General features: G+C 40.0%; 101 protein-coding genes and 2 tRNA genes (1 of these 103 running past the window's edge). 57 read left to right on the forward strand and 46 right to left on the reverse strand.

The window, feature by feature from the left end; genetic code table 11:
* From RIC88_RS08630 to RIC88_RS08660, 7 genes are all read right to left on the reverse strand, one after another.
* Positions 1-8,592: cadherin domain-containing protein (locus tag RIC88_RS08630; protein WP_350217136.1), on the reverse strand; the 8,592-nt coding region annotated here is incomplete at its 3' end.
* Positions 8,593-8,726: 134 nt separating this feature from the next.
* Positions 8,727-10,169: a LuxR C-terminal-related transcriptional regulator gene (locus RIC88_RS08635; protein WP_350217137.1), complete on the reverse strand. Its 1,443-nt coding sequence runs from the start codon at positions 10,167-10,169 to the stop codon at positions 8,727-8,729.
* Positions 10,150-12,816 carry a ligand-binding sensor domain-containing protein gene (locus tag RIC88_RS08640; protein WP_350217138.1) on the reverse strand — a complete coding sequence of 889 codons (2,667 nt, stop codon included), beginning with the start codon at positions 12,814-12,816 and terminating at the stop codon, positions 10,150-10,152. Before RIC88_RS08640 ends, RIC88_RS08635 begins: the two co-directional genes overlap by 20 nt.
* A gap of 63 nt (positions 12,817-12,879) precedes the next feature.
* A complete protein-coding gene (locus RIC88_RS08645; RefSeq protein ID WP_350217139.1) occupies positions 12,880-14,442 on the reverse strand; it encodes a tetratricopeptide repeat protein in 1,563 nt (520 codons plus the stop codon).
* Entirely contained in the window at positions 14,439-15,743 is a 1,305-nt protein-coding gene (locus RIC88_RS08650; RefSeq protein ID WP_350217140.1) for a TRAP transporter large permease, read from the reverse strand. Before RIC88_RS08650 ends, RIC88_RS08645 begins: the two co-directional genes overlap by 4 nt.
* Positions 15,740-17,044 (reverse strand): hypothetical protein, encoded by a 1,305-nt coding sequence (locus RIC88_RS08655; protein ID WP_350217141.1) that lies wholly within the window; start codon positions 17,042-17,044, stop codon positions 15,740-15,742. Before RIC88_RS08655 ends, RIC88_RS08650 begins: the two co-directional genes overlap by 4 nt.
* Positions 17,022-17,522 (reverse strand): TRAP transporter small permease subunit, encoded by a 501-nt coding sequence (locus RIC88_RS08660; RefSeq protein WP_350217142.1) that lies wholly within the window; start codon positions 17,520-17,522, stop codon positions 17,022-17,024. The genes RIC88_RS08655 and RIC88_RS08660 overlap by 23 nt, the downstream gene beginning before the upstream one ends.
* Before the next feature lie 48 nt (positions 17,523-17,570).
* Between RIC88_RS08660 and rlmN the strand changes: the two genes are divergently transcribed.
* From rlmN to RIC88_RS08675, 3 genes are all read left to right on the forward strand, one after another.
* Positions 17,571-18,611, forward strand: a complete 1,041-nt coding sequence (gene rlmN / locus RIC88_RS08665) for a dual-specificity RNA methyltransferase RlmN (RefSeq protein WP_350217143.1) — start codon at positions 17,571-17,573, stop codon at positions 18,609-18,611.
* Positions 18,612-18,698: 87 nt separating this feature from the next.
* Complete coding sequence (locus RIC88_RS08670; RefSeq protein ID WP_350217144.1) at positions 18,699-19,562, forward strand: hypothetical protein; 864 nt, start codon at positions 18,699-18,701, stop codon at positions 19,560-19,562.
* Between the two features lie 70 nt (positions 19,563-19,632).
* Positions 19,633-20,853, forward strand: a complete 1,221-nt coding sequence (locus RIC88_RS08675; protein WP_350217145.1) for a hypothetical protein — start codon at positions 19,633-19,635, stop codon at positions 20,851-20,853.
* Positions 20,854-20,855: 2 nt separating this feature from the next.
* Here the strand turns inward: RIC88_RS08675 and RIC88_RS08680 are convergent, their stop codons facing one another.
* Genes RIC88_RS08680 through RIC88_RS08710 form a run of 7 tightly spaced genes read right to left on the reverse strand, consistent with a single transcriptional unit; the run spans position 20,856 to position 25,832 of the window.
* The gene (locus tag RIC88_RS08680; RefSeq protein ID WP_350217146.1) at positions 20,856-21,227 is read right to left on the reverse strand and encodes a hypothetical protein; all 372 of its coding nucleotides are present in this window, start codon (positions 21,225-21,227) and stop codon (positions 20,856-20,858) included.
* A gap of 43 nt (positions 21,228-21,270) precedes the next feature.
* Positions 21,271-22,182, reverse strand: a complete 912-nt coding sequence (locus RIC88_RS08685; RefSeq protein ID WP_350217147.1) for a rhomboid family intramembrane serine protease — start codon at positions 22,180-22,182, stop codon at positions 21,271-21,273.
* Between the two features lie 9 nt (positions 22,183-22,191).
* Positions 22,192-22,980 carry a rhomboid family intramembrane serine protease gene (locus tag RIC88_RS08690; protein ID WP_350217148.1) on the reverse strand — a complete coding sequence of 263 codons (789 nt, stop codon included), beginning with the start codon at positions 22,978-22,980 and terminating at the stop codon, positions 22,192-22,194.
* Between the two features lies 1 nt (position 22,981).
* Complete coding sequence (locus RIC88_RS08695; protein ID WP_350217149.1) at positions 22,982-23,419, reverse strand: PIN domain-containing protein; 438 nt, start codon at positions 23,417-23,419, stop codon at positions 22,982-22,984.
* Positions 23,416-23,619, reverse strand: a complete 204-nt coding sequence (locus RIC88_RS08700; protein WP_350217150.1) for a hypothetical protein — start codon at positions 23,617-23,619, stop codon at positions 23,416-23,418. The genes RIC88_RS08695 and RIC88_RS08700 overlap by 4 nt, the downstream gene beginning before the upstream one ends.
* Positions 23,620-23,667: 48 nt before the next feature.
* Positions 23,668-25,491 carry a DNA mismatch repair endonuclease MutL gene (gene mutL / locus RIC88_RS08705; RefSeq protein WP_350217151.1) on the reverse strand — a complete coding sequence of 608 codons (1,824 nt, stop codon included), beginning with the start codon at positions 25,489-25,491 and terminating at the stop codon, positions 23,668-23,670.
* A complete protein-coding gene (locus RIC88_RS08710; protein ID WP_350217152.1) occupies positions 25,488-25,832 on the reverse strand; it encodes a hypothetical protein in 345 nt (114 codons plus the stop codon). Before RIC88_RS08710 ends, mutL begins: the two co-directional genes overlap by 4 nt.
* 84 nt (positions 25,833-25,916) lie before the next feature.
* Between RIC88_RS08710 and RIC88_RS08715 the strand changes: the two genes are divergently transcribed.
* The 3 genes from RIC88_RS08715 to RIC88_RS08725 all read left to right on the forward strand — a co-directional run bounded on the left by RIC88_RS08715 (position 25,917) and on the right by RIC88_RS08725 (position 30,020).
* Complete coding sequence (locus tag RIC88_RS08715; protein WP_350217153.1) at positions 25,917-28,154, forward strand: serine hydrolase domain-containing protein; 2,238 nt, start codon at positions 25,917-25,919, stop codon at positions 28,152-28,154.
* 57 nt (positions 28,155-28,211) lie between these two features.
* The gene (gene bshA / locus RIC88_RS08720) at positions 28,212-29,357 is read left to right on the forward strand and encodes an N-acetyl-alpha-D-glucosaminyl L-malate synthase BshA (RefSeq protein ID WP_350217154.1); all 1,146 of its coding nucleotides are present in this window, start codon (positions 28,212-28,214) and stop codon (positions 29,355-29,357) included.
* Positions 29,358-29,465: 108 nt separating this feature from the next.
* A complete protein-coding gene (locus RIC88_RS08725; protein ID WP_350217155.1) occupies positions 29,466-30,020 on the forward strand; it encodes a sterol desaturase family protein in 555 nt (184 codons plus the stop codon).
* Here the strand turns inward: RIC88_RS08725 and RIC88_RS08730 are convergent, their stop codons facing one another.
* Positions 30,021-30,182, reverse strand: coding sequence for a hypothetical protein (locus RIC88_RS08730; RefSeq protein ID WP_350217156.1), 162 nt, complete (start codon positions 30,180-30,182; stop codon positions 30,021-30,023).
* Positions 30,183-30,382: 200 nt separating this feature from the next.
* On the opposite strand from RIC88_RS08730, the gene RIC88_RS08735 reads away from it, so the two are divergent.
* From RIC88_RS08735 to RIC88_RS08770, 8 genes are all read left to right on the forward strand, one after another.
* Entirely contained in the window at positions 30,383-31,480 is a 1,098-nt protein-coding gene (locus RIC88_RS08735; protein WP_350217157.1) for a vWA domain-containing protein, read from the forward strand.
* Positions 31,481-31,510: 30 nt separating this feature from the next.
* Positions 31,511-33,016 carry a sigma 54-interacting transcriptional regulator gene (locus RIC88_RS08740; RefSeq protein WP_350217158.1) on the forward strand — a complete coding sequence of 502 codons (1,506 nt, stop codon included), beginning with the start codon at positions 31,511-31,513 and terminating at the stop codon, positions 33,014-33,016.
* A gap of 52 nt (positions 33,017-33,068) precedes the next feature.
* Positions 33,069-33,740: an AlbA family DNA-binding domain-containing protein gene (locus tag RIC88_RS08745; protein ID WP_350217159.1), complete on the forward strand. Its 672-nt coding sequence runs from the start codon at positions 33,069-33,071 to the stop codon at positions 33,738-33,740.
* A 95-nt stretch (positions 33,741-33,835) separates the two neighbouring features.
* Positions 33,836-35,173: a PhoH family protein gene (locus RIC88_RS08750; RefSeq protein ID WP_502879998.1), complete on the forward strand. Its 1,338-nt coding sequence runs from the start codon at positions 33,836-33,838 to the stop codon at positions 35,171-35,173.
* 2 nt (positions 35,174-35,175) lie between these two features.
* A complete protein-coding gene (locus RIC88_RS08755; protein WP_350217160.1) occupies positions 35,176-35,736 on the forward strand; it encodes a peroxidase-related enzyme in 561 nt (186 codons plus the stop codon).
* Positions 35,737-35,766: 30 nt separating this feature from the next.
* Positions 35,767-37,173 (forward strand): hypothetical protein, encoded by a 1,407-nt coding sequence (locus RIC88_RS08760; protein WP_350217161.1) that lies wholly within the window; start codon positions 35,767-35,769, stop codon positions 37,171-37,173.
* A gap of 16 nt (positions 37,174-37,189) precedes the next feature.
* Positions 37,190-37,852, forward strand: coding sequence for an ABC transporter ATP-binding protein (locus tag RIC88_RS08765; RefSeq protein WP_350217162.1), 663 nt, complete (start codon positions 37,190-37,192; stop codon positions 37,850-37,852).
* 93 nt (positions 37,853-37,945) lie between these two features.
* Positions 37,946-39,112 carry a mechanosensitive ion channel gene (locus RIC88_RS08770; protein ID WP_350217163.1) on the forward strand — a complete coding sequence of 389 codons (1,167 nt, stop codon included), beginning with the start codon at positions 37,946-37,948 and terminating at the stop codon, positions 39,110-39,112.
* A 53-nt stretch (positions 39,113-39,165) separates the two neighbouring features.
* Here RIC88_RS08770 and RIC88_RS08775 read toward each other — a convergent pair whose 3' ends face one another.
* Positions 39,166-39,345 (reverse strand): hypothetical protein, encoded by a 180-nt coding sequence (locus tag RIC88_RS08775; protein ID WP_350217164.1) that lies wholly within the window; start codon positions 39,343-39,345, stop codon positions 39,166-39,168.
* A 108-nt stretch (positions 39,346-39,453) separates the two neighbouring features.
* Here RIC88_RS08775 and RIC88_RS08780 point away from each other — a divergent pair, with 108 nt between their 5' ends.
* From RIC88_RS08780 to RIC88_RS08805, 6 genes are all read left to right on the forward strand, one after another.
* Complete coding sequence (locus RIC88_RS08780; protein ID WP_350217165.1) at positions 39,454-40,905, forward strand: BatD family protein; 1,452 nt, start codon at positions 39,454-39,456, stop codon at positions 40,903-40,905.
* Positions 40,906-40,909: 4 nt separating this feature from the next.
* Positions 40,910-41,992: a chorismate synthase gene (aroC, locus tag RIC88_RS08785; protein ID WP_350217166.1), complete on the forward strand. Its 1,083-nt coding sequence runs from the start codon at positions 40,910-40,912 to the stop codon at positions 41,990-41,992.
* Positions 41,993-42,031: 39 nt separating this feature from the next.
* On the forward strand, positions 42,032-43,444 hold the full coding sequence (locus RIC88_RS08790) for a dicarboxylate/amino acid:cation symporter (protein WP_350217167.1): 1,413 nt from the start codon (positions 42,032-42,034) through the stop codon (positions 43,442-43,444).
* Positions 43,445-43,656: 212 nt separating this feature from the next.
* Positions 43,657-44,244 (forward strand): NifU family protein, encoded by a 588-nt coding sequence (locus RIC88_RS08795; RefSeq protein ID WP_350217168.1) that lies wholly within the window; start codon positions 43,657-43,659, stop codon positions 44,242-44,244.
* A 31-nt stretch (positions 44,245-44,275) separates the two neighbouring features.
* Positions 44,276-44,764 (forward strand): YciI family protein, encoded by a 489-nt coding sequence (locus tag RIC88_RS08800; protein WP_350217169.1) that lies wholly within the window; start codon positions 44,276-44,278, stop codon positions 44,762-44,764.
* Entirely contained in the window at positions 44,761-45,030 is a 270-nt protein-coding gene (locus tag RIC88_RS08805; RefSeq protein ID WP_350217170.1) for an acylphosphatase, read from the forward strand. Before RIC88_RS08800 ends, RIC88_RS08805 begins: the two co-directional genes overlap by 4 nt.
* A gap of 2 nt (positions 45,031-45,032) precedes the next feature.
* Here the strand turns inward: RIC88_RS08805 and RIC88_RS08810 are convergent, their stop codons facing one another.
* The 8 genes from RIC88_RS08810 to RIC88_RS08845 form a co-directional block, all read right to left on the reverse strand.
* Complete coding sequence (locus RIC88_RS08810) at positions 45,033-45,779, reverse strand: hypothetical protein (protein ID WP_350217171.1); 747 nt, start codon at positions 45,777-45,779, stop codon at positions 45,033-45,035.
* Positions 45,780-45,894: 115 nt separating this feature from the next.
* A complete protein-coding gene (secDF, locus tag RIC88_RS08815; RefSeq protein WP_350217172.1) occupies positions 45,895-48,876 on the reverse strand; it encodes a protein translocase subunit SecDF in 2,982 nt (993 codons plus the stop codon).
* An 83-nt stretch (positions 48,877-48,959) separates the two neighbouring features.
* Entirely contained in the window at positions 48,960-49,304 is a 345-nt protein-coding gene (locus tag RIC88_RS08820; protein WP_350217173.1) for a hypothetical protein, read from the reverse strand.
* Between the two features lie 22 nt (positions 49,305-49,326).
* Positions 49,327-49,929: a uridine kinase gene (gene udk, locus RIC88_RS08825; protein WP_350217174.1), complete on the reverse strand. Its 603-nt coding sequence runs from the start codon at positions 49,927-49,929 to the stop codon at positions 49,327-49,329.
* Complete coding sequence (gene rdgB, locus RIC88_RS08830) at positions 49,922-50,506, reverse strand: RdgB/HAM1 family non-canonical purine NTP pyrophosphatase (protein WP_350217175.1); 585 nt, start codon at positions 50,504-50,506, stop codon at positions 49,922-49,924. The genes udk and rdgB overlap by 8 nt, the downstream gene beginning before the upstream one ends.
* Positions 50,506-51,141: an FKBP-type peptidyl-prolyl cis-trans isomerase gene (locus RIC88_RS08835; RefSeq protein WP_350217176.1), complete on the reverse strand. Its 636-nt coding sequence runs from the start codon at positions 51,139-51,141 to the stop codon at positions 50,506-50,508. Before RIC88_RS08835 ends, rdgB begins: the two co-directional genes overlap by 1 nt.
* A gap of 15 nt (positions 51,142-51,156) precedes the next feature.
* Positions 51,157-52,050 (reverse strand): FKBP-type peptidyl-prolyl cis-trans isomerase, encoded by an 894-nt coding sequence (locus RIC88_RS08840; RefSeq protein WP_350217177.1) that lies wholly within the window; start codon positions 52,048-52,050, stop codon positions 51,157-51,159.
* Positions 52,047-53,057 (reverse strand): DHH family phosphoesterase, encoded by a 1,011-nt coding sequence (locus RIC88_RS08845; protein WP_350217178.1) that lies wholly within the window; start codon positions 53,055-53,057, stop codon positions 52,047-52,049. Before RIC88_RS08845 ends, RIC88_RS08840 begins: the two co-directional genes overlap by 4 nt.
* A 132-nt stretch (positions 53,058-53,189) precedes the next feature.
* Between RIC88_RS08845 and RIC88_RS08850 the strand changes: the two genes are divergently transcribed.
* The gene (locus RIC88_RS08850) at positions 53,190-53,609 is read left to right on the forward strand and encodes a nucleoside-diphosphate kinase (protein ID WP_350217179.1); all 420 of its coding nucleotides are present in this window, start codon (positions 53,190-53,192) and stop codon (positions 53,607-53,609) included.
* 50 nt (positions 53,610-53,659) lie between these two features.
* On the opposite strand, the gene RIC88_RS08855 is transcribed toward RIC88_RS08850, so the two are convergent.
* Positions 53,660-54,430 (reverse strand): segregation and condensation protein A, encoded by a 771-nt coding sequence (locus RIC88_RS08855; RefSeq protein ID WP_350217180.1) that lies wholly within the window; start codon positions 54,428-54,430, stop codon positions 53,660-53,662.
* A gap of 146 nt (positions 54,431-54,576) precedes the next feature.
* On the opposite strand from RIC88_RS08855, the gene dxs reads away from it, so the two are divergent.
* The 3 genes from dxs (at position 54,577) to RIC88_RS08870 (ending at position 58,573) form a co-directional block, all read left to right on the forward strand.
* Complete coding sequence (dxs, locus tag RIC88_RS08860; RefSeq protein WP_350217181.1) at positions 54,577-56,493, forward strand: 1-deoxy-D-xylulose-5-phosphate synthase; 1,917 nt, start codon at positions 54,577-54,579, stop codon at positions 56,491-56,493.
* Between the two features lie 60 nt (positions 56,494-56,553).
* Complete coding sequence (locus tag RIC88_RS08865) at positions 56,554-58,029, forward strand: MltF family protein (protein WP_350217182.1); 1,476 nt, start codon at positions 56,554-56,556, stop codon at positions 58,027-58,029.
* 97 nt (positions 58,030-58,126) lie between these two features.
* Positions 58,127-58,573, forward strand: coding sequence for a hypothetical protein (locus RIC88_RS08870; RefSeq protein ID WP_350217183.1), 447 nt, complete (start codon positions 58,127-58,129; stop codon positions 58,571-58,573).
* On the opposite strand, the gene RIC88_RS08875 is transcribed toward RIC88_RS08870, so the two are convergent.
* The 3 genes from RIC88_RS08875 to RIC88_RS08885 are packed head-to-tail and all read right to left on the reverse strand — an operon-like array spanning position 58,548 to position 61,665.
* A complete protein-coding gene (locus tag RIC88_RS08875) occupies positions 58,548-59,861 on the reverse strand; it encodes an FAD-dependent oxidoreductase (protein WP_350217184.1) in 1,314 nt (437 codons plus the stop codon). The genes RIC88_RS08870 and RIC88_RS08875 overlap by 26 nt on opposite strands.
* Positions 59,851-61,125 carry a kynureninase gene (gene kynU / locus RIC88_RS08880; RefSeq protein ID WP_350217185.1) on the reverse strand — a complete coding sequence of 425 codons (1,275 nt, stop codon included), beginning with the start codon at positions 61,123-61,125 and terminating at the stop codon, positions 59,851-59,853. The genes RIC88_RS08875 and kynU overlap by 11 nt, the downstream gene beginning before the upstream one ends.
* A 9-nt stretch (positions 61,126-61,134) precedes the next feature.
* Positions 61,135-61,665 carry a 3-hydroxyanthranilate 3,4-dioxygenase gene (locus tag RIC88_RS08885; RefSeq protein ID WP_350217186.1) on the reverse strand — a complete coding sequence of 177 codons (531 nt, stop codon included), beginning with the start codon at positions 61,663-61,665 and terminating at the stop codon, positions 61,135-61,137.
* A 41-nt stretch (positions 61,666-61,706) separates the two neighbouring features.
* Here RIC88_RS08885 and RIC88_RS08890 point away from each other — a divergent pair, with 41 nt between their 5' ends.
* A complete protein-coding gene (locus RIC88_RS08890) occupies positions 61,707-62,483 on the forward strand; it encodes an SDR family oxidoreductase (protein ID WP_350217187.1) in 777 nt (258 codons plus the stop codon).
* Positions 62,484-62,487: 4 nt separating this feature from the next.
* Positions 62,488-63,915 (forward strand): aldehyde dehydrogenase, encoded by a 1,428-nt coding sequence (locus RIC88_RS08895; RefSeq protein ID WP_350217188.1) that lies wholly within the window; start codon positions 62,488-62,490, stop codon positions 63,913-63,915.
* Positions 63,916-63,973: 58 nt separating this feature from the next.
* Here RIC88_RS08895 and RIC88_RS08900 read toward each other — a convergent pair whose 3' ends face one another.
* Positions 63,974-64,708 (reverse strand): hypothetical protein, encoded by a 735-nt coding sequence (locus RIC88_RS08900; protein ID WP_350217189.1) that lies wholly within the window; start codon positions 64,706-64,708, stop codon positions 63,974-63,976.
* Between the two features lie 215 nt (positions 64,709-64,923).
* Between RIC88_RS08900 and RIC88_RS08905 the strand changes: the two genes are divergently transcribed.
* Entirely contained in the window at positions 64,924-66,192 is a 1,269-nt protein-coding gene (locus tag RIC88_RS08905; RefSeq protein ID WP_350217190.1) for a dipeptidase, read from the forward strand.
* A 2-nt stretch (positions 66,193-66,194) separates the two neighbouring features.
* Here the strand turns inward: RIC88_RS08905 and RIC88_RS08910 are convergent, their stop codons facing one another.
* Entirely contained in the window at positions 66,195-66,812 is a 618-nt protein-coding gene (locus RIC88_RS08910; RefSeq protein WP_350217191.1) for a carboxypeptidase-like regulatory domain-containing protein, read from the reverse strand.
* Positions 66,813-66,882: 70 nt separating this feature from the next.
* Between RIC88_RS08910 and RIC88_RS08915 the strand changes: the two genes are divergently transcribed.
* The 6 genes from RIC88_RS08915 to RIC88_RS08940 all read left to right on the forward strand — a co-directional run bounded on the left by RIC88_RS08915 (position 66,883) and on the right by RIC88_RS08940 (position 72,483).
* A complete protein-coding gene (locus RIC88_RS08915; protein ID WP_350217192.1) occupies positions 66,883-67,266 on the forward strand; it encodes an ArsR/SmtB family transcription factor in 384 nt (127 codons plus the stop codon).
* A complete protein-coding gene (locus RIC88_RS08920; RefSeq protein WP_350217193.1) occupies positions 67,263-67,949 on the forward strand; it encodes a YjjG family noncanonical pyrimidine nucleotidase in 687 nt (228 codons plus the stop codon). The genes RIC88_RS08915 and RIC88_RS08920 overlap by 4 nt, the downstream gene beginning before the upstream one ends.
* A gap of 86 nt (positions 67,950-68,035) precedes the next feature.
* Positions 68,036-69,661 carry an L-glutamate gamma-semialdehyde dehydrogenase gene (gene pruA, locus RIC88_RS08925; RefSeq protein WP_350217194.1) on the forward strand — a complete coding sequence of 542 codons (1,626 nt, stop codon included), beginning with the start codon at positions 68,036-68,038 and terminating at the stop codon, positions 69,659-69,661.
* Positions 69,661-70,080: a VOC family protein gene (locus RIC88_RS08930; protein WP_350217195.1), complete on the forward strand. Its 420-nt coding sequence runs from the start codon at positions 69,661-69,663 to the stop codon at positions 70,078-70,080. The genes pruA and RIC88_RS08930 overlap by 1 nt, the downstream gene beginning before the upstream one ends.
* A 58-nt stretch (positions 70,081-70,138) precedes the next feature.
* On the forward strand, positions 70,139-70,927 hold the full coding sequence (locus tag RIC88_RS08935; RefSeq protein WP_350217196.1) for a hypothetical protein: 789 nt from the start codon (positions 70,139-70,141) through the stop codon (positions 70,925-70,927).
* Positions 70,928-70,956: 29 nt separating this feature from the next.
* On the forward strand, positions 70,957-72,483 hold the full coding sequence (locus RIC88_RS08940) for a sensor histidine kinase (protein WP_350217197.1): 1,527 nt from the start codon (positions 70,957-70,959) through the stop codon (positions 72,481-72,483).
* Here the strand turns inward: RIC88_RS08940 and RIC88_RS08945 are convergent.
* Positions 72,480-72,881, reverse strand: coding sequence for a response regulator (locus tag RIC88_RS08945; protein WP_350217198.1), 402 nt, complete (start codon positions 72,879-72,881; stop codon positions 72,480-72,482). The two genes, RIC88_RS08940 and RIC88_RS08945, sit on opposite strands and share 4 nt — an antisense overlap.
* Before the next feature lie 424 nt (positions 72,882-73,305).
* Positions 73,306-73,379 (reverse strand) — tRNA-Asn (locus RIC88_RS08950).
* A gap of 241 nt (positions 73,380-73,620) precedes the next feature.
* Here RIC88_RS08950 and RIC88_RS08955 point away from each other — a divergent pair.
* From RIC88_RS08955 to RIC88_RS08965, 3 genes are all read left to right on the forward strand, one after another.
* Complete coding sequence (locus RIC88_RS08955) at positions 73,621-74,049, forward strand: Hsp20/alpha crystallin family protein (protein WP_350217199.1); 429 nt, start codon at positions 73,621-73,623, stop codon at positions 74,047-74,049.
* Between the two features lie 145 nt (positions 74,050-74,194).
* Positions 74,195-75,661 carry a S1C family serine protease gene (locus RIC88_RS08960; protein ID WP_350217200.1) on the forward strand — a complete coding sequence of 489 codons (1,467 nt, stop codon included), beginning with the start codon at positions 74,195-74,197 and terminating at the stop codon, positions 75,659-75,661.
* A gap of 98 nt (positions 75,662-75,759) precedes the next feature.
* Positions 75,760-76,875 (forward strand): NAD(P)/FAD-dependent oxidoreductase, encoded by a 1,116-nt coding sequence (locus RIC88_RS08965; RefSeq protein ID WP_350217201.1) that lies wholly within the window; start codon positions 75,760-75,762, stop codon positions 76,873-76,875.
* Here RIC88_RS08965 and RIC88_RS08970 read toward each other — a convergent pair.
* Positions 76,868-77,728 (reverse strand): UbiA family prenyltransferase, encoded by an 861-nt coding sequence (locus tag RIC88_RS08970; protein WP_350217202.1) that lies wholly within the window; start codon positions 77,726-77,728, stop codon positions 76,868-76,870. The two genes, RIC88_RS08965 and RIC88_RS08970, sit on opposite strands and share 8 nt — an antisense overlap.
* Positions 77,729-77,782: 54 nt before the next feature.
* On the opposite strand from RIC88_RS08970, the gene RIC88_RS08975 reads away from it, so the two are divergent.
* Together RIC88_RS08975 and RIC88_RS08980 are read left to right on the forward strand one after the other, a co-directional pair.
* Positions 77,783-78,880: a type III polyketide synthase gene (locus RIC88_RS08975; protein WP_350217203.1), complete on the forward strand. Its 1,098-nt coding sequence runs from the start codon at positions 77,783-77,785 to the stop codon at positions 78,878-78,880.
* Entirely contained in the window at positions 78,873-79,562 is a 690-nt protein-coding gene (locus RIC88_RS08980) for a methyltransferase domain-containing protein (RefSeq protein ID WP_350217204.1), read from the forward strand. Before RIC88_RS08975 ends, RIC88_RS08980 begins: the two co-directional genes overlap by 8 nt.
* Before the next feature lie 95 nt (positions 79,563-79,657).
* Here the strand turns inward: RIC88_RS08980 and RIC88_RS08985 are convergent, their stop codons facing one another.
* Positions 79,658-80,251: an EF-hand domain-containing protein gene (locus tag RIC88_RS08985; RefSeq protein WP_350217205.1), complete on the reverse strand. Its 594-nt coding sequence runs from the start codon at positions 80,249-80,251 to the stop codon at positions 79,658-79,660.
* Positions 80,252-80,337: 86 nt separating this feature from the next.
* Here RIC88_RS08985 and amaB point away from each other — a divergent pair, with 86 nt between their 5' ends.
* Positions 80,338-81,876: an L-piperidine-6-carboxylate dehydrogenase gene (gene amaB / locus RIC88_RS08990; RefSeq protein ID WP_350217206.1), complete on the forward strand. Its 1,539-nt coding sequence runs from the start codon at positions 80,338-80,340 to the stop codon at positions 81,874-81,876.
* On the opposite strand, the gene RIC88_RS08995 is transcribed toward amaB, so the two are convergent.
* Positions 81,873-82,160, reverse strand: coding sequence for a hypothetical protein (locus RIC88_RS08995; protein WP_350217207.1), 288 nt, complete (start codon positions 82,158-82,160; stop codon positions 81,873-81,875). The two genes, amaB and RIC88_RS08995, sit on opposite strands and share 4 nt — an antisense overlap.
* 73 nt (positions 82,161-82,233) lie before the next feature.
* On the opposite strand from RIC88_RS08995, the gene RIC88_RS09000 reads away from it, so the two are divergent.
* Together RIC88_RS09000 and RIC88_RS09005 are read left to right on the forward strand one after the other, a co-directional pair.
* On the forward strand, positions 82,234-82,977 hold the full coding sequence (locus RIC88_RS09000) for a DUF3667 domain-containing protein (protein ID WP_350217208.1): 744 nt from the start codon (positions 82,234-82,236) through the stop codon (positions 82,975-82,977).
* Positions 82,978-83,194: 217 nt separating this feature from the next.
* The gene (locus RIC88_RS09005; protein WP_350217209.1) at positions 83,195-83,599 is read left to right on the forward strand and encodes a hypothetical protein; all 405 of its coding nucleotides are present in this window, start codon (positions 83,195-83,197) and stop codon (positions 83,597-83,599) included.
* A gap of 167 nt (positions 83,600-83,766) precedes the next feature.
* On the opposite strand, the gene RIC88_RS09010 is transcribed toward RIC88_RS09005, so the two are convergent.
* The 4 genes from RIC88_RS09010 to RIC88_RS09025 all read right to left on the reverse strand — a co-directional run bounded on the left by RIC88_RS09010 (position 83,767) and on the right by RIC88_RS09025 (position 87,241).
* The gene (locus RIC88_RS09010; RefSeq protein ID WP_350217210.1) at positions 83,767-84,318 is read right to left on the reverse strand and encodes a DinB family protein; all 552 of its coding nucleotides are present in this window, start codon (positions 84,316-84,318) and stop codon (positions 83,767-83,769) included.
* A 65-nt stretch (positions 84,319-84,383) separates the two neighbouring features.
* Positions 84,384-84,968 carry a Crp/Fnr family transcriptional regulator gene (locus RIC88_RS09015; protein ID WP_350217211.1) on the reverse strand — a complete coding sequence of 195 codons (585 nt, stop codon included), beginning with the start codon at positions 84,966-84,968 and terminating at the stop codon, positions 84,384-84,386.
* 8 nt (positions 84,969-84,976) lie between these two features.
* Complete coding sequence (locus RIC88_RS09020) at positions 84,977-86,164, reverse strand: S41 family peptidase (protein WP_350217212.1); 1,188 nt, start codon at positions 86,162-86,164, stop codon at positions 84,977-84,979.
* A 105-nt stretch (positions 86,165-86,269) separates the two neighbouring features.
* Positions 86,270-87,241, reverse strand: coding sequence for a calcium/sodium antiporter (locus RIC88_RS09025; protein WP_350217213.1), 972 nt, complete (start codon positions 87,239-87,241; stop codon positions 86,270-86,272).
* Positions 87,242-87,669: 428 nt separating this feature from the next.
* On the opposite strand from RIC88_RS09025, the gene RIC88_RS09030 reads away from it, so the two are divergent.
* The 6 genes from RIC88_RS09030 (at position 87,670) to RIC88_RS09055 (ending at position 94,108) form a co-directional block, all read left to right on the forward strand.
* Complete coding sequence (locus RIC88_RS09030; RefSeq protein ID WP_350217214.1) at positions 87,670-88,194, forward strand: RNA polymerase sigma factor; 525 nt, start codon at positions 87,670-87,672, stop codon at positions 88,192-88,194.
* A gap of 48 nt (positions 88,195-88,242) precedes the next feature.
* On the forward strand, positions 88,243-89,184 hold the full coding sequence (locus RIC88_RS09035; protein WP_350217215.1) for a FecR family protein: 942 nt from the start codon (positions 88,243-88,245) through the stop codon (positions 89,182-89,184).
* 11 nt (positions 89,185-89,195) lie between these two features.
* A complete protein-coding gene (locus tag RIC88_RS09040; RefSeq protein ID WP_350217216.1) occupies positions 89,196-91,736 on the forward strand; it encodes a TonB-dependent receptor plug domain-containing protein in 2,541 nt (846 codons plus the stop codon).
* 63 nt (positions 91,737-91,799) lie between these two features.
* Positions 91,800-93,626: a M61 family metallopeptidase gene (locus tag RIC88_RS09045; protein ID WP_350217217.1), complete on the forward strand. Its 1,827-nt coding sequence runs from the start codon at positions 91,800-91,802 to the stop codon at positions 93,624-93,626.
* On the forward strand, positions 93,623-94,006 hold the full coding sequence (locus tag RIC88_RS09050) for an acyl-CoA thioesterase (RefSeq protein WP_350217218.1): 384 nt from the start codon (positions 93,623-93,625) through the stop codon (positions 94,004-94,006). Before RIC88_RS09045 ends, RIC88_RS09050 begins: the two co-directional genes overlap by 4 nt.
* A 28-nt stretch (positions 94,007-94,034) precedes the next feature.
* Positions 94,035-94,108: transfer RNA gene (locus RIC88_RS09055), tRNA-Ala, on the forward strand.
* Between the two features lie 4 nt (positions 94,109-94,112).
* Here RIC88_RS09055 and RIC88_RS09060 read toward each other — a convergent pair.
* From RIC88_RS09060 to RIC88_RS09070, 3 genes are read right to left on the reverse strand one after another with little or no spacing between them, the layout of a single operon-like run.
* A complete protein-coding gene (locus tag RIC88_RS09060; protein ID WP_350217219.1) occupies positions 94,113-94,604 on the reverse strand; it encodes a C40 family peptidase in 492 nt (163 codons plus the stop codon).
* Positions 94,601-95,041, reverse strand: a complete 441-nt coding sequence (locus tag RIC88_RS09065) for a Dps family protein (protein ID WP_350217220.1) — start codon at positions 95,039-95,041, stop codon at positions 94,601-94,603. The genes RIC88_RS09060 and RIC88_RS09065 overlap by 4 nt, the downstream gene beginning before the upstream one ends.
* A 51-nt stretch (positions 95,042-95,092) precedes the next feature.
* On the reverse strand, positions 95,093-95,863 hold the full coding sequence (locus RIC88_RS09070; RefSeq protein WP_350217221.1) for a class I SAM-dependent methyltransferase: 771 nt from the start codon (positions 95,861-95,863) through the stop codon (positions 95,093-95,095).
* 75 nt (positions 95,864-95,938) lie between these two features.
* Here RIC88_RS09070 and RIC88_RS09075 point away from each other — a divergent pair, with 75 nt between their 5' ends.
* Both RIC88_RS09075 and rlmB read left to right on the forward strand, forming a co-directional pair.
* Positions 95,939-97,084 (forward strand): GWxTD domain-containing protein, encoded by a 1,146-nt coding sequence (locus RIC88_RS09075; protein WP_350217222.1) that lies wholly within the window; start codon positions 95,939-95,941, stop codon positions 97,082-97,084.
* Positions 97,081-97,821 carry a 23S rRNA (guanosine(2251)-2'-O)-methyltransferase RlmB gene (gene rlmB, locus RIC88_RS09080; RefSeq protein WP_350217223.1) on the forward strand — a complete coding sequence of 247 codons (741 nt, stop codon included), beginning with the start codon at positions 97,081-97,083 and terminating at the stop codon, positions 97,819-97,821. The genes RIC88_RS09075 and rlmB overlap by 4 nt, the downstream gene beginning before the upstream one ends.
* On the opposite strand, the gene RIC88_RS09085 is transcribed toward rlmB, so the two are convergent.
* Positions 97,818-98,894 (reverse strand): mannose-1-phosphate guanylyltransferase, encoded by a 1,077-nt coding sequence (locus RIC88_RS09085; protein WP_350217224.1) that lies wholly within the window; start codon positions 98,892-98,894, stop codon positions 97,818-97,820. The genes rlmB and RIC88_RS09085 overlap by 4 nt on opposite strands.
* Before the next feature lie 144 nt (positions 98,895-99,038).
* Between RIC88_RS09085 and recQ the strand changes: the two genes are divergently transcribed.
* The 4 genes from recQ (at position 99,039) to RIC88_RS09105 (ending at position 104,247) form a co-directional block, all read left to right on the forward strand.
* Positions 99,039-101,228 carry a DNA helicase RecQ gene (gene recQ, locus RIC88_RS09090; protein WP_350217225.1) on the forward strand — a complete coding sequence of 730 codons (2,190 nt, stop codon included), beginning with the start codon at positions 99,039-99,041 and terminating at the stop codon, positions 101,226-101,228.
* 65 nt (positions 101,229-101,293) lie between these two features.
* Positions 101,294-102,577 carry a phosphoribosylamine--glycine ligase gene (gene purD, locus RIC88_RS09095; protein ID WP_350217226.1) on the forward strand — a complete coding sequence of 428 codons (1,284 nt, stop codon included), beginning with the start codon at positions 101,294-101,296 and terminating at the stop codon, positions 102,575-102,577.
* Positions 102,578-102,631: 54 nt separating this feature from the next.
* Positions 102,632-103,774: a PSP1 domain-containing protein gene (locus tag RIC88_RS09100; RefSeq protein WP_350217227.1), complete on the forward strand. Its 1,143-nt coding sequence runs from the start codon at positions 102,632-102,634 to the stop codon at positions 103,772-103,774.
* Between the two features lie 2 nt (positions 103,775-103,776).
* Positions 103,777-104,247, forward strand: coding sequence for a gliding motility lipoprotein GldH (locus tag RIC88_RS09105; RefSeq protein ID WP_350217228.1), 471 nt, complete (start codon positions 103,777-103,779; stop codon positions 104,245-104,247).
* Between the two features lie 114 nt (positions 104,248-104,361).
* On the opposite strand, the gene RIC88_RS09110 is transcribed toward RIC88_RS09105, so the two are convergent.
* Positions 104,362-108,357 (reverse strand): AAA domain-containing protein, encoded by a 3,996-nt coding sequence (locus RIC88_RS09110; RefSeq protein WP_350217229.1) that lies wholly within the window; start codon positions 108,355-108,357, stop codon positions 104,362-104,364.
* Between the two features lie 4 nt (positions 108,358-108,361).
* Positions 108,362-109,075: a ComEA family DNA-binding protein gene (locus RIC88_RS09115; protein ID WP_350217230.1), complete on the reverse strand. Its 714-nt coding sequence runs from the start codon at positions 109,073-109,075 to the stop codon at positions 108,362-108,364.
* Between the two features lie 92 nt (positions 109,076-109,167).
* On the opposite strand from RIC88_RS09115, the gene hemA reads away from it, so the two are divergent.
* From hemA to RIC88_RS09135, 4 genes are read left to right on the forward strand one after another with little or no spacing between them, the layout of a single operon-like run.
* Entirely contained in the window at positions 109,168-110,418 is a 1,251-nt protein-coding gene (gene hemA, locus RIC88_RS09120; protein ID WP_350217231.1) for a glutamyl-tRNA reductase, read from the forward strand.
* A 26-nt stretch (positions 110,419-110,444) separates the two neighbouring features.
* Positions 110,445-112,580 (forward strand): WG repeat-containing protein, encoded by a 2,136-nt coding sequence (locus RIC88_RS09125; RefSeq protein WP_350217232.1) that lies wholly within the window; start codon positions 110,445-110,447, stop codon positions 112,578-112,580.
* Between the two features lie 56 nt (positions 112,581-112,636).
* Positions 112,637-114,595: a PAS domain S-box protein gene (locus RIC88_RS09130; protein WP_350217233.1), complete on the forward strand. Its 1,959-nt coding sequence runs from the start codon at positions 112,637-112,639 to the stop codon at positions 114,593-114,595.
* The gene (locus RIC88_RS09135) at positions 114,588-114,953 is read left to right on the forward strand and encodes a response regulator (protein WP_350217234.1); all 366 of its coding nucleotides are present in this window, start codon (positions 114,588-114,590) and stop codon (positions 114,951-114,953) included. The genes RIC88_RS09130 and RIC88_RS09135 overlap by 8 nt, the downstream gene beginning before the upstream one ends.
* Here RIC88_RS09135 and rnhB read toward each other — a convergent pair.
* On the reverse strand, positions 114,950-115,343 hold the 3' portion of the coding sequence (rnhB, locus tag RIC88_RS09140) for a ribonuclease HII (protein ID WP_350217235.1). It continues 209 nt past the right edge of the window; only the last 394 of its 603 coding nucleotides appear in the window; its start codon lies beyond the right edge, outside the window; its stop codon occupies positions 114,950-114,952. The genes RIC88_RS09135 and rnhB overlap by 4 nt on opposite strands.

Consider the following 115,343-nt stretch of genomic DNA (forward strand, 5'->3'; position numbering starts at 1 on the left):
AGTGACTACAGTTTCATCACTGCTGCTAACTGTTATAGTAAGCACATCACCATCCTCGTCTTCAAATACATCACTATAATTTATTTGAGCTGCACTGAACCCTTCCACAAGAGACGTTTGATCATTTAACGGATTGACTACAATCGGAGCATCATTGACATTATTAACGGTCACTGTAAATTCATCAGATATTGTTTCACCGTTCCCGTCATCAGCAGTAACTGTAATGGTAGAAGTTCCTAGGCCAACTTCTGTTATGGTTAAAATGGCGTTGGATTCACTTATAGTTACTACAGTTTCGTTACTACTTGTTACAGAATAGGTGAGTGCATCACCATCTTCATCTGTAAAAGTTCCAGAAATGTCAATCTCAGCACTTCCAAAGCCTTCATTCAGATTTTGATCTGTAATAGCACTTGCTATAGTAGGCGCATCGTTGATGTTATTAACCGTTACCAAAAATTCATCTGAAGCGGTTCCTCCATTGCCATCATTGGCTGTTACAGTAACTGTTGTCATTCCATTACCAACTTCAGTAATGGTAAGTGTAGACCCTGCAATATTTGCAGTTACAACAGTTTCGTCTCCACTTGAAACTTCTAGTGATAGCACATCTCCATCCTCATCTGAGAATGTGCCTGAAAGGTCTAATTCAATGCTGTTAAATCCTTCATCCAACTCCTGATCTACTGTAGCATTAACTACTATTGGCGCATCATTGACATTACTTACAGTTACAATGAATTCATCAGAAGTTGTCACTCCTGAACCATCATTGGCTGTAACTGTCACAGTAGATGGGCCAAAGTTTCCAACCTCAGTTATTGTTAAAAGCGCTCCTGAATTACTAACTGTTACAATAGTCTCATCTGAACTTGATGCTTGGTATGTTAGTGCATCACCATCCTGATCTGTAAAAACATTGGTAAGATCGATTTCCTGAGTAGTAAACCCTTCATCCAGCTCCTGATCGGCAATTGGATTTGTTACGAGTATGCTCTCATTTTGATTTACAACGGCTATCGTAAATGACTTACTGAAAGTGCCTCCGTTTCCATCATTCGTTTCAATGCGAACAGAATAGCTGTTTTGCGTTTCGAAATCGAATATTTCTAAAGCTTGCAACTCATTACCTACAATTTCGAACGAGGCATTATCAGTGTCACCTGATCCGCTCACCAAATCATAAGTAAAGCTTTCTCCCGCGTCTTCATCTGTGGTAGATAAGGTGCCAATCGACTCACCAACTGAATTATTTTCGGTTATAGAGGTGCCACTTAGCTGGATGTCAGTAGGAGCTTCCGAAACATCATTCACTGTGATGGTAAATGCTTGCTCCAGGGTATTTCCTCCACCATCATCCGTCATCATTCGGATGCTGTAACTTGATTGAATTTCAAAATCAAAGCTAGCCGCAGTTAGCAGTAGATTGTTTGATATGGAGAATAAGTTATTGTCAGTGTCTCCCGTTCCAGACACCAGGGTGTAGGTGTATGAACCAGAAAGGTCTTCACCAAACGTATTCATAGTGCCTACAGTAGTTCCGGATGATTCATTTTCATTTACGGAATAATTGCTAAGTGTAAAAGATGTCACTTGAGCAGGAAGATCATTTACTGAAACTGCGAATGCTTTTTCAAAAGTTAACCCACCTTGATCGGTGACGATTACTTCTACCGTGTAGCTCGACTTGGTTTCAAAATCTAATTCAACAGCAGTCACCAATTGATCACCATTAATATCAAATGAAGTATTGTCTGCCACACCACCTTTAAGTGAATAGGTGTGATTGTCCGTCAGGTCTTCATCTGTCACGCTTAGTGCACCTACTACTGTGCCACTAGGATTACTTTCATCAATTGTTGCATTATCAAGTGCTATATCTGATGGGGCTTCATTTACATCGTTTAGTGTGATAGTAACCATCTCTGAATAAGCCTCATTTTCTGAATCTCTCACTTCCAATTCAAATGTGAACTCATTCTTGGTCTCAAAATCAAGAGAAATGAAATTGGTAGTAATCAGGTTAGACCCATCGATATCGAATGATTGCCAATCGTCATTTTCCAATACAGCAACCACATAATAAGTGAAGGTCTCATTGAAGTTTGCATCTAGCGAAGACAACTCCGCGACAACAGTTCCAGAGGCACTATTTTCATCTACCGAGGTAGAAGTAAGAATAATATCTGTAGGAGCAACTTCTACTTCCGTAATAGTTACGTCCCAATCTTGAGTGCCTCCATCCTCAGCGGTTACGGTATAGGTAACAGCACTTGAAAAATCCTGAACAACCCCTGAATTGGGAGCTATAGATCCATTTTGGGAAACACCAATAGTCGGAGTGATTGCAGAAATATCTGTGCCTGCCACCGCCTGAGCTGTGACGGTATGTGTTCCTTCATCGATTGCTGCGTTTCCATCTATTCCGGAGAATGTGAAAGACTCAATGTCATTTTCAGCATATGGGACAAAATCAATTCCAAAACCTGCATCATAGCTATTGGAGTTACTAACTTCAGTGGCATCATAGTTTGCAAATGATGAGTTATTGAAAGTGAATTGAAGACTTGTCAGATCATCTGAATCACCATGATTGTTAGCTGTGCCTGCCATTGAAAGTGCTGCTGAATATCCATCCGCTGCAACAGTCAATGTTGGTATAAGTCCGGATGGCAGATTGTTGATTGTATAATCTATACCATGGCTAAGTGTACTTCCAGCGTTGACGAATGTATCATCAATCAAATAGATTCTTGCTGTTCCCTCTAATGATCCGTCATTTGAAAGTGTCTCAGTAAAGTCACCTAAATCGACATTGTATTGAAGAATTTCATAATTACCTCCATCTGCAATAAAAATTCTTGAGCCATCAGGGCTAACACCTAATCCACTTGGCCATACACCGATTGCATCCAGGTCAAACGTTTCCTCGATGTTCCCGCCTTGCGTAACATCATACGGCACATTTAGGCGATATCGAATGGTTATATAGTCATTGTCATCAGTTATCACCATGTACCTTCCGTCAGAAGAAAACTTCATGCCAGTTGGGCTTGCATCAATCAAGTCAAATTGGTTGTCAAAGGTGGCAGAAGAAATATCAAATGGAGTACTTAATGTGAATTGCATGATAGCATTTTCATTTCCACCTCCCAGATATAGTCTACTTCCGTCCGGATTGAATGTGAATCCATAAACCGAGGTGTCATAGTCTTCATAGCTAAAAGAAATGCCACTGTAACTTACTCCAGTGCTAATGTCAAATGAACTCGTTAGGTTGTACTGATATATTATATAGTTGTCAGAACCAAGCACAAACATTTTCATTCCATCGGTGGAGAAGGCCAGGTCTTCTGCATACATATCCTCTACGGAATGGTCGTATGAAGCAACTTGAGAAGCGTCGGCAAGGTCATACGGGCTACTGAGTGCATATTCATAGACCGTGCCCAATCCATACACCGAAATAAACATTTTCATTCCATCATTGCTGAATATGATTCCGGAGGTGTAGTCTGAATAGGATGAAACATCCAATGGACTCTCGGTTGCTGTGGCAAAATCCATATCCAATGTATTACCATAGTTCAATGCAGGGTTATTATCACGATAATCTATCATCCTTTCGCTGCTTGCCGCTATGGCATTTTGAACGTCTGCTGCATTGCTATTGACGAAGGCGGAGTTGTTGAAAGTGAACACAAGCTCCGCATCATCTACATTTTGGTGGTTGTCTGCAACTCCACTTAAAGAAACGCTCGCTGAGGTACCATCAGCTGACACAGTCATCGTAGCAGCCAAACCAGCAGGTAGATTATCAATGGTATAATCAGATCCATATGTCATAGTAAATCCTGCGTTGGCAAAAGTGTCATCGTCAATTTCAATGTGAAGCGTGCCTTCGATTTCTCCATTGTTTGCACTTATTTCCCGGAAGCCATCTACGTCCAGATCAAACTGATAAACAAGGTTAAACTGTCCGCCGATTACGATCAGACGTTTCCGGTCTGTGCTGACAACAAAGTCTGTTGGACCATAGTCAATGTCATGGAAGTAGAAGCCACCGACAGCAGAGATTCCATCTGAAATATCAAATGGTGTGTTCAATTCATATTGTCTGATGTTAGATGAACTTGGGAAGGCACTGTTTGAGAGAAATATATTCTTCCCATCTTCGGATATCTGAATATCCGTATAGTTTAGACTGCTCACTGATGCTTCTACATCATCGTAGGAAATACCCGATGTGATGTCGAAAGGAGAGGTAAGCGTATATTGAAATATTTTGTCGTTAGAAGAGCCAATCATATACATCTTCTTGCCATTTGGGCTAAAGGTTATACCTGAGGGCTGAATATCCTCTGTATTGACCTTGAATGCTCCCTCATGTGTGATAGTTGAAGAAAGGTCAAATGCAGCTGACAGGCTGTACTGGTCTACCTCGTCACCACTTCCGTCCAAGATGAACATGATGGTGCCAGTAGGATCAAATACCAGGTCTCCAGGTGAGTTGACCTCAGCTAAAGTGTAAGAGTTGCCGCTGTAGGTGACCTCAGATATATCGAATGCTGAGGTAAGGTTATATTCAAATAAAGCATCATTCGTATACCCCACGATGAACATTTTCATTCCATCATTGCTGAATGCCATACTTCCGGGACTATCCTCCTCGGCGGTGAAGTCATAAGTAACAGATGGTCTATACTCCGGATAATCAGATAAGTCAAATTGATTTCCATAGGTAATCTTCGGATTATTATCCTCGAAATCGATCGTTGATCCTGTGTTAGCATTAATTGCATTGAAAACATATTGCGCATCAGAAGAAGTAAATGCAGAGCTTTCAAAAGTGATCGTTAAATCTGACACATCATCGATATCCTGATGACTATTGGCAGTTCCTGTTAACGTAAGTGTAGCTGAAAGTCTGTTTCCTGCAACAGTAAGCTCTGGAGACAAGCCTGTTGGGATTCCAGTAATACTGTAATCAACATCATCTGTAAGCAACCCGGTTTGAGAAAATGTCTCATTGGCTATGGTTATTAGCATAGACCCATCCACCTCACCTGTATTTAGGTATGTTTCGGTAAAGACTTCCGGAGTATATGTCAAGCTACCATTATCAGTAAAGTCAATATCAGCAGCAAGAGTGAGTGAGCTATTTGAAACAGCAGAAGCACTTCCACCGGTGAAAGCCGCGTTAAGAAATGCTATTTGAATGTCTACCGCCCCATCATTGGCATCCTGATGATCAACAGCATTGCCTGAAAATGAGAGGTTGGCGGTTGTTCCATCACCGGAAACAGCCATTGAACCGGACAAACCTGAAGGAAGTCCTGATAGTGAAAAATGTGTATCAGGAGAAAGGGTACCTCCAGCATTGACGAAAGAATCACCAATCAGACTAAATGTATACTCCCCGTCTAACGCTCCACTATTTGCAGCCACCTCAGAGAAACTTATACCCGGAAGCTCATAGATATTGATGTCATCACCTACCAGACCAGTTACAAATAGTGTCTTACCATCACCGCTAAAGGCCATTGAAGATGGACTGGTATCTTGACCGCTTACAGATAGGCTTTGGTCTGAGGTTAACCCATCAGTAATGTCGAATGCACTTGATAATGGGTATCTGTAAATATTTCTGTGAGATCCGCCCATAACAAAAAACTCCATTCCATTAGGTGAAAATGTAGGACTGTAAGAATTTGCTGATCCAGTTTGAGCACTACCAACCTGGCTAGCTCCGGCAGTGATGTCGAAGGGTGTATTTAGCGCATATTGGTAAACCAGAGAACCGCTCGTCAAGAACATTCTTGAACCTTCAGGACTGAAAGTAATACCAATTCCATTGGTAAATGAAAACTCCCCCTCATGAGTTACTGTCCCGTTTATGTCAAAAGAAGTACCTAGGCTGTATTGATGGACTTTGTCATTGCCACTACCTATGATATACATTTTGCTACCGTCATGATTGAAAGTCATCCCAACTGGAATTGATTCATTTGCAGATACATCCAAAGGAGTTCCTTCTGGTGTGATACCTGAGGAGATATCATAAGGTGTGGTTAATGTATATTGATAAATATTGCCGTCGGATGAGATGATAAACATGGTACTTCCATCATTATTAAAAGTCATTTGATAAGGAGATCCTGTCTCATTCACTACTGAAACAGGGTTGTTATCAAATGTCATTCCTGTAAGTTGATAAGCATCAGAACCAAAAATTTGACCTGACAATTCTTTGAATTTCACTGAGAAATAGCTGTCTCCACTTACTGCGTTTAATACATCTGCTGCATCACTATTCTTGAAAGCAGAGTTATTGAAAGTAAATGTGAGGTTTTCAACATCGTCAGCAATGTCACTACTCGTAGCAGTTCCGTCAAGTGTCATATCTGCTGTTAATCCATTAGATGCAATTGTCAGGGAGGAAGATAAGCCAGATGGCAGTCCTGTAACATTGTAATGAGTTCCCTGGGTTAGTGTTGCCGTGGCATTATTAAATTGATCATTGATAATCCTTAACCTCAATGTCCCAATGATGCTTCCATTATCATTAAATGATTCCTCGAATTTGTCAGGAGAAATGGCGTATTGATTGACATTATCACTTCCAGAACCGCACATGAAAATCTTTTTCCTGTTCGGACTAAAGGTCACTCCTGTGGGGGAGTTTTCCTGAGAAAGAACATTGATTCCTCCTCCACCAGAAACTCCACCGGACAGGTCGTAAGGGTTGGCCAAATCATAAATTCCCATTATACGATTTGAGTTGGTATAAAGAATTTGGGAGCCATCTGGTCCAAATACTGCTGATAATATGGTATATGTTTGGTCGAATGTGCTTTCATGTGAAACACCGGATGTGATGTCAAAAGGAGTAGTCAAGCTGTACTGATAAAGGTCTGGCCCGCACAATAACATTGTTTTTCCATCCGGGCTGAATGATATGTCATGAACTCCAGCGACATCATCAATTACGCTGAATGTTCCCTGATTTTCGATTGTGCTGGTGAGATCATAAGCTGCAGAAAGACTGTACTGAGTCACATCATCACCAGTCTGACCGACTATAAACATGGTAAGACCATCTGTGCTAAATGCTACACCTGTTGGCAAAGTTTCATCACCACCAATATAGTAGCTATCCCCACTGTAACTAGCTCCTGAAGTAATATCGTAAGGGGTAGTTAAGGAGTAGTCATATACATAATCATACTGCGTATCAATGATGAATAACTTCGTTCCATCATTATTGAACGTCATTCCCCCCGCATTAAATACATCAACTGAGATATCGAGAACATTTTCATTGAAAGCTGCACCAGAAACATTAGGCAAAGAACCGTAAGTCACCATTGGTGAACCATTATTTCTGAAATCAATTTCGATACCACTGGGTCCACTTGCTCCTAATACGGATGATGCATCGCCACCTGCAAAAGCAGAATTGTTAAAAGTGAAATTCAAGCTTGCCACACCATCAGCATTTTCATTGTAAGTAGCGCTCCCATTAAAACTTAATGTGCCGTTAAGACCAGTGCTGGAGATATCAAGCACTGGTATCAACCCAGCAGGTAGATTTGATATTGTATAATCTGTATTGTACACCAAAGTTTCACCTGGGTTTGCGAATGTTTCTCCTGTTAAACCAAACGCAGTAAAACTTTCATCTATAGAGCCATTATTAATGATTGACTCAGAGAACACCGGAACATTTAAATCATATTGATTGATGTCATCTCCGGTGGATCCAACCACAAAGAGACGGTTTCCTGATGGATTAATACATAGACCGAATGCGTTGTTTTCCTCTGTAATCACAGAGAATGCGTCTCCAACTTCCGTCAATGTTGAGCTTACATCATAAGCTGTTTCCAATGAGTAGTGAACAATTGCGTCAGATGTATTCATGAGGAATAAATCAGACCCTCCATTTGCAAAATGGATGTCATATCCTCCGGAGAGGAGGGACTCAGAGGATCCAGCTGCTGTAATGGTTCCGCTTGTCACATCGAATGCGTTGGATAAATCATACTGATATATCTGTCGGGTTCCAGTATAGTTTCCAACGAAAAGCCGAGTGCCATCATCATTGAAATGAATAGCTGTGGCGTAAGTAATTCCTGTATAGTAGCTACCCTCAAGTTCCACTGTTGAGGATAGATCAAACCCTGTTGACAGGCTATACTGGTAGACGGTTCTTGAAGAAGTACCTATTATGTAAAACCTGGTTCCATCGTCATTGAAAATAAGTGAATAAGGCACTGATTCCTCAGTGCTGACACTGTATGACGCCTCGTGGGTCAAACCACCTGAAATATCATATGCAGATGTAAGTGCATACTGATTGATTTCATCAGCTGCACCACCGATGGTAAACACTGTCAATCCATCGTTACTAAAAGCAAGATCTGTTGGTGAAGTTTCTTCCGAGGCTACACTAGCGCTTGTGGTAAAGGTAGCTCCCGATTGAAAATCAAAGGAGCTTTTGTATGAAATTGATTGTGCGCTCGCAAAGCTCATCATAGTGAGCATAAATGCAAGCAATAAGATTTTTTTAACTAAGACGTTTGTCATGGCATTGCGATTTTGGTTTGAATTCAAACTTGCTGCTATACCATTAATAATCGCCTGACCCTATGGGCTAGTTTTGACCTACCCGAGGGGGTAGTTTTTTAAATAATTGCGTTTTAAGCCTGGAAAGGAGGTTTCTAGGATCGGCCAACAATCAAGTGGAGAGCTTCTTTTCTGTTGTTTACCCCCAGCTTTTCGTACACATTTTTGAGGTGGTACTTTACAGTGTTCACAGAAACGAACACTTCTTCAGCTATTTCTTGATTGGTTTTGTCCGAAACTGTTAGGTTCAAAATTTCAAACTCTCGTTCTGTCAATGGCTGGTGCAGTTTTTGGTTAAGTTCATCAAGACTGAGCTTAATTGAGTCACTATCACCAAGGAGTGAGTTGATCTTAAGTCTAAGGTTTTCTATTTCCTCAGCCAGAAGTTTTTGCTTTAGTCTGGATTTTTGCTTGAGAGAGAATATGATAAAGCCACCAATCACCATAATAAAGATTAAGGCCCCCACAAGGAGATATTTTTCCCTTTTCTGTTGTAACAGCTGCAGTGAGGCAATTGCTAGTTCCTGTTCTTTTTTCTCTGTCTGATATTTGGTCTCCAACTCCGCAATTTGTCTGGATTTTTCCTCTGTGAAGATTTTTGATTCAATTTCATTTTTAGATTTTAAATATTCTACAGCCGTTTGGTATTCACCCATATCATAAGCTATTTGACTCAGCAACTCATAGGTATATACTTCATCCTGTGCAAATTGAAGCTCTTGTGCTATTTGCAATGCTTCAAGTGCCATTGCTTTGGCCTCACCGAGCTTCCCCATGTACATCAGGTTTTCAGCTTTGCTTTGTAAAGTGTTCTGCACCCCGGAAGACATTCCTATTTCCCTGAAAACCTCGAGTGCCTGATCATATAGTGCATTAGCCGTTTGATATTGCTCCAAAACAAGTGTGTAAACTGTGCCCGAATTGAGTAGTGTATTGGCATATCCTTCTTTTTCTCCTATGGTCTGAAAAAGGGAAGCTGCCTGATCGTAGTAATCGAGTTCTACCTGGGCATTTTCATTAAAGCCTGCCATCATCCCCAGGTTATTAAGTGCATGCCCCCATCGAAGGGTATCTCCAAATTGGCGGGATAGAAGTTCTACTTGTTTGAAATAATCAATGGCTTTTTGATCCTCTTCCTGCATCATATAATCAATGCCAAGATTGTTGAATGCATCAATGAGTGTAACCGTATCCTTATATTGTTCAGCAACCTCGATTGCTTTGAATGAATAAGTAGTAGACTGCTGATAGTTGGCCAGGTAGCTGAAGCTGGTCGAAAGGGCTACATAAATCTGCCCTTTCAACTCATCACTATCAAAGGATTCGCTTAGTCGGAGTGCTGTATTGGAAAGAACTAATGCAGTATCAGGATCGGTTTCTGCGTATTCTTTAGCAAGCTTGGTTAAAGTTGTCAGATAATTTCGATCAGCTTCGTCCAATTCCTGAAGCTTTAGTTCTAAACTACTGATAGTTGTCTGCGCACGAACGGTCACGCATAAGAGAATGAGAGTAAGCCACTTAAGGCACTTTAATAACATAGTCTAAGGCTTCTTTTCTATTATTCACTCCTAATTTACCATAGGTGTTTCTTAAATGGAACTTGACTGTACTTGTAGTTATAAATAATTCTTCACCAATCTCAGTATTTGTTTTCGCATCAAGGCTCAGTTTGAGTACTTCAAATTCTCTTTCGCTGAGAGGTGTTTTCAGTTTATCATTAAGATCCTCAATATTCAGGTTAATGTCGGGAGGTGTTGCATTCAACTCCAGCAACCTTTTCTGCATCGCCTCGAATCTTAACGCTTGAGTTTCCATTTCCGACCTATGCTTCAAGATTCGAATCCTTATTTTATAAAAAATTAAACCGGATGCTATTACCAACAATCCACATAAAGAATAGAACCACCATGTTTCCCAAAAAGGAGTACTAATGAATATGGAAATTGCCCTAGTCTCACCCCATTCGCCATCTCTATTTCTTGCTTTTACCCTAAATAGGTAATTACCGCCATTTAGGTTTGTATAGTTTGCCTGGCGACTTTTTTCAGCGTAGATCCAGTCTTCATCAAGCCCATCGAGCTTATAGGCAAATTGAATTTTTTGTTTGCGTGAGAGTGCAGGAGAGGTAAATCCAAATGAAAAAAAGTTCTCCGTGTAGCTTAAATTAATATGCTCAACATAATCAAGAGACTCCTTAAGCTGATAATCCTGGTTTCTCACTTTAAAATCGGTGAAGTACACCTTTGGGATGTCAAATAAAAACTGGATCGAATCCGGGTGAAACATGGAATAACCACCATACGAACCAACCAGGAGATAATCATCAACTCTAATAAAGCATCCTGCATAATCTATTCCATCAGCTTTATTGTAGTTAATTATCTCACCACTTTCTGTTTCCATTTTACTAATGCCTTCATTGGTGCCTAACCACATAGATTGATTTACATCAAATACAATGTCAATTACGTTGTTGGAAGGTAGGTTTGAATTCGATGTATTGATTAATTCTTCTTTTCCGTCCTCCATCCTAATCAGGCCATTTGAAGAACCGATCCATTTCACCATGTTTTTATCCTCACGAACTACATAAATGTGTTGATTTTTTTTTGTCTCGATACTTTCAGGGCGGAAGTGCGTAATGGAATTATTCTTAGGATCATAAATGAGAATGTCTTCATCAGTGCTAAACCAGATTTTTTGATCGCTGGCAATCATCATATTATGGTATCGGGGGATATTCTGGCTGTTTATTTTAAAAAGGGGCGAAACCTCATTGGTTTCAAGGTTTAATTTGTAAACCCCACTGTAAGCAGTTAAAATCAGTGCGTACTCGGATGTCCATTCATGTATGGATTGCATGACCAATCCAGATTCAGGCATATTAGACATTATTAAGGTTCTGATCTGGCCAGTAACCTTGTCAAGGTATTTTAGTGATCTACCAGCATCAATAACTATGACTTTGTCTTCCAGTTCTAGCATACTATAGACCACCTCAGGCATTCCTTTAGTAATGATCCTTTGGTCTTTGGTTTTTTTGTCAATCTCCCAAAGTCCTTCACCATGCACCCCTGCTAAATATATTTTATCATACTTACCTGTAACGGCTGTAATTCTTCCGTATTCTTTTTGGGCAAAGTTGAGCGGCACAAAGGGGAACTTGTGTGCATCTCCATCATAGAAAGATACTCCGTTTACACCCCCGACCCATAGCTTTTCTTCATCAGCTAACACAGTGTAAGTGAATCCGGGGAATGGTGATTTGTGGTTATCCATATCAGAGTGAATGAATCGGATTTGTTTAGATTGAGTATCATATATGGCAAGACCTTTTTTACGGACGGCAAGCCAAAACTCAGTGCTGGATTTTCGAGCGATATCAAAAGTTCTAATATTTTCACTCAAGTCAGAATATGACTCGTTCCATCTTCCATTATCAATTTGATACTCATCAATCCCTGCGTAGTAGAATCCGCCAAGTATGGTACTTTTATTAGGTTGAAAGGCTGCAAACAACCCGTAGCGATTGATTTTTTCCAAAGGGTGATCAATGACATGAAACTCTTCTTTTTTGGAGTCGAAAGCAATCAGCCCACTAGTGGTTCCAAGCCATAGTGTGTCCGGTCTCCATTGGTCAGGAATGATGGCTCGAATCGCTTTAGTACCTTTTCTTTCTAAAGAAATAAATGGATCATAGTTTACCGCTTTTCTGGTTTCCAAATCCAGGCTGCTCAAGCCAATACCATTATCAAATCCTATCCATATTTTCCCATTAGAATCCTCTACAATTTTTCTTACCCGGTCCCCGGGGATACTGCTAGGATTAGTTGGGTTGTGTTTGAATGTTATAATTGAGTCTGTTTTAGGATCCAGAATACTCACACCATGCGTATTAGTTCCAATCCAGATTAACCCTTTCGAATCTTGAAAAATGTCATTAATGAGGTCGTCAGGTAAGGCATAGCCATTTTGTTGGTTGTAATGCTTGAATTCATACCCATCATATCTACTTAGTCCGTTGACTGTTCCCATCCACATGAAACCCTGCTGATCTTTGAAAATGCAATGAACGCTGTTTGATGGTAAACCGTCTTCCTGTGTTAATCTGTAAAATTCCATTCGCTGGGCTACAGACATATTGCTGAGTCCTAGATATACCAGATATGTAAGGATATTTTTCACGCTAAGGCAGCTTGCTATAAAAGTTACAGTGTTTTTTGTCAAATCAGGAAATTGATTTTAACATCACGAACTTTTGACAACATAATCAAGGGCCTCTTTACGGTTATTAACCCCCAGCTTCCCATACGTATTTCGCAAATGAAACTTCACAGTACTGATAGATATAAAAAGCACATCAGATATTTCCATATTGGATTTGCCTTCAAGACTTAATCTGAGTACTTCGAACTCCCTATCTGAAAGAGGCGTATGAATTTTACTGTTTAGCTCACTTGCATTTATAGTAGGTTCTGACGGAATTATATTTAGGTCGATTAGTCTTTTTTCCAAAGCTTCAATTTGCAGGTCTTGAGCTTCTTGTTCAGCTTTTTTCTTTTTAAGCCTCTGCTGGTATATGATCACAATTAGTATCATTACTAGTAGCGAGCAGCCTCCGCCTACAAAAAGGATAATTCTTGAGTTGTATAATTGAGCTCTTTGGAGGTCGGTTTCTAAAGAAAGCCGAGCAATTTCAGCCTCTTTTTGTGCGTTTTCAAATTTAGCCTCCCACTCTGCGATCTTTTGATTTCGGTCTTCATTTACCTGCTCAATTTTAGCAAGGTATGCTTGCTGATGCACCTCGTAAGCCTCTTTATATCTCCCTAAATTTATTAGAACATACGATTTCATCAACAAACCATCAGCAGTGTACATAGTGGTCCCAATTTGCTCTTCCAGGAGTTCTGCAAGTCGGATGTATTGAAGAGCTTCGGAAAATCTGTTTGTCTCAGAGAGCAGTTCCGCATATGTATTATAACTATTATAGAGGCCTGCTTTATCACCCATCTCTTTTTTTAAATCGATTGATTTTTTAAGGTGGAATTCAGATTTTTCAAAATCATCAATATCCAAATAAAGTGTACCAATGTTGTTATGTGCATTGGCCAGCTTATTTCTGTCATCATATTCTTCAGCTATATCGAGCGATTTATGATAGTAAGGAATCGCCTCCTCTGATTTACCCTGATTTTTCAGGATAATTCCGATATTATTTAATGTATTGCTTAGTGAGAGAGTCTGTCCATATTTTTCCTTTAGTTCCGCGGCTTCTTTGTAGTAATCCAAAGCACGATCAAAGTCACCCATTTTGAAATAAGCGTTACCTATATTGTTGATACTGGAGGTAATTCGCTCATCACCAATCTGATCCCTTATCTGACGCGATTGGATCATAAGTTCGATTGCTGTATCATATTTAGCGGCATTCACATAAGTCTGACCTATGTTATTTAGCATGGCTCCAATTAGAACACTATCCTGAAGTTTGATTGCCGTATTGTAAGCCTCATTGTAGTTCCATATAGCCGAGTCATAGTTAGACTGATAAAAGTGGAGGATACCCTGTGCTTGATATGCAGCAGCAAGGCTTCTCTTGTTTTCGATCAGACGAGCCAATGCCAGCGATTTTCTCGCGTAAAAGAAACCTGAGTCAGGATTATTCCTTCGATGTGTAATTGCTAGTTTACCATAGAGAGACACCTTGAGTGAATCATCATCTGTATCATTTATTTGTTTTAGTAGCTCAGAGGTACTTTGGCTGTGAGACAAAAGAGGAAAGATCAATAGGAGAAAAGCAGCATACTTCATCCAACCAAATTAATCAAGCCTGGAAACACAATCAATAGAATAAGAAATAACAATTGAATGACCACAAAAGGAATGATTCCCTGATAAATATGGCTGGTTTTTACTTCCGGTGGAGCGACTCCTTTAAGGTAAAAAAGCGCAAAACCAAAAGGTGGAGTTAGAAAGGAGGTCTGCAAATTGATCGCAAGCAAAATGCCAATCCAGATGAGGTCTACGCCCAAAGTGACAAATATTGGAGCCACCACAGGAACAATGATGAAAACGATCTCGATGAAGTCTATAAAGAACCCGGAAATAAAAACAATAATCATAACTACGATCAGAAAAGTCGTAGCATCCAGATTTGCTCCCTGAATTAGATTGAGCAGTAATTTGTCTCCTTCCAATCCTCGGAAAACTAAAGAAAATGCTGTGGCTCCTACTAAAATCATAAACACCATAGAGGTGAGCATGGTCGTTTCCTTCATTACTTCTTTGAGAATGGAAAGGTTGAATTTCTTACTTACGATAGCTAGTATCATCGCTCCAAAAGCGCCTACTCCAGCTGCTTCAGTAGGGGAAGCCACACCAGCGAAAATGGAACCAAGCACTATCAGAATCAGGATGAAGGGAAACAAAAAGGATTTCACTACTTCCATGGAAAATCCTTCATCACGAAAGTCCTGAAGTTTTTCTTTCGAGACTTTTGGAACCCGTTCAGGATAAATCTGCCCGTAAACAATGATATAAAGCAGATAAATAATCACAAGGCAAATACCGGGAACCACGGCAGCAAGAAACAGGTCTCCCACAGAAACATTCAATACACTACCCAGTAGAACAAGCACAACCGATGGTGGAATGATCTGACCGAGTGTTCCGGAAGAAGCTATTACCCCGGTACTGATTCGCGGGCCATATCCATTCTTCAGCATGGTTGGCAAACTGATCAATCCCATGGTTACCACTGTAGCTCCTACAATCCCTGTGGAGGCTGCAAGCATCGCTCCAACCACTACCACCGCAATGGCAAGACCACCTCTAATATTTCCGAACAGCATACTCATCGTATGGAGTAGTTTTTCTGCAATACCGGATTTTTCCAGCATCATACCCATAAAAATGAAAAGCGGTACTGCCAGCAAAACGAAGTTTTGCATGGTGCCATATACTCGCAGTGAAAGCAAGTAAAAGAAGTCCGTATCGAAGACAATAAGCCCAACAAGGATTGAGATACCACCTAGCGTAAAAGCTACGGGGTATCCAAAAAGAATCAGGAGAAATATTGCTCCGAATAGTATGAGGGGCAAATAGTCCATCATGGTTTGTCGTAGATGAAATAGATGTTGCTGATGGTTTGAAGTGAGTAGTTGCCTTTATCAACTATTTTTTTGGCTGTATTCTGCATTCCCGTCGTATCAATTCCAATCTTTAAGAAATGAGCCCCTTTTTCAAAATCATTAATTTCAACAAATGAGGTAAAGCCAAATTCGTATGTGACAGGGTGTTGGGTTTTAAACCAATCGATATCGTTGATAGGGGTGTCATCAATTTTTACTGAAAGACGATTATTAAAATAAATACTTATTGAATCAGAAGATAATTCATCCCACTTCTTCCCTTTGAGTTTTTTCTCGAATACATGAATGCCACCAAAAACCCCAATATCTTTCATAAAGATCTTTAATGTATTGTCATTGATGATGTCGGACTGAATGGTGCATGCCAGGAAGCTATCCGAATTTCGTATATTTTCATAATTAGCACTATTGTAATCGCCTGCAGCGCTGCTGATGTAATACCTGTCACGCTCATTATCTTTGATGATACTATCCACCCATAGGAATCCGACAACCACGCTTAGCACCACAAACGGGATTAAGTAAGACTTCCAGCCTTTGGTGTTAGATATCAGAACAAGAAGAGACCTCCTGTAGAGAAAAGAAAGAGTGACGATTCTAAAGAAAAAAGCAACATAATAGAACCAGTCTGCTGACCAGTTTTTCCTTCGGAAGTAGCCATTGGTGAGAAAGTCTATAAAAACCAAAATGGTCAGCAGGAAGTAAAAGAGTATCAGTATACCGATTACACCTGCTAGGTAAGTATTATCACTCATCACAGGAGCGATTAGCTCAAAGAAGAAAATAAATGAAAAGATGAAAGAGGCGAAACCGGCAAGTGTACCAAAGAAAATAAAGGAAATACCATAAATGATTGATGAGAGTTCTTCTAGTCTCAGCACCATTTTCACCAGCGAACCGGAATTGGTTAGTTCTTTGTTAAATTTTCCTTTGAACTTCAATGAGGAAACATCTATACCCTTCGGGAAAACATAGCTGAGACCCACTGAAGCTACCCAGATCCCCCTGACCAGAATGTGAAGAATGTAGCCAAAGCTTAACAAGCGAATGGCCTTTTCAATAACCCTAAAAAAACGGTGAAGCTCGCTACCGCGCTCAAACGATTGAAGTGCCCATACTTCCAAAAAATCAGGAATTTGGAATAAAGTGTAAAGTACAAGTGCTGATATCAAAAGCTCTGCCTCCCAGCTATTAAGCTGAATGGTTTTCAGCCAGCTCGGTGTTTTCTCAGCAGATGGTTTACTTATTTTCTTCTCCTCCATGAGCGATGGTTTTGATTGATTGCATAATTAGTGAAGTACCTTGAAGACCCAGCAGGATTAGTCCTAATGGAATGGTTGATTTAATAATCCAGCGCGCAGGTAATCCACCCGGTTGTGGACTGGTTTCACCCAATTGGAAGGAGCTAAAAACGAATGATAAAGATTCCCAAAAACCAATTGCACAAAAAGGGAAAAGTAGGAAGATAGTACCTATTAAGTTAACCCATGCTTTGGATCTTTCAGTAAAGCGATGATAGAATACATCCACCCTTACATGTTTGTCCTCCTTCAATGTGTATCCCGCTCCGAGAAGAAAAATTGCTGCGAATAGGTGCCATTCCATTTCGAATGAAGCTGCAGAGGTAATACTCAATGAATAACGGAGGATTACATCAATCACAATTATCAGCACCAACACAAGTGTGAGCCAGGAAACACCTTTTCCTATTACGTTATTCAGTTTGTCGATTACAGTCACTCGACGAAAATAGTAAAAGAACCGAAACCATCTTCATACCTTTGCAGAATGAAGGATATTCGGAAAGAGACGTTGGAGAGTTTGATGACCTGGTTTGATGCAAACGGAGAAAAGAAATTTCGGGCGAAACAGGTATGGGAATGGTTGTGGGTGAAATCCGCGAAGACATTCGACGAAATGTCCAATCTCTCCAAGCCGCTTAGGGATAAACTTAAAAAGGAGTTCTCCATTAACCACATCACGATCGACAACTCCCAGCTTTCCAACGACGGCACCATTAAATCTGCTTTTCGTCTGCACGATAAACATCTGATTGAAGGAGTGCTTATCCCGGCAGACGATCGTATGACTGCATGCGTTTCCTCTCAGGTAGGTTGCTCACTAAGCTGTAAGTTCTGTGCTACGGGATACATGAAAAGAGAACGCAACCTGGATGGTGGTGAAATTTACGATCAGGTGGTGGCGATAAGGGATCAGGCGGAAGAACACTATCAAAAACCCCTCTCAAACATTGTTTTCATGGGAATGGGTGAACCATTGCTTAACTATAAAGGGATGATGGAAGGGATCGATCGGATCACATCAGAGGATGGACTGAATATGTCTCCAAAGCGGATTACTGTATCAACAGCTGGTATTGCCAAAATGATCAACAAGCTGGCAGATGATGAAGTGAAGTTTAATCTAGCTCTTTCGCTTCATGCTGCGGATGACAAGAAGAGAGATACGATCATGCCGATCAATGAGACAAATACACTTGATGCACTACTAAAGTCGCTAAACTACTTTTATGATAAAACAAGCAATCGCATCACCTTCGAATATATTCTTTTTTATGACTTCAACGATTCGATTGAAGATGCTGAGAAGCTGCTGAAATATGCTCGTAAAGTTCCGGGAGTGCGCATCAACATTATCGAGTACAACCCAATTTCAGAAGCATCCTTTACCAAAGCAGACCCTGAAACTATTGATCGATTTGCCAATCACTTGATTAAGGGTGGAATTCACACAAGCGTGAGAAGAAGTAGAGGAAAAGACATTGATGCTGCATGTGGTCAACTAGCGAATAAATCTAAAGTTGCCTGAACCGATCTTATTCAAAAAAGTAGAAATAGGTATTTTCCCGGAAAGTTGACTTTTTAACTTTTAAGTTAAGTTTGTGTGCTATTTATTATGGAAAAATTAGGAAACTCACTCTTGATCCTGGCTATGGCTTTGATTTTCCAAAGCCATAGTGTGATTACAAAAATCTTTACTCCTCAGCAGGTTGTTGCTACTATTGAAGACAATAGGTTGATTGAAGCTTCCGGGCTGGAAGAATCAATCAAGAATCCAGGCTATTTCTGGACGCACAACGATAGTGACAGTGAACCTATTCTATATTTAATTGATGGTAAAGGATCAATAAAAATGGAGGTCGAATTAGCCGGGATTGAAAACAGGGACTGGGAAGAAATCGTCACGGTGAAAGATGGAAATGAATCTTTTATTTTTATAGGAGAAATTGGAGACAATAAGGCGGTTCATGAATATGTGAGCTTGATCCGAATTGAAGAGCCGGCACTTTCAGAAGTGAACAGAATCACTATTCCATTTAATAGGTTGGAAATCATGAATTTTCAATATGCGGAGGGAGCAAGAGATGCAGAGGCCGTGTTGTATGATTATAATCTGGAAGAATTTGTATTAGTGACAAAGCGAGAGGAAAATGCGATGGTCTATTCTTTTCCATTTATACCTGGCAGATCACAGACATTCATTACATCTAAAGGTACTTTGCCAGCCAGACTATTTACGGCAGCTGATATGAACGAAGAGGGAGAGATTTTACTCAAGCACTACGGAGCTATTTATTATTGGGGATCGTCAAACCAATCAGCTATGGAGCGCATTCTTGCATGGAATCCAATTCAGATAGACTACATCCCTGAACCACAAGGTGAAGCTATTTGCTGGTTCAATCGAGATTTCTACACAATCAGTGAAAAAAATACTGGGAAGCCGCAGGAGATGTTATTCTTCGAAAGGCTCAAGTAGTTCATTGCTCTAATGTCTTAAATTATATATTTATTTTTGCAAAACACATTTTTAATTTCACCACACGACTATGAAAAATTTCAGATTTCTTTTATCAATTTTGACAATTGTTAGTTTAACCTCTCTCTGGACTGGATGCATGTCAGATGATCCAATTGAAGAGGTTGAGAAAAATTACCTAACGGGTACTTTCATTGATTCTCCGGTTCAGGGGTTAACTTATGTAACTTCCGACACTACCGGTAAAACTGATGCCAATGGCACTTTCGTTTATGAAGAAAATGAGATTGCAATTGAATTTAAGCTTGGCGGGCTAAGCTTAGGAATTGTTTCTATTAATGAGACAATTACTCCTTTGGAATTTGGAGGATCCAATGCAACGATTTACACTCCTATTGTAAATAATATCGCTTCATTACTTCAGTCAGTAGATAGTGATGGAGATGCATCAAATGGAATTACAATTGATGAATTAGTTTCTGAACAATTTAACAGTAATACCCTTAGCCTTACTTCTGAGAATTTCGCAAGTGATCTTATCAATTTGATAAATTCAATCAATGTGGAATTAGGAATCGATTTAAATTTCGTACACCCAAATGATGCTGCCGAGCATTTGGCTTCATCCTTGAACCTGGATGGTCAGGTAGAGTTCAGACCTGTTGTTAAAGTAGGAAGAAGATGGGAAGATGGTATCTACTATGCTTATAACACGGTTGGATTTGATGATCCAGATAGTGAATACATTTTTAATGTGATGGGGGACAGTGTGGTATATAATTTTGGAAATGGTACAGCTTATCTTATGAATATGGTCTATGAAGGCGATACGCTATTCGGCTTTGGAAATTTATATTTCTATGTTGGAACAGACTCAATGGGAACATCCTATGAGTATGCTCATCGAAATTCAAGTCCTGGATATGTTGTAGATCACAAAGACACCACATTTATAAGCTATTACAATTATTTAAAAGTATCAGGGGATGAAAATTTAATTGAAGGGGTTTATGAATCGTTTCTTGTTTTCAACAGAAAACGTTTTGATCAGGATCCCTTCAAGATTGAAGTTATTAGCAATAGGTTAGAAATCAGCTCGCTTGATGATGATGATAGCTTGACATTTACAACTTACAACCGATTGGCGGACACCACTTTTCTAACCAAGATACATAGAAATATAATAGAGGATGAAAAGATGTTTCTTGTGCAAATGGAAGGCTCATCATTCTTATTTGCAGAGAGAAATTCCGGGTTCTATCCGGGCTTGATTGCTCGCAAGGAAGATTAGATTTAACTACCAATTTCTTGACACGCACCTGAAATACAATCTATTTCAGGTGCGGTAACCACCGAACAGTCTGATCCGATTCCACTGGTTTCATTATATTCCTCGTTAAGCTCATCATACCTCGTGATCAGCTCATCTAGTTTTTCCTGATCGGTTTCACTTGAGTGAACAATAAACCTTGTTGGCCCACCACATGGTTTTACTCCGATTGCTGTTGCGACACACTGATCTGAAGATTCACAGGATGTCACAATTAAATCTTCGATCTCAGCATAAACGCTGTTCATCTGTCCCAGTAAATCATCAGTTGATAGGGAGTCTTCTTTGCAACTAAAAAGTAGAAGTATGGAAAGAATGAATAGATACTTGCTCATAGCTGTAATTATTTTTTAAGCTAATTGAAGAGCAAATTCTGTGCTATTTTTTACTTGCGTTAAATAATTTTTGCTTCTCGTCTTTGCTTAGGCTTTCGTATCCTTTCTCGGAGATCTTGTCCAGGATGGCATCAATTTCTGCTTGTGGAGTTTTGCCGGCACTCGAAGATTTTGGCTGGTCTGATTTTTTAGTAGGTCTTCTGTTACCGGAGCGATGGGTTACTTTGATTTTAGGCTGAGGCTTGAACATACTCTTCACGAATTGGATAAAGGAGATGACCCAGCTTCCTATATCAGTTCCCTTATTTAGTTGAGAGATGTACATCCATCCAACAAGTGCACCTCCAAGATGGGCTATCTCACCTCCGGCATTCGCGCCAGTAGTTCCAATGAAAGACATAAACACATAGAAGATTGCAATGTATTTAATCTTCACAGGTCCAATGAATAGCAGGAAGAAAGTATAGTTAGGCATGAAAACAGCCGCTCCTACTACAATTGCAAATACACCTGCAGATGCCCCTAGCATCATGGATTCAGCTACCCTATCCCCATAAAATGGAAGAAAATTATATATAAACATATATAGAATGCCACCTGCAAGACCTCCCAAAACATAAAGCGCTATGACCCGCTTGCTATTTAGAAACTCCTGAATGATACGGCCGAACCAAAACAGGAAAAGCATATTGAAGAGGATGTGGAAGAAGTCGAAATGGGTAAAAAAGTAAGTAACAATAGACCAGGGCTGAAGGAGGAAACTTCCAACATCAGCAGGCAATTGGAGCTTACGGAAGATCCAGAAAAATGTATCTGTCGCCCCACTCAGGTCGAAGAATACCTTGAAGACTCTTGCAGCCACAAATACGATTAGGTTGATCAAAATAATCTGAACAACCGCATTGTTGGGCTTGCTCCAGGCATTGCTAAATTCTTCTTTGATTCCTCCGTTCATTTCATTGCTTTAGTAAAACTTCCTGGTATCGTTTTTCCAGAATTTCAACAAAATAAATGCAATTAGCATTCCACTCAAGTGAGCCAGGTGAGCCACATTGTCTCCCGGCATTCGGTTAAACTCAGCGTAAAGCTCATACATCGCATAGAAAAAGACTAAATACTTAGCCTTTATCGGAATGGGCGGGAAGAGTAAAAACAACTCTGTATTTGGAAATAAAAACGCAAACGCAAACAGGATTCCGAATACAGCTCCTGACGCACCAATCATGGTTCCGTTGGTAATAACGCCATCATAGATACTTCTAACAGCAGCCACCGTTTCTCTTTCGTAAGCCGGATTATCGTAGTAGAGATCCAAAAGCTCACCGCCTCGGGCCACATTTATGAATCCTTTATTTTCAATAATGAATTTTTCAAATGCCTCGGGACTAGGGTTTTCCATGTAGGCTTCTGCCGCATTCTTTAATGGCAACTTTTCAATAGCATCCGCTGCACCATATAGCACTCCCGCTCCAATTCCACACACCAGATAAAAAATCAGAAATCTTTTAGAGCCCCAGACCATTTCCAGCATCGGAGCGAACACCAAAACGGCAATCATATTACCAATTAAGTGCCAGGTTCCTCCGTGCAGCCACATGTAGGTCAAAAACTGATAAGGGGCAAACTCTGATGAATAGATCACCTTAAGGCCAAGCCACTCTGAAAGAGGAATGCGAAGCAGTGAGGTCAGCAATAAAATTGCTACGTTGATGATCAGTATATTTTTGGCTACCGGGGTGAGTCTTCTAAACACGTTATTTGTCTCTTAGTTTATGTAATTCTTTAGTATCCAAAATTGAATCAAATCTTTGTGAAGCAATACCTTTCTTCAATTTTTTGTCTCCTGTCCACAACTTGCTATTTAACTCGATAGCCAATGCTACAAAAGGCGTATCAGCCGGATCAACATCCTCAACAAGATTCAATGCATTTGACCATGATTCGTTGGATAAAGTCTCTAACGATATTAAATGAATATGTTTGAATAAATAAATTTTTAGTTCTTCAAGTTCTCTTTCAGAAAGGCCTGAAATTTTTAAAAGCTTAGCCTCATGTTCCTTTAGCTCGGCTAAAATTGTAGATGGGCTGTAGAAGGAGAAGGACTCAGAAGAATTAAGAATGAGGTCTGAAATAGTGCTTTTGGAATTTAATAGGGCACTGAAAACAATGTTCGTGTCTACTACAATTTTCACTTTACAAAGCGATCCTTATTCCTATCCCACCATTGATTCTTGGATTGGTTAGCCAACTCATCTATTTGATCATCGGTTGCATTACTTTTTGAAGCAATTTCCCTAAACCGGATAAACTCAAGCAATCGCTCTACCCCATTTAAGTCAGTAGATTTAGGAACCCTGATCAATATTTCATCTTTTGTTTGCTCAATGTTCATACAATAAAATTAACGTTATTGGAATTAACAACTTCCATTTTCCAACTTCTAACTTTTTCTAAACCACTCATTTATTTGGTCTAAGCTAACCAAAACATACGTGGGATTACCATCCGGTGTATAGTTTGGTTGAGCACATGCAAAGAGTCGGTCCATCAGGTGATCCATCTCTTCTTCCTTCAGTTTATTGCATCGGTTTCCGGCCGTTCTTTTGGCCAGTGCCCGAGCTAAACTTTCATTTTTCGGAAGGTCCAGTTTCTCAGCATTAAATTTATACTGCTCTATTAGACCTTCAAAGACCTCCTTTTCGTTGCAGGGTGCAAGCTCGGATGGAATTCCCTGAATCACAATCATGCTTTCACCCATCTGCTCAAACTCAAAACCCAGCTGATTAATCTCACTTTTAAGTTCCATCGTAAGAGCAAAATCTGATGCATTCAAACTTACCTGCTGTGGAAACATACATGATTGTGAAGTACCGGTTCCGCTTTTCATCGAACGCTGATATTGTTCAAACAGGATTCGCTCCAAAGCAGAAACCTTGTCCAGAACCACCATGCCACTCTTCACCTGGCGAAGCAAATAACGTCCATGAAGGTGATATGTTGGCTTTTTTTCTTCCTGCTCGGCAGGCTGATTCATGGAGCTACTGAAGGTAGTCTGCACCACACGCTCTTTTTCGGCTTCCTCAATGGTGGCAATTTCTTCTTGCGAGGCGGAAGCATACAGCTCATTTAGTTTATCCAGTCGTTCCTGGTTGCTTTCCAGCGATCGAAAAGAACTATAATCACGGTCTTTCTGTGAGGTGGAACCCTGGCTTTCGCGTTGAATATTTAGATGCTCAAAACTGACATCTGCAGAAAAATCGAGTGAAGGTGTGACATTAAATGAGGCCAATGCCTGTCTAACAGCTGAGTTTATAACCCCATAAAGCATTCGGTCATCATCAAATTTCACCTCTGTTTTTGTTGGGTGCACATTGATGTCTACATGCACAGGGTCAATCTCGATGAACAAAACATAAAAAGGAAAATAGTCTTCTTTTAGCAAACCCTGATAAGCCCGAACGACTGAATGGTTCAGGTAACTGTTTTTGATAAATCGATTGTTGATGAAGAAAAACTGTTCACCACGCGTTTTTTTAGCATTTTCAGGTTTTCCGATATAACCGGTTATTTTCACAAATTCTGTCTCTTCGCTACATGGGACCAGCTGTTGCTGATAGTTTTTACCGAAAAGCTGAACAATTCTTCTGCTTAGCTTGCCAGCATCGAGCTTATATGTCTCCAGATCATTTTGAACCATTGAAAATGCCACTTCAGGATTGGAAAGCGCAACACGTTGAAATTCATCATTAATATGACGAAGCTCTACCGGATTTGATTTAAGAAAATTTCGCCGTGCCGGAACATTGTAGAAAAGATTTTTCACGCAGATGGACGTGCCCTTATTGAAAGCAATTGGTTCCTGGCTTTTTACTTCGGAAGATTCAATGATCAATTGCGTACCCAACTCATTTTCTTCTTGTCGGGTCTTGAGTTCCACTTGAGCAACGGCAGCAATAGAAGCCATGGCCTCCCCTCTAAAGCCAAGCGTGCGAATTTTAAAAAGATCTTCTGAGGTTCTAATCTTAGATGTAGCATGCCGTTCAAAACTCATACGGGCATCTGTTCCGGACATCCCACATCCATTATCTACTACCTGAATGAGTGCTTTTCCAGCATCTTTTACGATAAGCTTTATCGACGTAGCTCCCGCATCAATGCTATTCTCGAGCATCTCCTTCACCACAGAAGCAGGGCGTTGTACTACCTCACCAGCTGCAATTTGATTGGCAATACTATCTGGAAGTAAGTGAATGACATCACTCATTTGCGTTTTCTCAATGTGGTAAGACGATAAATGAGATAGACAGAAAGGATTATCCAGAGGAGGTAATAAAAGACCCCATTGCCAAACTGTAACCAACCTAGCACCATTAGTCCAAGCAACGCTGCAATCCCTAATTGAATAAAGGATGTAGCTGGAGCTGATTTTGTTTTTCGCTTAAAATTAATTTTTGAAGGCTGATAATCTCCGCTTTCTTTCCCTTCCATTCGCTCTTTAATTTTTTGAGTACGTTCCTTTATCTCCTCTTTCACAGGATCGTAATACCTGGGCTTTATTCGAAATTGTTGATGTTTTGGTAGACGAAAAAGAGATGGAAATCGCATTGGGTATACTTATTGGTCGAATGTTGTGTTAATGAACACGACTTGAATGAAAAATTGTTCAAATTTAATGTTATGTTGCCGTTTATGAGAGGATATCTCGTATTAGTATTCGTCTTATTGAGCATGTTCACCACTGCCTCCAATCCCGAATTAAAAGAGGAAGTGTGGATAGATGGCGATTCTTTTTATAAATCTATTGGTCATAAGAAAAAGTCAACCATCTATTTTCGAACCTGGTCGGGGTATGTGAGTCAATTTCTGGAAGATGACAGTTACTATGTCGCCATGCAACTGGATCAATCTTTTGACCCGCTCCCAAAAGATGCCATTGAGCTACCATCTTTAGCAACACTGGCCGCCATTGGCGATGACGAGTTGAGGAAAAACTACTTCCGGTTTCTGGAAAGTTTTGGGAGAACATATGGCATCAACCACATGGTGTTGCCCGACACAATCGAGTTTTCAGCATATGAGAAGGAAGTAATAAATCAGGCGAACAGGCATTCTCCTTATTATTTCCTTCATAAATCTTCACTTTCTCGCACCATTCCGGGTTCACGCAAAGAATTTGAAAATGAAGCAGAATCCAGCCCCACCATTTGGATAGCGGACCAGGATATCAACACAAAAAAACTAAATAAATGGAGTGAAAAACTCGAAAGTGACCGGCGTGTCTCTTTTTATTCAAGTCTACGAAAAGCAAAGCAAGCGGAATATTTACCAGCCTATGAGCTTCCTCATTCTTTAGCCAGATCTGTTTTTGCTGCAAGCACTGTGGCGATCGACTCAAAAAATGTATTCCCACTTAAGACCTCCTTGATTACTTATCTGGGGATGGATCAGCAGTTAAAAAAGCGATTGAAACAATATGTACATGTTTTAGACTATCGAATGCCCGGAGTACCCTGTCTCGTTGATGCCCGAAATCATGAGGGTAAAGTATATGACGAGGATATTATTCTCCAGGTTGGAATGAAAGAAGCAGATCATATTTCGTTGATTCTGCCAGAGGTGACCATTCCCAATCAGGATATACTCATCGCAAAGATGCTTTTTGGAGCTCATGAGGTCATTGGTCGAAACAACCACCCCTTTTCCAGGCGTATAGAAAACCCAAAATTCATTGGCTACACTGATCTTGAAACCGCAGGAATGAACGCCAACCATCTTCAATGGATTGACTCGCTTGCTATTGATGCAATAAAGAAATACGCCACACCGGGAATGCAATTAGCAGTTGTAAAGGGTGGGGATCTTGTTTTTGAAAAGGCATATGGATTCTACACATACGATAGCTTGCGGAAGGTTTCCAAAGAGACAGTATATGATATAGCATCTGTAACAAAAGTGGCAGCAACTTTACCTGCTATCGCATTACTGTTGGATCAGGGAAAAATACATCTTGATGATTCTTTGAGTCGTCACTTATCCATTTTTGAAAAATCGAATAAGTCTTCGGTAACCATTCGTCAATTACTGGCACATAATTCCGGATTGCGATCTTATGTACCATTCTGGAGTATGATGATGAATGGTGATCGACTAGATGCATTTTATTACAAAACCCCGGAAGATGAAGCCAAAGATATTAGAACCTATGGATTGGAACCTCATCCGAGTATGGTTGATTCGCTAAAGAGTTTTATTGTACAATCACAGCTCATTAAAAATCCGGATTCCTATAATTACAGCGATCTAGGGTTCATGATACTACATATGATTGTTGAGGAAGTCTCAGGGAAGCCGTTTGACCAATTCTTAAAGAATGAGTTTTATGATCCAATGGGCTTGACTCGTACTACCTTTAACCCTATTCGAAATGGAATCTCTCCTAAGGATATTGTTCCAACTGAATATGATCAGCGATATCGCAAGTATCAGGTGTGGGGAGAAGTTCATGACCGAAATGCACTGGTGTTTGGTGGCGTGGCAGGACATGCAGGGTTGTTTTCCACAGCTACAGATTTAGCAAAAATGATGACCATGTTTTTGAATGGAGGGTACTATGGTGGTCGTCAATATATTTCCAGGGAAACATTGGATTTGCTAAATATCAGGTACTTTGATGGAAACCGCAGAGGACTTGGCTGGGATAAAAAAGATGGCAAGAAAGATTCAGCGTCTTCATTAGCCAGTGATGAAAGCTTTGGGCATACAGGATTTACCGGAACTATGGTTTGGGCTGATCCTGAGCATGATTTAATCTATGTTTTCCTGTCAAATCGAATCTATCCGGATGCAGACAATTGGAAGTTAGGACATCTAAACACACGGACACATATCCATGATGTCATTTATCAGTCGCTGGAAAGTTTTGAATGACGAAACTAAAAGTTCACTCTATCGGTTTAATTCCCTTAAAGAAAATAACCTCTTAAAATGAAGGTAGGAATAGTATGTTATCCCACGTATGGCGGGAGTGGTGTTGTAGCAACAGAACTTGGCAAGGCCCTTGCCAAGGAAGGGCATGAGATCCACTTTATCACTTATTCCCAGCCTACCAGGTTGGATTTCTTTAACCCGAACCTTTATTATCATGAGGTGAGTGTCAAGTCATACCCGCTGTTTCAATATCCTCCATACGAGTTGGCTTTAGCCAGCAAGATGGTAGATGTGGTTTTAAATGAAAAACTTGACTTACTGCATGTTCATTATGCTGTTCCGCATGCTTCGGCGGCTTACATGGCGCAACAAATCTTGAAAACTAAAGGATATGAGATTCCTTTTATCACCACACTTCATGGTACCGATATTACCATCGTTGGAAAAGATGCTACAAACGAACCAGTAGTAACCTTCTCAATAAATGAATCCGATGGTGTAACTGCTGTTTCTGAAGATTTGAAAAAAGATACTTTAGAACATTTTGATGTGACTGTGCCTATTGAAGTCATCCCCAACTTCATAGATTTGGAGCGCTTCAAAAAACAGCCCAAAGAGCATTTCAAGAAAGCGATTTGTCCGAACGGAGAGAAACTGGTGGTTCACACATCTAATTTCAGGAAAGTAAAGAGGGTAGACGATGTACTAAAAGTTTTTTGTGAGCTGAGAAAAGTAGTACCATCGAAACTCTTGCTCATAGGTGATGGACCTGAGCGAAAGAAAATGGAGGACATGGCACGCGAAATCTGTACAGAAGACATTCGATTCCTGGGTAAACTTGAGGCTGTAGAAGAAGTTTTGTCTGTCAGTGATCTGTTTTTGATGACATCAGAAAAGGAAAGCTTTGGTTTGGCAGCCTTGGAGGCAATGGCATGTGAAGTGCCGGTGATTTCATCCAATGCTGGTGGACTTCCAGAGCTCAACCAGGAAGGAAAATCCGGATACGTTTGTGATGTAGGTGATATTGATACAATGGTCAAACAAGCTATTCATATTCTTGATAATGAAAATCTGGATTCCTTTAAAAAAGGTGCATTGGCTCGGGCGAAAGAATTCGACATAACAAATATTTTGCCTATGTACGAGAGTTATTATCAATCCGTTTTAGAGAAACATAAAAAGTCATTATCCGAAAGTTTATAAAAATTAGGGTTTCTTTTCTCTAATTTTGCCTTTGAACGAAACAAGCAAATGGAACTAAAAAACAAACCACACGCGAAAGGAACGAAAGCACTTTTCAAAAATAAATTTATGGAAAGGCTAACGAGAACCCATATAGCTATTCCATTGGTGGTGTTCTCAGTTATATCTATAGGTCTGATGATCTATGGATTTCAGCATTCCTACCTGAATACAATAAATGCTGTTTTATTGTTCATAGGGGGATTTATGGCTTTTACTTTAGTTGAGTATTTGATGCATCGGTATGTTTTTCATTTGACTCCAACAACCGAGAAGAGAGAAAAATTTGCTTATACAGTGCATGGAGTCCACCATGACTACCCAAAAGACAAAGATCGCCTGGCTATGCCAATTCCACTTAGTCTGGCTCTTTCAACAGGATTTTTCTTCTTGTTTCAGTTTATTATGGGAGTAAATGTATTTGGTTTCTTGCCCGGATTCCTTATGGGCTATGCGTATTACTTGTGGATTCATTATATGGTTCATGCTTTTCAGCCGCCAAAAAATTTCTGGAAGGTACTATGGGTACATCATGGAATTCACCATTACAAGGATCCGGGAAATGCTTTTGGTGTTTCCTCACCATTTTGGGATTTGGTGTTTGGCACAATGCCTAAGAAGTAATTATTTATTATTCTTCTTTTTTTGCTTAGCAGCCTTCTTTGCTTCTCTGGCTTTTCGCTTTTCAGGAGATGCCGGCTCTAGTGTTGCTTTAAACAAAAAATCCCGTGTTCCCCAGAACAAACTGGTGATCAATGTTGCGAATATGGGTCTTCTGCCTGGCATAATCTGTTAAAAATCTAACGTTAATTTAACGCAAAAAATTCTCAATTCATTGCATTGATAATTTTTTGAAGATAATAGACTCTATTGAGGCCTACCAAGAATAGGGAAAGGCTAGTTTAAACTTCTTTTTCAAAATTGCTTCCTGCATTATTATGAAATCAAGGAAATCATTCTTGCCTGTTTTTAGTTAAGTTAATGCTATGATCGGATACCGATTTACTGAATTCATCCCTGAGAAAAATCCGGAGCAGACCACCTTTGATAATCTGCTCAATATTTTTTTTCAACTGCTCGTCATCACTTCTGGAGATGTCAATGAAGCATTGAGCTGGCTGACAAATCTCGATCGTGAGCATGGAATTTCGAATGCGGAATATGGCATTGGGGATTTTATCGATGACCTTCGAAACAAAGGATACATCGATGATAAAAATGAGAAAGGTGAATTCAGGATTACAGCTAAGAGCGAGCAAGAGATTAGAAAAAGTGCGCTGGAGGAAATTTTCGGTAAGCTGAAGAAATCAGGAAAAGGCAGTCATAGAACGGATCATACCGGAATTGGTGATGAAATCACATCTGACTATCGTGAGTTTCAGTTTGGGGACTCTTTGGAACAGATTGAAATGACTGAAAGCCTAAGAAACGCACAAATCAATCATGGACTAAATGATCTAACACTCACAGAAAATGATTTGGAAATACGTGAGCGAGAATACAAAACTCAAACTTCCACGGTTCTGATGATTGACATAAGCCACTCCATGATCTTATATGGAGAAGACCGGATCACACCAGCGAAAAAGGTAGCAATGGCTTTGGCAGAGCTGATAAAGAGAAAGTATCCTAAAGACACCCTTGATGTGATTGTATTTGGCAATGATGCCTGGCAGATTGAGGTGAAGGATTTACCTTATTTAAATGTCGGCCCTTACCACACGAACACAGTAGCTGGATTAGAGTTAGCGATGGATTTGCTTCGCAGAAGGAAAAATAAGAATAAGCAAATTTTTATGATCACGGATGGCAAGCCTACTTGTCTGAAGGAGGGGATCAAATACTATAAAAACAGCTTCGGACTGGATCCGAAAATTTTAAACAAAACCTTAAACCTGGCTGCTCAGTGTCGTAGGATTAAAATACCAATCACCACATTTATGATTGCTTCGGATCCATATCTTCAGGAGTTTGTAAGGGAGTTTACAGAAGTAAACAATGGCAATGCATATTACAGTAGTTTACAGGGTTTGGGTAATCTTATTTTTGAGGATTATCGAAGAAACAGAAGAAAAAATCTGTAGTGCTTTTTCGCATATAGAAAAATACAATTGATGAAATACCAGAATTTAAACGCCGATCAAAAAACTAAGATCAGCACACTAGGAGCCTTAAAAAAAGCAGGATACGTTCCTCAGTCCATAAAGGAAGAACTGCGAAGCAACCTGATTAAGACGAAGCGAGCCGGAGAAAATATTTTTGAAGGAATATGGGGTTATGAAGATTCAGTCATACCGGATGTAGAGAGAGCGATACTTTCTCGTCATAACATTAATTTTTTAGGACTCAGAGGGCAGGCAAAAACCAGAATGGCTCGGATGATGACTCGTTTGCTTGATGAATATATTCCAGTGATACAAGATGCCCCACTTAATGATGATCCACTGAATCCAATATCGAAATTTGCAAGGGACATAGTAGCTGAGCATGGTGATGATACACCCATTGGATGGATGCATCGGGATGAGCGCTACACAGAAAAGCTGGCTACCCCTGATGTGACGATAGCCGATTTGATTGGAGATGTTGATCCCATTAAAGCAGCCAGTTTAAAGCTTCCGTATTCCGATGAGCGAGTAATCCATTTTGGACTGGTGCCAAGATCACATCGCGGGATATTTGTCATCAATGAGCTACCGGATTTACAAGCCAGAATTCAGGTAGCCTTATTCAATATTTTGCAGGAAGGGGACATTCAAATCAGGGGCTTCAAACTGCGAATGCCATTGGATGTTCAATTTGTTTTTACTGCCAATCCTGAAGATTACACTAATAGAGGGTCAATTGTCACACCTCTAAAAGATCGTATCGACAGTCAAATCATCACGCACTACCCATCATCAATTGATATAGGAAAGAAGATCACTAATCAGGAAGCAATTCTCTCAAAAGAACAACAGGAAAACATAGAAATCTTTGATCTGGCTAAAGATTTGATTGAGCAAATTGCGATTGAAGCCAGGGATAGTGAGTATGTGGATGCGAAAAGTGGAGTCTCCGCACGGCTTACTATTTCAGCGTATGAAAATTTAGTGAGTGCTTGCGAGCGACGAATGCTTATGAGTGGTGATGATAAAACCAATGTTCGGTTAACAGATTTTATCGGGGTGATTCCTGCCATCACCGGGAAAGTGGAGTTGGTTTATGAAGGTGAGCAGGAAGGGCCGGGGATTGTGGCAAACAATCTGGTAGGTAAAGCCATCCGATCACAATTCACCAATTATTTTCCTGATCCCGAAAAGGAGCGTAAAAAGGAAAAGGGAAACACCTACGAGCCGATCAAAGATTGGTTTGAAAAAGGGAATATGGTGGATTTGATTTTTGATGCCAAAGAGAAAGATTACCGGAAAGAACTGAAGGAAATTCCCGGCCTTGAAAAACTAATTGATAAGTACCAGAAAACTTCTCATGAAGGATTTAAGTACTTTCTTATGGAATTTGCGTTATTTGGATTAGCGGAATATAGTATGCTAAGCAAGCATCAACTGGAGCAGGGAATGCAATTCAAGGATTTATTCACAAGCATGTTTTCCATGCCCGAAATGGGGGATGATGAATGAAAGTGAAGGTCTTTGCCAAGCGAATTGAAGGACAGATAAGAACACAAATCCCATGTGGCCGACGAGCAGGAACGATACACATGAAAAGGTTAAGGAGGCACTTAAGTTAATTCGACAGGGAGAGGGCCAGTTAGTAGAATTTAAAAACAAGGCAAAATTTCCTGAGAAGATTATACGAGAGGTTGTTGCTTTCGCTAATTCTTACGGTGGTCATTTATTTATTGGAGTCAATGACGATGGGTCATTGGCAGGCTTGAAGTACCCCGAAGATGAGGAGTATGTTTTAACCAAAGCGATTTCTGAATTGTGCAGACCGGCAATCAGTTTTACAGTTGATCTACTGCAGGTTCGTGAAGACATTGAAATCCTTCATTACCACATTCACGAAAGTAAAAGCAAACCTCACTTTGCCTTTTTAGATAAAAAACATCGCTATGGTAAAGCATTCGTCAGATCTGCAGACCATTCTATACAAGCGAGCTATGAGGTGAGGCAGATTTTGAAGCGTAGTAAAAAGGCACATCGGCCAATCGAATTTGAGGAGAAGACCCGGCAACTATTTAAGTATTTTGAAGATCATCCCGGAATTACACTTTCAGAATATTCAGAATTAAGCGGGCTGAATAAAAAGCTTGCTTCTAATAAGTTAATCCATTTGGCTTTATCCGGTGCTTTAAAAATTGAACCGAAGGAAGGAGGGGACATCTTCTTGCCGGCCGAATAATTTTCCTCAAATTCTAAGGGTTTCACTTCTTTTTTTCAGGCGAAACTCCAATATTACAGTCGATCCTTTTTAGGAACTGTAAACCACTTATCCGCATGGCAAAATCTTCCAAGCAGAAAAAAATTTTCGTACTTGACACTTCCGTTATTCTTTTCTCACACGATTCCATTCTCAACTTTGCTGAGCATGATGTTGGGATTCCGATAACCGTATTGGAGGAGTTAGATCAGTTTAAAAAAGGGAACGATACCAAAAACTTTGAGGCAAGGGAATTCATTCGACTATTGGATCGCCTGGCGAAAGATCATAGCCTTCAGGATTGGATTCCATTAAATGGAAAAACCAAAGGATGTTTCAAGGTGATCATGGATTCTGAAAGTACCATCGACGCTACGCAAATTTTCAACGATGGGAAAAATGACCACCGTATTTTAAATGCTGCACTCACAGTCAAAGAGCAGGAACCGAAGAGAAAAGTGACGCTTGTCTCAAAGGACATTAACCTTAGACTCAAAGCCAAGTCACTCGAGTTGCCGGCGGAGGATTATGAAACCGGAAAGATCAAGAATGTAAATACGCTAACAACCGGAAAATCAGAACTTGACGACATCAACTCTGAGCACATTGATGAGCTATTTAAGCGAAATGTCATTGACCGGAAGAAGATTCTTATGCGAAAGAAGTTTCCGGCTAATAACTATTTCATCCTTAAAAGTGAGAAGAACTCGGTGTTAGGCTATTACAACCCCACGGATGACACAGTAGAAAAAGTGGAGAAACAGACGGTCTATGGCATCAAGCCGAAAAATGCCGAGCAGACTTTTGCCATGCATGCCATGCTGAATCCTGAAATCAAGCTTGTGAGTATCAACGGGGTGGCCGGAACCGGCAAAACCTTGCTTGCGCTGGCATCCGCATTGGAGCAAAGAAGAAATTACAAACAGATTTATCTCGCTCGTCCTATTGTCCCACTTAGCAATAAAGACATTGGGTATTTACCGGGCGATATTAAATCCAAGTTAAACCCATACATGGAGCCCCTTTGGGACAATCTTAAGTTTATCCAGCACCAGTTTCGTGAAAACGATAAAGAGTTCACTCGTATTACAGACATGGTCAATCAGGAAAAGCTCATGATTACACCATTGGCATATATCAGGGGTAGAAGCTTGTCGAATATTTTCTTCATTGTAGATGAGGCTCAGAATCTCACACCACATGAGATAAAGACGATCATTACACGAGCTGGAGAGAATACGAAAATTATTTTTACCGGGGATATCTACCAAATTGATACACCATATTTGGATTCACAGTCCAATGGGTTGTCATATCTCATAGATAGAATAAAAGATCATCCAATGTTCGCGCACATTACTCTGGAAAAAGGAGAACGTTCGGAGCTGGCTAATCTCGCAAATGACCTCTTGTAATCATGCCTTATATCGATGTAATACAGCCGGAGAAAGCAGAAGGGCAGTTAAAGGAGATTTATGATGGGTTAGTGAAAAGTCGTGGAAAGATTGCAGTGGTGCATAAAATCCAATCCCTGAATCCTGAGTCGATTGTCAATCACATGGATTTATACATGACTATCATGTTTGGTAGATCCCCTTTAAAAAGAGTTCATCGGGAAATGATGGCAGTAATAGTCTCCATTTCGAATAAATGTGAATACTGTCAGGTTCATCACCTTGAGGCGGTTAAGAATTTTTGGAAGGATGATGAAAAATTAGATTCTTTTCAACGTGATTTTGAAAGTGCACCCCTGGATGACCGGGAAAAAAGTCTTTGTCGGTTTGCGAGAGAATTGACGAAACATCCTGAAAAATCTAATGAAGCAGGATTGGTGAATCCGCTTAAGAAATTAGGTTTTACAGATAGGGAAATCCTTGATGCAACCTTGGTAGTTGCCTATTTCAACTTTGTCAATCGGATTGTAATGGGCCTTGGTGTTAGTCTTGAAGAAAATCCCGGAGGGTATAAATATGAGTGAGGTAGGTATAATTTTTGCTTGGAATAGAATATGAAAAAGCAGATTGTTCTACTAATATCACTTATTATTTGGATTGATTTATCAGCAACTCACCTCAAAGGTGGGCAGATTCAATACAGAAGAATTAATTCGTTAACAATCGAATTCACCATTATTGGTTATCGTGACATTAATGGTGTTCCTTTTGGACAAGGTGTATTTGATTTTGGAGATGGAGACAAATTTGGAGATGATCAGAATGAACAAATTCCTTGGGAGTCCATTGAAGATTTAGGTAATGGAATAGAAAGATGGTCATTTAAATTACAGCATACATATTCAGGATCCTCATTTCCAATAGTATCATATACTGAGAGCTTTAGATCAGCTGAGATTCTTAACATCAGCAGCTCTGTTGCTACCAACTTTTATGTTGAAGCCAGGATTTTAATTAACCCGTTATTAAATCCCAACTCGTCTCCAGTTATTACACATAAACCAGGTTTTGTTGCTGTTCTTGGTGAGAAATACATTGCAAGTTTTGCTCATAATGATAGAGATGGTGATCTTTTGAGGTACAAACTGATAACTCCTCTTCAAGACAAAGATCTGACGGTAAACGGATATAGGTATCCAAACCACTCAGAATTTGGTGCAACCGAACACACTGTCTTTACACTTGATCCATATTCTGGAGATTTAATTTGGGATAATGCAATAAAACCAGGAAACTATTCTGTGGCCATTAAAATCGAGGAATGGAGGGAAGTGAATGGGAAATATCAAATTATTGGACACACGACTTTAGATTTTGTGTTGAGTGTATTTGAAGCTAACGTTCCTTTTTTGAATTTAATAACACCATCTTTTTCGTGCTTAGAGGTGGATCAAGATTATCATGAAAGCATTTCGATCAAAAATGAGTCTAAAGTTGATTTTAAAATGAATTTTGAAACAGGGTTGGACTCATTAATTGTAAATGGCCTTAAAGTGAATGAATGGAATCAACAATGGGCAGATAGCACTTTCTCTGATTCAGAAATGAAACTTGACCTTACTGTAAAAGCTGATGCTTTAAAAGATTATCCAGGTTTAAATAATGTAATATTTAATGTTTCAGGAATTGCTTTAGGCTCAGATGAAAGCAGGGTTGTTAATTATTCTACTAATTCATTGGTGGCAGCCGAATGCAAAGATGACAAGCTCATCAGTTCTGTTCAAGAGGAATTTCCTTCAATAACAGTTAGCAAGGATGGAATGAAATTAAATTTCACTAATTCAGGTTGGCATAGGGTGTCGATATATTCATTATCTGGATCTTTGTTGAAGCACGTAAACACGAATCAAGTTAAGGAAATAAAAATAGCTTATCCTTTTATTAATAATACCGTTTATGTAATCTTGGTTCGCTCAGCAACTAGTTTAACGACTCAAAAGATATTATTTTCAAAGGACTAAAATTTCAACTAATCACATGATCAACCTACAGGACGTTAGTAAATTTATCGAATCGAAATATCAACGAACCTTTATTTTGAAAGGCATTGACCTTGAAATAAAGGAAGGTGAATTTGCAAGTATCATGGGACCCTCTGGTTCCGGAAAATCAACACTTCTCAACATCATCGGAATGTTGGATAAGCCCTCCGAAGGAGAATACTACTTCATGGATGAGCCCGTACACAAGCTTCGCGAAAAACGAATTTCAAGGATTCACAAGGAACATATTGGTTTTATCTTCCAGGCTTACCACCTAATAGATGAGCTTACAGTTTACGAAAACATCGAGACGCCACTGATTTACCGGGGTGTGAAAGGTAAAGAGCGTGCCAGTATGATTGCTGAGATGTTAGATAAATTCAATATGGTAGCTAAAAAGGACCTCTTCCCTGAACAGCTATCAGGCGGGCAGCAGCAGCTGGTTGGAGTTGTACGCGCCATTATTGGCAAGCCCAAGCTACTTCTGGCCGATGAGCCAACTGGAAACCTCCACTCAACACAAGGTGAGGAAGTAATGAATGTATTGAAGCAGCTTCATAAAGAAGGCATGACGATCATCCAGGTAACTCATAATGAGAAATTTGCAGAGTATGGTTCCCGAATCATTCAGCTTGAGGATGGCCGTGTGATGGATTAAAACAGAAAATCATCGTTTGACAGTTGGTTACCAAATTGTCTATCTTTGGATTAAGAGAAGATTAATTTTAACAAAACCAATTTAACCATGAACATGCCAGATTACGTTGAGCGATTGATTCACACCATTAGCGATTCCCTTCCGGGAGTTGTTGGAGCAGTTATAGTATTAATCGTCGGTTGGCTTTTTGCTATCCTTATACGCAAGGTGGTTCATAGCCTGATGAAAAAAACAGAGTGGGACGAGCGACTGCTTGGAAACACCATTTTGGACACGAACAAGTTTATAGCCAATCTTGTTTATTACATCCTCATGTTAATCGTTCTGCTGATTGTTCTGGAAATGCTCGGGGTGAGCTATGTTCTGGATCCAATCAGAAATATGCTGAACGAGTTCCTTGGGTTCATTCCTAATATCCTTGCAGGCTTAGCGATCATGTTCATTGGCTATATCATAGCCAAGTTCATCTCGAACCTGGTTAAAATGGCAGGGAGCTTTTTTGATCGTCTGGCCAATAATATGGGCTTTAAGGAGACAGATAAACTGGTTCACTTCATTCAGCAAGTAGTATTTATCGTCATCTTTATTCCATTCATCATTCAGGGTCTGAATGCCTTGCATTTAGAGGCCATCACCAACCCTGCCAACAATGTATTGCACCAGATGTTGGATTCTGTCCCTAACATCATAGGAGCAATTTTGATCATCTCCATCTTTGTAGTTGGAGGGCGCTTCATTACCTCTTTTGTGAAAGACTTACTAGCCAATGTTGGAATAGATTCACTTGTCGATAAACTTCAGCTGAAAGCTGTGTTAGGCAAGCAAAAGCTTTCCTCGATTGTAGCAAATATTATATTCTATTTCATGGTGTTTTTTGGTGTAATCTCAGGAGTTGAGATGCTAGGGCTAGACCGACTTGCGGAAGTGCTTCACACCATTTTGAACCTATCAGGTAATGTTCTTTTCGGGTTAATCATTTTGGTAATGGGTAATTTCCTAGGCTCCATTATTTTCAAATCCATGAATGGAAATGGAGACAATTCATTTGTTGCAGGTATTGCCAGAGTAGCCATTGTGGGTCTCTTTTTAGCGATTGCATTACGAACCATGGGAATTGCAAATAGCATTGTGGAACTAGCTTTCGGGCTTACATTAGGGGCAATAGCCGTGGCGGTTGCACTTTCTTATGGTCTGGGTGGGAGAGAGGCAGCAGGCAAGCACATGGAGCAAATTCTTAAAAAACTTCAAAAGAAGAAATAGCTATTTGATTAATAAAAAGAAACCCCCGATTCTAATGAGCCGGGGGTTTTAGTTTATGTGAAGCAAGCTGCTAATATGGGTTCATACTGCTTACTAAATTTTCGATAACACCATTCCTTTAGCTGATAGACCTCATCAGGCACAAGTGCCTTTATTGCTTTGCGCAATTCTTTTTCAAATAGCCGTTTATCAAAGCTTACTTTCGATAAAATAGTTTTGAAGTACTCTAGCATGTGAATAATTGTTAATGATCAAACCCACACCTTAAATTTGGCGTTGTGGGGAATGAATAAATTTATTTTAGTAACATTTTAGGTTGAGTAAATAATAGGCGGATACGCATGAAGTTAACGAACAAATTTTTGATAGGTTGTGCAGCGATCTTAGTATTTGCGACAAATCTTTTTTCTCAAGAAGTTTCCATTAAGTTAGGTCAAAATGAGATAGGAATCAACCAGTATTTCACTATTTCGGTAGAAGTGGAGAATGATCGGCTAAAGCAATACAGCGACTTCCCTGAAATTGATGGTTTTATAAAAAGAGGAACCTCTTCCTCAACCACAACCAACTATATAAACGGGAGAATGTCATCCACTCAGTCACTAACCCAAAACTATCAGGCGACTGAAAAGGGAACATTTTTATTAGCGCCATTTTTCATGACAATCAATGGAAAAGAGATAAAATCTGAAGGAACACAAATAGTAGTTGGAGAAGCTGTTCAGAGACAGGCAAGACAAAGTCCTTTCGGAAGAGATCCTTTTGAAGATCTTTTTGGAGGAAGGTCTGAACCCGATGAATTTGTGGATATTGAAGCCGATGCTTTTGTAGCCCTTACGCTAGACAAAGATGAAGTATATGTTGGCGAAGGGTTTACGGCTACACTTGCCTTTTATGTGGCGGAGGCAAACAGGGCTGAGATGCGATTTTTCGACCTGGCCAATCAGATTACCGAAATCGTTAAAACAGTCAAGCCACCAAATTGCTGGGAGGAAAACTTTAGTATAGATCAGATTTCAGGTGAGCCAATCAAAATCAGCGGAAGGAATTACACCAGGTATAAAATTTACCAGACAGCATATTATCCGCTTACCTTGACGGACATTGATTTTCCATCCATTGGGTTAAAAATGATAAAATACAAAGTGGCTAAGAACCCTTCTTTTTTTGGAAGAAACAGGCAGGAAGATTACGAAACCTTCTATTCGAAAGCCAAGACGGTAAAAGTAAAGGACTTACCTCCGCACCCGCTCAAGGAGCAAGTGGTGGTAGGGAATTATCAATTGGAAGAAGAATTAAGCACAAAAGAACTGGAGACTGGCCAAAGTTTTAACTATCGTTTTGATATTGTCGGTGAAGGGAACATCAGTTCTATTGAAGCACCTACTCCAAAGAAAAATGACGTTTTTGATTTTTACGCGCCGAATGTGACACAAAGAGTAAATCGTGCGGGGGGAAAAGTAAGAGGTGTTAAGAGCTACGATTTTTATGCCATTCCGAACGAGCCCGGAGAATACAGGCTTTCAGATTTCTTTTCGTGGATTTATTTCAACCTGGCAAAAGATGCGTATGATACGCTTTCATCAGAATATATATTGAGTGTGAGTGGAGAGAGTAGAAAAAACCTTTCGATTGCTTCTAATGATTTAGGGGACTTCTATGATGAGATTTCAAAGGCTGACAATGAAGTAAGGTCAATTGAAGGAGATAATTGGGTTACCATCATTGTTAATATCTTTATCGCCTTAACACTTGGCTTTACAGTCTATTTGCTGTTCAAAAAGACAGCATAATCACATGAGCAATACCCTAGGCAACATTTTTAAGATCACTTCTTTTGGAGAATCGCACGGCACAGGTGTGGGTGTAATCATTGACGGATGTCCGGCAGGTATTAAGCTGGATGAAACCTATATTCAGGCGGAGCTTGACAGAAGGAAACCTGGCCAATCACGCATTACCACACAAAGAAAGGAAGCAGATGGTTTTGAGTTCTTTTCTGGGGTCTTTGAAGGAAAGTCTACCGGAGCTCCGATTGCTATTCTGATTAAAAATCAAGATCAAAAAAGCAAGGATTACGATCACATCAAAGATGTGTATCGTCCCTCGCATGCTGATTTTACCTATCAGGAAAAATATGGTATCCGTGATTATCGCGGAGGTGGTAGAAGCTCTGCCAGAATAACTGCAGGGTGGGTGGCTGCAGGAGCTGTTGCCAAACTGATCCTGGATCAGGTAGGGATGAAGTGCCAGGCCTATGTTTCCCAGGTTGGTGAATTGAAACTTGAAAAAACGTACACTGAATTAGACCTTTCAAAAACAGACACCAATGATGTGAGATGCCCGGATTCTGAGATGGCTCAGAAAATGTTTGATCTTATAGATCAAGTGAGAAAAGAAAGAGATACTGTCGGGGGGGTAGTTACAGGGGTAATCTCTGGCGTACCTGTGGGTTTAGGTGAGCCTTTGTTCGATAAGTTAAATGCTGCTTTAGGACATGCCATGCTCTCGATCAACGCGGTGAAAGGGTTCGAATTGGGAAGTGGATTTGAAGGAGTGAAAATGAGAGGTTCAGCACATAATGATCCAATCGAGAAAAAAGGAAACGAGATCAGAACTATGTCCAATCATTCGGGAGGAGTTCAAGGAGGCATTACCAACGGAGAGGATATCTATTTTAATGTAGCATTTAAACCTGTGGCTACTATTATGCAGGATCAACAATCCATTGATAAGGATGGAAATGCTGCTACAGTCCAAGGAAAAGGGCGACATGACCCGTGTGTAGTTCCACGTGCAGTGCCTATTGTGGAGGCAATGTCTGCACTTGTCATGGTAGATTTCTATTTATTAGCTCAAACCAATAAATTGCGAGGCTAAGTAAACGCCTAAGCAATATTTCAACAGCGATTAAACAACATGAAAAAATTTCCCCTTCACGTTAAAATAATTATTGGACTGGTAGCCGGAGTGATCTACGCTTTTGTATCCAGTGCATTAGGATGGAATGAATTCACGATCAATTGGATTGATCCATTCGGTACCATTTTCATTCGATTGTTGAAATTTATTGCAGTTCCTCTTGTCTTGTTTTCCATAATAAGTGGCATCAGTGGATTGAGTGATATTTCAAAACTTGGCAGAATGGGAGCCAAAACACTGGGGTTTTATTTGCTTACCACAGTAATAGCAGTGTCCTTGGGTCTATTGTTGGTTAATACGGTAAAACCCGGAACCCATCTGGATGAAGAGCAAAGAATAAAGAACAGGATTTCTTATGAGTTGTGGGCAGATGCTGAAGGAGTAGAAATGAAGGATAGGAAGGATTTCCTGGTAAATCCTAAGTATGCAGACCTTGTAGAAGAAATGTCAGGTCAGTCTCAAGAAATAGATCTTGACAAGGTTGAGAAAGTTAAAAGCAGTGCTGATTTGAGCAAGGATGCACCTCCACTTCAGTTTTTGGTAGATATAATCCCGGAGAATCTTGTCTTGGCTATTTCGGACAATAGTTTAATGCTTCAGGTCATTTTCTTCGCTATCTTTTTTGGAATCTCGATCGCTATGATTCCCCGGGAAAAATCCCAGGCTGTCATCGATTTTATCAATAGCATCAATGATGTTTTCCTGAAAATGGTAGAGCTGGTTATGCAGGCAGCTCCCTACTTTGTATTCGCCTTGCTTGCGGGGGTAATAGCGAAAATGGCGGATACACCCGCTCAGGTTTTGGAAATTTTCAAAGGTTTGGGTTCATATTCGTTAACCCTTTTCTTCGGCCTGGCATTTATGATTTTTGTATTCTACCCACTGATCATTGTCTTATTTGTAAAAAAATTGTCCTATAAGGATTTTTTCAAGCGGATTAGTCCCGCGCAATTAATGGCGTTTTCTACCAGCTCCAGTGCTGCGACTTTGCCGGTGACGATGGAGTGCGTGGAGGATAATCTGGGTGTATCACGAAATGTATCAAGTTTTGTCCTTCCAATAGGAGCTACAGTAAATATGGATGGAACAAGTTTAATGCAATCCGTGGCTGTAGTTTTTATGGCTCAGTTGCATATGGTCGACCTTTCCTTGGGTCAACAGCTCACCATCATATTGACCGCTACCCTTGCATCAATAGGGGCCGCTGCAGTGCCAAGCGCAGGATTGGTGATGATGATAATAGTACTGCAGTCAGTAGGACTCAACCCGGCATGGATAGCCATTATTTTCCCGGTTGACCGAATTCTGGATATGTGCAGGACTGTAGTAAATGTGACCGGAGATGCAACGGTGGCCACTCTGGTAGCTGGTTCTGAAAATGAGCTAAATCCCAGGGAGAACTTAGGCTAGCATCACGTAGGAAAGGTATATCGTAAGTCCTAACGTTAAAAGGGTCACAAGAACAAGCAGTGAGATCTGAATTTTTCTGGTTACCATGACTTTGTGATTTTAGGGTGATAAAAACGATTATTTGAAGTATGGTATCTATTTAACGGGCTATCCTGACCACCCTTTCGAACTTTTCTACGAACTTTGTAATTGTATTGCTAAACGCACAAACTATGCAGACGACACAGGAACCACGAGTGGTCAATATTTATACAGAATCGAATCCAAATCCGAACTCATTGAAGTTTGTAGCAAACTTTATGTTGATGCCTGAAGGTATCAGCAGGGACTTTCCAAATGCGGAAAGCACTGGGGAAGCACCACTTGCAAAAGCTTTATTTGAGCAGTTTGACTATGTGACTGGCGTTTTCTATATGAGCAACTTCATTACAGTTACCAAAAAGGACGAAACCGAATGGTATGAGGTGAAAGCTCAAATTCAGCAGTTCATCAAGGATTTTCTCACACAAGGAAAGGATATTCTGACAGAGGAAATAAAAGATAATATTGATAAAGAACTCACAGGAGATGATGCTGAAGCAAAAATCAAAGGTGTGCTTGAAGAGTACATTAAGCCTGCTGTAGAGATGGATGGTGGTGCTATAAAGCTATCATCTTATAAGGATGGTGTTGTAACCGTAACGTTACAAGGGTCTTGCAGTGGATGCCCATCATCAACAATTACACTTAAAAATGGCATTGAAAATTTGCTAAAGCGGATGGTGCCGGAGGTAAAAGAGGTGGTTGCAGAAGAGGGATGATTTGCTGAAATTGGGAAAAACTTACCTCCCGATGAAAAATTTCTTACTACTCTCATTAATCATTTTTGGAATTTTAACCTGTGAAAAACCTCAAAACGAGGCAAGCGAATTCACGGAATCTGCTGCTGAAGTTGGCGGGTACGATTCTCTACTAGCAGCTGAAACAGGAGCCGACGATTACGGTATGCGTAGGTATGTAATGGCACTATTAAAAGCAGGTCCAAATCGAGATCAGGATTCCACAGAAGCAGCCCAACTACAGAGAGCACATTTAGATAATATCAAGCGAATGGCCGAAGAAGGCAAACTTGTGATGGCTGGGCCTTTCTTTGATGACTGGGAGGTTAAGGGTATCTACATTTTTGCCGTGGAGACCATAGAAGAGGCCGAAGAGTTAACTAAATCGGATCCGGCCATTCGGGCTGGTAGATTGATAATGGAATTGCATCCGTGGTATGGAAGTGCAGGGCTGATGAAGATCGGGGAACTTCATAAAAAGTTGGCTAAAAAGTCTATATGATTGCATTTCGCATCAAAATAACGGGAAGAGTCCAGGGTGTTTTCTTTCGAGCTTCAACCAAAGAGAAAGCAGATGAGTTAAATGTGTTAGGTTGGGTGAGAAATGAACCTGATGGAACCGTATTAATTGAGGGGGAGGGTGCGGAGGATCAAATGAAAGAATTTCGACAATGGTGTACCATTGGATCACCAGCTTCTAAGGTAGAGGGAGTTGTGGTGGAAGAAATCTCAGTTCAGGGATTTAATTCCTTTGAGATTTTTTATTGAATTTATTTCCTAAAAGATTTCACGTCATCAGCAGTAAGGTTAGATGCATTTTCCAATTCAGGATTGGTTCCTATTTCGATCGCGTTTGATTTCCAGGAAAACCGGGTTGGTTCAATGGACTTTATAGGCAAACCTGCTGAAAGAAGTGTATAAGCTACGATCTGAATGTCTTCGGTATTCACATCATCTCCATAATACAACACATTACTTCCCATGCCTGCTGTTTCAACTGCCTCTTTTTCGTGTATATAATACCCGAGCTCTTTTAGTGAGTATACTTTGTCTGCATCCTGATCGTGTCTGTAATATCTGATGACTACATCATCCCGAAGTTGACCCGGGGGCAGGTTAGCAATTTTGGGAGCCAGATAGATATTTTTTAAATCATTCAAGCTGCCATAGCTAGTTGTTGGATTACTTTGTTCTGTGCTTTCGAAAGTGCTATTATTATTGTCTTCTGAATTAAAATCATCAGCTTCATCCTTCAAACTTGATTCAATAGAATCATTTTTTGTTCGATCTAAAACAGGAGGAGGTGTTTCTTTAGCTACTTGAGAAGCAAGGTCTACAGGGTTGAATTCTGATTCTGCCTCCTCATCATCAACCGTGTTAGTAGTTACTTCGCCTTTCGAAAAGCTTGCTTCTTTATTCTTATTATATTTCTCAGCATCAAATGCGGAGATTTGAAGCAGCTTAATGATTGCTATAAAAATTAAAGCTACAATGGCATAGATTGGATATTTACCCATTTATTAGTTGTGATTTGGTAGCCTGAATTTAACCAAAATACTGATTGGGCACAAAAAAGCCCCCACCTACTCGCAGAGTAAATGAGGGCTTTGAAGAACTTATAGGTGTTTTCTATCAGCTTTTCTTCTTATTCAAATCAATTACAATCGGGGTTGCAATAAAAATTGATGAATAAGTACCTACGATTATACCAATAAGCAAAGCGAATGAGAACCCTTGAAGAACTGCTCCGCCAAACAGGAATAGTACCATAACAACGATTAACGTTGTGAGTGAAGTGATGAACGTTCTACTCACCGTATTATTCAATGATTCATTGAAAACAGGGATTAATTCTGAGCCGGACTTAATGCCCATGTTTTCCCTTATTCTATCAAACACAACCACCGTATCGTTGATTGAGTAACCGATTATGGTAAGAATTGCAGCTACGAATACTTGATCTGCCTCAAACGATATTCCGAACATATTAGCTATCGCAAATGCGGAAAGTACAAATAGCGTATCGTGAAACAATGCGATGATCGCACCAAGTCCAAACTGCCACTTTCTGAATCTAAATACAATGTAAATGAAGATACAGATTAAGGCAATTACTCCTGACTTATAAGATGAATTCTTAATGTCATCAGCTATTGTCGCTGTTACCTTAGATGAGCTCGAGATTGTAAAGTTGCCATCTTCAAGTTGAGATCCATCTGCTATATACGTAAGACCTGTTGTTTCTGACAGACCTTTAATTAGTTCATCTCTGACAATTGCATCTCCCTCATCACTCTCATCATCAATTTTATATGATGTTGTGATTTTTAAAATATTCGGAGCACCAAAAGTCTTTACTTCTGTACCTGCGTTCTCAAAGTAGTTCCCCATTGAAGTTTTAATTTCGGTTGGGTTTCTTGGCTCATCGAATGTGATCACAAAAGATCGACCTCCTTTAAAATCAACACCCAGTGTAATACCCTTAACAATCAGGGCTATTACTCCAATGGCAATGAAAATGGAACTGAACATGTAAGCCAGTTTTCTCTTGCTTAGAAAATCAAAGTTCAGATTGGTCAAAGCGTTTCTTGAAAAGGAATTGGCGAAAGAAATCTTAGAATTATCTCCTTTTTTAGAGAAGGCTTCAACAATTACTCTGGTGATGAAAACAGCACTGAAGAATGAACAGACAATACCAATCATTAATGTGATTGCAAAACCTTTAACAGGTCCCTGACCCAGTGTGAATAGTATGATCCCTACTATTAGTGTGGTAACGTTTGCATCAAAAATCGACCAATAAGCTTTGGAATAACCTGATGAAATAGCTGCTTTTAAGCCAGATCCATTTCTGAGCTCCTCTTTGATTCTCTCGAATATTAGCACGTTTGCATCAATTGCCATACCGATGGTCAGCACGATTCCGGCAATTCCAGGGAGTGTCAATGATGTCCCAAACTGGGCGAGAATACCCATAATGAAGAAGACATTGAAAAACAGGGCAAGGTTTGCAATGAATCCGCCTTTCGCATAGTATACCACCATGAAAACAATCACAATGACAAGGCCTATAAGAATGGAATTCAGCCCCTGGCTTTGAGCCACTTTACCAAGCGTTGGCCCTACAACCACATCTTCTACAATTGTTGTAGGAGCAGGAAGTGAACCTGCTTTCAGGATGTTTGCCAAATCTTTCGCTTCTTCGATTGTCTTAAACCCACCTGATATAGAAGAGCTCCCATTTGGAATCTCACCTCTTACATATGGTGCTGAAAAGACATAGTTATCAAGAACAATTGCAATTCTCTCACCAACATTCTCACGTGTCATTTTAGCCCATGTTCTGGAGCCTGTCGCATTCATTTGCATTGAGATCTCAGGCTCAGCTCGTTCATTTAGTGATGCAGTGGCACTCGAGATTGTCTCACCTGTAAGGGTTGCTTTTCCACTTCTATTGGTTTTGATTGGGTAAAGCTCCAATATATCTGGTCCGGTCAGTTCTTCTCCTTTATCCTTTGGCTGAACGTCCCACAAGAATTTCATGGTAGCAGGGATAACTGCTTGAACATCTTCACGTTCCAGAATACGATTGATTTTAGCCGTATCTTTCACATTGTAAAGAAGGCCTCCATACTGAGGTGTGCTTACTATCAGATCAAAAAGAGGAGATTGACGGGTATTAATTAATGAATCTAACTGATCATTGTTAGTACTATCACCATTAGCCGCAGCTAATGAGTCCACTTCATCCTCACCACCTAAAAGTGCAGTGATATCATCTTTTAATTGTTGATCTTCTTCTGAAGTTTCCGAAGGATTTTGCTTCATTTCCTGAACTATCAGAGAGTTGATAGACACAAGTACCGGAGCTACGTTTTGCTGTTGGTGTACTTCCCAGAACTCAAGCTTTGCAACTCCCTGAAGGAGTTTCCTCACTCGTTGAGGGTTATCAACACCAGGAAGCTCAATTTGGATTCTCCCGGTACCTTGAAGTCTCTGGATATTTGGTTGAGATGTTCCAAACCTGTCAATTCTTGTTCTTAAAATATTGAAAGATCGGTCAATTGCACTTTCAACTTCTGTATTGATAATTTCAAGAATTTCCGCATCTGTACTTTGCAAACTAATTCTACCTCGGTTGGCAGCTGTAGCGAATATTTGAGCTAATTCTTTCTGCGGAGCTCTTTCTTTGAATTCACTGTAGAACTCTTCTACGTAATTTAATTGTGTTCCTCTTACGTTCTTTTTTGCTTCATCTAAAGCTGCGAGAAAATCAGCGTCTCCGCTATTTCCACTTAAGCCTTTCAAAATATCGATTGGAGAAACCTCCAGGGTTACGTGCATACCACCCTGCAAGTCAAGACCTAGGTTCAGTTCAGTTTCTTTGATCTCTTTATAGGTATAGTCAATTCCAAACAGGTCATAGACAGGTTCGTTCCAGATGGAATCAAGATATCGTTGTTTCTCAGTTACGTTCACAGAGCCATCTTCATTTTCAGTGGCTTCCACAGCCTGTTTCTGAATGTTTTGGGAGATGTAGGTGAATGACAAATAATAGATACAGAGCAATGAGATCAGTATCGTTAAAAAAACTATAAAGCCTTTGTTTTTCATTTTTATATGGTTTTAAACTGTATCGAATACAGCCTTTTTAGAGTTTAAAAAATATGAGATTATTAGTTGGTACGCAGAATACCTCAGGGAGCATTTGGCGAAATAATTCGCCTGAAAAGAATTTTTAAAGCTTTCTGTGCAGAACTCAAACATTGCTTTACAACAGGATTCTTTTCATCTTCAAGATCTTGATAGAACACCTCATTCAATAAATAAGATTGGTAGTCAAGATTTATTTGGAGCGATGATGAAGGAACAGCTGCTGATTTAGAGATCTGCTGCTTTTCACTATTTTCTGTATCGCTTTGTTCTTGCTTGTCTTCTATTTGCTCAGGCACAAAAGCAGATTGTGTCAGGACCAATAGTCCCAACGTGATACCAAAAATGGTATACAGGCTTTTTTTCGATATGTGCTTGACAAAATTCAAAGTGGGGGCAAATGTAGCAAAATCACTCGTTAAGAAAAGTCGCGATTACATTTAGTGCCGGGTCGAAACTTTCATGATTAGGAATTATCAAGTCTGCATATGCTTTTGAGGGCTCAATGTATGTTTTATATGCTGGTGTCACATGGTGTTCATACCGATAAAGTACGTCTTCCAGATCATAACCCCTCTCTTGAGCATCCCTGATGATCCTTCGTTTCATCATTAAGTAATCGGGTGCCTGGATATACAATTTCAAGTCCAGTAGGTCACGAATACCTGCTATATAAAGAACGAAAATTCCCTCTACTAAAATAATCGGCTTACTCTCTATCTTAATTCTCTTAGTATTACCCCTGTTTTTATTGTACGTGTACTCTTGAACTTCGATTGTTTCACCATTGATCAATTTCTTTAAATCTTCAACAAAAATTGCTTGATCAATTGAATTAGGGGTGTCAAAATTTTCAACACCCTTTTCATCTTTTGGTTGCTTATCTATTTCGACATAGTAATTATCCATGCTATGCAGTGTAGCTTGAGGAAGTCGTGCAAGAAGCTCCCTCATGAACAAGGTTTTCCCCGAACCACTACCGCCGGTAATACCTACAACAATTGGTTTACTCATTGATTTGACGAAGATATTCAAGCAGCTTTTGAACTGCTTTAGCTCGATGTGAAATTCTGTTTTTTATATCAGTGCTTAATTCTGCAAAGGTTTGAATGTAGCCTGATGGCTGAAAGATTGGATCATATCCAAATCCGTTGGTTCCTTTCTTTTCATGGATAATCTCTCCTTTCACTGTCCCATCAAATTGAGAGACATTTCCGCTTTCGTCAATAAAAGTAATAACTGTTTTAAAGGACGCAGATCTATCATGTTTGTTCGCAAGGTTTGCCAGAAGCAAATCCATGTTTTTATCATCATCACGTTCAAAGCCCGCATACCTTGCTGAAAAGACACCTGGAGCTCCCTCCAATGCACTAACTAACAATCCGCTATCATCGGCAAACACAGGCATCTTATGTCTTTCAAAGACATAAGATGCTTTAATGTTTGAGTTTTCTTCGAGTGTGTCCCCCGTTTCTTCTATTTCTGAGGTAATACCCAGGTCTTTCAATCCAACAATAGATATGCCCTCGGGCATGATTTCATTCATTTCCTTCACCTTATTAGCATTATGCGAGGCAAAGCAAATTTTCATTATTGCTTTGTTAGTTTTATCGGATAAAGCTCAAATGCAATTGGGGTATTAGGGTCAATGAAGACCCCTGCCCTGCTACTTCCATAAGCCAGTCCGGACGGTATTACAATTAAAACTTTACCCTCTAGCCCCATGTATTTAAATGTAGCAGCAATTCCTTCTGCAAATCCATGAATGAAACCACCCTGACCTGTTGGTATACTCCATCCGGATGCAGAATATGTTATAAACCATGGTTCATATTCAAGTCTGGTAAAAACAGCAACGGTATCACCTGTATCTGTTATATAAGGATTTTCCTCATAATGCTGCTTTAAGGAATCTCCAAGTTCCTGGATTGAAGTATCAAAAATAGTGTCCCCGAGAGTTTTTCCGATATAATTGAAATCTACATGGTCACTTTCATCAATGCGCTCAGCTTGCACAGAAGAGCCGGAATCTAGAATGACATATCGGACACCATTCGTAGTATTACCGATTTCCTCGTCAAGAAACCCTTTCATGTATAAGTACTCGGCAATTGCAATACTATCCTTGGTTCGTTGGATATCGGGATCGACTTGAACGACCACATTTCCATCTCCGCAGGCCAACAAAATGAAGCCAACCAGAATTCCTAATAATCCCTTTTTCATTTTTTTATAAATGACTTACTCTACTATTTCTACTAGCTCTACGTCAAAAATCAAAATAGAGTTTGGCTCAATGATCGGGCCAGAGCCTCTATTACCATATCCAAGTGGACTTGGAATGTAAAGTGTAGCTTTTGCCCCCTCATTTAGAAGTGCAATGCCTTCATCCCATCCTTTGATTACTCTACCTTGCCCAAGTGAGAATGAAAATGGTGCATAATCCCTCCCTTCTCTAAAAATCTCCTGCTCCTTTGCAACAGACTCAATACTAGTGTCAAAATACTCTCCACTTATTACCTTCCCTGCATAATTGACTCTAACAGTTTGACCAGCTTCAGGTTTTGGACCACTACCTTCTTCAGTAATAACATACCGTAATCCACTTTCAGTTTGTTGAGCTTCGATATTATTTTCAGCTAAATAACTATCTAAAATTTCATTGTCTACCACAATTTGTTTAGCAGCAGCTTCTTCAGCTTTTTTCGCCACCATGTCGTAGTAGCCTTGCTCAGTAAGCTGGTCGATATAAGCAATCTGGAACTTGATTTTGCTATCAGGGGCAATAGAATCGGGAAGTGGTGCTCGGAATGTGTTTTCAAAAAGCTCAGAAGCAACTAATTCAAATCCTACACTGTCGCCGGTTCGCAACTGAGTCAAAACTTCAAAAAGCTCGCCTTGATTGGTCACATTATTTGGGTCAATTTTTAATGGCATTGGCTCACTTGCATCCATCATTACCTCTCCTTCTTCCGTGGTATACTTGATTCTAAGCATAGATACAAGGCTATCGACAGGCAGAACGCCATCACCTTTTTCAAGGTAAGTAACTTTTGTTCCGTTTTCTGTGGTGAATGAATTCGACCCACAAGCTGCTATAGTAAAAGCTAAAATGATATATCCTAATTTTTTCATTTAATACGTGTTTTTAATATGTCTTTTTCAATAAGTTCTATGAATTTCTTTTCTGTTTCTTTAAGAGTCAGTTTCGAGATACCTCCCGAAGCGTTCTTATGTCCCCCTCCATTGAAGTATTCTTCCGCGAATTTATTTACTGCAAAGTCCCCAATGCTCCTGAATGAAAGTTTTATTTCATTTTCTCCCTGTATAATTATTGCAGCAACTACTATGCCTTTGATAGAAAGCGCATAATTCACCAGTCCCTCAGTGTCTCCTTGCTTCAACCTGAAATCTTTAAAGTCATCTTCTTCGATTACAAAGTATGCGATCCTGGCGTTTTCGTCCACTTTTAGTTTTTCTGCAAGTGCATGACCTAAGAATCGAAGGCGTTGCAATGAATTGGTATCGTAAATCAATCGACTAACTTTATTTACGTCGGCACCCAAGTCTATCAATTCAGCCACCATTCGATGTATTTTGGATGTCGTAGAGGGATGTTTAAATGAGCCTGTATCCGTCATGATACCAGCATATAGACACTCCGCTATCCCTTTATCGATTGCTTCTTTGCCACTAAAATCCACAATTAAGTCATAAATTAATTCAGCAGTCGCTGCGGAGTGGTCATTCCAAAAGTTGAAATCCGGTTTGATTTCCGGATTTAAATGATGGTCTACAAGCGCAATTTTGGCTGAGGCTTTTTCGGCAATCTCTCTCATTTCCTTGATCCTCCCAAACCCGGAGAAATCCAGACAGAATAGCAAATCGGCTTCTAAAATAAGTTTTTCTGCTGCTTCTTTAGATTTTTCATAATTGATCACCAAGGGATTCCCAGGCATCCATTCAAGGAAATCAGGATAGCTGCTTGGAACAATGGTGTTTACTTCGTGCCCAAGCCTAATTAGAAAGTGATGTAGGCCTAAAGAAGACCCCAATGCATCCGCATCCGGATTTGCATGAGTGGTTATTATGATCTTTTTAGGGGTTTGTAAGAAGTCCTTTAACGCCTGTGTGTCCTTCATAAAAAATGCCCGAATCGGGCAAAAGTGAACCGCAAAATTAGTAACATTTATAAAACAGCGTAATGCTGAGCAAACTCTTTACGATTCCCTTATTTTTGCGGCGAATTTTAGAAGTGAAAACAAAAACGAATAATGGCAGGAAAAAAGACATTTACAATGATTAAACCTGATGCCTATGCAGCTGGTAACTCTGGGGCAATCATCAAAATTATTGAAGAAGCTGGATTTAAAATTGAAGCAGCAAAGTTGACTAAGCTATCTGCCGATCGGGCAGGTCAGTTTTATGAAGTACATAAAGAACGACCTTTCTATAATGATTTGGTTTCTTATATGAGCTCAGGGCCAATCATTGCCATGGTGCTAGTCAAAGACAATGCAGTGGAAGATTTCAGAAAGCTTATCGGGGCAACAAACCCTGCGGAAGCAGCTGAGGGAACCATTAGAAAGCAATTCGCAAAATCTATCGAAGCGAATGCCATCCACGGATCAGACTCTGATGAGAATGCGGCTATTGAGGCCGGCTTTTTCTTCTCTGTAACAGAAAGGTTTTAAGGAGAAAATTTTTTGGTTTAAAAATGCCTGTGAAAAATTCACAGGCATTTTTATTTGGCATCTGCCATAGCAGACTCATCCCTTCTTTCAATCCAGAAGTTATTAAATCCCTCTCCAAGGGAAATGACAATTTGTTTCAGTTGAAGTAGCTCAAGAATAGAAAGGAAATTAAAGATCACATAAATCTTATCAGGCTTCTCATCGATCATCTCAGCAAAAGAGAGCTTCTTTCCATAAACCAAACGCTCCATTAATTTTGATTTCTGCTTTTCAATGGTGTAAGGATATTGCACAACCTGGTGAATTGGCTTATTCTGTTCAAATTCGTAACGCTTCATCACCTTTTGAAAAACCTTCATCATCTTATAAAGATCGAGATCTTGCATCTCTGCCTCTACATTTATTGTCTCTGAGAGCTTTCTGATTTCTTTCTTCAGGTTTCCACGTTTCTCACGGTCAAGCCGGTCAGCCTCCATTTTTGATAGCGTAGAGACTACAGACTTGTACTTTTTGTACTCTAATAGGTGCTTTATGAGTTCTTCTCTTGGATCAATTTCATTGCCCTCCTCATCTATCACAGGTCTGGGGAGCAGCATTTTAGCCTTTATACGCATCAATGTAGCAGCTACCAATATGAATTCACTTGCTACTTCCACATTCAATTTTTCCAGATGTTCCAAATAATCTAAAAAGTCATCTGTAATCTTAGCAATCGGAATATCGTAAATATCCAACTCATCTCTCTCGATGAAAAAGAGTAGCAGGTCGAATGGCCCTTCAAACAGTGCGAGTTTTATTTCAAATTTTTGATCTGCAGTCACGACTCAAAATTACCCACATTATGGAATTTCAATTTGATTTAATTTACCTTTCATTGTTATGCTTAGTTTTGCAAACTATCTTTTTACGTAGATAGATAATTCAAACAATTAGAGCTCAGGCGCGTTTGGATGAAATACTGAATATAATGGAGATTAAACCAGGACCTCTTTTAGCAGAAATCAATTCCCCGGATGACCTTAAAAAGTTGGACGTTAGACAGCTGACACAGGTGTGTCAGGAGCTTAGAGACTTTATCATTGATAATGTTTCTGTTTACGGAGGTCATTTTGGCGCCAGTCTGGGTGTTACCGAACTCACTGTAGCACTTCATTACGTTTTCAACACCCCGAATGATCAATTGGTTTGGGATGTAGGTCATCAGGCTTACGGACATAAGATACTAACCGGGAGAAAAGAATCATTTCACACGAATCGAAAGTACAAGGGCATATCGGGCTTCCCGAAAAGAGGGGAAAGCGAATACGATACCTTTGGCGTAGGGCACTCTTCTACGTCAATTTCGGCTGCTTTAGGTATGGCAGAAGCGTCTAGGCTAAAGGATGAAAAAGATAAACAACATATTGCGGTAATTGGTGATGGAGCTATGACCGGCGGAATAGCTTTCGAGGCGATGAACCATGCTGGTGTCAGTAATTCAAACCTGCTGATTGTTTTGAATGACAATTGTATGTCTATCGATCCAAATGTTGGTGCTTTAAAGGATTATCTCACAGACATAACTACCAGTCAGACATACAACAAATTCAGAGATGAAATTTGGAAGATACTTGGTAAGATCAGCAAGTTTGGGCCAAATGCACAGGAGATTGCGGCCAAGGTTGAAAACTCAGTAAAAAGCTTGTTGCTCAAACAAAGCAATCTTTTCGAATCTCTGAATCTGAGGTATTTCGGTCCGATTGATGGCCATGACGTAAATCATCTGGTAGATGTCATGGAAGATTTGAAAAAAATTCCGGGCCCAAAAATTTTACATTGCCTTACTGTGAAGGGCAAAGGTTATGATTTGGCTGAAAAGGATCAAACCTTGTGGCATGCCCCCGGCACTTTTGACAAGATTACAGGTGCTATAAATAAGAAAAAGCACGATACACCTCAACCTCCAAAATTTCAGGATGTTTTTGGGCATACATTGGTTGAGCTTGCCGAAAAGAATGAAAAAATTGTTGGAATCACCCCAGCTATGCCTTCCGGATCTTCCATGAAGATAATGATGGAAGCAATGCCTGATAGGTCTTATGATGTTGGGATTGCCGAGCAACATGCTGTGACATTCTCAGCTGGTTTGGCCACACAAGGCATGGTGCCTTTTTGCAATATTTACAGCACATTCATGCAGCGTGCTTATGATCAGGTCATTCATGATGTATGTATCCAAAACCTGCATGTAGTTTTCTGTATGGATAGGGCTGGATTGGCAGGAGCCGATGGACCAACACACCATGGAGCTTATGATATCGCATACATGCGATGCATTCCAAACATGGTAGTATCCGCCCCTATGAATGAATCAGAGCTTAGAAATTTGATGCTAACGGCCAGTGAGCACAATGGACCGTTTTCAATCCGATATCCAAGAGGAGCGGGGGTAATGCCTGAGTGGAGAACCCCTTTAGAAAAAGTGGAGATCGGAAAAGGTAGAAGGCTAATTAAAGGAGAGGAAATTGCCATTCTTTCCATTGGTCAGGTAGGAAATTATGCCTTGGATGCCGCCGAGAATTTGCTGAAAGAAGGAATAAAACCATCGGTTTTCGACATGCGATTCGTAAAACCTCTTGATGAAGAGATGTTGCATGATATCATGCGAAATCATAATTATGTCATAACTGTTGAGGATGGTTGCATCATGGGAGGTTTTGGGTCGGCAGTTTTGGAATTTGCCGCTGACAATGATTATTATCCTTCTGTGAAAAGACTGGGTATACCTGATCGTATCGTTGAACATGGCGAGCAGCCTCAGCTTCACAGGGAATGTGAATATGATGCTGAAGCCATAAAAAATGAAGTTTATCACTTCATTTCCAGCAAGAAAAGTATCGTCTGATTTTGCTCCCAAAAGTCTTTTAAATCCGTATTTGAAATATTTTGCGTACTTTAATAGCGTATGAGTATTCATATCAAATTCGCCATCTCACTGTGCTGTCTGATTGCCGCCACATCCTGTAAGCAGTCTACTTCAAGTCATGCCAATAATGAATATCCTGAAAGGGAAGAGTTCATTGTGGATCTAGACTTGCCTAAAATCAAGGAGCGAGGGTACATCACCGCAATTATGGATAATAGCTCAACTGGTCTATTTGTCTATAAGGGCAAGACAATGGGCTATGAGTATGAGCTACTGAAAATGTTTTGTGAAGAGCAAGGACTCCAGCTAAGAATTAATATTACTCAAAACATTGGTGAGGGATTTAATAAACTAAACACTGGTGAAGGAGATATTCTCGCCTACAACCTCACTGTCACTAAAGAAAGAAAAAAAAGGATTGCATTTACACACTATCACAACCTGCAGCGACAGGTTCTCATACAGCGAAAGCCTAAAGATTGGAGGCAAATGAAGCTACATGAAATTGAAGCCGAATTAATCAGAAATCCGGTTGACTTGATAGGGAAAGAGGTAGTTGTAAGACCGCATTCATCTTACTATGATCGGATGGTTAACCTTTCAGAGGAAATAGGTGGAGACATTCTGATTGTACCCGGGGAGACCAATGCTGAAACTGAGCAATTGATTAAACAGGTGGCAGAAGGCAAAATTGATTACACTGTAGCAGAAGAAGACATTGCTCTTGTAAACTCTACTTACTACCCCAATCTGGATATTAAAACACCTGTGAGTTTTTCCACACAGATAGCCTGGGGAGTTCGTAAAAATTCGGATCAGCTTTTGGGAGCGTTAAATGACTGGATATTGCGAATGAGGAAAACCACAGACTACTATGTGATATATGATAAATATTTTAGAAGTTCTAAATCAGCGCTTAGGCGATCCAGGAGTAAATATTCCTCAATCAGGGGAGGAGCCATCTCGCCATACGATAGTTTGATTGAAAAGGCAGCTGATGAGCTTGGGTGGGATTGGCTACTTTTAGCTGCACAGGTATTCCGAGAGTCAAAGTTTAATGAAAACGCAGAGTCCTGGGCTGGAGCCATTGGGCTAATGCAGGTAATGCCCCGCACAGGAAGAGAGTATGATGTGCGCAACCTGTATGATCCAGAGCAAAATATTTACGCAGGGATGAAACATTTGGAGTGGCTTCAAGATCAATGGAAGAAAAAGATTGAGGATGAGGATGAACGTATAAAATTTGTTTTAGCCTCTTACAATGTAGGTTTAGGCCATCTTCAGGACGCAGTACGCCTTACTGAAAAGTACGGAGGAGACCCACAAAGCTGGCAGGATGTGAGCGAATACCTATTGAAAAAGGCACAATCAAAATACTTCAACGATCCTGTTGTTGAATATGGATATTGTCGCGGGTCTGAACCTGTAGAGTATGTGGATAGGATACTGGATATATATCAAAACTATACGGAAATACTACAACAAGAAAGCCACCTGGAAACAGTGGTTCAATAGAAATCCATTGATACTAAAAAATAGACGGTTACTTACAATAATGATGTGGTATCTATTGAAACAATCCTATCTTTAGGTGAATTTAATCCGCCCGAGTATGAAAAATCAGCACGAAACACTTTTTGAGGAATATCATAAAAGTAGAAAGTCTGAAATCGGTATTGATCAGTTTACTTACATCTTAAAAATATATCCATCACTTCTTGTTTGTATGAGTGACGGAAAACTTGATAAGGAAGAATGGGACGGGGTTCTCAATATTTCAAAAGGCCTGGCACTCCTTTACCTTGATCAAATACCCAATACCAATGCAGAAAAGGTAGAAAGCTTGTTCCGTACTGAATTTAGATACCTATTGGAAAACATTGATAAGTGGGAAAAGAAGTTTTTGAATACACTCAAAAGCTTCCTGGAAGAGCATCCGGATGATCGTGAGTTTGTCTATGAGGCAATGTATCTTTTTGCGAATGCCGCCGATGGTATTTCAGCGGATGAGCAGCGAACAATCGACATGCTTTCTAGCCGCCTTGCTTTAGAGTATTAAAGCGGTTAATGATCTCATCAAAGTCTACATCACCTTCTTTTTGAAGAAATTCATCCATTACTCTTTTCTGAATTTTGCCCAATCGTAGCGCTTCTGAATAAGGCATATCCGAAAAGGTAACCATACTGTAAAGTGGAATCCATTCTTTAGGGTAAGTCTCCTGAATTTTCGACTCAAGTTTCTTTCTTCTCAAAAAATCAGGATCACCCACATGATCCCGCATTTCAATGAAATTGTGAAGTGCAAGCTCCGAGATAGCATCCGCATCTTTCTTTCTGCTTGCAGAATAAGCAGGGAGAACTTCGTCCCATTTCCAGTTCATGCCTTCAGCCATTTCAACAAACAGACGCACATCTTCAAAACCTGAATTCATTCCCTGCCCGTAAAACGGGACGATTGCATGTGCAGCATCACCAAGCAGCATTGTATTGTTCTTGTGCCATGGCTCACACTTGGTGGTAACCAACGATGAGGTTGGATTGTCAAAAAATTGGTCAGCCACATCCGGGATCAAAGCTTTTGCATCTGTAAAATATTTTTCAAAGAAAGCATTTACCTCGTCTTTGGTTGTAAGCTTTGCAAAAGAGAGGTTGCCTTCGAATGGAAAAAATAAGGTACAGGTAAAGGTTTTGTCATTGTTTGGCAAAGCGATCAGCATAAAGTTGCCCCTTGGCCAGATGTGTAGATAGTTGGGTTCTAAGAGGAACTTATCATCTGTAGGTATTATTGAAAGCTCTTTATAACCATGTTCGATATAATGCTGAGAAAAGTTGAATCTATCCGTGTATTGTAGGTTTTTTCGGATTGCGGAAAATGCGCCATCAGTACCTACTACCAAATCTGATTGTTGAGTTAATCCGTTGTGAAAAGTGAGCTCGTTATTTTCAAAATCAATATCTGTGCATTTATGATCGAAATGTACTTCTACTCCGGCTTTTTCAGCACTTTCAATTAAAAGCTGATTTAGTTGAGCACGTGACACAGAGTTAATGAATTGTCCCTCTTTTCCGTATGGCTGAAACGTTAGTTCTCCAGCTTCATCATGCATCATTCTCCCCTTCATAGGAATGAGGTAGGGTTCTATAGTTTCATAGACTCCTGCAAGCTTTAATGGACGAATTCCGCGATGACTAAGTGCCAAATTGATAGACCTTCCTTCAACATTTTCAGATTTTCTGGGATCATTGCGCTTTTCAAAAACCTGAACATTAAATCCTTTTTGCTTTAAAATTAAGGCCAGCAGCGAACCAACCAATCCTGCCCCTACAATGCTGATTTTATCTTTCATTGGAGATGGCTTTTTCTAGAATAGATACAAAGTTCACAACATCAGCAAATGAGTTGTAAAGCGGAACCGGGGCAACCCGAATTACATTAGGTTCTCTCCAATCTAAAATCACTCCTTGATCGATCAGGTAATTAAAAACACTTTTCCCATGATTGATCAGAAACAATGAGAGCTGTGCTCCACGCTCGTCGTGTTTTGATGGAGTTATTATTCTAATTTGATCCGCTAGTATATCTGAGTTTAAAACCAACTCCTCCATCATGTCAGTAAGCTTTAGGCTCTTTGCTCTTAGGTTCTCTAGTCCCGCATCAGCAAACAACTTCAATGAAGCCAAGTGGGCAGCATGGGATAAAATGTTCACATTGCTCAACTGCCAGCCATCCACTGTTGGAATGGGATTGATTTGGTTAGCCATTTTGAATCGAGCTTCTGCATCATGTCCCCACCAGCCGGATAATCTGAGAAGATCCTTGTTAGCTCCATGTTTTTCGTGGATATAAAGTCCCCCTACACCACCCGGACCTGAGTTTAAATACTTGTAGGTGCACCATACTGCAAAATCAGCCTGATGTTCATGAAGGTTCAATGGTACATTCCCAGCAGCATGTGCAAGATCAAAACCCGCAAAAGCCCCCACCTTATGGGCTGCCTGAGTGATTTTTTTAATATCAAATAGCTGACCGGTGTAATATTGAATTCCCGGAAACATGACTAAAGCGAGCTCATCACCTAATTCTTTAATTTTTTCCTCAATCTCAGCAATACTCAAATAGTCTGATCCGTCAACTGCTTCCAGTTCAACCAGGTCGATTTTAGGATTACCACCGGACATTGCTATACGAGAATGAACAGCATAAAAGTCGGAAGGGAAAGCGCCTCGCTCTATTAAGATTTTAGTTCGTTTTCCCTTTGGCCGATAGAAAGTTGCAAGTGCTAAATGAAGGTTGGTAGTCAGGTTATTCATGGCTACAACCTCATGTTCCTTTGCCCCAACAATTTTGGAAAGAATGGATTTTGAGTTTCGGTGATAGCTCACCCAAGGCTTGTCCCCAGTAAAGTGACCTTCTACACCGTATTCCTGCCATTTTTTTAACTCTTCGTTCACAAATGGTTGTGTGGTCTTTGGTTGAAGGCCTAATGAATTGCCACATAGATATATACAATCCTTCCCATCTTTTTGAGGGAAATAAAATTGCGATCTAAACGACGCTAGCCTATCTGCGGAATCGAGTTCTTGAGCCTTTCGTATTGCTTCTTTCTTCAAAACTTTTTCTTAATCAGTGAATCTTGGATCTGTTTCCATGGTTTCACCGCAATTATCGCAAGTTCTTAACTCTTCAGAATTGAAAAACTCCTTAAATCTTGGAAGAAAATCTTTTTCGATGTTTGTCAGATGGAAATAAGTATCGTGGAGCTTATGGTTACAGTTATCACAAAACCACATCAAACCATCCTGATGCTCTGGTTCCCGCTTCCTTTCAATTACCAGGCCAACTGAATTGGCTGGTCTTGCAGGCGAGTGGGGCACTTTTGCAGGATGTAAATACATCTCACCAGCTTTGATTGGAACTTTTACTGCTTTTCCATCTTCTTGAATGGTCACTTCTATATCTCCCTCGAGTTGATAGAAAAGCTCTTCCGTTTCATTGTAATGATAATCTTTTCGTGCATTCGGACCCCCTACAATCATCACAATGTAGTCTCCTGCATCGGCATAGAGGTTTTTATTTCCCACTGGCGGCTTTAATAAGTCGCGGTTTTCATCAATCCATTTTTGTAAGTTGAAAGGTCTTTTTATCGCCATGTCAGAGATGTTTATTTTTGAAGAAAAGTTAGAAAAAATTTATGGATTTAAACCTGAAAGGCCGAAGAGCTTTGGTTTGCGGTAGCTCGCAGGGGATGGGACTGGCCATTGCGCAGGAGCTAAGCGAGATGGGAGCCAATGTGACACTTTTTGCTCGAAATGAAGCTTCTTTAAGGGAGGCACTGAATACGCTTGCTCCCGGGGATCATGATTATTTGGTTGCAGATTTCGATGATCTGGAAGCTGTGAAAGAGGCGGTGGATATTGGTTTGAAAAAGGATATTTATCAAATACTGATTAATAACTCAGGTGGGCCTGCCCCAGGGCCACTTGCAGATTCGTCCCTTTCAGATTTTGATACTGCAATGAAAAGGCATTTGCATGTGAGTCATTCACTTGTTCAAATGTTGCTTCCAGGCATGAAAGAATCAAACTACGGAAGAATAGTAAATATTATTTCTACCTCAGTGAAAGTCCCAATTCCGGGATTAGGGGTGAGCAATACGGTAAGAGGAGCAATGGCATCCTGGGCCAAAACCTTGGCAAATGAACTGGGACAGTATGGTGTCACGGTGAATAATATTTTACCTGGTTTTATAAATACAGCCAGAATTGAGAGTCTGGTAGCGGGTAAATCAAAAAAGCAGGGAAAGTCTGAGGCTGAAGTGGAGGAGGAAATGAAGCAAACGATTCCAGCTGGTCGGTTTGGAGAACCCTCTGAAATTGCAGCTTATGCAGGGTTACTTTGTAGCAAAAGCGGAGCTTATATCAATGGAACCAGCTTGCGAATAGATGGTGGAAGAACAGGATCAATTTAAAGAGATGCAGAAAATTCAAAATTTTATAAATGGCAAGTATGTTGATCCAATGAAGGGTCAGTACATTGACAATGTAGAGCCTGGCACTGGGAAGGTTTTTGCTCAAATTCCTAATTCGTCACAAGAAGATCTTGATAACGCAGTTGCGGCAGCAAAAGACGCGTTTCCTATTTGGAGCACCATGTCTGTCGATAAGCGAAGCAGGATTCTGCACAAGCTGGCTGATTTGATAGAGGATCATTTGGATGATCTGGCACTGATGGAGAGTAGAGACAATGGGAAACCACTTTGGTTAGCGAAGGCAGTGGATATTCCAAGAGCAAGCAGCAACTTTCGATTTTATGCTTCTGCCATTGTTAATTTTTCTTCGGAGGCACAAGTTTCTGAGGGGTTCATGGTGAATTACACTCGTCGAGCCCCAATAGGTATAGTAGGCTGTATTTCACCATGGAACTTACCGCTCTATCTTTTTTCGTGGAAAATTGCACCTGCATTAGCTATGGGTAACTGTGTGGTTGCGAAACCATCAGAACTTACGCCAATGACAGCTCATTTGCTTGGAAATCTTGCTAATGAAGCAGGAATGCCAGCTGGTGTGCTAAACATCCTTCATGGTGAAGGAAAAGAAATAGGACAGGCAATAGTGGAGCATGAAGCAACGAAGGCAATTTCATTTACCGGAGGTACAGCAACAGGAAAGGTTGTAGGGGCTACAGCATCTCAGCAATTCAAAAAGGTGTCCTTAGAGCTTGGTGGTAAGAATCCGAATATCGTTTTTGCTGATTGCGACCTGGAGGAGGCAGTTAAGACAAGTGTGAAAAGCTCTTTTACCAATCAGGGGGAAATATGTTTATGCGGTTCTCGTATTTTGATTGAGGATGCCATATATGAAGAGTTCAAGAAACGATTTATTGAAGAAACAAAGAAATTAAAAGTCGGCGATCCAATGGAGGCTGGGTCAAACATGGGAGCTTTGGTTTCCGAGGAGCATCTCATTAAAGTGGACTCTTATGTGAAACTGGCGAAAGAGGAAGGTGGTGCTATTCTTCATGGAGGAATTCGCCTTGAAAAGGAGGGGTTCTACTATGAGCCCACAATCATTGAAGGTTTAGATGAGAATTGTCGCACGAATCAAGAAGAAATTTTTGGGCCGGTAGTGACACTCAATCGTTTCTCGAACGAAAAAGAGGCCATCCGGGTGGCGAATTCTACACGTTACGGCCTATCGTGTACTATCTGGACAACCAACCTCAAAAGAGCTCATAGAGTGTCCCACGCGGTTCAGTCGGGCATTATTTGGGTTAATTGCTGGCTACTCAGGGATTTGAGAACACCATTCGGCGGAATGAAAGATTCGGGAATTGGTAGAGAAGGTGGAAACGAAGCTTTAAGGTTTTTTTCAGAACCTCAGAATGTCTGCATTAAACTATAGGTCATAAAAAAGCCCCGACATCATTGTCGAGGCTGAATTTTCTATTCGGTTCTTATGGTTATGCTTCTTCGCCCACTTTAAGTCTTGCAATCTTAAACGACTTTCTCTCCTTGTGGCCACAATATCCACAAGCATAATATTTCATAAGCTCACCTTCTTCTGTTTCAGAGGCTGTTTGAATTACTTCCTCTCTTTCAACTTTCAAGGTCTGGTAGTTGCAATTGTTGCACTGAAGTGCATGAAGTCTACCATTATATTTTTCAATTTTGGTGAATCCGGACTCTTCGTCAATCCACACATCATAATCTACTGAGAAAGCATCTTCTTCAGCCTGCATACCTTCATCAAGGTAAACATCTTCTTCTTCCTCACTTAATAATTTCATTTTTCTTCCATCAGGGGAAGTTCTCGGAGTAAACCTCAATTTTTTCAGACGCTTTTCGATGAAAAACGGGTAGTAAAATTTCAGAACGTTCTGAATTATTACACCCAGAATTACTGCGAACATTGAACTCATAAAGAGTCTCACAAAAAACCACAGCCAGGTAGACTCACTAAACATCGTATTGAAATAAAGCGTACCACCGATGATGATAAGCAATGCTCCATTCCATAGCATGTTAATTTCATGCATGTTGATGTAGTCATATCTGGTTTTGTAATCTCCGGTTGCTAGTAACTTAAGGTAATGTCCCAGCAAAATCAACACTCCAACACCAGCCACAGCCATGGCCAGGTATCCTCCGTAAGTGTTCCAGTTATTCATTAATTCAGGTGAAATAGGGTCAGTCATAGCGTCTGTTTATTAATTCGGAAAATACTCCGTATACAAAAATGTCACATTTTTTAAAAACTCAACGTATCAAATTAAAATAAGAAGAACTTAATTCCTTCATATTTTGATGTAAAATATCAAAAAAATGTAATACGGGCAATCTTATCTTGTACAGGATTGTTGTAAAGCATTTAGGTATTTTTGTCGAAATCAATAAATCTGAAAATTACAATATGGATTTTTTAACTAGAAAACTTTTTTCAATTGCACTTTTAGCAACGGTGATGATCGGCTGCTCACCTTCTCAAAAGGAGTCAAAAAGCCCAGCAGAAATGACCGATAAAGAGTTGACCTCTCTTGCTGATTCCCTTGCTCAGGCATTCATAATCGTGGATGGCCATGTGGATTTACCTTATCGAATGAATGTGAAAGGGTTCATGATCACAAAGACAGTAGAAGATGTATCTGTAGAGACTACAGGTAATTTTGATTATCCCAAGGCAAAAAAAGGAGGACTGGATGCTCCATTCATGTCTATTTATGTACCGTCGAGATATCAGGAAACGGGGGGAGCTAAGGCTTTTGCCGATTCCCTAATAGATATGGTTTCAAGACTACCTGAAACATTCCCTGCCAAATTTGCCATGGCAAACTCACCTTTAGATATAAAAGTTGCTTTCGAACAGGGCCTTATTTCTCTACCGATGGGAATGGAGAACGGAGCTCCAATTGAAGATGATATTAGCAATGTGAAATACTTTTTCGATAGGGGGATAAGATATATCACGTTAACGCACTCCAAGGATAACCAGATTAGTGATTCATCTTATGATACTGCGTACACATGGAATGGAATCAGCCCTTTTGGGGAGCAAGTGATTGCTGAGATGAATAAATGGGGGATCATGATCGATATTTCTCATGTGACCGATAGCGCAGCATTTGATGCTTTGCGATTGACTAAAGCACCAGTTATCGCCTCTCACTCATCATGCAGAAAGTTTACACCTGGATGGGAAAGAAATATGCCCGACACTTTAATTAAAGCAATGGCTGAAAATGGAGGAGTGATTCACATTAACTTTGGTTCAAGCTTTCTTTCTCAGGAATCTCAAGACAAATTTGAAAAAATGCGCGAGGACTTGACAAACTATCGTGCAGAGAACACTTTGTCGCCTGAAGATTCAATCTATAAAGCCTATGCAAAGCAGTATGCTATCGACAATGATGTTTATGAAGACGTTCAAAAAGTAGCTGACCACATTGACCATGTGGTAAATCTGGTGGGAATCAACCATGTTGGATTGGGCTCTGACTATGATGGCGTTGGCGACAGCTTACCAAAAGGGTTGAAGGATGTATCGACCTATCCAAATCTGATCAAGGAATTACTTAAGCGCGGGTATACTCCTGAAGAGATTGAAAAAATCTGCTATAAAAACACATTCAGGGTTTGGGAGAAGGTGCAAGCAGTAGCTCAGGACCTTCAGTCTGGCGTTTAAAATTAGTTCTTTCGCTTGAGTGAATTGAGAAAGTTGGCCCAAGCGAAAGGATTAAGCAATTGATTTTGTGGTGGCGAGTAGCGATTAATATAGGCTTGACGCTGCTGCTGCATAAAATATTGATGATTAGCATTTGGTGATGCAGGCAAATTCTGATATGCCTGCGTCATCACCTGGCTATTCAGCCACATATAAATGTTAGCATATTCTTTTTGATCAGGGAGCTCCATACTGATTAGCGCTTCCTTAAACATGCTTTCAGTCGGATAAGGCCGAATTTCCACTTCTTCCAGAAACTTAATATCATCCTGCAAGGAAATGATTACACGCAAACTGGACTCCTTATCATGTCTTGGAACAATGAAATATGCACGTTTATATCCTACCGAACTAAATAAAACACTATCTCCCTCCAGCACCGGTAAAGAGAAAAAGCCATAAGGGTTGGTTGTAGTACCTCTTCCGGATTTTGGAATATATACGTGCGTTCCAGGCACTACCGAGGTACTATCAGACCCAAAAACCACCCCTGTAAATTGGATGACTTTTTTGGAGCGCTCCTGTGCGTCTACAGCCACAAATGAGAAAACAAAAAAGGTAAGAATCAGTATATATCTCAAATCAAGTTCCTTTATCTAATAAAAGAGTTTTAGCCAATAAAAGTTTAACTTCGGTAAAAGTAGTGAAAAAATGAGGCTCAAGAATTTCAACTTGTCATATGGCACCCAGATTTTCAAGTCATTTTCCGATGAGTCTCGTACTCGTATCATTCACTTATTATATCGTAAGGAAGAGCTCTGTATTTCAGATTTAGAGGCGATACTGGACTTCACACAAACCAAGACTTCACGTCATATAACGTACTTAAAAAATGCTGGTTTAGTTACATTCAGAAAATATGATCAGTGGGTTTTTTACAGTATAAAGGAAGAGGGGTATGACATGGTCAGCCAGATTTTTGAGTTTCTCAGCAAGGATCCAATTTTAAGGAAAGATTTGGACGTTTATAATACAATGAATGCTAACCTTGCATTAGCCAGGAACAAGATAGAGGCGAAAAAGTATAATAGGTGAGAGAAATCAAACACATTTTCTTCGATCTGGACCACACACTTTGGGACTATGATCGAAGCGCTCAGGAAACTTTAACAGAAATTTATGGGCAGTTGGAAATGTCCAATACCAGTATTTCTGTTAAGAAGTTCATAAATACATTCTATGAGGTGAATGATAAGCTTTGGATGAAATATAACAACGGGCTGGTTGATCGAGAGTACATTAAGAATGAGCGATTCAATGAGATTTTCGCCACTTCAGGGATAGATGTAGCTAAATCAAAAATGGCATCATCCTATTTTTTAAGTAATTGTTCACTGAAGCCTTATTTAATGGATGATGCACTTACTGCACTAAATTACCTTTCCAACAGATACGAGCTGCACATCATCACCAATGGCTTTCTCGATGCTCAAAATCGTAAATTGAGCAGCTCCGGGATCGACAAATATTTTAAGGTAATGGTCACTTCAGAATGTATCGATTCCAGAAAACCAAGTCCTGAAATTTTCGAATATTCTTTGAGCTTGGCGGGAGCTAGTAAGTCTGATAGTATTATGATAGGGGATAATCCCAGGACTGATATTCATGGTGCAAGGGAATTTGGAATGAAAACGGTTTTTTATGATCCGTCAGGAAGAAAAAAGTCACTTGCTGATTATACGATCCGGTCACACATGGAGCTATTGAGATTGTTCTAGCACCTGTTTGAGTCATTGCCGCTCAAGCTCTAACTTTTGAACTATTCGAGTTACTTTTGCGCTCCTATTAATAAACAAGAAGAGAGATGCCAAAAGGAAATTTTTTCGTACCAGATCCAATCAACGAACCTGTATTAAGCTATGCTCCAGGCTCTACCGAGAGAGAAGAGGTGCTAGCAAAATACAAAGAGATGTACAACCAGAAAATCGATGCGCCAATGTTCATCGGTGATAAGGAAGTACATACGAAAAATAAGATTGAGATGACATGCCCACACGATCACAAGCATGTCCTTGGTCATTTTTCCGAAGGGGACGCATCTCATGTGAAAGCTGCAATTGATGCTGCGTTGCGAGCTAAAGAAGACTGGGAGAAAATGACATGGGAAAACAGAGCGAGCATTTTCCTTAAAGCAGCGGATCTTCTTTCTGGGCCATATAGATCCAAGATTAATGCGGCAACCATGCTTGGACAAGGCAAAAATGTTCATCAGGCGGAAATTGATGCTGCTTGTGAATTCATTGATTTCCTACGATTCAATGCCGCTTTTATGCAAGAGCTTTACATGCAGCAGCCAATCTCTTCTGAAGGTATTTGGAATAGGATGGAATATCGTCCACTAGAGGGGTTTGTTTTCGCAATCACTCCTTTCAACTTTACTGCTATTGCCGGTAATCTACCTGCTGCTCCAGCGATGCTGGGTAACACAGTCGTTTGGAAGCCAAGCTACACGCAAGTGTATTCTGCTCAGGTGATTATGGAAGTATTGAAAAAAGCAGGACTACCTGATGGGGTAATCAATTTGATTTATGTAGACGGGCCTGTAGCTGGAGATGTTGTGTTTAATCATGCAGATTTTGCAGGACTACACTTTACCGGAAGTACAGGTGTATTTAAAGCATTGTGGAAAACGATTGGGTCAAACCTGGATACGTATAAAACCTATCCGCGAATTGTCGGTGAAACAGGGGGTAAAGACTTTGTGGTAGCTCATAAATCAGCAGATGCTAAAGAGGTAGCTACGGGACTGGTTAGAGGCTCGTTCGAATTTCAGGGCCAGAAATGTAGTGCATCATCCAGAGCTTATGTTCCGTCAAATATCTGGGAGGATGTGAAAAAATATATGATAGAAGATCTAAAGTCTATCAAAATGGGTTCACCGGAAGACCCTTCGAACTTTGTGAATGCCGTAATAGATGGCGTAGCATTCAAGAAAATTACCGGTTATATTGATGAAGCTAAAGCTGCTAAAGATGTAGAATTGATAGCCGGAGGAAACTATGACGACTCTAAAGGATGGTTTGTAGAGCCTACAGTTTTTCGGGCAAAAGATCCAAAGTACAAAACCATGTGTGAAGAGATTTTTGGCCCGGTACTGACCATTCATGTCTATGATGAGAACAAGTTTGAAGAAATCCTGGATGTAGTAGACAGCACTTCACCTTACGCATTGACGGGTGCGATTTTCAGTAAAGACAGATATGCCGTTGATTTGGCTACTTACAAGCTTAGAAATGCAGCCGGTAATTTCTACATCAATGACAAGCCCACAGGAGCTGTGGTAGGCCAGCAGCCGTTTGGTGGGGCAAGAGGTTCCGGCACCAACGACAAGGCAGGCGCAATGATGAATTTGATGCGATGGGTAAGTGCCCGAACCATCAAAGAAACCTTTGTTTCTCCAACAGATTACAGATATCCATTTTTAGGATAATGAATAACCTCAGGCCATTTCACCTCGCTGTACCGGTAAAAGATTTGAATGAAACCCGAATCTTTTATCGGGAAGTGATGGGGTTTGAAGAAGGGCGCTCCTCAGATCGATGGGTAGATTTTAATTTTTACGGCCACCAGTTTGTCATTCACATGGTGGATGAAAAAGCCGATGCTGAAGTGAATCCGGTAGATGGCCATGCTGTTCCTGTACCTCATTTTGGAGTGGTTTTGTCCTGGGGTGACTGGGAGAAATTATCGGAAAGATTAAAAGCTGCTGATATCCATTTTATAATTGAGCCTTACATCCGATTTGAAGGTCAGGTAGGGGAACAGGCAACCATGTTTTTTCTTGACCCTTCAGGCAATGCGTTAGAATTTAAGGCATTCCGCAATGATGCTGACATTTTCTCAAAATAGCAGCAAGAGTTACCTTTTTTGAAAATTCTTCCCTACATTCAATCTCTCTTTTACAAGCATGAGCCATCCTGTAGATCATAAAGTTGAGCCAATAATGAGGCTCACCATGTCTGAAAACCTTCAAGGAGGAAAGTTTAAGGATTTCATGGCTGAGCTGGTGCCTGTGATTTGCAAGTCGTTGAGTGCTTTTAGGACTTCTTTTTGGCTATATCGATCAGAACTGGATGAATTTGAAAGCATTCAATGTTTTGATTCGGAAACAAATAAAGCATCCAATGGACAGGCACTTGAAGCTGCTAGCTTTCCACTTTTATTTAAGCGGTTGAAAGAGGATCTCTTTTTTCATATCGACAGCAATAATGATGCGGTTGAAATGGAAGAATTTGTTGTTGATCATCTACTAAAAAATCGTTTTAGCTCATGGGCTAGTATCCAGGTATGGAATGACAGCCGTCTTTTTGGAATAATTGCTGTAGAGTGGAAAACAAAAAAAGATTTTACAAATCAGGATCAGCTTATACTCGTTACAGCTACCTCATTGATAAGTCAATGTTATGACGCCCTTTTACGCTTAAAAGAAGATTTTTTACACCGGAATGAAGTGAGCTCGCTCAAAGGGGAAGAAAAAGAGAAAGAAAAGCTGGCTAAAAAACTATCTGATCATGCTTTCTACACCTCGCACAGTATTCGTCATCCACTCTCTACCATATTAGCCCTAATAGACTTAATCAAGTTAAATTGGGAAAGCCGAGATGCATATGAGGAGCTTCTCCAGCAACTTAAAATAGAAACGATGAATTTGGATGACGCAATTCGGGTGATGACCGCAAAAATTGAATTAGATTAGTTGCCATTATCTGCGCCAAGAATAGTTAAATGACTAAACGATCCAACCGAGTAAAGGAGGTAATACTTAAACGAAGTACCTTCATAATCTTCCTAATCTTAATTCTAGGAGCTTTCGGCTTACTTAGAATTATAGCCACACATAAAGACATTGATGATGTTGCGCACATCGATTTGCCTATCATTGAATTACTCACTCAAATTGAAACCTATCAGCTGGAACAGGCCATCGCATTTGAGCGAGCAATAAGGTATGCGGAGGAAATAGAGCCGGGGAATAATATTGCGCTACAAGGGTTTGCTGAAGCGGACAGTACTTTTCGATACCTGGCAGAATTAGTGGATATTTTGCTGCTGGATGCGGAACAGGCAGTTGTTGACGCTTTGAAACAAACCAATCAAGAAGCGCAGAGAATTAAGCTGAAAGGATTACTATTATCGATTAAGAAATTAGAAAGTGATCATACAAGCTATGAAATTCATGCATTAGAAGTAGTTGATTTACTCGAAGCTGGAAGGCTTGAAGAAGCTGTTTTTGCCTCAGAACGGGTAGAATCTGAAGAAGATCAGTTTAACAAGCAAGTCGAAGGAGTTTTGATGCGACATGAGATGTTCACTGAAGCACTAATGAAAATCGTGGAGCAAGAAGAAGTACTTTCGATGAAGTGGATTGTAACACTCACACTACTTTTTATCATTCTCTCACTCCTTGCGGTATATACTTTCAGTTATAAAATATGGAGACCTCTTGAGGACATACGTGCCGGAGCAGAGAAAATTGGTGCAGGGAATCTGGAGACCAGAATAAAACTTAGCTCGAATAGTATTACCAGTGATATTGTTGATTCTTTCAATGATATGGCGGACCGACTGCTTTACTCCCAAAAGGAAATTGATCAATTTATACACTTCTCATACAGCACCGCAGATGATTTGAAAGCACCAATCACTAATCTTGGTTCGTTGCTTGATATGTTAGGCAAAGACAATATGAATGCGTCCAACTTTAAGGCCATTCTGAATAACGCCAAGAAAACCAACAAACAGCTTGAAAAGACGATCATATCGTTGATTGAGGTAAATAAGGTGAGGGAAGAGCTTGCTTCTGATAAAGAAGATCAGGATATGGATGAGGTACTGAAAGAAGTTGTGACCGGCTTTATAAGCCGCATTAAGAATGCTAATGCAACTATAAAAAAGGACTTTTCTGACTGTCCGGTTATTAGCTACCCCAAATCACAACTGAAGGTGATTTTCAAACATCTTCTTTCAAACGCGCTTTCCTACCGAGACCCTGAGAAGCCTTTACAGATAAGGGTAAAGTCAAAAAAGATCAACGGGCATACCACCATCATTTTCAAGGATAATGGATTAGGTTTCGATTCGATCAAACATAAGGAAGAGATCTTCAGGCCTTATTCGAGGCTTCATTCGCATGTCGATGGATCCGGATTAGGTTTATATATCATCAAAATGATAATAGATTATCACAGAGGCGGTATTCGTGTAGAAAGTGAACCTCGCAAGGGAGCAACGTTTGCGCTGAGGCTAGATTAGTTTTCGCCTAAATATTCCTCGTAAATGTTCTCGAGAAGTTCGGGAGATAGCGGCTTTGAAACAAAAGCGGCGATTTGTTTTGATGAGGAAGCACGCTCTTCATCTTTTGTGGATATAGAGGAGGTGAGCATGATTACTTTGGTTTGGCCGTTCATTTCAAGCTTTTCATACTCTTCCATAAAATCCCATCCATCCTGATCCGGCATATTCAAATCTAGAAAAATAACCTCAGGCCGATCACTGGAGTTTTTAGTCCGGTTCAAAAAATCGATGGCATGTTGCACATTATTGATGGACTCAACCTCATCAGCAAACCTGGCATGCTTGATTATCACAGAATTGATTGAGTTCACGATATCATCATCGTCGACAAGTAAGACCTTTTTAAATTTTTTCAAGGCTGTGATGGTTTATTTCTTAAAGGTAAAAAAGCCAGCACGAAAAGTGATTTCTACGCGAATTATTTTAAAAAATATTCGATAAAGGTGAGATTTTGAGGCTTCACACTTGAACCACTTCGAATCACAATAAAAATAAGCCCGACCATTGCCAGCCTTTACTCTGTTCTCCCTCTTGGGCTCGTCGCATCGGCGAACCGTCGGAGTGGCGTTCCACCAAAGGACCAGTCCTTGGTTTTTTGAATAATTACTGAGAGGAGAAATAAAAAAAGCCACTCGGTGTGAGTGGCTTAATCTGAAGTGCTCTCCCTCTTGGGCTCGATCGGAGTGGCGTTCCACCCAAGGACCAGTCCTTGGTTTTTTGAATAATTGCTGAAGGGAGAAATAAAAAAGCCACTCGGTGTGAGTGGCTTAATCTGAAGTGCTCTCCCTCTTGGGCTCGAACCAAGGACCCTCTGATTAACAGTCAGATGCTCTAACCAGCTGAGCTAAGGGAGAAGATTTCCTTAAAAAGGAGTGCAAATGTAAACATCCAATTTACAATTCTCAATGCCATGAATAGAAAAAATTTCTATTCTTCATATTTATCTAAATACGGCCATAATGGCAGTATTTATTGAGGTGAAATCGAAATAAACGACATAATGTCATTATAAATAAGCAGATTTTGCTTTGGTACAGATTTCGATCATGCCCTAATCGAAATTGATTTTTTAAAAACTTAAAAGCTTAAAGAGAAATGGGACTTATAAGGTACAACACAAACGATTACAGACCTACTAGCTTTAGAAGCATGGTAGACAGATTGTTTAATGATGAATTTGTAGGTGGATCAATGCCCACATTCTCACCTAAGGTGGACATTGCTGAATCTGACAAAGAGTTTGAAATTCAGCTACATGTTCCTGGTATGAAAAAAGGTGATTTTAATATCGACCTGAATGATGACCAGATTACAATTAGTGGAGAAAGGAAGATTGAGAACGAAAAGAAAGAGAAAAACTTTCACAGCGTAGAAAGCTACTATGGAACTTTCAACAGAACTTTCTATTTGCCTGACGTGATCAACAAAGACAAAGTAGATGCTACTTATCAGGATGGTATATTGACCATCGTCCTTCCAAAGGATGAGAAAAAGACGACTAAGAAGCAAATAGCAGTTAAGTAGTTTTTTGAGTAGGTGATTGAGGGTGTCTGCCAATCGGTGGATGCCCTTTTTTTGTTAATTATCGTTAACCATTGTGGTTTTTCATTACAGTGTAAAACCATCTGCCCATTTTTACGGTATAAACACTAGCAAAAAAAATAAATATATGAGTAAGCGAAGTTTAATATTAGCAATGGTGTTCTCCTCGCTCTTTGGAGGAATAGTAGCTGTTGTGGGGTTTTCACTGATTGTCCCACAGGAAAAGATTATTCAACAAACGGGAGCACAAGCCAATCCGGTTAGTTTGACCAACTATGTATTTGACTCTGCGGACTTTATAGTTCCTGACGGCCTCAACTTTGTTTTTGCAGCAAAGAATGCCACACCCTCTGTGGTGCATATTAGGACCACTTACAGTGATGGCATGCGTGCAAACAGTCCATTCAACGATTTTTTTAAGGATTACTTTGGTGAGCGATATGAAAGACGTGGAGGACCGGCTCGTGGAGCAGGATCTGGTGTTGTGATTTCTCCGGATGGATATATCGTTACTAACAATCATGTAATTGCCAATGCCAATGAAATTGAGGTGGTACTCAATGATAACCGCAGCTACCAGGCTAAGGTAGTTGGGGCAGATGAAGATACGGACCTGGCTGTCCTTAAGGTGGATGAAGACAATCTGATTGCAGTTCAATATGGAGATTCTGAAAGTATTAATATTGGGGAATGGGTTTTGGCAATCGGCAATCCTTATGAATTCAGATCAACAGTGACGGCTGGCATTGTGAGTGCTAAAGGTAGGAACATCAATATTCTCAATGGTGACTATCGCATTGAATCATTTATTCAAACAGATGCCGCTGTAAATCCTGGGAATAGTGGAGGTGCGTTGGTAAATCTTAAAGGTGAATTGGTCGGGATTAATACTGCTATTGCGTCACCATCAGGAGCGTTTGCAGGTTATTCGTTTGCTGTACCGGTTTCGCTGGTGAAAAAAGTAGTGAATGACCTGGTAGAATATGGAGCAGTCCAGCGAGCACTTTTAGGTATTTCCATTTATGACGTAAATGCACAGGTTGCTGAGGCTAATAATCTAAAAGTATTAAAAGGAATCTACGTTAATGCAGTAATGGCCGGAAAGGCAGCAGACCGTGCCGGAATTGAGCAAGGTGATGTCATAATAGCTATTGACAACAAGCCGGTGAACAACGTAGCGCAATTACAGGAGCAAGTAGCTATCAAACGGCCGGGAGATGAAGTAGAAGTGAAGTTTATCAGAGGAGGCAAAGAAAAGGTTGTTATGGCTAAGCTGAGAAATGAAGAAGGCACATTGGATGTCGTGGAGTTAGCCGCAGATTATAAAATTGAAGGAGCAACATTTGTAGATGTTTCTGATGCTTTGAAAAATAGATTAGGTATCGAAGGTGGAGTTCAGATTCAGGAGTTAGGCAGTGGAAAATGGAAAGATGTGAGAATGAAAGAGGGTTTCATTATCACGGGAATTGACAATGTAAAGATTAAAAATATTAAGGATCTTGAAAACTACTTCAAGAGGCCCAGAACAGACGGCATTTTGATTGAAGGTGTCTATCCTGATGGCAGTAAAGCCCATTACGGATTAGGTTTATAAATAGGTTTATTTTTCATAACTCTAGCCTACCAGAAATGGTGGGCTTTTTTATTGATTCCTGAATGATCGATGAAGGCTTTATTCCATAATTTCGAAGGGTGAAAGATGTGATCATAATCGGGGGTGGGCTGGCCGGACTCACTAATGCCATATTGCTTGGAAGGGCAGGGTTGAAAGTTCAGCTTTTTGAAGAAAAAAAGTACCCGTTTCATCGGGTTTGTGGCGAATACATATCCAAAGAAGTAATTCCTTTTCTCAAAGCTAACGACTTGTACCCGGAAGAATTGGAACCCTGCGATATCTCACGATTTCATTTAAGTTCAGTTTCAGGTAAAGTGCTCAAGCTACCACTCGATTTGGGTGGGTTTGGAGTGAGCCGATATGCGTATGATCAATGGCTGGCTCAAAAGGCGAAAGAAGCTGGTGTTGAAATCATCCATGGAAGAATAATTCAGTCAGAATTTCACCAGAATGGATTTGAATTAGCTGATAAAAGTGGAAGGACCCCTAAAGCACGAATTGTGATAGGGGCGTTCGGAAAGAGAAGCACACTTGATAAAAGTTTAGAAAGACCGTTTATCCAGAAGCGGTCACCTTATGTTGGGGTTAAGTATCATATCAAGACGGACGTTCAAAAGGATAATGTAATTGCACTGCACAATTTCAATAAAGGATACTGTGGTATAAGCAGAGTTGAAAATGACACTTTTAACCTTTGTTATCTGACCCATCGATCAAATGTCAAAAAATATGGTTCTCTATCGGATATGGAGGAAGAGGTATTGATGAGAAACCCTCTGCTCAAAGAAATTTTCCGAAGTGCAGATCATCTTTTTAAAAAGCCTGAGGTGATCAATGAAGTCACTTTTGAAAGAAAAGAGCCTGTATATAACCATATGATTATGACAGGTGATTCAGCAGGGATGATTACACCTCTTTGTGGCAATGGCATGGCCATGGCAATTCATTCAGCTAAGCTTTCTAGCGAGTTGATCATAAAGAGCTTTAAAAACGGATTTGATCAATCCAAACTTGAGCGGGACTATTCGGAAAAGTGGAATCAACAATTTGCGAATAGGCTGTGGGCTGGAAGAAACATTCAATCTTTATTTGGATCTCAAATGATATCCAGCTTGACAGTTTCTATGGGCAAGATGTTTCCTTCAGTTGCTTCATACCTCATGAAGAAGACACACGGAAAGCCATTTAGCTGAGCCAGAGATAAATAAAAAACCCATTAAGCATCAGGGAGGAGATTAGATTTAGTCGCATGGTTGATGTGAAATCTGCATTTATGTGATTCTTTCTAACCTGTAAGTACCACCAACCGAAATAGGCCAGAACGGGTGTCATTGCAAGAAGGAATAGAAGTCCGTCAGTCATTGAAAACTGAAATTGGAAATAGCTAAAAAAACCAACGCTGGACAGAAAAAATGTGAAAGTGGTAAAGTGAAAAGTCCCTAAGATTCCAAGCTTTTGACTTATTGTGATATCACCTCTTTTTGCATCCTCTTCATGTTGATAAATCTGAGTCATGGGATAGGATCCCAATAGTAGCAATGAACTTAAAATTCCAGGAATCTGAATAGACCAATTGAAGGTATCAATAAGATCAACATCATTTATGGCAATGTAGCTGAGCAAGAAAGTGAAATACCCCTGAAAAATCCCGGCAGCAAGCCAACCTATAATTGGATACTTTTTTAATCGGATAGCTGGATGACTATATGCTTTTGAAATAATTCCATAGATAAAAATCATGATCACAAACTCGATAGAAATCCACATTCCCAGCACGAGAGCCAGTAAATCGATAACGAGAGAAGTCCAGTAAAGCTCTTTGCTTACTTTCGGTGGATTCCTCAACCCACCGATACTACCTTCATCTTTATCAAAGTAAGAGTTGTACCCATTGCTGGCAGGATAGAGGAGAAGGTGAAGAATAAAAAAAGATAAAAGCGTGTTTGAGTCGTTAATACTGTCAGAAACCGATAATGCCAGCAGAAAAACAGGCAAAAGGAAAAAAGAGAAAGGAATACGTAAGTGAAGTAATGTGGATTTTTTCAAAGGGGAGTGGTCTTCTCGGTTAAAGTTTGGTTAATATTAATGAACTACTAGCAGATGCCCGCATATATCAACTCCATAGGTACCGCCCTTCCGGCCAATTTAACTGACCAGAGTCAGATCGCTGATTTCATGGTCAAACATTTGGCGTTGGATGAGCATGAAGAAAGGAAGCTTCGGGTTTTATACAGGGCAAGTGGCATTAAGCAACGTTATTCCGTGTTAAGAGATTTTAAAGAAAATCTAAATGGGCAAAGCTTTTTTAAGGAAGATGTCGCATTTCCTTCTGCCAAACCACGGATGCTGATTTATCAAAAACATGCGATAAATCTAGCCAATGATGCCGCAGAAAATGCTTTTGACTCGTCTGGTGTCCGAAAAAATGAAATAACTCACCTGATTTCAGTGAGCTGTACTGGTATGTATGCGCCTGGCCTGGATATTGAGCTCATCGATCGACTGGGATTACCAACCTCGACACAGCGAACTTCCATAAACTTTATGGGGTGTTACGCTGCATTTAATGCAATGAAAGTTGCGGAGAACATCATTGCTGCTAATCCGAATTCTAATGTTTTAATAGTATGTGTAGAACTCTGTAGCATCCATCTTCAAGAGAAAAAAGATGATGAAAACTTGCTTGCCAATGCCATTTTTGGGGATGGAGCTGCAGCTGTCATCGTCTCCTCCAAAGCATCGGGCCGATCTCTGGAAATGAAAAACTTCTATAGTGATTTAGCTCTAAATGCTCGTGATGAGATGGGATGGTACATTGGTGACCATGGTTTTGAAATGCATTTGAGCAACAAGGTGCCTGACGTTATCAAAGATGGAATTGGTGAGCTCACTAATCGTTTGCTCGAGAAGATCCAACTTCAGGTTTCAGATATTGATTTCTTTGCTATACACCCCGGAGGTAAAAGAATATTAGATGTGATAGAAGAAAAACTTAAAATTTCTAAAGAACAAAATCTTCCGGCACGTGAGATTCTGAAAACCCATGGCAACATGTCTTCCCCAACTGTGCTGTTTGTGATAAAAAGAATTCTTGATGATCTGAAAAAGGAAGATGACCAAAAGCACCTGCTGAGCTTTGCCTTTGGTCCGGGACTGACTATGGAAAGTGCGGTGTTAAAAACGCATGTAAATGCTTGAGCAGCGATCAGAGGAGGTAGAAATAATGGATGATCTTTCCATCTCAGGAGAGGTTGTCAACCAAACGCTTCGTGAGCTCAATACAATCAATAGGAGGCTCGGCGGCAATCAAATTAGCGTTTCTTCATTCAAAAAATTGGTATCGGACCAAGAGAGAAAAGTCCTTTTGGCTGATCTTGGTTGTGGTGGAGGAGATATAATGGTAGAAATGGCGGACTGGAGTCGAAAAAGGGACATTTCAACATCATTTATCGGCATTGATGCCAATCAGAATATTATCAACTATGCCGCTGACCATACCAAACAGTATGATGAAATTTCCTATCAGGCTATTAACATTTTCAGTGATTCATTTAAAAACCAAACTTTTGATATTATTCACTGTTGCTTGTTTGTCCATCATTTTACCAATCAGCAACTTGTTGAATTGTTTAGACAATTTAGCCAACAAGCCAGAATAGGGGTAATTATTAATGATCTGCATAGACATCCGTTGGCTTATTGGAGCATCCGTATGCTTACCACTTTATTTTCAAAATCCGAAATGGTAAAAAACGATGCATCAATATCTGTGGCTCGTGGATTTAAAAAGAAAGAACTAATTCAAATTTTGAAGGAAGCTGATATCAGAAACTACTCGCTAGAATGGAAATGGGCATTTAGATGGAAGTTGATTTTTTGAATCTACTAAAATCTCTTTATCTTCTAATAAGGAGCAATTGTATATTTCGTAAATCAATTAAAGTTTTGGCACCCCTTTAGAGGTCTGGGGGTGAATCAACGCCACTCCCCAAAAATTAAATTGCCTTTTGCTTCTGAATCTTCTGATTTGAAGAAATTACTGAGGCCTTCTACCATTTCATCCGCTGAAATGTAGTCATCGGAATTATTATCTAACTCTTCAAATCCCTGAATAGCCATTTTATGCGAGATGTTATAGATCGTTAGCATATTGGCATATTCCTCACGCGAAATAAGCTTATCCTTATTCATATCAAATAGGTCAAAAACATGCCTGGAAGTTCTATGGATATAATGATTAAGAATCCCTTCATCTTCTGCCTCAATTTGATCTCTAAAAAAAGCGATCCAATCCCAGAGGGTTAACGTCAGTTCCGGATTATGAAGGTCAGCAAGTAATTGGACGAATAATCGGTGAGATTTTAAAAGAATTAAACGGGCGCTTCTCGAATCCTCGTTGAGTCCTAATTGCTTCACAATTTTCTTCCCAACGTTTACGAAATCGCTTGGTTGCAGCTGCCCATTCCGATCGATATCCAGAACATTAAAGAGGTGATGAACCTTCCTTTTTTGTGTTTCAGAAAAAACGAACCGGGGGCTTTTATGTGATGTGGTGGTAATGCTCCCCATTTTATCCAAGACAATTTACAAAAATATTTCCACCATTGCACGCATTTCGTAGCTTTGCACCCCAATTCTCAAAAACAACACAGAAAATGTCCCAAGATATTCAATCGATTTTAAAGAAACTTCAGGTAGAAACAGACAATAAAGGTGCCGCCTATGGCCATAAATGGCTTAATACATCAGGAAAGCAACTTGTTTCGTATTCACCTGTAGATGGAAAAGTGATTGCAAATGTTACGCTTGCAGATGAAAAAGCCTATGATCAGGTGATTTCTGAGGCTGAAGCCGCATTTAAAGAGTGGAGATTGCTTCCTGCACCTCAAAGAGGGGAGGTTGTGAGACAGCTTGGAAATGAGCTTAGAGAGTATAAGCAAGAGCTTGGTTCATTGGTTTCTTATGAAATGGGTAAGTCACTTCAGGAGGGACTTGGTGAAGTGCAGGAAATGATTGATATCTGTGATTTTGCAGTTGGTCTTTCTCGTCAGCTTTACGGCTTGACTATGCATTCAGAACGTCCTTCACACAGAATGTATGAGCAGTGGCATCCACTTGGAATTGTTGGAATCATTTCAGCATTTAACTTTCCGGTAGCTGTTTGGTCATGGAATGCAGCGCTTGCATGGGTCTGTGGAGATGTTTGTGTTTGGAAGCCATCTGAAAAAGCGCCTATTTCAGCGATTGCTTGTCAAAAAATCGCGCAACGCGTATTCGAAAAGAATGGTGTTCACCCGGGAGTATGTGGCCTGGTGATTGGTGATGCTGAGATCGGTAAGAAATTAGCAGCTGATACTCGAGTGCCTCTTATTTCGGCAACAGGCTCAACCAGAATGGGTAAGAAGGTAGGAGAAGTGGTTGGTGCACGTCTTGGTAAACACATTCTGGAATTGGGAGGAAATAATGCAATGATTATTTCTGAGCATGCAGATTTGAATATTGTAATTCCGGGAGCCGTATTTGGAGCTGTGGGAACCGCAGGTCAGCGGTGTACTTCTACCAGAAGACTGATCATTCACGAAAGTCAGTATGAAGAAGTGAAGAATAGGCTAGTTAAAGCATACGGTCAGTTAAGAATCGGTGATCCTTTGGATGAGAATAATCATGTAGGACCTCTTATAGACACAGATGCTGTAAAAATGTATCAAGAAGCTATTGAAAAGGTAAAAGCTGAAGGTGGAAAGACAGTTATCGACGGAGAAGTACTTTCCGGAGCAGGATATGAATCCGGATGCTATGTGAAGCCAGCCATCTTTGAAGCTGAAGCTGATTATGAGATCGTTTGTAATGAGACGTTTGCACCAATCTTGTATTTGATCAAATACTCAACAATCGAGGAAGCTATTGAGATTCAGAATGCGGTACCTCAAGGGTTATCTTCTGCAATTATGACTACCAATATCCGCGAGTCTGAGCTATTCTTATCACACGCAGGATCAGATTGCGGTATCGCCAACGTAAACATTGGTACGTCCGGGGCTGAGATAGGAGGAGCGTTTGGAGGAGAAAAAGAAACAGGCGGTGGACGTGAGTCCGGATCTGATGCATGGAAAGCATACATGAGAAGACAAACAAATACCATCAACTATTCTACTGAGCTTCCTTTAGCCCAGGGAATTAAGTTTGAGCTTTAGTAAATGAGATAAAATGCCAGTCCCAAGAGACTGAAAATGATAATGAATAAAAAGGTCTGCCTGGTGCGGACCTTTTTTTGTTTTGCATGAAATTTTGCCAGGAAGATTCTTTTTTGTTTAGGGTCAAATTCTTTGGTCCTTTCAGCCATCTTCTTTTTGATGTAGAAATAGTTATTTTCCTGATAGATTTTCTTCAGTGATTTTTTCCCACCCTTTAATAGACCTCTATTATTTCTATAAGACTTCACCATGAAGTCCATCATTCCGGAACCACCACCCATCATATGATAACTTGTTTGGATTATTGAATTTGCATTTTAATTTAATTATTAGAAAAAGACTAATTTCATATCCAACATGCATCAATCCAATCATAAAGAGTGCTTGAATTGTGGATATGAATTGGGTGGGAACTACTGTCCTAACTGCGGTCAATCAACCTCAATTCATCGGATTACTTTTCGAGAAACCATAAAGGATTTTTTCAGTTCTACTTTTGCTCTAGAGGGCCCTTTACTTTCTACCATCAAACTTCTGATTGTAAATCCCGGGAAGCTTTTTAGAGAATTTATTGGTGGCAAACGAAAGGCCTACTATAAACCGGTAGCATTCTTTGTTGTGCTTACTGCAGTGTTAATCATTGTCCGTGCGGTTATTGGTTATGATCCGTTTCAGGAGCAGCCTCAAATGAAGAGTGAGAGTGTGCAAGAAAAGGCACGCGTTTTAATTGATGCCGGAAAATTTATGGTTAAACACATCAACCATATTATGTTCTTTTTGGTGATCTCAATAGGGCTGGTAAGCAAGCTCTTTTTTAGTAAGAAATATAACCTGGCAGAATATGTAACAATAGGCTTTTACATTTCAGGAATCTACATTTTAGTTGGTGTTGTACAAATGATTGTAAGCGTTTACATAACCTACATCACCCCACAGTACAATATGATTTTATTGTTCCTGTACATTATTTATGCATCGACTTCATTCCACCAGAAGAAATCATTTTTAGCAGTATTCAAATATGTATTCATGAGTTTGACTGCCATTTTATTGTACGTTGTGCTTGGTTTTGGTTTTTCCTTTTTAATGGTTTGGGTCTGACTAAATGGTCATAAATTGATAGCTAATATTGTCCTAACCATAGGATTTAAGTCTCAACACCAAAATATACTTCACTTATAGAATTAAGAGTCCGGATTTGAATGGTAAAAATTTGTTAGACAATCTAATATTTTGTGGTAGGGTAATTTCACTATTGTCTGTATTAAGCCGATTACTAACGGTTAGTAATGGTTTAAAACTTAAAACTTTTTTAAAAATGAAAAACTTGTTTGTTCTAGTTGCATTGGCTGCTACTATTATTAGCTGCTCAAAGGAAGATGAAGTAACAAAGACTCCTGGAGCATTTAATGAAGCACTTGCTGCTGAAATTGAGGCGGTCACCTGGTATCTTAAGGGTGTCGATGAAGAGCCCGTGACTGAGGTTATTACCTGGGCTTTCGATGGTTCGAATATTAATGTAACTAATGGTAACGATGTACTTAGTACTGGAAGTCATCCATATCACTTCGAAGGTACTGCGCCTATGGATCTTTTCATTAATGGTGAAAACTATGGACACATATATGGTGATTTGAATGAGCCTGTCTTAGACAGCCTTACGATTGATAACAGGCATGCAAATGGCTACTTCCTCGATTTTTCGAATAAGTCGAATCAATAAGATGATTTACAATCTCTGATTTGATATCACATAACCAAAGTTGAATTTGATCAATACAAAGATGGTTGTCTCAAAATTTGAGACAACTTTTTTCTTTTAACACTGATAATTAATATCGCTAGACAACCCATAAATGATAATGAGCCATGAATGAATTGACAACAGGATCATTCAATAGCCTCGGCAATTTGAATCATATGCCTTTCCTCGTGGGCAAGTAGAAATTCGAAACATTCCGGCACATAAAACTTCACTTTTTCACCCAAAGCGGTAGGTACTTTTACGTTTCTAAGGTCTTTTGTTCGAGCTTTTTTTATGAGATCATTGAACGTTTCTTTTTTGTTCAGGAAGCTATCGATGACTTCATTGGTTTGATCCGGGGGTACTGCAGGTCTGAAGAAATCAAAAGTCTTCATTTTGAACCTTCTCTTACTTCCTTTCGGTCGATTAATAGAAATGGATAGTCTTCCTAAAATGGTCCGCCTCATGTTTGGAGATTCATTTTCCGACAAATCGCGGGCATCATTAATTGCTTTGGTGAAGTTGTCCAGATAGACATCATACACTTTATTTAGGTGCTCTACGACCTCCAAAGCAGACCATTTCTTAGGATTTTGTTTTTTAGTAAGTACCGGTTCATCCAGATTAGCTATATCACCTTTGATATAGTTTTTGATTCGGTTAGAATCCTGAAGCATTTTTTCATAGTTAACTTCCATATTCTTTGTTTTTTGACGAGTCAAAGCTCGACTATCCGGGGAACAAAAAAATTGATCTGGATCAATTAATCACGAAGTGCTCTCAATCTACTAAAAGTCTCAGGCTTCATATTAAGATAGCTTGCCAGGTATTTTTGTGGAATATCTAGAAGTTCCTGTGGGCATCTTTTTACGAAAGCATCAAATCTTTCTTTTGCTGGAAGTGTCATTAACTCTACCTCTCGTGAAATACGTCCAAACAGGATTTGCTCAATAAAGTGTGTCCGCCATTCGTAAAACTCAGGGAAGCGTCCAAATAATTCGATGTAATCGCGACGATTGATGCCAATCATTTTAGAAGGTGTGATGGCTTCAAGAAAAAGACTCGAAGGTTTTCTGGAAAGAAATGAATCGTAAATCCCTGAAATGTTCCCGCTAAATGAAAATCCCAGCACTACTTTTTCACCTTTTTGATTTATAATATAAATAGCCTGGACACCTGAAATAACCAAGTAAAAATATTTAGCCTGTCCACCACTTTCTACGATAATTTCCCTGGCTGCATATTTTTTTTCATGAAAATGGGCTTCCAAATACGAGTAGGCTCCATCTGAAATATTGACGTAATTACCAAAGGCCGAATCGAGTAACTGCTTTCTTTCAGGATTCATTTTTAGACCTATTCGGTGAGAAGTTTCAATGCAGTACTTAAATGCAAGTCATTTCTGACTCGGTCATTGATTGCCAAGTTCACTACTTCATTATAGTTGGCCTGAGATTGGTCAATATAGTAATCAGGCAAGAGCCCTTTTGACTGCCATGAAACTCCTTTTGGGCTGTACATGGCACTTGTAATAAACTTTAAGCGGTAATCATTTTTTAAGGTGAAGGTGGTTTCAATGACCCCTTTTCCATAGGTCTTTTTTCCGACGAGCAATGCCCTTTTGTGATCCTGCAACGCACCAGCAATGATCTCAGCTGCTGAGGCGGTATTTTCATTGATCAGGACAACTAAGTTTAGGTCGTAGAATTGATCAACATCTGATACATAGTTCGTGATGCTGTTAGCCCGGGATTGGGTTCTGAGAACTATGTCATTTTTCTTCATGAAAAGCCTTGCAATATTCACTCCTTCATTTAAGACACCACCGGTATTATTCCTAAGATCCAAAATGATATTTTTCACTCCCTCGTTTTCTAGCTGAGCAAGCTCAACTTTCAATTCGTCTGCCTGCCCGAGTGTAATTTTTTTCAACTCAACTAATGCAGCTTTATATGCCGGAATTCGCGTGACTATTAGATTATCGATTTTCAATGAATCTCTGGTGAGAGTAACTTCAAAAACCGAAATGTCCCTGACAACCTTTAGTGTAGAAGATTGGCCTAATTCGCCATCCAGGAGTTGGTTTATTTCATCAATGCTTTTCCCTTTTAAGGTTTGATTGTCAATCCTCAGAATTCGATCGCTGACTGCCAGGTTTTTTTCGGCTTGAGAGTCTTCGATTAATGAAGTAACTGTTAAGCTGCCGTCATTAGCATTAAAAGAGCTATTAAATCCCATCGTCACCCTTATGCCTTTCAGGGAGTTAACGATTTTCTCATATTCTTCATCGGTCCAGAGTGTTGCCAGTTCAGGAGATTCCGGAGGGGAAATGTGACGAAGTATCCCCTCTATTGCTGCCCAGGTAAGATCGCTTTTTGTGATTCCATCGTAATAGTAGTTACTCAGAATCAATTGCTGAACTTCCGCTAGTGTACTATCGGCATTTGCTGATTTATGTAAAGAAACATCGAAAAGTGGTTTTTGTTGAGCGCTTAGATTATAGGTTTGAAAAAAAAGGAAGAATAAAAGGAGTACTTGCTTCATCGAGGATTTTTTTGACATAGTCAAATTTAAGCTATTCAAATTGTCAATTTGAATAGCAAAATGAACAGGTTCAGATAGAAGAAAATTAATTGACTTTTCAGTTCATCACCCTCTTAATAAGAGGTATGTAAGGTAAGAGAAGTACATCACTATAAATACAAGTCCTTCGAAGCGGCTAATGGATGGTTTTTTGCCATTAATTACCGCAAAAATCAAAACAGTATTTGAAAAAATGAGCATCAATATATCATCATTATTTAGCTCATTAAATGGGAGAGGTTTAATCGTTGCGCTTAGACCTAATATCCAAAAGATGTTGAAAATGTTTGATCCAATCACATTCCCTATTGCCATGTCTGCCCGACCTTTTCTTGATGCTGTTACACTGGTCACTAGCTCCGGTAATGATGTTCCCACTGCGATAATCGTCAACCCAATAAAAGATTCACTCAGCCCAAAAGACTGGGCAATAACAATAGCTCCATCCACAATCCATTTACCTCCGATGAAGAGGCCAATCAATCCGGCTACAATAAGTAGCAAGGATTTTGCCATCGGCATCATCTCCATTTCAGACTCAGTCTCACTGAAAAGTTGTTCTTTTTTGTCTTTGCTGATGACATAGATGTAAGTCATAAAAAGCCCGAAAAACAACAGAAGCAGGAGTCCGTCTATGCTACTGATAGCCAGTCCCGCACTTTTTCCAAACAAATTAGCATTAGCCAGGAAGCCTACCATGAAAGTGGCAAGCAATGAAATGGGTATTTCCGTATAATAAATACTTTTTTGAATGGGCAATGGCTTTATCAGGGCAGATGCGCCAAGGATAAGCAGGATATTGGCAATATTGCTTCCAAAAATATTGCCGATCGCCAACTCAGAATTACCATTGAAGCTGGCCAGCACATTGACAATGAGTTCTGGCATGCTGGTGCCGAATGAGACAATGGTTAAGCCAATGACCAATTCAGGGATGGCATATCTCTTAGCAATGGAGGTTGCACCATCAACCAACCAGTCTGCTGATTTAATGAGAATTACAAAACCAATTATAAATAATGTGTAGGCAAGAATCATTTATTGCGTATTGGCATGGCTAATATAAGGCCTATAAAAAATCGGCCAAAAGTAATCCAACCGATTATTATTTTGCTTCAATGTATCTGAAAAAAATAACATAAAAAAAGCGGCCCTACCACGAGCCGCTCTATAGTGTGCCCGGGTGGGCACTCCGCCTTAGTAATTCACTACCACCATGAATTATCTTTCATTTCTTACTTTCAGATCATCTACTGCTAATCTGATTGATGTCCAAAGGAGCATGTGGTTGACATATAGTGTACTCAAAAATTTCTTCATAACATCAATTTCTTCTTGGTTTAGAAGTAAGACGGCAGGAAGATTATTTACCCTACCCAGCCTCAAGATTTATTAATGTTTCAATCGTTTTGGACAGCTTTACATAATTTATCTTTGTAGGATTGAGCGAATAAAAACCAGCAACAGTGAAGGAATCATTGTGCGAAGAGCACGTTTTTCATAAAGAATATATTAGCCACGAACTCAAAATCAGGAATTTCCTCTTTTATAAACTCGGTGATTTGGAGAAGGCTAGGGATTTTACACAGGAAGCCTTTATAAGACTATGGAACAATTGTGCAAAAGTGGCTTTGGATAAAGCAAAAGGATTTTTGTTTACAACAGCCAACCGTTTGTTCCTTGATCATTACGATCATAAAAAAGTGGTATTAAAATTTGAACATCGATCAAATCGATCAGAAGACCAGATGGAACAAAATCCAGAATTTCTGTATGAAGAGGGAGAATTTAAGCAACGTCTGGAGACTGCTGTCTCTGATTTAGCCGAAAAACAGCGAGTAGTTTTTCTGATGAGCCGAATTGATAAATATAAAAACAGGGAGATTGCTGAGATCATGGATATTTCTATTAAGACCGTAGAGAAACATATCAGCGGGGCGGTGAAAACACTCAAGGATAATTTGGACGAACTGGATAATTTGAAAATATAGGCAGGGTTTTTCAAGGTTTCCCCTTTGAATAATCAAGGAACAAGAACAATGGACGAAAACTTATCAAAATGGCTGAATGATGAAATCTCCGATGAGGAGCTTAAGGAGCGAATCGGAAGTGAAGAAGCATGGAAGTATATTCAGATTGTAGGTGAGGTGGACAATTGGGTGCCTGATCATACAGAGCGCCTGTTCGATCCGCAAGAAATTACATCCAAACCTAAAGCGAAGGTTAGGTCTATGCGTCCTTGGTGGACTTATGCAGCTGCTGCTGCGGTATTACTTACAGTCATGTCTTATTTGTGGCTGATAGTGGCTGACTCAACAGTTAAATATTCTTCTCAAGTAGGTGAGGTTCGAGAAATTCAATTACCGGATGGCGTTTCTGTTGTAACTCTTGCTCCAAACTCTGAGATCTCATGGGATGAGGCGGATTGGAAAGCGGCCATTGCAATGAAAGGGAAGAGGCTAAAATCTCAGACGTCAGGAAGAAAAGTAAAACTAAAAGGAAAAGCACTTTTTAAGGTTGAGAAAGGAGCACCTTTCAGTGTAGCTTCATTGTCTGGTACGGTGAAAGTGTTGGGGACAACATTCGAAGTGGACGATTTCGATGATGGATTTAATGTGAAATGTTTTGAAGGTAGAGTAGAGGCAAAACCTAAAACCCTAAAAAGGTCGGTAATTATCAATAAAGGTGAAGGCTATCTTTTCTTTAAAGGAAAGTGGGAGGAAAAAGTTGAAGTTTCCGGTTCTAAACCTGATTGGCTGCAAAATCAAACCAAATTTGAAAATGCGCCATTGACTCAGGTTATTAAATCCCTTGAAAAACTTTACGGTATTACCATTGAATCGGGTAATATAAATTCCTCAAGAAGATTCACTGGAGCAATTCCAAATGATAAACTTGAAGTAGCTCTGCGTACCGTGTTTTCACCTTTTAAAATCACTTTTGAGAAAAAAGGAAAAATAGTAGTCTTGTCGGAGGATTAACTGAATAGTACATGCGAGCCTTAGTTTTAATAATTGCTTTATTGGCAACTCTATCCGGTTATACACAAGACACATCCAAATCATTTCTTGATGCTATCAAAGATTATGAAGATGTTATGGGGGTAACATTCTCTTTTGACGCTGAGCTTATTAAGCTGGCCAACAAAAAAACCTTATTCACTTCCAATAATCTGACAGAATTTATTGAAGAAGTTGAAAATCATTTCCCCTTGCAGGTAGAGAAAATTGATGAGGAATACTATTCAATTATTGCTGTTGAAACAACTTACAGACTAGCTGTAAAAGACTCGCTGGATGGGGCAGCAATTAATGAATCATTCGAAGTTCAGGTGGTGGTAAATGATGGTCCTGTTGAGACTACTTTCAAAAATGGAACCTGGGAGTTTAGCTATACTCCGCATCACCTGGATGAAATACTAGTATTTAGTCAGGGCTATAAAACCACTTCGATAGCGGTAAACGAGTTGTTCAATGAAAAAACCCTGGATGTGTATCTGGGACTTACCACACGAAGACTTAATACAGTGGTGGTGGAAGATTACCTAACAAAAGGAATCAATCTAATGCCTTCTCGACAGCAAATACAAATAGACGTTAATGATTTACCCTTACTTCCGGGCGAAACAGACGGTGACATTTTTGCGTCTATTGCTGCACTCCCTGGTGTTACAAATCCTGACGGACGTGCCGGAAACCTTTTTATCCGTGGAAGTGAAACTGATCAAACCTTAATACTTTTTGATAATATTCCGGTTTATCACAGGGGTCACTACTATGGAACAATTTCTCCATATAATCCCAAAATTGTAGATGATGTAGAAGTGTATCGAAGTGGGTTTCATCCTCGGTTAGGCGATCGGGTAGGTGGTGCGATTGTGATTAATTCAGATGATGTTGGCATTTCTTCCAAATACGGAGTTGGAGCCAATACCCTGTTTGGGATGGCCTACGGAAAATTTAAGCTCGCTGACAATTGGAGCGGGGCTGTGAGTATTCGAAACTCGTATCCCAGGGAGCTCAAATCTCCAAAACTGGAAGAGATTTCAGAGTCTGTATTTGCTGGTACATCATTGGTTGATAAGGGAGGGCTGTTGACCAATAGGGTTGAGGTAAGTTTCAGTGATTATAACGGCAAATTGTCTTATCAAATAAATGAACATAACAGCCTTAGGTTATCTATAATTCATACCTTTTCAGATATCAATTTTCTACCGGTAACTCCTCCTAACCTCCTCCCTAGATCTAATGAAAATAGCTATAAAAATACAGGAGCCAATCTTTCGTGGAATTCAGATTTAGGACAGGGATGGGACTCAAACTTAAGCGCCACCTTTTCAAATTATGACTTTGAATTCCAGATTAATACCTTAGGGCCTAACATAGAGCCATTTCATTCCGATAACAGCATAGATGATTTCAATGTTATCCAGGAATTTTCAAAGGAAGACACTTATAGTAATCTCCAGTTTGGAGTGGATTATAAATGGCAAAATGTCTCCACGAATTACCGAAACCAACTTAGAGACTCCTCAATTTACCAGATTCGGGAAACTGTCACATCAAACACAATAGCTCCATTTGCAAACTTTGAATATTATGGATGGAAACGGTGGTATATGCAAGTGGGTATTAGGGGGACGTACTATAGTGAGCTCGATGATTATAGCGTTTCCCCACGGGTACTGATCAATTATGATTTGACAGATTGGGCTACTTTGAAAAGCTCTCATGGATGGTACAATCAATTTTTGAGCCAGGTGAAAAACCTGGAATATTCCAGTGGTGGTTTTGATAATGAACTTTGGGTGTTGGCTGATAATGAATCAGGCTTTATCATTAGGGGTACTCAGTCCATGTTTGGAGGCATTATAAATGCAAATAACTGGATTTTTGATGTCGAAGGCTTTCATAAAAAGGCAAGTGATATTACGATTTACGAAGACAGGGTATTAAACCCACAGTCTAATTTTTATACCATGGATCAGGAAACCTATGGTATTGATATACTTCTAAAAAAGCAACTAACGGAAGCAACTTCAATCTGGACAGGCTATTCTTACCACGACTCAAAAATCACCATTGATACAACCGATCAGGTCACTTATAAATCGAAATATGTTCAGCCACACGTATGGTACTTTGGAGCAGCATTTAAGAAAAATCGATGGAAGGTTTCAGGAGCATGGAGATATGCATCCGGGCTGAATGCATACTCACTGGATATTGCCTATGCAGAATCAATATTTAGAGCTGGATCTCCTGATGGGGAGCCTCCACCAAATCCCCCGCCACCAAATCCATTTGTGGATGTTCCGGATAGATATCCTAGCGTACATTCATTGGATATTTCATCGTCTTACAAAATACCGGAGACAGATCAGCGAAAATGGAGCGCCACATTTGGTTTGTCTATTATTAATGCGCTAAATCAATCAAATTTGACAGATCGTGTGTATAGAAGCAGAGATGGGTTTGTCGACAGAGAAGCCATTGGGTTTGCACCAAATCTGATGGTGATCGTGGAGTGGTGATATTTCATGGCAATTTCTAACTACACATGACGTTTTGGTTTTAACTTAACCAAAAACAGTGTTATGCAAAATCTAAGAATAGGTGTATCATTCGTAGCAATATTGCTATGTCTTTTTTCCAGTGCCCAGCCCGTCACCAAAATTGAAGTCCAGCTAGATGTAGATGATAGAGGCCGTATTTTCGTCAAAGTATTTCCGCCAGATCAGAAATCGGAATGGAGATATGTAATCCCGGAGATTATCCCCGGCACGTACATGAAAATCAACTACGAACGATTTTATAGTAATATAAGCGCAGTTGACTTAGAGGGGAATAAAATGAAGGTAAAGAAGAAAGACAATGTCTTTCTTATATCGGGTGATCAGCCACTTGATTATATAACTTATCAGGTAGAGCAAAGTCACGGGGGATGGAGAATCTGGGATAGGATATTGGCTTGTGCAGGAACGGTTTTTACTGAGAACAGCTACCTCTTAAACTTTCAATTGATAAGTGGGTATTTTGAAGACTTTAAGGATTTGCCTTATGAAGTTGAATTCTTGAAGAAGAAAGATCTCTTTGCAGCCACTTCCATGAACGCAAAATTAAGATCCCCTGAAAAAGATGTATTCAGAACCAACAATTATTTTGAATTGATTGATCAGCCAATTTTATACAGCGAACCAGACACTACTTCTTTTCAAATAAAGAATAGTCGCTTCAATATAGCCGTACACTCGGAAACAAATAAAGTGAAAGCTGAAATGCTGAAGCCACGGCTTACCAAAATTATGCATGCAATTGATTCTTTTTCCGGCTTTACATCTGAAGAGGACTATCACTTCATTTTCTACTATGTGAATAAGGAAAGACTGAAAGGCATGTTCAAAACCTTCGGAATGGGATCTGCCTTGGAGCACAAACAATCTTCAATCTATTACTTCAATGAGGTTGTTTGGGACTCCACTTTTAGCAATCTGGATTGGATTGGAGCTCATGAGTATTTTCATACGATCACACCACTAAGTCTTCATAGTGAAAAAATCCACGACTTCAATTTTGAAACACCTGAGATGTCCAGGCACGGGTGGCTTTACGAGGGAGTGACCGATTATTTTGCAGCCTTGCTGAGCGCACAATATGATCTTTCAAACTCTATAACATGGAATATGCAATGGGCTGTGAGAACAGCTGAGAAGCAAAAACCAAGAAGTTTCACGGAGAGCAGTCAAAATATCATTAAGAAAAACATGTTCAGCTGGATTGGAAAGATTGGACAGTTAGGAAATTTTTATGAACGTGGGAAGCTTGTAGCTCTTGCAATGGATATGGAAATCTTTAAAAAGTCAAATGGCGAAAAGCGTCTCATTGATGTTATGCTCCAGATGAGGGAAGATTATCAAGGAAACTATTTTCCTGATGATGGGTTACGTGACCTACTTGTTAAATACTCCTATCCTGATGTTGGTGAAATCTATGATAGATATGTTGAAGGTGATGAGGTGGTTCCATATGAAGTGTACTTTCAAAAACTTGGATGGACTTATCATGGAAAAGGCGAGAAACTCCCAAGTTACGGGAGATTCAATATGTGGTATAATCAAGAGAAAGATTACTACAATGTAACCTGGCAGAAGAAAAATGAACTGGGCCTGAAAAAGGGAGATGTTGTTTTAGAAATCAATGATGTGGAGGCGATCCCTGAAAAAATGAAAGAAACCAAAATGTTGTCAAAAGTCTTTTACCCGAAAGCCGGAGATAGCATAACGGTAAAAGTCAGAAGAGGTCAAGAAGATTTGGGGCTTGAGGCCACTGCTAAAGCAATGAAACTTAAGTACCCTCGAATCACAGTTGCTGATGAGTTTACTTCGGAACAGGAGGCATACAGAAAAGGGTTTTACAAGGAATGAGGAACTTCGAAAAAAAGATAATCGTCACCAAAGATCACCTCGATTTCAATGAGCATGTTAATAACCTTGTCTATATGCAATGGGCACTGGATATCTCTCGTGAACACTGGCTATCGGAGATTAATGAAGCAATAAATGAGCAATATTTCTGGATGGTACGATCCCATCATGTGGAGTATGAAAAACAAGCATTTCTTGGTGATGAGATTATCGTGAAAACATATGTTGAAGGTTATCGCGGACCTTTTTCAAATCGGATCGTAAAAATTTTTAAAGGAGAGGAGCTTCTGGTGCAGGTAAAAACTAATTGGTGTCTGATTGAGCGGGAGACACAGAAACTAAAAAGAGTGCCTGAGGAAATTCAAGCACTCTTTAAATAAACAATCCGATTATATTTGCCCTCCTTTTGGGGCATTAGCTCAGTTGGCTAGAGCGCTACACTGGCAGTGTAGAGGTCACCGGTTCGAATCCGGTATGCTCCACTTTTCACTTAATCACCCTTCGAAAATTCCGAACATTATCCTTGTAGTAGTCGGCTAGCAGGTTGGATTCGACCACTCCTTTTGAAGAGGACGAATGAACAAATAATATTTTATCCTTGCCCACATAGGTGATCATGCCACTATGGAACCATTTGCTGCCTTTCTTTTTAAACTTGAAATAGACCAAATCTCCTTCTCGAATACCTTCCCACCCACGCTTCTTTCCAGTCTTAGATTGTTCTTTGGCAGTACGTGGCAAATCCACTCCGATGGTTTTGTAGGAATTATAAATAAGTCCGGAGCAGTCAATGCCTGATCGTGACATTCCGCCCCATTTGTATGGCGTACCGATGTAAGAACGGCCAGTAGCAATCACAGATTCAATGCTCTGTTTCCTACGTTTCTGTTTCCGCTGAGCGGGAACGGAAATAAAAATACCTGCTATCAGAAGGCCCGATAGCAGGTATTTAAAATATGTACTTTGCTGATTTCTCACTTACCTAACCACGAGTTAAACATCCATTGGGTTTTTTCCTGTGCATTCACAAGCCCAATCATCATGTCCTCGGTTTCATTATCATCTGCCTCAACGGCCAGTTCCTTCACTTTATTTTCCTGAGCTACTAAGGTAGTAAGATTGCTTACAATCATTTTCACCAATGCTTCGTCATTGGATTCATCTTTCACTGATTCAATCTTTGACTTTTCGATGTAGGTCTCTAGTGTGTGATCTGGTCGTCCACCAATGGTTAAAATTCGCTCTGCTATTTCATCAATGTTGGCCAATGCCTCCGTGTACAATTCTTCAAACTTAGCATGCAGCTCGAAGAATCGTGGACCTTTAATATTCCAGTGAGCTCCTCTTGTGTTTTGATAGTACACGTGAAAATCTGATAGTAGTTGGTTTAGTTCTGTGGTCAATTGGTTTGACATGAATATTCTGTTTTTATAAAAAATTCAAATAAATAATATCGGATTATCCGATTATTTAGTGAGTAAACAGAACAAATCCAGGTTTTGTTCGGATTGACTTTGCAAACTAAAGTCATTTACAGAGATCGATTTTACCAATTCATCATCGGTTGACTTTAGTTTATTCCTATTCATTCGGTTTAGGATATCATAAGGAATTCGGAGCAATCCGGCAGGTAATTTATGTTGAAGGTCAAAGAAGTCATACCTCAGAATTTTCTGCACAGAAATCCGATTTCTTTCATGGTATTCCAGCACTTTTTCATTGCCTGCAATTCCTTTCATTTCCACTTTTTCAAAATACTTTTTACAAAGCACAGTTAGCTCATCTCCGGTGTATTCACGCTCATGCCAGGGGTTTCTGGAAAGTGTCATCTTGATATTAGGGGTGGTGATGAGCGCCTTACCACCCGGTTTTAATACTCGATGTATTTCTTTGATAAAACCTTCGTCATCTTTTACATGCTCGATTACCTGGAAGGTGACAATGCTATCAAATGTATTATCCTCAAAAGGAAATGGAGGAAAGACTCCACTCATGAACTTGCATTCAGGAAATTTCTTTTCAAGACTCTCTACCACCGCCTTGATTTTGTCTATTCCAATGTATGAGTCTGCCAATGGGGCAAGTAATTCCACACCTCGTCCTTCACCACACCCGAGCTCCAGTAGATCACCCTTGATGAAAGGTTTGGCCTGATGGTATGCAGATAACAGTCGCTGATGAATGACATTATCAGAGGGGATTTTATCTGAAGCTATTTCTGTAGTGTAGACGCTCATTTGTAAAGGGTATGACTAACGATTTTTGTTTAAAGAGCACAAAGAAAATCAATTATATAGCTAATTTGGATACCTATGAGAAAGCATGTTCTAATATTGAGTGTATTTGTCATCTTTTGTGGCTTTTCAGCCAGTGCCGTCAACTTTTCTCGGGTAAATGTTGCGTGGCAGTATGATCTTGATTTCAGTGTAAAAATGTCTCACAGAGTTGTGAAAGAGGGAGGTGGCTTTTTCGTACTGTTGAGTGTTTCATCGGATTCTGTTGTTTCGTGGGAATATGAGCTTTTGGTTCAGGATGGATATGAGTCAGAAACGCATCGCACGATTCAGCCTCAAGTGATTGACACGCTGCTAAATGTTGGAGGACAGGTGATGGTTCGTCTTTTATTCAACCAAATAGAAGAGAATCTGCTGGTAGTCAAATTTTCAAAACCGGAAAGCTTCTATTACTATGATATCCCATTAAAAATAGGATCACTGTCCTACCCCTCAATCTATCCAGTGGATGAAAGAGGGATGCCAATTTTGGAAAAATTCATCAATCGATCCGGTTCTTCATGGCGTGGGAGCGACACGCTTTTGGCTATGCAGTATGCTGAGAAATTTCCACCAGCTGATCCACCTATGGCGGATATGAAACCATTGGCGCCACAGGTAAATCTGGACACATCCTTTGTTTTTGTGGCTAAATCAGATTTTATTGAGAATCATTTTTATGTGGTCAGGAAAGATTCACTGGCTTCTGTTGGGGTCACAATGTTACGTGTACCTCCATATTTCCCAGAGTATCGACAATTGGGAGAATTGATTGAGTCGATGCTCTACCTCACCAGTGAACAGGAAAAAAAGGCCATGCTGAAATCCAGAAATCCTAAAGAGTCATTCGATTCATTTTGGATGAATACCTATTCCACCAAAGCCAGGGCACGTGGTGCCATCCGAAGATATTACAATTGGATTGAGGAAACGAATAAATTATTCACTGATTTTAAGCCTGGCTGGAAGACGGATAGGGGTATGATGTACATTGTTTTCGGGAGGCCAAACGAGGTATATCGGACCGGAAATTCGGAGGAATGGTTTTATGATGAAGGGCCGGCCTTTGAGTTCACAATTATCTCGACGTTCTTTGCGCCCAAAACCTATTCGTTGCGACGAAGCAAAGATTTGGAAGAGCAGTGGTACACACAAATAGCCGCGATTCGTCGCGGAATCAGATGAACAAAAAATCAGACATCATTTATGGGATCAGAACAGTCATTGAAGCTGTAAAATCCGGACAACATCTTGAGCGCGTTTTCATTCAAAAAAGCCTGAAAGGTGATCTGTATAAAGAGTTGATGCTTGAGTTACACCAAACCTCAACACCCATCTCAAAGGTCCCATCTGAGCGAATTGATAAGTTCACCAAAAAGAATCATCAGGGGGTGGTGGCGCTTATTTCCCCTGTTCAGTATCATACCTTAGAGCACCTGGTGCCTGAACTGTATGAAAAAGGTAGGAACCCACTTATTTTAATATTGGATGAAATCACTGATATCCGAAACTTTGGTGCTATTGCCAGAACTGCAGAATGCTTAGGGGTAGATGCAATTGTTATTCCATCACGAGGAGGAGCGCAGATCAATGAAGATGCCGTAAAAACTTCTGCGGGTGCGTTTAATTATCTACCTGTATGTCGTGAGAAAAACTTGCTGGATGCTGCCCGGTACTTAAAGGAATCAGGAATCCAGATTGTCTCATGCTCTGAGAAGACAAAAAAGACATTGGATCAAATGGACTTCACAGGTCCCTTAGCAATAATTATGGGATCCGAAGAAAGCGGCATTTCTTCTGAGTTACTAGAACTTTCTGATGAAATAGCGAAAGTCCCAATGTCCGGTTCTATTGAGTCACTCAACGTAGGCGTGGCTGCCGGCATGGCATTATATGAAGTGCAAAGACAGAGAAAAGCTTAGACGAATTTGTCTCCTTTTTCTGCTTTCACGTCTGTGATGAAATCTCGAAATACAGAAGAGTCTTCTTTCTTGCAGACTAAAAGCACATCGTCAAAATCAGCTATGAGCATGCCTTCGCATCCTTGCACCACTGTAACCTTCCCTTTTTTTCCTCTAATGTAATTGTCTTTGGAATCATAGGTCATTACTGCTCCTTCAACAACATTGTCATTTTCATCTTTGTTTTTGATTTCATGGAGCGCATTCCATGAGCCTAGATCAGACCACCCAAAATCTCCGGGCACCACGTAAACATTTTCGGCTTTTTCCATGATCGCGTAATCAATGGAAATGTTTTTGCACTGGCTATAAGTAGCTTTTATAAATGCACGCTCATTTTCGGTGAAGTACTCCTTTAGACCAGCCGCAAATAGACTTGCTATTTCTTCTTCATATTTTTCAAAGGCCTTTATAATCGAGTCAATGGACCAAACGAAAATTCCTGAGTTCCATAAAAAATCACCGCTTTCTAAAAACTTTGCTGCAAGGTCTATTTCGGGCTTTTCTGTAAATGTTTTCACTTTTTTCACTGGCACTCCGGGATCGCTTATGTATTGGATATAGCCATATCCGGTCTCCGGCCTATTCGGACGAATACCAATGGTGATCAACTTTTCTTCCGCAGCTGCACTATCAACGGAAGTAGATATTACGTTTACAAATTCTTTTTCTTTGAAAATGGCATGATCAGATGGACTAACCACAAGTACCGCGTTCGGATCTTTTTTCATGATCTTGTATGCAGCATACGCTATGCATGGCGCAGTATTACGCTTTTCTGTTTCTAGAAGGATTTGATCTTTTCCTAATTCAGGAAGCTGATCCTGAATGAGTTTATCATATTTCTCATTAGAGACGACCCAAATTTTATCTTCAGTTGTAACTTCTTTGAATCGATCAAAAGTCATCTGCAATAGTGATCGACCTGTACCGAGCACATCCAAAAATTGCTTTGGTCGTGCATCCCGGCTGTAAGGCCAAAATCGGGTTCCACTACCGCCGGCCATAATCACTACATAAATATTTGTACTCATAAAATTTTGGTGAGAAATTTGCGTAAGAAATAACCTTCGCAAATATAGCTCATCCCTTAGCGTTGTGATAACGCACTCACCATAAAGGACATTTGTTTGCGATCAAGGATTTGATTAACTTTTTACTTTATCAACCCGGGAGAAATGGAGACAACTGCGGAAGTGGGTCTTAAAGATAGCCTCAAACGTGTTTTTGGATATGACAAGTTTAGAGGAAAGCAAGAGGATATTATTAATAATATTCTTGATAGGCAAAATACGTTCGTTATTATGCCGACAGGAGCGGGAAAATCCCTCTGCTACCAATTACCTGCTATAGTTCAGGAAGGAACTGCCATAGTGATTTCACCATTGATCGCACTGATGAAAAATCAGGTGGATCAAATGAATGCAGTTGGGGTTCACGCAAGGTTCCTTAATTCTACTTTAACAAAATCTGAAAGCAATAGAGTGAAGAAGGATACCATTTCAGGTATTGTTAAGTTGCTATATGTTGCTCCTGAATCTTTGACCAAAGAGGAGAATGTAGAATTTTTGAAGCAGGCAAAAATTTCTTTTGTAGCCATTGATGAAGCCCACTGTATCTCCGAGTGGGGGCATGATTTCCGTCCGGAATACAGAAGAATCAAAGACATAATCGCAAGGCTGGGTGATATTCCAATGATTGCTTTGACTGCCACCGCCACCCCGAAGGTACAGCTGGACATCCAGAAAAACCTGTCTATGGATGGGGCTCAGCTATTCAAATCCTCATTTAATAGAACTAATCTTTATTATGAGGTAAGGCCTAAGCAAAATGCGAAAAAGCAGTTAATAAAATTTATAAAGGATCATAAGGGAGCGAGTGGAATTATTTATTGCCTAAGTCGAAAGAAAGTTCAGGAGATTGCCGAATTCCTGAAAGTCAACGATATAAATGCGGCACCATACCATGCCGGTATGGAATCCAAAGAGCGGATGAGGAACCAGGATGGATTTTTGAATGAAGATATTGATGTAATCGTAGCTACGATTGCTTTTGGGATGGGAATAGATAAGCCTGATGTTCGGTTTGTGGTTCATTATGATGCACCTAAATCCATAGAAGGTTATTATCAGGAAACAGGAAGAGCAGGAAGAGATGGCATCAGCAGCAATTGCCTGATGTTCTATTCTTATAACGACATTCTAAAACTTGAAAAGTTCAATAAAGATAAAGCTGTTACCGAGCGTGAAAATGCCCGGTTCCTTTTAGAAGAAATGGCATCTTATGCTGACTCTGCTATTTGTAGGAGGAAACAACTACTGCACTACTTTGGAGAGGAATTTGGAGAAGATAACTGTGCGCAATGTGATAATTGTGTCCACCCGAAAGAAAAATTTGAAGGGAAAGAAATTATAAGCCTTGTGATTCAGGCTGTAAAACAAACAAATCAACGATTCGATATTAATCATCTTGCGGCACTGATTGTGGGAAAACCTACCCAGCACGTAAAAAGCTACGATCACGATAAGCTTGATGTCTTTGGTAAAGGAAAGGAAATAAGTGAAGATGAAAATTTCTGGAGGTCATTAATTCGACAGACCCTACTGCATGAATTTTTGAAGAAGGATATTGAAAACCCTGCTGTTTTCAAAGTGTCTAAAAAAGGGGATGATTTCCTAAAAAATCCGTTTTCTCATATGCTCACCAAAGACCATGAGTATACTTCAGATGCTGACACGGAGGAAGACATGGATAAACCCCCTGTGAATGTAAGCGCTTATGATAAGGTGCTTTTCGGTATGCTGAAGAAGCTGAGAAAGGATATTGCACATCAGGAAGACATTCCCCCTTACGTGATCTTTAGTGACCCATCCATGGAAGAGATGTGCACAGTGTATCCGACCACCATGGATGATCTGAAGCAGATCGTGGGTGTAGGTGAAAGCAAGGCAAAGAAGTTTGGAGAGCCATTCCTGCAAATGATCGAGGACTATGTGGAAGAAAATGACATAATTACGGCATCAGATGTTTTGATAAAAACTTCAGGCACCAAATCGAAAAACAAGATTTACATTATCCAGCACATTGACCAGAAAATGGACTTTGAAGAAATAGCCGAAGCAAGAGGGATGAAGTATGAAGATGTGATCGCAGAAGTAGAAAATATTTGCTACTCGGGCACCAAACTCAACATCAATTATTATATCGATCAGCTGCTGGATGATGATCGCCAGGATGATATCTATGATTACTTCCTAAACGCAGAAACGGATGAATTGGCAGTCGCAATGGAGGAATTAGGTGAGTACTATTCTGAAGATGAGGTTCGGTTGATGCGTGTAAAATTCATGTCGGAGTACGCTCACTAGCTACTTTACTTTGAAAAAAGAAGTAATACGGTGAACTTAGCCGTCCATTAGCAAAACCACACTCAATGAACATTTTAATACTAGGTTCCGGCGGTCGGGAACATGCACTTGCCTGGAAAGTAAAACAAAGCCCAAAATGCGGTAAAATTTTCATTGCACCTGGTAACGGCGGCACCCATAAGGTGGGTACCAATCTGGAGCTAGACATCAAAAACTTTGATAAAATTGGTGATGCCATCATCAAGCATAAAATAGATATGCTCATTATTGGACCGGAAGACCCACTGGTGAATGGGCTGGTGGATCATCTACAATCCAATAAAGAATTCAAAAAGCTCCGTATCATTGGCCCTAATGCCCAAGGGGCCAGACTGGAAGGTAGTAAGGAATATGCCAAGGAATTCATGAAAAAATATAGAATTCCAACGGCAGATGCGAGGACAGTCACAAAAGATAATCTGGAGGAAACGATTAAATATATGGAGCGTCTTGAGCCACCATATGTATTAAAGGCAGATGGACTTGCAGGCGGAAAAGGTGTAATCATTACCGAAGAGCTCGAAGACGCCAGAAAGTCATTAAGAAATTTAATTGAGGATAAGAAGTTTGGGGCCGCTAGTGAGAAGGTGCTCCTAGAGCAGTTTCTTAAAGGCATAGAAGTATCCTTTTTTGTTATTACTGATGGTAGAGATTACCGTATTCTCCCGGAAGCAAAGGATTATAAACGAATTGGAGAAAAAGATACAGGTTTAAATACCGGCGGAATGGGAGCTGTATCTCCCGTAGTTTTTGCAGATCGTGCCTTCAAAGAAAAAGTTAATCAACGGATTATCAAGCCGACGATTGAAGGACTGAAAAAAGAGAAGATAGATTATTGTGGTTTTGTATTTTTCGGATTGATAAATGTTGGGGGAGATCCGTACGTGATAGAATATAATGTACGGTTAGGCGATCCTGAAACAGAGGTGGTTTTGCCAAGGATTAAAACCGACTTTTTGGAATTACTAGTTGCTGCAGCGGACAAAAATCTGATTGACTCAGAAATAGAGTATGAACGATTCACAGCTTCAACCGTGATGTATGTGAGCAGGGGTTATCCAGAATTCTACGAAAAAGGACATGAAATTACCATTGGAGATATTAGAACAGTACTGCCCTTTCATGCAGGAACCAAAGTGCAGGATGATAAACTTATTACAAATGGGGGCCGAGTAATAGCGCTGACTGGCTTAGGCAAAAACCTGGGTGAAGCGCTAAGCAAGTCATACGCCGGAGGGCGTGAGGTGAATTGGGAAGGAAAACGATACCGGGAGGATATTGGTTTTGACCTCAAGGGATTGGGACAGTAGATTCGTGGTTTTCTAATTCTATTTTCCTGAAGATATCTTTTAGATTACAGAATTATGGGATGTGCTAGTTGTGGTACAGGAGGATCGGCCGGATGCAAAAACAACGGCCATTGCAGCACAGGAGGTTGCAATAAACTCAATGTGTTTGATTGGCTATCGAACATGGATGTACCTGCTATGCACCGATTCGATGTTGTGGAGATCCGGTTTAAGAATGGAAGAAAGGAATTCTTCCGCAATGCCAAAAAGCTGGATATTGTTACCGGAGATGCAGTCGTTGTTGATGTCCCTAATGGGCATCACATAGGATATGTTTCCATGCAAGGTGAGCTGGTGAGATTACAGATGTCCAAGAAGGGAATCAAAGACAATGAGGAGGTAAGGGAGATTTACAGAAAAGCCACCTCGCGTGATATGGAAAGATGGGACGAAGCTCGCAATCGAGAAGAGTCTGTTATGTACCGTACCAAAGAGATTATCCAGAGCACAAAACTTGAAATGAAGCTTACGGATGTGGAGTTTCAGGCTGATGGAGGAAAGGCTACTTTTTTTTACTCCGCAGAGGGACGTGTCGACTTCCGGGAGCTAATCAAAATACTAGCAGGAGAATTCCGAATTAGGGTAGAGATGCGCCAGATAAGTGTTCGTCAGGAGGCAGGTAGAATTGGAGGTTTGGGGGTTTGTGGCCGTGAGCTTTGTTGCTCTACCTGGCTGACAGATTTTAAAAATGTCTCCACTTCAGCAGCCAGATATCAAAACCTTTCACTTAATCCGAGTAAGCTTTCAGGTCAGTGTGGCAGATTAAAATGTTGCCTCAATTATGAGCTGGATACTTATATGGAAGCATTGGAAGATATTCCAGAGGTCGAGTCGTTGCAAACACATAGAGGGGTAGCAAAACTTCAGAAAACAGACATCTTCCGTAAGATTATGTGGTTCGGATATGCCGATGACAATAATTGGTTTTCTGTAGATGTTGATCGGGTTAAGGAAATACTTGCCCTGAATAAGAAGGGCAAAAAGCCGGCTTCATTGCAAGAAAATGAAATGGAAGTTGAAGCAGATATTTCTTCCATTAATAGTGACCTGGAGGCAATGGATAAGAAGTTTAGTGGCAAAGGGAAAAAGAAGAAGAAAAAGAAGCGTAATAAATTTAAAGGAAGAAAACCACAGCAGAAGAAATCTGAAAACCCTTAGATATGAGATACCTCGTCATCATTATGTTATTTTTCACACTTGTAGCATGCGACTCCAGCAGAGTGTATGAGGATTTCAATGATTTGGAGGAGGCTTTTTGGCATTTGGATTCGGCTCAGTCATTCTCATTCGAAATCGCAGACACTACCAGGTCTTACAATCTATTGGCGACCTTCAGAAATGCATCTTCATACCCATTTTACAATCTATATTTTCAATATACCCTGGAGGATTCATCAGGTCTTATATTAAATCAACAACTGAAAGAAGTTGAGCTTTTTGACCCTAAGACAGGGGAACCATTTGGTAGTGGTTTGGGGGATTTATTTGATCATAGCTTTGCGTTGGAAGAGAATTATCAATTTGATAGTCCGGGTGAGTACACCCTTTTGTTGGAGCAATATATGCGTAGAGATACTTTACCTTTTATCCTTTCAGTGGGTGCACGGGTGGAGTTTGCGAAGACTAATTAGCGTGAGTTTGATATAAACTACCGTGAAAAAAATCCCCTTGAGGGGATTATAGGGGTGTTTCATAGATGAATCTAAGAGTTTAAGTTATAAAAAAAACCTCCTAGCCTACTCACGTTAATTAGCATACAAAAACTTTCGCATCTTTTCTTTTGCAGCATCGGCATCCAGCCAAAATTCACGGCTATGGAACCTGACATGAGGCCAGTTTTTCATGATGAGATGGAAATGCTGAAAAGCATAAATCTGCTTTGGTGAAAGTGCCTGATAATATCGCTCGTCATCTGTAAGGATTAGGCCGGTGTATGTATCTCCTTTCTTTGCAGATAAATCAGCAAATGGCAGCTCCTTTGCCAGCTCAAATCCCTCAAACTCATGGAAAGATTTTTCCTGAATCTTATTTCTTAAAAACCAATCAACATGGTGCTCTTCATATTCGGGAAGGTGAGGCTTCCACTTTCCAATGCTTACATCCCATGCATATTCCAGATACTTCTTTAAAAGTTTTGGACCTTCATTTTTGGTGTCTTCTGTTTTTAAGAACTGAGGGAGGATGCTACACACAATCATGACTTTTTCCCTGGCACGGGTCACAGCTACATTCAATCTGTTTTCACCCCCTTCGGCATTCAAGCTCCCAAACTGAAGCTTAATTTTCCCTTTCTTATCTGGAGCATAGCCAATGCTAAAAATGATGATATCGCGCTCATCTCCTTGTACATTTTCGATGTTTTTTACAAAGAGTGAATCAGGGATCAATAGGTTTTTATTGGCAGACTCTTCTTCCAGTAAGTCCATTATAAGTCCCTGCTGTCGGTAATTGAAAGTGACAATACCAATTTCTTTGTCCGGGTGCTTTTTAAGCAGTGATAAGGTTTGGGCGACTACTACTCCAGCTTCCACTTCATTCACCCCATCGTCCCAAATACCTTTTGTTTGTACATATTCAATTCCTGGCTCATGCTTGTTTACATAGGCATAGTCGGGTAAGAGCCGAAGTTTTCCTTTGTAAAAGTGTTCATTCGAAAAATCGATGAGCTCCAGGGATTTGCTTCTGTAGTGTCCTGCCAAACTGACTTCCGGCAGGTAGTGTTTGGTAAGATCAAGAAGTGAATCAATCGCCAGCTCCGGGGTGTCATCATCCTCATCATCCCACCGTACTCTGTATAAATCACTAGGCTGCAGCTGCATACTATCACCGGTCACTACTATTTGACGACCTCTATACATTGCAGGTATACCACGTTCTGCAAAGCATTGTGAGGCTTCATCAAAAATGACCAAATCAAAACTCTCTCGCATTGGAAAGATTGCAGATGCACTTTCGGGTGAACACATCCAGCAAGGAAGTAAAGTGAATAGCTCATCAGAAAATTCTGAAATAACCTTTCGTATAGGCCATATTCGACGTTTTTTAGTAACCTGATGTTGTAAATCCCGATAGGTGACACGATTTTTCAGTCGGTTGTATTCTATGTTTTCATAGGTCTTCTCTCGTGATTTTAAGAGCAAAATTTCTTTGCTTGCTTCTCTTTTCGCTTCGATCTGATCTCGTAGTTCATCAGCCAGTGCATCCAATTTACCAGAAGCCACATTTCGTAAGTCCGGATATTTTGATTCGATATGATCTATCCAAGCCAGAGAAAGGCTGTTTCTAAAAAGCGATAATCCTTCCTCAATAGTGACTGCATCACTTGAAGTTATTTCATCCAGTACCTTTTGCTCTTCAGAACTTAGTTCTGATTTGAGTTTATGATATTCACAGATGGCATCAAAGTCCTTCTTCAAAAGCTTCTCAAGCCTGTGTGGATCTTCCTTTTTTAGAATAATTGCCCGAATTTGATGCACATTGATGTAGCGCCTCCATAGTGCAAGTTGCTGAGGTACTTTATGCACAAGCGAAATGACCTGATCCAGACGCCTATGATAACTTTTATGCTCAAGTTTACTCACCGGAATGTATTCGTTAAGGGATCGAACCGTTTGAGCTACTGTAAACATATTTAGCCCCATTTTTTGCCAATAGAACCAATCCTGTAAATCAATTTTTCTAAAACTGGAAGGGAAGCCATGAAGCCATGTGTTGTCTTGAATTAGGGACAATGAATGTTCGAAATTGAGTCGATTATCCACGCGCTCAACCAATACATTAAATCCTCTCTTATTGCTTTTTAACTCATTCGCTACCATGACGCGTTTGAGGAAGGTTTTCTCTTTTGAAAACAAGCTCCACTTGAGCCAGCTGAAAGGATTTTTTCTGGCTTTCATAGCTGATCGTAACACCTCCTGAAATCGTCCGAGGTTTTCAGACTTGAGTGTGCTTTCAAGACCCACACCCCGGAAACATGCCATCATGATTCGTTCGGTCTGTGATAACCAATTGAGATCTTTTGTTGGTTTTTCAGCATGCAGATGTTGATAAACTTTATAAACAGCATCCTCTTTTAGTCCCTCAAATACTTCTATGAGTTCGGGGAGTTTATTGGATAAGTATTCACCCGTTTCAAAATCAAGAGGTTGCGAACAGAATTCTTTTGACTTGCCGAGTAGAAGCTCATTGAAAGCTGGCACTTCATAAAGCACACTCTTCAGCTTCATGAGGTCATTGGTCTGAAAGCCGGCAAAAGAAGGCCCTTTAGCCCAGAAATGCGTTCGCTTTTCAAACTTATCAAAATAGGTAAGGTAGGTTTTAAAAGTTCTCTCCGTTTCAGCCAGATTTGAAAAATGAAAAGCGCGGTACTCCAGGTTCATACTGAAGCTGGGTAAATCCGGACTGCTGGATAGGTATAGTTCTTTGGCTGACTTACCGCATTCAGACTCATCAAAAAGAGCTTCTCTGAATTCCTGGAGCTCCTCCACAATTTGATCAATTCGTCTGCTGGCTTGTAAAAAGCCCCGCTCTAGCTGTATAGCATCCAGGCTGTTGTTTTTCTTTTCATAGACTTCCACCGCTTCTATCTGCTGATCAATTTGTTCATAGATGGGCTTCCGATCGTTTTTAAAGTCATGCACGAGTGCTACAAAATCATGCATTTCCTTTTCTTTCAGTCGCTGATAGACCACATCCAATGCAGCCTTTTTTTGACATACAAGCAGCACGTTCTTACCTCTGGCAATGAAGTCACAAATCAAATTGCTGATCAGCTGAGACTTCCCCGTTCCGGGAGGTCCCTGAACGACAAGAGAGTTTCCTTTTTTTATTTCTTTGAGCGCGTGTTCCTGATAGGCGTCAAGTGGGAAAGGAGTGAAAGTGTTTTCTTCATTTACCCGATCGAAAAGTGCTAGCTGAGTTTCATTTTCTTTTTTAATCTTTTTCACAAAAAACTCTTCCAGATCTGTATCCATCTGGTCTTCCAAGAGTTTCACATAGTCAGGAACCAGGTAGGAACCGGATTGAGGAAAAATGCCTAGAACGGCCTGAGGAAACATTTTCAGAGCTCCAGTTTTCTCACTGGATTCAAGCTGGGACTTTTTTAAGTCGGTAAAGTTTTTGAGCTCGTCTGCGAAATTTTCCTGATTGAAGTTTAGCTCAATGCCACTGTGCTTGATGAGTTCATAAAGCTGGGTTCGAAATACGGTATCATCACGATCATAGTCGTCAATTACGGTTTCGATCAATTCCTCATCTAATGGAATTTGATTGTAATAGGAATAGGCCAAAAGGAAGGTCTTGTTAAGGGTGATGTTCACATCGTCCCTTCGCGATAGATACCAAACATTTCCTTCCTGCTCTATGGAAACCGGGAAAAAAAGGAGCGGACACCTGACCAATGTTTCATCCGAAAATTTTCCTTTTATAAAAGGCCATCCGATATATAAATCCTTAGCTCCACGCTCTTCGAAAATGAATTTTTCAATGCGCTTAATTTTCTTTAAGCGTTTACTTAGCTCATTGGCAGACTTATTTCTACTATCAACCTCACTGCAAAGCGGAATTTTTTTTTGTTGCTCTATGAGGTTTTTAATTATTTGAAAGCTTGCTTCATTCTCTGAGTAGTCAAAATCATGTATATCAATGAATTGATCTTTTAGAAGTCGCAGTAAAAGCAGTGAGCGATTATTCCCGGAAAGATTGCTGAGCCGCCTTAAATATGACTTGAGAATTTTTTGCATAGCCTTATTCCAAATATGGCTTTAATCTCAGGAAAGTACGATCATCCAATGCCTTTATTTTCCTCAGGTCCTCAGCGCTTGTGAAATCTCCATGCTGCTCCCGATAATTAATGATGATCCTGGCAAGATCATAATTGATGTATGGGTGTTTTATCAAGGTTTTAATCGAGTCTGTATTAATTTCAATTCGCTTAACACTAGATTGAATTGAAAAATGTTTGGCTAGCTCACGAATGGTCTCCGGATGTAGGCCGTAGACTTCATGCAGCTGTGTAGTATCTGTAAAGCCTCCTAATATGTCCCTGTATTTGATGATTCGTTCAGAATATGCAGGACCAATTCCTTTTACCTTTTGCAAATCCAGCGCATTGGCAGTGTTCAAGTCTGCAACTATAAAGGGCTCATCCCCTGGTAATTTTTCCTTTGCCGGTTTGGATTCCTTTTTTGCAGAAGCATTCTTCTTAGCAGGGTAGTAAACAGTCTTGTCAAATTCCTCTGGCTTTTCCTTTCTAATTTCATATGAAGCATGGACGGTTCCGATCCACTCCAGAGCGGATGAATCTGTTGGAGAGTATTTGTGTTTTTTTAATTGGTTGACCTTATAGTTTTTGAAAAGGAGCGCCATTAAAATGATTAAAATCAGGACTAGCGTGCCCTTTGATTCTGTCTTGGTGAAGCTAAGTGCCCTTGATATGGCATTGATTAGGAATTTAAGCATTATTTAAAACGATTCTAAATAAGGATTAGCTGATTTTTATCACAACCAATATACATAACCTGCTGTTATTTTTGCGTTTGTAATCGATTGAGATGGAAGGATTTAAGGCAATAGGACTTTCGTATAAGAATGCACCCATAGAGATTAGGGAGAAGGTAGCGTTTAGTGAGTTAGAAGCTGGTGATTTCTTAATGAAACTCAAGGAAGTCTTCGCGATTGAAGAAGCATTGTTGGTTTCGACCTGCAACAGAACGGAGCTTTACTTCACCTCACCTGTTGAGGTGACTTCCAAAATAATTTCACTCATTGCAGCTTTCAAGTCTCTCACCGCATCTCAACTAGAAGCTTCATTTATTTCTTATGATGGAGTTGAAGCTTCAAAACACCTTTTCAATGTTGCATTAGGACTTGAGTCACAAGTGCTGGGAGATATTCAAATAAGCAATCAGGTAAAACGTGCCTACCAGCAAAGTGCAGACTTGAATTTAGCCGGACCGCATTTGCATCGTTTGATGCACACGATTTTTTATGCAAATAAAAGAGTAGTCCAGGAAACAAGACTTCAGGATGGAACAGCATCAGTTGCATCGGTAGCAGTAGATTTGATCGGAGGATTTATCAGCAATATTGAACGTGCCCGAATTGCACTGATTGGACTTGGTGAAATTGGACAAAATGTATTGGAAAACCTGAATACGGATGAGACATCAATCACGCTCGTTAATAGAACCAAATCGAAAGCAGTTAAACTTGCTGAAGGACGGGATATTGCAGTTTGTGATTTTGATGATCTGGATCAGGTAATTTCTGATAATGATGTAATCATTTCAGCAGTATCAAGTAAGAATCCAATCCTTACCTCAGCTAGCTTTAGTTCAAAGTCCATTCACAAGCTCCTGATCGATCTTTCCGTACCGCGAAGCATGGATCAGGATTTGGAGAATGTTCCGGGGATTTCTCTTTACAATGTTGATCAGTTGACGGAGCGCACATTAAAGGCAAGAAAAATTCGTGAAAAATCTATTCCTGATGCTGAAAAAATCGTAGAAGAGGAGCTAGGAAATTTCATGAGCTGGAAAAGCGAAATGGAAGTTTCACCAACAATTCAGCGATTAAAAAGCGCGCTGGATCAGATCAGGAAAGAAGAACTTGCTCGGCATAAAAAATTATCAACTGAAGAAGTTGAATTACTTGAAGTGGTAACCAAGAGCATGATTCAGAAAGTGATCAAACTGCCTGTATTACAATTAAAGGCAGCTTGCAAGAGAGGAGAGGCGGAAACATTAGTTGGGGTGCTCAATGACCTGTTTAACCTTGAATCTACTGACGTAGAAAAGAAATAACCCCGCTTTATATTTGCTGCGGGAGTATGCGATACCACATATCAGTTTTATTTTTTGTTCTTAATCTAAACCTTCAGGCAGAGCAGTTTACTGTCTTTGAAGAGGGAGGATATTTTGGTATTAAAGATCAGGCAGGGACCGTCACTGTTCCAGCCGTTTATGAAAAGCTTGGGTGGTCCAATGGGTCAATTAAGGTTTATAATGGGGTCATAGGTTTCAGGCAAGACAAACTTTGGGGACTTATTACTGTACGAAATAAAGCTCTGACAGGCCAAAAATTTTACACCATTGATCCTATATCAAATAACTACTTTAAGGCATCAATCAAAGGGAAGTTCAGCAACCACCTGTTTCATGGGGTTCTGGATGATAAAGGTCGCACAGTCATTAGCTTCAATTATTTCACGATTGAGTCCTTTAGTGCTAATTGGCTCGTGAGTGTTTTTGATGGAAAGGAACAAAAATTCGGAGTTGTTTCATTCGAAAACAAAATCATCGTTCCACCCAATTATTTATCTGTTGAAGAAAAAAACAACCTTTTACTCTGTAGACAGAAGGGGAAAAAAATCGATTTATTCAATGCCCGTGGAGTTAATTTGGAATTAGGAATTGATTCCTTGACTTATAACCAGGGTTGGATAGTTTATCGGGATGGTTATGCTGGCTTTTTATCTAAAACAGGTGAAACTATGCATGACTTTGATTACAAGACTATTCATGTTATGAACGGAGAACCGGAAGCTATCCGTTTCCCGGAATGGACGGTATATCAAAGTGATTCTGTTTTTCTTAAGTGGGAGTGCGACTCACTGGAGCTAAGTCAGAATGGCCTTTTTGTAGCGTATCTGAATGGTGCCCACCATCTACTTTTGAAAAATTCTATGCTACTTAATAATCACGAGTTTTTACTTAAGGATGCCTCAGAAGCTCATTTGGTGGTACAAAATAGCAAAACACGGGAATGGAATCTTCTCAGCAATGCCGGGGAGGTTTTATTTGGCGGTTATGATTCAATCTATGCCAATGGCAACTACTTTGCAGCATTGAAGGGTAAGGACTGGAGCCTGGTGGATAGAATAGGGGTTAGCCAGAATCGTTTTGACCTTCAAAAGTTGATACAAGGCCTTGATGAACAATTTATTGGTCAGAGAAACGATTATTGGGGCATTATTGATCCAAAATCAGAAAGCACTACAGCTTATAAATATGACAGCATCATCGCTTTGGAAAATGTGTATCTGGTGTCATACCTTAATAGATGGGGTGTAATGAATAGGGAAAACTCATGGGAGATCAGGCCTGAGTTCAATGAAATTATTTCCATAGGAAAGTTCTTAATAGGCCGAAGAGGAAATGCTTACACCGTCTATAATCAAGGGGAACTACTGCTTAAAACAGCATGGAAACCAATAAAGGAGATGGAGGGCTTTTTGCTATTGAAAAACGAAGGTATGTATGGATTGATGAATGAATCTGGTGGGTTAGTAGTGTACCCAGAGTATGACAGCATAAGGGTTTGGAACAATCATTTTGAATTGAGAAATAATGGAGTCGTTTCATTAATTTCTGGTTCTGGCAAAAAGATTTTAAATCAGAATGAAAATTATCAACAAGTAAGAGGATTCAGTGAAGGGTATTTTTTAGTGGAAAAAGAAAACAGATGGGGTTTTGTAGACGAACAGGGAAGGTTGAGAATAAGCAACAGGTACGATAATGCCCGTGTATTTAATGAAGGCAGGGCGCCAATTAGTCTAAGAGGAAAGTGGGGATTTATTGACTATGAGGAGAACTTGATTATTCAGCCCTATTATGAAAACACCTCACAATTTATAAAAGGACTGGCAGTTGTTCATCGTAACGGAAAATCAGGTCTTATTGATAAAAATGGAACCGAAGTTTTAGAACTTATTTGGAAATCAGTTCACCGATTGAATACGGGTAATTATATTGTGCAGGATATAAATGGTCAATATGGCTTGGTGAATGAGGACGGAAGTTTCATTTTAAGACCAGCTTATGATCATCTATCGGATTTCGAAAACCAGGTAGTGGTTTCGAAGCGAGGCGCCTGGGGAGTCTTGGACTATTCCGGGCAGCAAATTTATAAGATTAACCATGAGGATGTTAAGGTAGTTGGTGAATTTACCATGATTAAAAATTGACTACCTAAATCTTCTAAAACTAAAACGGGGTAACACCAGCTAAGTAACCCATAACTATGGATTTCAATCAACTTCTGGAGTCAGTCAACCAGAATATTAGTGAGGCCGTATTTCGAAGCGATAAAAACGGTCTTATTTACGTTAACAAGGCTTTTGTTAAAATGTTTGGGTTCGCCTCCGAAGATGAGGTGAAAAATCTTCCCATTACTAAAATGTACAAAGATCCTCGTGATCGAAGTAGGCTTATTACCAAACTGAACGCAAATCACTCTTACGAAAATGAAGAAGTAACTTTTTTAAGGAGGGACAAAAGTGAATTTACGGGACTGGTAAGTACCATAATGCACGAAGATAAGGATGGTAACTTGTTTTGGGATGGGGCAATTCGAGACGTGACCAAGGAGCGGGAATTTTTAGATCGAATACGCACCCGTGAGCAATTACTCGAGAGTATAAACCGAAATATAAACGAGGCAATATACCGGAGCGAAAGCCAGAAGGGTATCATATATGTCAATGACGAATTCGTGAAAATGTTTGGCTATGATACGGCTCAGGAAATCATGGATATGGATCCGATGGAATTGTACCGAGATCCAAAAGAGCGTGCACAGATAGGTGAGGAGATTCTTTCATTGGGCTCTATTGAGAATAAGGAAGTAGAGTTTAAACGCAAGGATGGCAGCAACTTCTGGGGTTATCTTAATTCAATTAAAATAGAAGGTGCAGATGGGAAGGTATATTTTGATGGTGCTGTAAGAAACATAACGAAAGAGAAAGAAGCAGAAAAAGCATTGATGCGGTATGCAGAGATGCAGCGAATCCTCATCAACCTTTCTACTAAGTATATTGATTTGCCACTAGAGGAAGTGGAGCAGGCAATCAATGATTCTCTAAGGGAATTAGGGGAATTCGTGGGTGCAGATCGTTCGTATGTTTTTGACTTTAATAGAGATAAGGGCATCTGCAGTAATACGTTTGAGTGGTGTGCTGACGGTATTTCGCCGGAGATTCAAAACAATCAAAACCTTCCACTTGAAATCATGCCTGAGTTGGTCAATGCTCATCTTAAAGGCAATCCCATGATTGTGGATGACGTAAGAAAGTTAAAGAAGAAGGATTTCAAGAATTTGCTAGAGGCCCAGAAAATTAAAAGCCTGATGACAATGCCTATGATTCACACAAAGGATTGTGTGGGGTTTGTGGGGTTTGATTGGGTGAAAACACATCACGTTGCTAGTGAAAAAGAGGTCTTGCTTCTCGAATTATTTTCAGAGATGCTGGTCAATATTCGAATCCGTTCTCACAATGAACGCGAGCTTCACAAGCTTTTTAGTAAGACAATAGAGCAAAATCAGCGCTTGAAAGATTTTTCTTATATCACCTCACACAACTTCCGATCTTCCGTAGCAAACCTGGTTGGCTTACTGTCAATCATCGAGGATGATCCTACAAACAAAGAGTATTTTGAAATGCTTAAGGCAACAGCATTAAAGCTAAACCTGGCTATTGATGCGATCAATGATCTTTTAAACTTTGAGAAGGACATTTCAATGCTTGAAAAAGAGCAAATAAACCTTCTAGACGTTGTGAACGATGTAATTCTTTTAAATAGAAAATCAGCAACAGAAAAAAATATTGAACTAGATGTAGATATTCCTAAAGACTTAACGCTCAGAATTCTACCTGCCTATTTGCAAAGTATTTTGCACAACTTAATTACCAATGCGATGAAGTATGGTGTAACTAAGGACAGACGAAAAATAAAAATATATGCAAAAAAAGAAGCAAAAGAAGTACTTTTAACAGTTGCTGACCAGGGAAGGGGAATCGATTTGGATCGATTTGGAGGGAAGATGTTTCAGCTGGGGTCTAGGTTTCATCCTGATGAAGAGAGTGGTCACGGGATGGGGTTGTATATGACCAAACAGCAAATTGAAGCAATCAATGGTCGCATAGAAGTAGAAAGCAAAGTTAACCAAGGAACCAAGTTTAAGGTGTATTTTAATGGGTAATCCAAATAGAATATTGCTAGTAGACGATGATCCGATCTTTTTAACATTAGCGGAGCTAGCAATTAAAAAAGAACGAGCATCAATTGAAATTTTCAAAGCCATGAATGGTGAAGAAGCCATTGCATTTCTGAAGTCACATTCTGTAGATATTATTTTTCTGGATTTAAATATGCCTGTCATGAACGGCTGGGAATTTCTTGATGCTTTGCCACAGGTTGAGAACCGAGGAGATCAAATCTATGTGCTCACCTCTTCAATAGATCCATCAGATCAACGGAAAGCAGATGAAAACCCATACGTTACTTCCATGTTGGAAAAACCGCTTGATCGAGAAAAAATAGCCGCTACACTATCTTAATCAGGAAACAGCTCAAGCTGACTTGGTAATAACTGAAAACTCATCCGGTGGTGGGGTGTGCTTCCCATCTCTTTTAACCCATCACGATGGGCTCTTGTAGGGTACCCTACATTCGTTTCCCATCCATACCCCGGAAAGTCAATTGCCAGCTGTCTCATGAGATCATCCCTGTATGTTTTAGCTAAAATCGATGCTGCGGCAATAGAAAGAAACTTTCCATCACCTTTTATTATGCACTCATAAGGAATATCACTTGCTGGTTTATATCGGTTGCCATCAATCAGCAATAATTCAGGTGTCACCTTTAGTTTTTCAATAGCCCGGTGCATGGCGAGGTAGCTCGCATTCAAAATATTTATGTCATCAATTTCCCCTGGAGAAGCTACACCA

Origin of the sequence: Ekhidna sp. (assembly GCF_040220215.1) — a bacterium.
In the GTDB taxonomy this organism is placed as follows: domain Bacteria; phylum Bacteroidota; class Bacteroidia; order Cytophagales; family Cyclobacteriaceae; genus Ekhidna.

Excerpts from the sequence above, each read along its gene's own strand:
- RIC88_RS08700 (WP_350217150.1), bottom strand. The coding sequence starts at position 23,619 with ATGAACATTGAGCAAACAAAAGATGAAATATTGATCAGGGTTCCTAAA.
- RIC88_RS08915 (WP_350217192.1), top strand. The coding sequence starts at position 66,883 with ATGAGGCTCAAGAATTTCAACTTGTCATATGGCACCCAGATTTTCAAG.
- RIC88_RS08805 (WP_350217170.1), top strand. The coding sequence starts at position 44,761 with ATGATTGCATTTCGCATCAAAATAACGGGAAGAGTCCAGGGTGTTTTC.
- RIC88_RS08810 (WP_350217171.1), bottom strand. The coding sequence starts at position 45,779 with ATGGGTAAATATCCAATCTATGCCATTGTAGCTTTAATTTTTATAGCA.
- RIC88_RS08795 (WP_350217168.1), top strand. The coding sequence starts at position 43,657 with ATGCAGACGACACAGGAACCACGAGTGGTCAATATTTATACAGAATCG.
- RIC88_RS08775 (WP_350217164.1), bottom strand. The coding sequence starts at position 39,345 with ATGCTAGAGTACTTCAAAACTATTTTATCGAAAGTAAGCTTTGATAAA.
- hemA (WP_350217231.1), top strand. The coding sequence starts at position 109,168 with ATGGAAGGATTTAAGGCAATAGGACTTTCGTATAAGAATGCACCCATA.
- RIC88_RS08930 (WP_350217195.1), top strand. The coding sequence starts at position 69,661 with ATGAATAACCTCAGGCCATTTCACCTCGCTGTACCGGTAAAAGATTTG.
- RIC88_RS08760 (WP_350217161.1), top strand. The coding sequence starts at position 35,767 with ATGAAAAAGCAGATTGTTCTACTAATATCACTTATTATTTGGATTGAT.
- RIC88_RS09085 (WP_350217224.1), bottom strand. The coding sequence starts at position 98,894 with ATGAGTACAAATATTTATGTAGTGATTATGGCCGGCGGTAGTGGAACC.
- RIC88_RS08635 (WP_350217137.1), bottom strand. The coding sequence starts at position 10,169 with ATGTTATTAAAGTGCCTTAAGTGGCTTACTCTCATTCTCTTATGCGTG.
- RIC88_RS08885 (WP_350217186.1), bottom strand. The coding sequence starts at position 61,665 with ATGGCGATAAAAAGACCTTTCAACTTACAAAAATGGATTGATGAAAAC.
- RIC88_RS08975 (WP_350217203.1), top strand. The coding sequence starts at position 77,783 with ATGCCCGCATATATCAACTCCATAGGTACCGCCCTTCCGGCCAATTTA.
- RIC88_RS08655 (WP_350217141.1), bottom strand. The coding sequence starts at position 17,044 with ATGGAGGAGAAGAAAATAAGTAAACCATCTGCTGAGAAAACACCGAGC.
- RIC88_RS08730 (WP_350217156.1), bottom strand. The coding sequence starts at position 30,182 with ATGCCAGGCAGAAGACCCATATTCGCAACATTGATCACCAGTTTGTTC.
- RIC88_RS08840 (WP_350217177.1), bottom strand. The coding sequence starts at position 52,050 with ATGAAAAAATTAGGATATATCATTTTAGCTTTTACTATAGCAGCTTGT.
- bshA (WP_350217154.1), top strand. The coding sequence starts at position 28,212 with ATGAAGGTAGGAATAGTATGTTATCCCACGTATGGCGGGAGTGGTGTT.
- RIC88_RS09135 (WP_350217234.1), top strand. The coding sequence starts at position 114,588 with ATGGGTAATCCAAATAGAATATTGCTAGTAGACGATGATCCGATCTTT.
- RIC88_RS09105 (WP_350217228.1), top strand. The coding sequence starts at position 103,777 with ATGAGATACCTCGTCATCATTATGTTATTTTTCACACTTGTAGCATGC.
- RIC88_RS08680 (WP_350217146.1), bottom strand. The coding sequence starts at position 21,227 with ATGAGCAAGTATCTATTCATTCTTTCCATACTTCTACTTTTTAGTTGC.
- RIC88_RS08845 (WP_350217178.1), bottom strand. The coding sequence starts at position 53,057 with ATGAAGGACACACAGGCGTTAAAGGACTTCTTACAAACCCCTAAAAAG.
- rdgB (WP_350217175.1), bottom strand. The coding sequence starts at position 50,506 with ATGAAAATTTGCTTTGCCTCGCATAATGCTAATAAGGTGAAGGAAATG.
- RIC88_RS08960 (WP_350217200.1), top strand. The coding sequence starts at position 74,195 with ATGAGTAAGCGAAGTTTAATATTAGCAATGGTGTTCTCCTCGCTCTTT.
- RIC88_RS09045 (WP_350217217.1), top strand. The coding sequence starts at position 91,800 with ATGCAAAATCTAAGAATAGGTGTATCATTCGTAGCAATATTGCTATGT.
- RIC88_RS08790 (WP_350217167.1), top strand. The coding sequence starts at position 42,032 with ATGAAAAAATTTCCCCTTCACGTTAAAATAATTATTGGACTGGTAGCC.
- RIC88_RS09065 (WP_350217220.1), bottom strand. The coding sequence starts at position 95,041 with ATGTCAAACCAATTGACCACAGAACTAAACCAACTACTATCAGATTTT.
- RIC88_RS09035 (WP_350217215.1), top strand. The coding sequence starts at position 88,243 with ATGGACGAAAACTTATCAAAATGGCTGAATGATGAAATCTCCGATGAG.
- RIC88_RS08980 (WP_350217204.1), top strand. The coding sequence starts at position 78,873 with ATGCTTGAGCAGCGATCAGAGGAGGTAGAAATAATGGATGATCTTTCC.
- RIC88_RS08895 (WP_350217188.1), top strand. The coding sequence starts at position 62,488 with ATGCAGAAAATTCAAAATTTTATAAATGGCAAGTATGTTGATCCAATG.
- rlmN (WP_350217143.1), top strand. The coding sequence starts at position 17,571 with ATGAAGGATATTCGGAAAGAGACGTTGGAGAGTTTGATGACCTGGTTT.
- RIC88_RS08870 (WP_350217183.1), top strand. The coding sequence starts at position 58,127 with ATGAAAAATCAGCACGAAACACTTTTTGAGGAATATCATAAAAGTAGA.
- RIC88_RS09110 (WP_350217229.1), bottom strand. The coding sequence starts at position 108,357 with ATGCAAAAAATTCTCAAGTCATATTTAAGGCGGCTCAGCAATCTTTCC.
- RIC88_RS09075 (WP_350217222.1), top strand. The coding sequence starts at position 95,939 with ATGAGAAAGCATGTTCTAATATTGAGTGTATTTGTCATCTTTTGTGGC.
- dxs (WP_350217181.1), top strand. The coding sequence starts at position 54,577 with ATGGAGATTAAACCAGGACCTCTTTTAGCAGAAATCAATTCCCCGGAT.
- rlmB (WP_350217223.1), top strand. The coding sequence starts at position 97,081 with ATGAACAAAAAATCAGACATCATTTATGGGATCAGAACAGTCATTGAA.
- purD (WP_350217226.1), top strand. The coding sequence starts at position 101,294 with ATGAACATTTTAATACTAGGTTCCGGCGGTCGGGAACATGCACTTGCC.
- pruA (WP_350217194.1), top strand. The coding sequence starts at position 68,036 with ATGCCAAAAGGAAATTTTTTCGTACCAGATCCAATCAACGAACCTGTA.
- RIC88_RS08745 (WP_350217159.1), top strand. The coding sequence starts at position 33,069 with ATGTGGCCGACGAGCAGGAACGATACACATGAAAAGGTTAAGGAGGCA.
- secDF (WP_350217172.1), bottom strand. The coding sequence starts at position 48,876 with ATGAAAAACAAAGGCTTTATAGTTTTTTTAACGATACTGATCTCATTG.
- RIC88_RS08955 (WP_350217199.1), top strand. The coding sequence starts at position 73,621 with ATGGGACTTATAAGGTACAACACAAACGATTACAGACCTACTAGCTTT.
- RIC88_RS08670 (WP_350217144.1), top strand. The coding sequence starts at position 18,699 with ATGGAAAAATTAGGAAACTCACTCTTGATCCTGGCTATGGCTTTGATT.
- RIC88_RS08710 (WP_350217152.1), bottom strand. The coding sequence starts at position 25,832 with ATGCGATTTCCATCTCTTTTTCGTCTACCAAAACATCAACAATTTCGA.
- recQ (WP_350217225.1), top strand. The coding sequence starts at position 99,039 with ATGGAGACAACTGCGGAAGTGGGTCTTAAAGATAGCCTCAAACGTGTT.
- RIC88_RS08905 (WP_350217190.1), top strand. The coding sequence starts at position 64,924 with ATGGATTTTTTAACTAGAAAACTTTTTTCAATTGCACTTTTAGCAACG.
- RIC88_RS08940 (WP_350217197.1), top strand. The coding sequence starts at position 70,957 with ATGACTAAACGATCCAACCGAGTAAAGGAGGTAATACTTAAACGAAGT.
- RIC88_RS08875 (WP_350217184.1), bottom strand. The coding sequence starts at position 59,861 with ATGAAAGATAAAATCAGCATTGTAGGGGCAGGATTGGTTGGTTCGCTG.
- RIC88_RS09025 (WP_350217213.1), bottom strand. The coding sequence starts at position 87,241 with ATGATTCTTGCCTACACATTATTTATAATTGGTTTTGTAATTCTCATT.
- RIC88_RS09125 (WP_350217232.1), top strand. The coding sequence starts at position 110,445 with ATGCGATACCACATATCAGTTTTATTTTTTGTTCTTAATCTAAACCTT.
- udk (WP_350217174.1), bottom strand. The coding sequence starts at position 49,929 with ATGAGTAAACCAATTGTTGTAGGTATTACCGGCGGTAGTGGTTCGGGG.
- RIC88_RS08675 (WP_350217145.1), top strand. The coding sequence starts at position 19,633 with ATGAAAAATTTCAGATTTCTTTTATCAATTTTGACAATTGTTAGTTTA.
- RIC88_RS08850 (WP_350217179.1), top strand. The coding sequence starts at position 53,190 with ATGGCAGGAAAAAAGACATTTACAATGATTAAACCTGATGCCTATGCA.
- RIC88_RS08725 (WP_350217155.1), top strand. The coding sequence starts at position 29,466 with ATGGAAAGGCTAACGAGAACCCATATAGCTATTCCATTGGTGGTGTTC.
- RIC88_RS09115 (WP_350217230.1), bottom strand. The coding sequence starts at position 109,075 with ATGCTTAAATTCCTAATCAATGCCATATCAAGGGCACTTAGCTTCACC.
- RIC88_RS08740 (WP_350217158.1), top strand. The coding sequence starts at position 31,511 with ATGAAATACCAGAATTTAAACGCCGATCAAAAAACTAAGATCAGCACA.
- amaB (WP_350217206.1), top strand. The coding sequence starts at position 80,338 with ATGTCCCAAGATATTCAATCGATTTTAAAGAAACTTCAGGTAGAAACA.
- RIC88_RS09100 (WP_350217227.1), top strand. The coding sequence starts at position 102,632 with ATGGGATGTGCTAGTTGTGGTACAGGAGGATCGGCCGGATGCAAAAAC.
- RIC88_RS09015 (WP_350217211.1), bottom strand. The coding sequence starts at position 84,968 with ATGAATCCTGAAAGAAAGCAGTTACTCGATTCGGCCTTTGGTAATTAC.
- RIC88_RS08735 (WP_350217157.1), top strand. The coding sequence starts at position 30,383 with ATGATCGGATACCGATTTACTGAATTCATCCCTGAGAAAAATCCGGAG.
- RIC88_RS09005 (WP_350217209.1), top strand. The coding sequence starts at position 83,195 with ATGAAAAACTTGTTTGTTCTAGTTGCATTGGCTGCTACTATTATTAGC.
- RIC88_RS08645 (WP_350217139.1), bottom strand. The coding sequence starts at position 14,442 with ATGAAGTATGCTGCTTTTCTCCTATTGATCTTTCCTCTTTTGTCTCAC.
- RIC88_RS09020 (WP_350217212.1), bottom strand. The coding sequence starts at position 86,164 with ATGAAGCAAGTACTCCTTTTATTCTTCCTTTTTTTTCAAACCTATAAT.
- RIC88_RS08835 (WP_350217176.1), bottom strand. The coding sequence starts at position 51,141 with ATGAAAAAGGGATTATTAGGAATTCTGGTTGGCTTCATTTTGTTGGCC.
- RIC88_RS08985 (WP_350217205.1), bottom strand. The coding sequence starts at position 80,251 with ATGGGGAGCATTACCACCACATCACATAAAAGCCCCCGGTTCGTTTTT.
- RIC88_RS08650 (WP_350217140.1), bottom strand. The coding sequence starts at position 15,743 with ATGATGGACTATTTGCCCCTCATACTATTCGGAGCAATATTTCTCCTG.
- RIC88_RS08890 (WP_350217187.1), top strand. The coding sequence starts at position 61,707 with ATGGATTTAAACCTGAAAGGCCGAAGAGCTTTGGTTTGCGGTAGCTCG.
- RIC88_RS09050 (WP_350217218.1), top strand. The coding sequence starts at position 93,623 with ATGAGGAACTTCGAAAAAAAGATAATCGTCACCAAAGATCACCTCGAT.
- RIC88_RS08865 (WP_350217182.1), top strand. The coding sequence starts at position 56,554 with ATGAGTATTCATATCAAATTCGCCATCTCACTGTGCTGTCTGATTGCC.
- RIC88_RS09000 (WP_350217208.1), top strand. The coding sequence starts at position 82,234 with ATGCATCAATCCAATCATAAAGAGTGCTTGAATTGTGGATATGAATTG.
- RIC88_RS09130 (WP_350217233.1), top strand. The coding sequence starts at position 112,637 with ATGGATTTCAATCAACTTCTGGAGTCAGTCAACCAGAATATTAGTGAG.
- RIC88_RS08715 (WP_350217153.1), top strand. The coding sequence starts at position 25,917 with ATGAGAGGATATCTCGTATTAGTATTCGTCTTATTGAGCATGTTCACC.
- RIC88_RS09040 (WP_350217216.1), top strand. The coding sequence starts at position 89,196 with ATGCGAGCCTTAGTTTTAATAATTGCTTTATTGGCAACTCTATCCGGT.
- RIC88_RS08685 (WP_350217147.1), bottom strand. The coding sequence starts at position 22,182 with ATGAACGGAGGAATCAAAGAAGAATTTAGCAATGCCTGGAGCAAGCCC.
- RIC88_RS08765 (WP_350217162.1), top strand. The coding sequence starts at position 37,190 with ATGATCAACCTACAGGACGTTAGTAAATTTATCGAATCGAAATATCAA.
- RIC88_RS08755 (WP_350217160.1), top strand. The coding sequence starts at position 35,176 with ATGCCTTATATCGATGTAATACAGCCGGAGAAAGCAGAAGGGCAGTTA.
- aroC (WP_350217166.1), top strand. The coding sequence starts at position 40,910 with ATGAGCAATACCCTAGGCAACATTTTTAAGATCACTTCTTTTGGAGAA.
- RIC88_RS08780 (WP_350217165.1), top strand. The coding sequence starts at position 39,454 with ATGAAGTTAACGAACAAATTTTTGATAGGTTGTGCAGCGATCTTAGTA.
- RIC88_RS08800 (WP_350217169.1), top strand. The coding sequence starts at position 44,276 with ATGAAAAATTTCTTACTACTCTCATTAATCATTTTTGGAATTTTAACC.
- RIC88_RS08935 (WP_350217196.1), top strand. The coding sequence starts at position 70,139 with ATGAGCCATCCTGTAGATCATAAAGTTGAGCCAATAATGAGGCTCACC.
- RIC88_RS09010 (WP_350217210.1), bottom strand. The coding sequence starts at position 84,318 with ATGGAAGTTAACTATGAAAAAATGCTTCAGGATTCTAACCGAATCAAA.
- RIC88_RS08900 (WP_350217189.1), bottom strand. The coding sequence starts at position 64,708 with ATGACTGACCCTATTTCACCTGAATTAATGAATAACTGGAACACTTAC.
- RIC88_RS09070 (WP_350217221.1), bottom strand. The coding sequence starts at position 95,863 with ATGAGCGTCTACACTACAGAAATAGCTTCAGATAAAATCCCCTCTGAT.
- RIC88_RS08995 (WP_350217207.1), bottom strand. The coding sequence starts at position 82,160 with ATGATGGGTGGTGGTTCCGGAATGATGGACTTCATGGTGAAGTCTTAT.
- RIC88_RS08750 (WP_502879998.1), top strand. The coding sequence starts at position 33,836 with ATGGCAAAATCTTCCAAGCAGAAAAAAATTTTCGTACTTGACACTTCC.
- mutL (WP_350217151.1), bottom strand. The coding sequence starts at position 25,491 with ATGAGTGATGTCATTCACTTACTTCCAGATAGTATTGCCAATCAAATT.
- RIC88_RS08770 (WP_350217163.1), top strand. The coding sequence starts at position 37,946 with ATGCCAGATTACGTTGAGCGATTGATTCACACCATTAGCGATTCCCTT.